Here is a 115,343-nt window from a genome sequence, read left to right as displayed (position 1 = left end):
CAACTTCGTCAGGATCTGCCCAAAACCACCCTTACGGATGCTAAAAAAATCAGGCAGGTACTGTTCAAATGCTACCTTTTCCGCCCGAGTGATGACAACACCATCGGTTTTCAGGATGAAATTGAGGGACTCGAAGATATCGAAGACCGTTACTTCAAACTGATGCTCGCCCGTATCGGCAACAACATTCAGGAACCCCTGGATTACGTGGCACTCAGTGCTGCCCTTACCGGAGAAGAAGGATATGCTGACCGGCTGGAGCAGTTGCACGAGGAAGATTAAGTAGCGCTGCCCTTCCCCAGGCCTTTCCTTTCTATCCTTGTTCAGGGCGCCGCAGCGCAGGTGCAATGAAAGTCATCCGTCATATTCCTCTCTTTTGCTCAACTCTCTTTGTGCTCCCGGCGTTGCAATCGGACGCTAAAGAAGTTATATGGCAAAGTTCAGCATCGACCTGCAGGCCGGTAAAGTAAAAGAAGATGATGCGGTAAGTTCCGTTGGTCAGACTATCGTGGGTATTGACCTCGGAACGACGAATAGCCTCGTCGCCCGGGTGTTAGACGGCAAGGCGGAAGCTGTGGCCGGACCAGACGGCAAATCAGTCCTCGTACCCAGTATCGTTCACTTCGCCGATGATGGTGAAGTGGTGGTTGGCGAAGCGGCTAAATCCTTCCTGCTTACCCATCCGGAAAGGACCATTTACTCCGTCAAACGCCTCCTGGGTAAGAGCTTCGGAGACCTGAAAAACTTTGAGAACCGCTTCGGCTACCGGGTCATCGATGAAGACGAAGACCGGCTGGTGAAAATCGCCGTGCCCGGCCCGAATGGGCAAGACAAATATTACAGCCCCATCGAGCTTTCCGCTAAGATTCTTCAGGCGCTCAAGGCCCGGATAGAGGCGGAAATCGGCGGCGAAGTCAGCCGTGCCGTCATCACCGTCCCGGCCTATTTCAACGACTCCCAGCGGCAAGCTACCCGGGATGCCGGCAAACTGGCCGGCCTCGATGTCCTCCGCATCGTCAATGAACCCACCGCCAGCAGCCTCGCCTACGGCATTGGCCTCAAGGACGAGGATGAGGGCCGCACGATTGCCGTCTATGACCTCGGTGGGGGCACCTTCGATGTGTCCGTTCTGCGCATCGAGCAGGGGATCTTTGAAGTGCTGAGTACTAACGGAGACACCTTCCTGGGCGGTGATGATCTGGATCAGGCGATCGCTGACCACTGGATCAACGAAAAAAGCCTGAAGGTTGATTCTCCGCAGCGGCGTGGAGAAATCCGTCTGCTGGCCGAACGCGCCAAGAAGCAACTCTCCTTTGAAGATTCTTTCACGAGCGAGTTCCACGGCATTACACTCTACCTGGATCGTTCGCAGGCGAACGTACTCTTTACCCCGCTCATTAAACGAACCCTTGCATCCTGCGACCGCGCCCTGAAAGACGCCGGCCTCACGAGCGATGACATCGACCACGTGATCATGGTTGGCGGCTCCACCCGCGTACCACTGGTCAAATCTGAAGTCAGCAATTTCTTTGGTAAAAAGGTCAATGACAGCCTGGACCCCGATCAGGTGGTTGCCCTCGGGGCCGCCATTCAGGCCGACGTACTGGCCGGTAACCAGAAGGATGTATTGCTGCTGGACATTACGCCCCTAAGCCTTGGTATTGAGACCGTTGGCGGCCTGATGGACCCCATCATCGCCCGCAACAGTAAAGTTCCCACCCGCGTTGGCCGCAAGTACACCACAAGTGTTGACGGACAGAAAAACCTGAAGGTTGCCGTCTTTCAGGGAGAGCGCGATATGGTGAAGGATAACCGTAAGCTGGGCGAATTCGTTCTGGGGGATATTCCACCAATGCCCGCCGGTATTCCGCAGATTGAGATCCAATTCGGGCTGGACGCTGACGGCATCCTTCGCGTAAAAGCCATGGAGCACCGCAGTGGGAAAAGCCAGTCAGTGACCATCAAAAGCCAGTACGGAATCAGCGAGGAGGAGATGGCCGAAATGCTGATTGAAAGCATCGCGAATGCGGAGGGCGACGTTGCCGCCCGTGCCCTCGTAGAAGCCCGAAACGAAGCCAATAACGTGTTGCTGAGTACCAAAAAGTTCCTGGAACAGAACGCCGGCTGGCTCACGGAAGAGCAATCTGCCTCCATCAGAGAATACGCCGAAAAACTTTCCGCTGCCGTGGCCGGAACCGATAAGGACAGCATTAATCAACGCCTCGAAGAACTCAACCAGTTCACTACGCCACTGGCGCACGAAGCTTTGGACCGGAACGTGGCGGCGGCGATCAAGGGGAGTGATCTATAGCCTTTTTGACCACGGAGTGGTAAAACATCCTTAACCCCGGATGTAGCTGCCGCCGAAGTCGCGCGGCGCAATCCGGGGACCTACGAGCGCGAAGCGCGAGCATCCAAATGTCCCCTGAGTCTCAAAGACTTCTTTCTCGCCTTAAAACCCCAATTAAAACCCCGACCTTTGCGTTCCCTTAAGCGATGACTCCCCGCCAATGAAACTCTTCTACCTTTTTGTTCCCGTTCTTTTACTGCTCACCGTAGTAGCCTGCGACGTGGACACTGACTTCGTCACCGGCGATGCCGTTCAACTTGGCTTCAGCCAGGACACCCTGACCTTCGACACCGTCTTCACCGCCCGTGGCTCCGCCACGCGCACTTTTAAGGTCTACAACCAGGGGGATGAGCCCATCATGATTGACCGGATTAGCGTCGCCGGAGAAACCGGCGTCAACTATACCTTCAACGTAGACGGTTTTCAGGGGCCGGAGGCCAGAGACGTTATCATCTGGGGCGGAGATTCCATCTTCGTATTCGTGGAGGTAGAGGTAGACCCAACGGACCCGGAGAACATCAGCCCCTTCATCGCAGAAGATCGCCTGCTGTTTGAAACGGGGAGTGTGCAGGAGGAAGTGGTGCTGCTGGCCTTCGGCCAGAACGCGAACTACGTCAATGGCTTTAATCGGGGAGAATTCTTCCGGATTACCTGCGACAACGGTGTTGTCGCTCTGCCGCAAGACCTGCCGACGGTCATCTATGGCTCTATGTTCATTGACAGTTGTATCGTGCAGGCGCTGCCAGGCACCCGGATCTATTTTCACGGCGGAGTACAACGCAACGATCAGGTGGGAGGCAACGGCTTTTTCAATGATGGTTTTATTTTCACCCAGCCTAATGGTAGCCTTCAGCTACTAGGGACACTGGAGAATCCGGTGATCGTGCGGACCGACCGGCTGGAGGATAACTTCCTCGACGACCCGGCGAAATACCGGGGCTTAATCCTGGGGCCGGGGAGTAAAGACAATCGCCTGGAGCACGCGCAACTCCTGAACGCCATCGTTGGCATTACGCTCGACAGTCTGGCCGAAGTAACCATTGAAAACAGTACGATTGCGTACTCCGGCGGACCGGCGATCTCTGCTTACCAGTCGCGGGTAACGGTGGATAATTCCGTCTTCCATTCTAACTTCGGTAACGCCATTCAGTTCGTCAAAGGCGGAACCCTCAACATGCGGCACACTACGGTGGCCAACTATGGGGTGGATGCCAGCGCCCTGGTATTGACCAACTTCACCTGTGATGACTCCGGTAATAACTGTCTGGCGGCGAATATGACGGCTAACATCAGTAATAGCATTATCGGTGGTTCGCGGGGCAGCGAACTGATTTTCCTCGATATTTTTGAGGGCAACGAACTGGATGCTTTCGATGTAGGAATCCGGAATTCCGTGGTGCGAACGGATCAGGGTTTCCTGGATTCCCAGAGCGGGCTTTTCGCGGACTTCTACACCAACACCTGTGACAATTGCCTTAACCTGGAGTTCAGTGATCCGATTTTTATCGATATCTCAGACGATGATTATCAGCTGGATTCTCTGAGCATCGCCCGCGACCTGGGCGTGTTCAACCCCGCACTACCCCTTGATATTCTGGGCGTTGAGCGGGATGCCGACTCGCCGGATGCCGGCGCTTTTGAACGGGTTGATTTGTAAAGGTAAACCTCTCCCCAACCCCTTTTGCTGCGCAGCTTCTCCGCTGGTTTCTTCGAGCCCGCTCCGAGGTCCGGAGGAGAGATGATTTTAAAATGCCTCGCGTTTTTTGCCTCCAACGCCTCCAACGCCTCCAACGCCTCCAACGCCTCCAACGTGCGGTAGCCCCAACAGACCAAATTACCAACGAACTAAAAGACTAACCTTACCCTCCCTGCCGCTGCTTCAGCGCATCTTCCCGCAGTCTGCGGAGGAAGGGGCTGGCGAAGATGAAATCTTCCAGCACTTTGTTGTCACTTTCCAGTACCTGGGATTTGTCGCCCGTCCAGGCGACTTTGCCGTTCTTCAGTAGCAGGATATTATCTCCGATACCCATCACGGAGTTCATGTCGTGCGTATTGATGACGGTGGTGATATTGTTTCGGTTCGTCAGGTCACAGATCAGCTCATCGATCAGGATGGAAGTCTGGGGGTCGAGGCCGGAGTTCGGCTCGTCACAAAAGAGGTATTTGGGCTCCAGAACCATGGCTCTGGCGATACCGACCCGCTTTTGCATACCACCGGAGACCTCTGAGGGGTAACGGTCGTTGATGCCTTCCATATTCACCATTTCAAGACATTCATCCACGCGTCGGTTCTTGTCTTTCAGGCTAAGGCGGGTGAACATATCCATGGGGAAACGGATGTTTTCGCCAACGGTCATCGAGTCGAACAAGGCGTTGCCCTGGAAGAGCATTCCGACCTTCATGCGGATGGCGCGGATCTCCTTATCATCGAGTGAAAACAGGTTGGTATCGCCGTAGAAGACGGCTCCTTCGGAGGGGCGGAACAGCCCGATGAGCAGTTTCAGGAGTACGGTTTTTCCGGCACCGGAGCTACCAATGATGAGGTTGGGTTTACCGGCGTGAAATTCGGCAGAGACGCCCTTGAGAACGTGGTTGTCGCCGAAGGATTTGTGTAAATTTTCCGTGCGGATCATGCTTCGGGCAGAATTAGGTAAGGAGAAGGGCGATGATGAAATCGAATAACAGGATCAGGACGTTAGAAACGACCACTGCACTGGTGCTGGCTTCGCCGAGTTCGATGCTGCCACCCTTAACGTAGTAGCCAAAGTAGCAACTCACGGAGGTGAGCAGGAAGGCGAAAACGCCGGCTTTTACGAACATGATAAACACGTAGCGCGGAACGAAAAAGGAACGAAGCCCCAACACGTATTCTGTATGGGAGATGCTGCCGGGTAATACGGTGGCGAGATATCCTCCGATGATACTCACGAAAGCAGAGATGGCTACGAGCAGGGGAATGACCAATACCGCAGCAATAATTTTGGGCATAATGAGGTAGGCAGCCGTGTTGACGCCCATAATTTCCATGGCGTCAATGTGTTCTTTTTGCCGCATGCCACCGATTTCGGCGGCCAGGTTGGAGCCTACTTTACCGGCTAAAACAAGGCAGGTAATCGTCGGTGCCATCTCAATGATGGTGATGTCACGGACGATATAGCCGATGTAGTAGGACGGGATGAAACTGTCCCCCAACTGATCGGCGAACTGTACGGCCGTTACCATACCGATAAAAACGGAAATAAGCAGGACGATAAAGACGGAGCCGACCCCGATGGCGTCCATCTGGCGAACGGTCTCTTTGTAGTACATCGAGAATCGTTCCGGCTTAGCGATGGCGGATTTTAGCAGCAAAATATACTGCCCGAAATTGTAAAGTAAAGTGTCTATCAGCATGTGTCGGCCAGATCGTTTTGCGGTGCGGTGTGGGGGCCGTGCCCGCAGGCTTGCGGGTTGGTAGAACGTGGTGCCTGCCACTTAGGTTGGCGATATTACAAATTTAGTGGAAATCGGGGCGCGAACGCAGGTGCAAGGTAGGGATTCTTGAAGAGCAGGGGAAGGTGGGGGTTGCCTTATCCATCCCGCTGGCGGACCGGCCCTCATCGGCGGGCGGCTGTCGGCCGGCTCAAGGTGAGCTTTTGCTTGCCAACGGAGCTATCACCCATTGCTATTTACCCTGCATTGCACCGGCGTCCGCGCCCACCTACACCCGCTCTTCTGCCGTGGCTGGCACACTTATGTCAAAGTAGTAAGCGATCAGGCCCGCCACTACGTTGAGGAGCCCAAGCAGGCTCTCCATCGGCTGGTTTATGAAAAGGTAGACTAATGACCAGGCACTGAAAGCCAGGAAAATGAGCTGCGGAAGCGGGTACAGAGGGGAGGAATAACCCGCCTCTCCTTTCTTCTGCCACCGTAAAATGAGCAGGCCCAATACGGCCAGAAAGGTGAACAGTTGAAGCACAAAACCACTGTATAACAAGACGCGCTCAAAGCTGGAGGTGAAAACCAGAAAAAGGCTGATGCCTCCCTGTAACCAGGTCGCTCTCTGCGGAATTCCACCCTTACTGAGCTGACCAAAGGTTCGCCACAGATGGTGGCTGTCGCCCATAGCTCTTACTACGCGCGGCCCGACCCAAATCATGGCGGATATGCCCGTTAGCAGTAAAATGCCGATCAGGACGCTGACCCACTGCCCCATGGCCGGGCCAAACATTGCTGCGGAGGCTACCTGCGCTACATCGATCTGTCCGCTGAGGGCAGCCGTGCCCGCCTGCCGTAAAAAACCGTACTGCAGGAGTAAGAATAAACCGCTCACTAACAGGGTGCCGCCCACAAGGGCAAGCGGTAAGTTTTTCCTGGGTTCTTCAATTTCTTCTACGATGTAAGCTGCGGCATTCCAGCCGGAAAAGGCGTAGAAGACGCTGATCATTGCAACCGCTGCTCCCGGAGACCAGAGCGTGCTTACCCCTCCGAAAGACCAGTTAACCACGGCATCAGCCGGAGCGGGCATGAAGGTGCCCGCCAGGCCCAAGCCCATCACGACCAGTAGTTTCACGGCCGTAAGCACGTTCTGTAACCGGCTGGATTCCCGGGTGCCAAAGCCATGAGCCAATGATAAAATGACGATACTCATAACGGCCGTGAGCAGGGGCGGCCAGCCGGTCCAGGCTGCCAGATATTGCCCTACGGCCATGGCCGACAGTGCAACGGCGGCAGCAAAGCCAACCGTCAGGCTAACCCACCCACTCAGGAAACCCATGAGCGGGTGGAAAATTTCACTCAGAAAGTGGGCCTCTCCTCCAGAGCGGGGCAGTCGCGTACCGAGCTCGGCATAACTCACGGCACCGCACCAGGCTACCAGGCCACCAATGGCCCATAGCAATAGTAATACTGAACCGCTGGGAATCAACTCCAGTTGAAACCCAAGGGTGGTAAAGGCGCCCGTACCGATCATATTGGCCACTACCAGTGCCGCGGCACTCCGCCAGCCGATTGTTGCTTTCAGCCGATTCATCGAAGTAAGAAACTGCTAAGCAGTAAGATTTCTGTTGTGATGGTAGCTAGGTAACGTAGTTTTAACGTTTAGGAGGCTAGTTGCGGGGGGGGACAGGTTGCAGGGTGCAGGGTTGCAGGGTGCAGGGTTACAAGTTGCAGGGTTGCAAGTTGCAGGGTTACAAGTTGCAGGTTGCACCCGGCGCCCGGAATCCGGCACCCCGTCTACTCCCCTCCACCAGCCCGGTGTAAAGCCGGCACCGTGATGGCAATGGCTGAACCAGCAATAAAACCAATTAAGACGTCGGTGAAAAAGTGCTTTCCAGCTCTCATCCGGCCGTAAGCAACCGTTGCGGGGATGAGCGCTGCCGCGGCCCAAATGTAGGGTTTTGCCTTACTGTTGGGGTGAAGGTCACTGTAAAGTTGCGCCGTAGTGAAACTGAAGTAAGCAGAGGTGGCTACGTGGCCGCTGTAAAAGGAGTACCGACTGGATTTTTTTAGCTTCGTATCCAGAGGAGCATTAGCGTTGTAGTTATAGGGACGGGCCCGTTTGGCTACCACTTTGGAGAGGTTAATGAGTGCTGAGTTCAGCATCGCTCCCTGAAAAACGACCATCGCCATATCGTCGAAGTTGTCCCTACCGGTCTTGTCCAGCATGAGAAAAAAGGGACTGGCAAAACTGGTGAGCAGTAATTTATCCGTAAACTCATCAGAAGCAAGGGACAGATGCCGGGTAGAAAAGCGATCAATGCCCGGAATTTTGTCGAAATCCAACATCTTGATGTCTTCTTCCGTCATGGGTTTTACTCGGCGGTCCAAGAGGGTAGAGCCGATGGTAAGCGTACCTCCAAGCCCAATCAGGGCAGCGTTGGTTGCATCACTGGGGTTATAAGGCTGCAGGCCCTGGCCAAATAAGCAGGTGCTGCACAAAAAAACAAACAGAAGGAAGAAGGGGCGATGGGGCATAATGATGTTCGGCTTTTCGAATGAGCGCTGTTGGTGGATCAGGCTTTACGCCAAAGGACCTCCAGGGCTACAACCGACAAAAGTAAGCGCTTGTTTGGCAGTATTTCATAATCCTAACCCGAGGGTGCGACGTTTCTCCCGGTCTGCTACACTGTTCTGCGACCAATAAGGCGCTCGAATCTGGTGGCTTAACCGGGCAACAGTGGTCAGCTTTTTACCCCGGCTCGGGTAAGTTTCCGTCCAGCCACGAAGGATATAAGGGGCTGCGGCATCAAAAACAAATTCCACCTTTCGGTCGAGCCCCTCGTAGTGTATAGAATAACTTTTTAGTTTTTCTGCGGTAAATTGATCACCGGTATAATCCTGAAGACTGACGGTCGCCTTCGCTGCCTCATAAGGTTTATGCGTCATGAGCAAATAGCCGGTAGCGGGAATAATGTCGAAGGACCCGGTGGGCAGCTTGTCCCAGCCGCTTCTGATGCGATTAAAAACTTCGTCTTCGATAAAATCAGCAGCTAAGCGCTGGTTTTGATCTGCTTCCCGCTCAAAGTAGGAGCGAAGCTGGCTGTCCCACTTTTTGCCGCCGGCGTAGTTTAGTTGCGTAAAGGTCTGTCCGCACCAGTCCTGCATACTGGTGGTTACCTTCAGGCTGTGGGGCTGCTCGTCCGTTTTAGTAGGGGTAAAGGTGGAGGTCATCACGGAGTAGTCATAGATTCCGGTTGTAAAACGCCGGATCATATTCGTCTTTAGAACGGGCGTTGAAGCCGGGTTGGTGTAATTGTCGTTTTTCACCTGCTTATCCGTCAGGAAGTCTTCAGAAACGAAGATCAGGTTAACCTGCCCCGGGTGAATTTCTCCGTAGCGGATTTGCTCGAGGTCGTAAGTGTTTATCTCCGCCTTCCCTTCATACCAGTAATCAGAAAGACCGCCGGAAAAATGACCGGGCACTATAGCCGCAGTATCCGGGGCGGTTTGGTGTGCAGTATCAGCAGTGTCTTGTACGGTATTACAACTGAGTAGTAGTAGTGGGAGGAGGAAAAGAATGGAGTAGCGCATACTAAAGAAACGTGTAAACAGCTCCCCGGTTTTTTAAAGGGCGTCCGTGCAACTTGACATAATGCAACAATCGCTTGATACCAGCTCAGGCAGGGGCCGTAAATCAATGAAGGCTGTTGGCTCAAAACTGAAAATTTTATCAGTCACGGCTAATCAGGTAACCGGCAATGGATACGGTTGCACATACGTATTATATACAATTACAGTTGTTCAAAAAAAGTGCCTACCTTAGCGACGATAGTTTACTAATGCACTCATTTTATCTTGTGGCCCCATCCTGACGATGGGGCCCAAGCTTTTCCTAAGCTTGTCTACGCTGGCAAACTATTACTCCCCATCACCGCCCACTCTTTATGCCTGCTGTATCAAAAGTACTGTTCTTTTTATGTTGGCTTGTCCTGGCTGGCCATTTGTCTGCTCAGCGGGGAGATGACCGGGCAGAAGCTACTGCGGCTTTTGATGACGGTGTGCAGTTTCTTCTTGCGGGAAAACCCAGGAAAGCGGCGAAGTCTTTTTACAGCGCTACCAGACTGGACACTGCCTTTATTCCTGCCCGTCGTTTGCTGGGGGTTGCGGAAGAGTTAAACGGTAACCTGTCAGAGGCCGCCGGTGCATACCAGTACGTCATTGAAAGAGACTCCTCCTATTCCAGGCTTATTTATTACCAGTTAGGTAAGATCTATTACCGGATGTCTCGCCCGGCACTGGCCTTGCACTATCTGCTGAAATTTGAAGAACTGCAGGAACGGGACCTTGGTGAGTTTGGCCGCAACGGCGAGTCCGAACGCCCCGATGAGTTGGCGGCTCTGGAGCGTTTAGTCAACGATATCCGGGCGGCGAGTATAACGCAGGACAGCTCCCAGTTCATCAACGTTACGAAGCTATTTAACCTTGGCTCTCCGGTCAATTCTTCCCGGAATGAATACCTGCCTTTTTTTAGTAACGACCAGTCCGGCTTACTTTTTACCCGCCAGGGAGAGCTTGGGGATGAAGACCTCATCAAAGGACGTAGAGGAAACCTGAACGATAACTTTAGAATATCCCGCTTTGCCAGTGTCAATAGCACCCCCAGAAAGGAAGGTATGGCCACCTTAGTGCGAGACGGAGAACGCATATTTTTTACTGTCTGTAATGATGATGAAGAAGAGCAGTTTTGTAAGGTGTACAGTGGATGGCTCATCAATGGTAAAATCGAAAGGGCCGAAAAATTACCCGATTATATCACGGGCCGTACCTGGGTGAGCCAACCGGCCATTAGTTGTGATGGGCAGCAGCTTTACTTTGCCAGCATCCGGCCGGGTGGGGTAGGGGGCAGTGACATTTATCGCTGTATCAAACAGGAAGACGGAAGCTGGTCAGAGCCCAAAAACCTGGGCACCGGCGTCAATACACCCCTCAATGAAGAAGCACCCTTTTTGAGTAATGACGGGCGCACCCTCTACTTTTCCAGCGAAGGGCATCAAAACCTGGGCGATCAGGACATTTTTATGAGCTGGTGGGACGAAATAGAGGGCCGGTTTACCCGGGCCATCAATCTCGGGCCGCCCGTAAACGGACCGCACCGTGAACTGGGCTTCCACCTGACTTCCGACGGAAAAACAGGGTACGTTGCCAGCAACCGCCCCGGTGGTTATGGCGGCTTGGACATTTACGGCTTTGAACTGTCGGATCGCCTGAGCAGCCAGCCCATTACTTTTGTATCTGGCTACGTAACGGACAGCCTGACGGGAGAGCCGATTCCGGATCAACGAGTCCCCGTTACGGAAGGAAAGACCTATTACACCAACTATGATGGGCGGTTCTTCATCTGCGCACCTTCGGAGAGTACTTTACCACTTACCATAACGCATCCGGAATACCTGCCCTACGAGCGGGATTTTGCTATTCCAACCTGGGCAAACCAGAAACCTTACAGAATTGATCTGCTGCTGCGCAGAGAAAAAGTAGTGGAGCCACCAGCCGCACCACCGCCTCCACCTCCTCCGCCGGCTGATACCGTTAAGCTGAAAGCAAGGGTGGTCAATAGAAACCTGACGGTTCGGTTTAATTTTGACGACGCCAGCCTGACTCCCACCCAGCTCGATAACATCGAAAAATTTGTCGCTTCGGTAAAGGATAAACACATCATGCGAATCGTTGTAACCGGATTTACGGACGACGTAGGCGATAAGGCTTACAATATTCGCCTGAGTCAGAAGCGGGCAAAGGCCGTTGGCATCCATTTGCAAACGGCTGGCATCAAAGCCAACGAAGTGAAAATCGTGGGTATGGGAGAACTTAGTGGCGCCGGTCAGCGTGCGCTGAACCGAAAGGTGGAAGTCTCCGTTCGATACCGCGAAATGGTGGATCCCGACTAAGGGACTTATATTTATTGGGGCAATTAACATTCAGGTGACCCTGCTTTAATAACTTCGTCTGAAAATCAAAAATGAACAACCAGCGTCCGTAATCTTTTCTTGAAGAGAGCCTCCGGACTAATTTTCTACACTGATACTATTTATTGATTCATGAAAGCATTTTTCACTCTTTTACTGACGGCTACGGTACTCACGCTTAGCGCACAGACCGAAAAGCCCCCCTACTGCGAAGAAGGACCTGCTACTTACGGTAGTGTTGCCGCTATTCCCGGTGCAACGACTGCTCCACCACTTCCACGGTTTACCACTACTCCGGTCACGGAGCACAAAATTCAGGTGGCCATTCTTCGTTACACGGATCCTTCCGAGTATCCGTTTCACCCAAGTCTGGTGGCTCGTTACCGCCCATGTGAGCAATTGTGGGTAGTTGAAAGCCGCGAGAGTTTTGCTAACCGTGCAGATGCCGTCAAGCTCCAGAATGAGCTCAAAGCGCTCGGATATTCCGGTGCTTACATCACCGATTTAGTCGGTTACCAATAGAACGGTTATTTTTGCAAAAAAATAAACCATGCTATACATTCTACGGGCAGTAACGCTGTCTTGTTTTGCCTTTCTACTTTTTTCCTGCGGGCAAGAGGTGGAAATGATGACTGAAGAGGTCGAAGAAGTGAAAGAAGAAGTTGCGGGAACTTTCGGGGCTGATTTTCAGGCCAGTAAAGTGATTCCTGCTGCGGAACTGCTTTCCAGCTACTCTGCAGAAGCCATCGCTGACACCGTCATGACTACGGTTCGCGGCACGGTCGATGAGGTTTGCCAGGCCAAAGGGTGCTGGATGACCATCGCCGCCGGTGGCGAAGAAGAAATGATGGTCAAGTTCAAAGACTACGGTTTCTTCATGCCTAAAGACATCAGCGGCCGTGAAGTAATCATGAACGGAATGGCTTTTTATGAAGTCACCCCGGTAGATGAACTGCGCCACTACGCCGAAGATGCCGGAAAGCCGCAGGAAGAAATTGACAAAATCACCGAACCGAAGCGGGAGCTGAAGTTCCTGGCTGATGGTGTACAATTACTGGAAGACGAGCTGTAGTATGTATCGTAAGTGATAGTAGTGGTAGTATGGTAGTACTATCACTACTATCACCTGCTACCATACTATCACTACTATCTCCCCCATGGATGAATCATTTTTCAAGGACCGTTATCTGGATCACCAGCGAGCGGGTGAGTTGCCATCTCCTCAACTGATTGAAGACTGGCTCGAAGGGGTACTGCAATTTTTGTTTCCGGAATTCAGTGCGGTAAAATTTTCTACCGAACGAGCCTTCTTGCTTCAGTATCAGACCAATGATCTGAAGCTTTTTACCATTTTAGACTCTCTTTCCAGCCGTTTGCCGAAATCTGCAGTTGACATCAGAGCGGCCTTTGAAGCGGACCTGCCCGCTGTTTACGATTCGCTGTCGGAGGATGCGGAGGCTATTCTGTCAGGCGACCCGGCAGCCCGGGACCGTACGGAAGTGGTGAGCACTTACCCTGGCTTTTATGCGCTGGCGGTTCACCGGCTGGCGCACTGCCTGTGTCGGTTAGGGGTTCCGCTTTTGCCGAGAATGTTGAGTGAGATCGCGCACCAGAAAACGGGCATTGAAATTCATCCCGGAGCGAAAATCGGGCGTCGGTTCTGCATTGACCACGGTACGGGAATAGTCATTGGGGAGACCGTGGAAATTGGCGATGACGTGAAAATGTATCAGGGCGTTACGCTCGGAGCACTGAGCGTAAGCAAAGATATGGCGCGCACCAAACGGCACCCAACCATTCGCGACCGCGTCGTGATTTATGCCGGAGCCACCATTTTGGGCGGAGATACGGTGATCGGCGAAGATTCTATCATTGGGGGCAATACGTGGATCGTCAAGAGTATCGGACCTAACAGCAGGGTGTACTACAGAGTACCCGAAAAAAAGCAGTAGGCACCGGGGCGCTTCAGGACGTTCAGGCGCGGACGCAGGTGCAGTAGAGGGGAGAAAAGAGCAGGGGGAGGGCCGGCATTCCCTTGCTCCTAAAAGCAATTGTTGCACCTGCGTCCGCGCCGTATTCCGGGTGTTTTAGTCTGGCCCCTTTCGACTCTCAGCGATCAAAAGTCGAAACCCGGGGTAATGGGGCTCCAATACTTCCAATGTGCAGAGCCCCAGGGCAATCGGAAGCTCGGGTAACGCGGACGCTCGAAGGTCCTTTCAGGACGCTACGAGGTCTGCTTAGGCCCGGCTCAAGGGTCCTCGTAGCGTCGCGGAGCGACCTGCGAGCGTCCCTGCGTGGAGCCTGCGTTTGCCCTGGCGGTGCCCCGCAAGACTACCATACTACCTGCTACCTAAGTACCTTTGTCGCAAATAAGAGACCCAATGGTACGACTTTCCGTAAATCTCAATAAAGTTGCTCTCATCCGTAACAGCCGGGGAGCTGACTATCCTAATCTGGTAAAGGTGGCTACTGACTGCGAGCAATTTGGAGCGCAGGGAATTACTATTCACCCCAGGCCCGATCAGCGCCACGCCCGCTATGATGACGTTGCCGCGCTGAAAGAAGTGGTGACGACGGAACTTAACATTGAGGGCTACCCCGCAGAACACTTTAATCAGATAGTACTGTCTAACCGCCCCCACCAGGTAACACTCGTGCCCGATGAGCCCGGGCAGCTTACCAGTGACCACGGATGGGACACCGTCGCTAAGGCTGATTTCCTCAAGGAGGTGTTGGCGGGCTTTCGGGAAGCGGGGATACGAACGTCTTTGTTTGTCGATCCGGACGAGAGGATGATCGAAGGCGCTAAAGAGGTTGGCGCTGACCGGATTGAGTTCTACACGGGGCCTTTTGCACATCAATTTGCTGCAGACCGGGCGGGCGCAGTGGCTCCTTTTACCAGAGCGTGCCGTTTTGCGCAGGAAATTGGCATGGGGATCAATGCAGGGCACGATCTTAATCTGGACAACCTCACTTATTTCGCCAGTCGGATGCCAGGGTTACAGGAGGTGAGCATCGGGCATGCCCTGGTGAGTGATGCCCTGTACTATGGCATGGCCAACACGATTGCTATGTACCGGAGCTGTCTGTCCAATGCGGCAGCTCTTCAGGAAGGCTAGAGGCTGTCAGTTTCCTGATTTGTTTCGACCAATTGGGCAAAAAAATCGTCGAAAAAAGACCTTTTTTCGACGGAACGAGGCGCGATAAAAAAAATTGTTATTTGGTCAGGCAGCGAAATATTTTAACTTTGCGTTCACACTTTGGAAGATAATGCGTTTTTCATCGCATCTTTTGAAGAAGATTTAACAACGCTTACACGGGTTTTAGAACGTTATATTTCACTTATTCAGACTACACACTGTACATCCTCCCAGAAAACGTCGATCACAAAAGCACCTAACAGTCCAAAGATTGTGATGGGCTAGCTCCATCTTGTATAAAACCATATTTCTTAACCATTTGAGACTAGTAATCAACTAAATTTCGACTAGAATGAAGAGAATTTCACTAGTGATTGCCATCGTCTGTTTTGCTTTCAGCATTGCTATAGCACAGCGGACGATATCCGGCGTCGTACAAGACGAGGCCGGAGAATCCCTTATCGGAGCATCCTTGCTCGTTAAGGGAACAACTTCCGGTACTGTTACCGACATTGACGGAAGATTTTCCCTGGCCGTTCCGGCCAACGCAGAGTTACTTGTTGTCAGCTACACGGGCTTCTCCACTTTGGAGTACCCCATTGGAACTGCCAGCGAAGTAACCATTACCCTTTCTGAGAGTGCTTCTCAGCTTAACGAGGTAGTAGTAACCGCACTTGGTATCCGCAAGGAGAAGAAGGCGCTCGGTTACTCTGTTGCCACTATTGGTTCCGGCCAGGTGGAAAACAGGGTAGAATCCGACGTGGGCCGTATTCTTCGTGGTAAGGCTGCCGGTGTTGATATTACCCAGACTTCCGGTGTTGCCGGTTCTGGTACTAACATCATCATTCGTGGCTACAGCTCTATCTCTGGTTCTAACCAGCCGCTATTCGTTGTTGACGGTGTACCGTTCAACTCTTCTACGAATACGGACCAGGGCTTCCAGACCGGTGGTGCAACGGCTTCCAGCCGCTTCCTCGATCTTGACCCGAACAACATTGCTGAGATCAGCGTACTGAAAGGTCTTTCTGCAACTGTACTGTACGGTGAGCAGGGTGCCAACGGTGTGATCCTGGTAACGACCAAGAATGGTCAGGGTGGTGCAGAAGCTAAGAAAGGCTTCGAAATCAGCGTAACGCAAGGTGTTGCCCGTACTGAGGTAGCTAACCTTCCTGAGTACCAGAACAGCTACGGTAACGGTTTCTCCGGAAACTTCGGTTGGTTCTTCTCTAACTGGGGACCTTCTTTCGACACGCGCGGAAGCAACGGTATTGACGAGAACGGCCAGATTGAGCACCCGCTTGATCAGGAACGTTACAACGCTGCCTTCCCTGAATTTGAAGGTGCTCGTTACGACTACCGCCCTTACGACAACGTTTCTGAGTTCTTCCAGGCTGGCTCTGTGTACAACACAAGTGTCAACGTAGACAAGAACTTCGGCAATGGTATCAGCTTCAACGCTAACTACAGCTACCTGGACGATACTGGTTTCGTACCACAGAACACTTTCCAGAAGCATAACGCTGGTGTTGGTGGTAAAGTAGACCTGGCTAACGGTCTCAAGATTTCTACCTCTCTGAATGTAGTAAGCTCTGAGCGTGTTTCTCCTCCGGCATCTATTGGTTTTGGCTCTAACCCTGCCGGCGCCTCTGTATTTGCCAACGTACTGTACACGCCTCGTTCGGTTGACCTTGCAGGCTTGCCTTTCCAGAACCCAATTGACGGAAGTCAGGTGTACTACCGCCGTGGTTCTGCTATCCAGAACCCACGTTGGGGTCTGGCTAACATGTTTGACCGTGAAGAGGTTAACCGTTACTTCGGTAACGTTGCTCTGAGCTACGACATCACGGACTGGCTGACGGCCAGCTACCGTATCGGTGTGGATACTTACAACCAGATCAGCCGTCGTGAGATCAACAAAGGTGGTTCTCAGGTTCCTGATGGCCAGCTGCTTACGTCTAACCGCAACAACACGATCATCGACCAGGTACTGAACCTGAGCTTTGATACTGAGCTCAGCGAATCTTTCAACCTGAGTGGTATCGTTGGTTTGAACAACCGTACTGACCGTTTCAACCGTAACACGGTTTCTTCTACTCAGCAGTTCATCTTTGGTCTCTTTAACCAGAGCAACTTCATTGAGCACGTAGGTTCACAATTTGTACAGAACGAAGGTCAGATTGGTCTTTACGGTAGCTTAACGGCTGGTTTCAACCGCTACCTTTACCTGACGGCTTCTGCTCGTAATGACTGGAGTTCTACGCTGGAAGCAGCTAACCGTTCTATCCTTTACCCATCGGTAAGTGTTGCCTTCGTTCCTACGGATGCATTCGAAAGCCTTCAGGGTAGCCGGGTACTGAACTACCTGAAGCTGCGTGCTGGTTACGGTACGTCTGCACGTTTCCCCAATCCTTACACGACACGTCCTATTCTGGGTAGCGCTACTAACGTGAGCCAGACTCCCGCTGGTGCAGCGTTGAACACCAACTCTGTAAGCAACCGCCTGGGTAACACCGACCTGAAGCCAGAGCTTCTTGGTGAGCTTGAGTTTGGTGTTGAAGGTCGTTTCTTCAACAACCGCGTAGGTCTTGACTTCTCTATCTATGACAAGCAGTCCAGTGACCTGCTCGTAGACCTTGACCTTGATCCTGCTTCCGGTTTTACCGTAACTACGATTAACGCCGCTGAGGTTTCTAACAAAGGTATTGAGGTAAGCCTCAACCTGATTCCAGTGAAGACGAAAGACTTTACCTGGGACATGACCTGGAACCTGACGTCTAACGAGAACGAAGTAATCAGTGTTGCTGACGGTGTTGATCAGGTAACCATTGCTGGTTACACTAACCTGGGTAACTTTGCTATTCCTGGCCAGCCATTCGGTGCGATTCAGGGTTCTGCCTTCGTTCGTGGCCCCAACGGTGGTCTGCTCGTAGGTGCTAACGGTGAATACCAGGCAACGAATGACATTGAGATCATTGGTGATCCTAACCCTAACTACTCTGCGAACTGGTTGAACACGATCAGCTACAAAGGCGTAAGCCTCAACTGGCAGTTCTCTTACACGGACGGTGGTGACATCTACAGTGTAACGACGGCAACGATGCTGGCTCGTGGTCTTACTTCTGATTCTGACTTTGACCGCTTCCTCCCGCTGATCCTTCCTGGTGAAGATGCGGAAGGCAATGCTAACACCGTACAGGGTTACGTAGGTGACTACGGTTTCGCAGCCTTCTTCGGTGCGGACGAAGGAACCATCTTTGACGGTACGGTTATTCGTCTTCGTGAAATCAGCCTTGGTTACTCTTTACCAGCAAGCCTGCTGGACAAGACGCCATTCGGTAGTGTTTCTATCCGCCTGGCGGGCGAGAACCTGTACTACTACGCGCCTAACTTCCCAGAAGGGGTAAACTTCGATCCTGAAGTACTCTCTCTTGGTGTAGGTAACGGCCGTGGCTTTGACTACCTCACCGGCCCAACGGCCAAAAAGTACGGTGCTACTCTTAGCCTTACTTTCTAAGCTCACCTCTTTTCAGAAGACTATGCTACCCGCCGGTAAACTATGCTGGCGGGTAGCCTAGACAAGTAATAAATATGAAACTATTTAAGAAAATTGCTCTGGCAATGATCGTCCTTTCCATGGCTGCCTGTGCCGATCTGGACGAGTTGTTGATCAATCCTAACGGTGTAGACCCCTCTCAGGCGGATGCCGTTTCTCTCTATAACAGTGTGCAGTTAGGCTTCAGAAATGTTGCTTACAGCGGAGCTGTTTACAACTTCACCACCGGACTCTCCCGTATGGAGGCCGAAACCGGTGGCTTTACCTACGTTGCTTCTCATGCGCCAACGGAATTCAGTGGTCTTTGGAGTGCTGCTTACGCTGGTCTTTTCCCAGACATTGATGCTTACATTGCTATTGCTGAGCCACTTGGCCTTGACGCAGAAGTTGCTTCCTGTAAGATCATGAAGGCCTACTCTCTTATGATGATGGTGGATCTTTTTGATGACATCCCACTGAGCCAGGCAGGTATGGGTGGCGCTGATACGCCAAACACCACGCCAACGGCTGATACTGGTGAAGAAGTGTACGCTGCGGCTAACACTCTGCTTGACGAGGCCATTGCTGCTCTCGCTAGTGGCGAAGGTTTTGCCAGTGCGGCTTTTGATAACTTCTACGGCGGTGATGCTGGTGACTGGAGTAGTGTGGCTTCTACCCTGAAGCTTCGCAGTGTAATTGCTACCAAGTTAGCCGGAGGAACCGGTGCTGAGGTGAACGCCCTCGTTGACGGTGGCGACCTCATCGTTGAAAACGGGCAGAATTTTGAGTGGACTTTTGGTACTAACCGTGTTAACCCGAATAACCGTCACCCATTCTACAACGACTCTTACGAGAATAACGATGGTGCTTACATGTCCAACTGGTACATGTGGCTGCTGGCGGAGTCTAAGGGCTTTACTGACCCACGGACTCGCTATTACTTCTTCCGCCAGGAGACGGATCTTGAATCCATCTATACTGATCAGGACGGTGCAAACGCTTTTGACTGCATTCTCACGGCAGTTCCTGATCCGGAGTTCATTCCTCCTCACTACGAGGCGATCAGCCCTGACATGCCTTACTGCCTGGGTAGCTACAGCCAGAGTTACTTTGGCCGTGATCACCTGAACGGCTCCGGTATTCCACCAGATGGCGCCATTCGTACTGTATATGGCCTCTACCCAGCTGGTGGTAAGTTTGATAATACCTTAGACAACGGTGATATTCAGAACGCCGGTACGGACGGTGCTTTGGGTGCAGGTATCGCCCCGATCTGGCAGGCTTCCTGGACGCATTTCCAGCTGGCTGAAGCCGTGTTGACCATGGGAGCTAACGGCGATGCCCGCCAGCTTTTGGAAGATGCTATTGTACTGTCTCAGGAACGTGTGAAAAGCTTCGAAGACAAGGTTGACGGTAACCGCATTCTGGCAACTACTCCAACCATTATTACAGTTGCGGACACTTACGTTGCGGACAGCCTCTGGACGGAGTACGTAGATTTCGTACTGGCGGAGTATGATGCTGCTGGTAGTGATGATGACCGTATGGCCATCGTTGCCCGCGAATACCTGATTGCTCTTTGGGGTAACGGTATCGAAGGCTACAACCTGTACCGCCGTACCTGTCTGCCTGCCAACCTGCAGCCATCCATTGACCCGGCTGCTGGTAATCCTTTCATTCGTTCAGCGCTTTACCCCGCTACACACGTTAACCTGAACCAGAATATCACCCAAAAGGAGAACATTACCACTCCGGTATTCTGGGATACTAATGACGCTAGTTGTAACTACTAACGTCGAAATTTGTCAACCTTGGACGCAGGGCCGGAAAAAAATCTTTTCGATTTTCCTTCCGGCCCTGGTCCAAACTTCTAACTTAATCTTCGTTGTAGTTTTCCAACTGCAACTAAATCATATACAATATGCTTAAGAAATTATCCTTTCTGCTGGCCGCTTGTCTTATCGTGATGACCGGCTGTAAGGACGACGAGCTAGCTCCGGTTATCATCTTCAACGAACTGGAGGTTGGGGCTTTCCCCTTCCTCAACGAACTTAAAACAGGTGAATTTGACCTGGCAGACCTTGCAGGGTCTGCTTATGAGATGGACGTTTATTTCGTCGATGGTCAAGCAGGAGCGAATATTGCTCAATACAACGTTTACGTTACCTTTGAAGACAATAACCCTAGTAATGGAGACGAGAGCTCTACTGCAGAGGCTCTTTTCAGAAGCTACGTTCCTTCGGACTTTGAGACCATTGGCGACAAGGGTAACTTAGGGACGAACGTAGTTATCCCATTTCTGGATGCTGCTACTGCAGCAGGTGTAGATGCAGATAACGTACTTTCTGGTGACCGTTTTCAGTTTCGTACAGAAATTGTTACAACTACCGGAACTACTTTTAACTCCGTAAACTCTACTCCTGCCGTTACGAACGCTTTTGGTGGTCTGTGGAACTTTAATGTAACTGCTACCTGCCCACTCGCTGACGATGTTTTCGTTGGTAGCTACAACGTTAGCTATGGTTACATCTATGATCCTTTTGTCATCTTTGGCCGTACAATTCAGGGCTGGTTACCAGCACCAATGGATCAGAACGTTACCCTGGAACTCAAAGCGGGTTCAACTACGGTTCGTTCGTTCGGTACACAGTACCTAGTTCCTTCTGATCTGACGAGTGACATCACTATTGATCTGACCTTCTCCTGTGATGTGGTTACTGCTGTATCCTCTGACTCTGGTGTACGGTGTTCTGGTGCCGGTTGGCGTCCAATTCAAATCAATACAGCGTCCTTCGACCTGAATGATGATTCTACCTTTACCATTGAATTCCGTGATTGGGGTAGCGATGAGAACAATGGAGGTTGTGGTAATATTGCTGCTCAGGAGTATAGTGTAGTCTTTGTTAAGCAGTAATTTTCCTTCCTTTACAGTATAATTCCTTACTGCTTATTATTAAAGTGGTGCTGAAATAGTTAGTATTTCAGCACCACTTTTCCTATCTTTACAATATCAAAGTTATTATTAGTTATGACTTTAAATTTTACACCTAAATTTTAATAACATGTTCATAAAATCTATGTGGCTGCTTGTGCCTGTTTTGTTCCTTATTTCTTGCACTCCCCAAGAAAGTATAACTACTGCGGAGTCTGAAATTGAAGCGTTAGAACTAGGTCAGGTAGAGCAGGAAGTTAAAAACCGTTTGTTTTTCTTGGAAGAATTTGTAGGGATTGAAAACCTTACTACTGAAAATTTCCCTTCCGTTTATCAGGGGATATTTGATCCACTTCCGCAAAACAACCAGGGTGTCGGTAGGAATAATTGTACTAGTTGTGGTTACGTGTCTACTAGTTGCGAAAATTTTGGCTTGTATCTTGTTCTTTTGGAGACGAGTTGTAGTACTCAATTAGCTAATTCAATTGATTTTTGCGCGCTTTACGAGAGCTGTTCTCAATGCTGCATTCAAACTTGTCCTTATTCAGAGTGCTTTCCTGAAGTGGACGAGGTTGATGCTTGTGGAAATATCTGTCCAGATGGCTTCGACTGCCTCGATGGTGTCTGTGTTGATAATAGAACAGATTGCGAAATAAATGAAGATCTAATTGCGGATTATAGCAGAAGACCAAGATACTATTGGGCAAATGAATGTGGCGTTCCGGTATCTGAAGTACGAATTGTTAATAGAGGTTTGTACAATGACGTCTACTTAACTACGTGGACAGGGACTCCTTGTCCTGCCCTAATGGAGTATTACAGACTTCAATGGAAAAAAGTCTTTTGTGATTGTAATGATCGGGGGTTTGAAGATTTTTGCGATTGTATTTGTTAGCAAGATTAGAATGGTCTTGGAACATGAATTGTAAAAGTTCAGATTGAGAATTCGATTTTATCTCTTTGTTCTCGGTCTTGTTTTTGGTTTTTGATCTGCCAGAGACGAGGCAGCACTGAGATAGACTGCTAAAACGAACAGGCACATGCTCGGTCCCGTTAGGCATATTAAACAATAAAGTATGCCATTTCTGGGGAGTCTCATTAAGACTGCACTTGACCTTAACGCTCAGTTTACCTCTTTGCCGGATCAGCCTCGGAAAACGCAGGAGGAGCAATTGCGCCACCTCATTTCTACCGCCGAAGGAACTGCTTTTGGGCAGTATTACGGGTTTAGCTCTCTTTTGGAGGAAGAGGATCTCATTTCCAGCTATCAGCGTCGTGTTCCGATTTTTGATTATCAAACGCTCCACCGACGCTGGTGGAAGCAGCAGCAGGACTTTCCCAACATAACCTGGCCCGGGCAACCGGGTTACTTTGCTCTAAGCTCCGGTACGACCGGTAAAAAGAGTAAGCGAATTCCCGTCACGGATGAGATGCTACAGGTGTTTCGTAGCGTGAGTCAGTCGCAGATCGCGGCGCTGGCCAGTTTTGACCTGCCCGCTGATCTGTACGAAAAAGATATACTAATGCTGGGGTCTTCCGCTGATCTTAAAAAGTATAAGCACCATCTGGAAGGGGAAATCAGCGGGATAAACAGTAGTAATATTCCCGGATGGTTTGATGGTTTCTATAAGCCGGGTAAAGAAATTGCCAGTATTGATAACTGGGAGGAGCGGGTAGCGGCTATTGCTGAGGCAGCTCCGGATTGGGACGTTGTCGCCATTGCCGGCATTCCTTCCTGGGTTAGGATGATGCTGATCAAAATCATTGATACGCACGGGTTGGACACTATTCATGATATGTGGCCTAACCTTAAGCTTTACGCAACGGGTGGCGTTGCCTTTGAGCCCCACCGAAAGAGTTTCGAGGCACTTGTCAGGGATCCTCTTACCGTCATGGATACTTATCTGGCGTCGGAAGGCTTCTTTGCCTTTACCGCCCGACCCGACACCATGAATATGCAACTGGCCGTTGAGCATGGCATATTCTATGAGTTCATCCCCTTTGATAAGCGGGGCTTTGACGAAAGCGGGATGCTGCTCAAAAAACCGGTCGTACATGACCTGAGTGAAGTGGAGGAGAATCAGGAATATGCCTTACTGGTGAGTACGCCGGCAGGAGCCTGGAGATACATGATCGGGGACACCATCAAGTTTAAAGATCTGGAGAAGTATGAGATGGTGATAAGCGGGCGAACGAAGTATTTCCTTAATGTGGTAGGTAGCCAGTTGAGCGAAGAGAAGCTGAACGCTGCCGTAGGCGAGGTCGCTAAAGAGCTGGGAGAAGAGATTAACGAGTTCGCTGTTGCAGCCGTTAAGGATGAGAGTGGAGAGTATATCCATCAGTGGGTACTTGGTTCACCTTCCGGAACACTGGATGCTGAGCGAGCTAAAGACCTTCTGGATGCTTCCTTAAAAGAGAGAAATAAAAACTACCGGGTGGCGCGGGAAAAAGCCCTGAAAGGAATAGCGGTACGGTCAGTTAAGACCGAAGCTATTTACAACTGGCTGGAAACGGGTAAGAAAAAAGGCGGGCAGATTAAAGTCCCTAAAGTAATGAAGGAGAAAATGATGCGGTCACTGCTGGAGCACTTGTAGAGGCTTGAGGAAACCTCTCCCCACCGCCGTTGGCAGCAGCGTAGCTCACTCCTCTCCGGTAAGTATGGCCTCCGGCCAAACGGAGAGGCTTGAGGAAACCTCTCCCCACCGCCGTTGGCAGCAGCGCAGCTCACTCCTCTCCGGTAAGTATGGCCTCCGGCCAAACGGAGAGGGGCTAAGGGAAACGCTTCGCGTTTCAGGGGGTAACCTGGCTTTACCAATTAATGGTGTAGGAGTAACTGCCACCTTCATCGGTTTTATCCTTTGAGTTATCCTTTTGAGTAACGGTGCCTTTGATCTTTCCGGTACTCGTGTAGGTGATCTGTATGGAGGAAGCGGGCCTGGCGGCTGTTGCTTTGGCCGTTGGTTGTTTAACGGTAAGCTTCTTCACTTTTGGAAGCTTGAAGTGGATATTGATGTCTTGGTGAATCCGGACCTTCTTCTTACGGTCCTGAGGGACATTCCATCGCATCAGGCTTACTACGCGCAGGGCTTCTTCGTCGCAGCCGAAGCCGATTCCTTTTTTAACTCTGGCATCGACTACTTTGCCCCGATAATCAAGCGAATAGCGGACTAATACGGTGCCTTCAACCCTGGCATCTACTGCTTCTGCTGGGTACTTCAGGTGTTCCGCTACAAATTTTTTCATAGCAGTCAGGCCACCTGGATAGACGGGCTTGGCGATGTGAGTGGGACGGTTCTTTGCCATTTGTTTTGGGGCGCTTTGCGCTTTTAGAGAGAGGGAAAACGCGCTGCGCTTGTTTTCCCTTTAGACGCGCTGCGCGCTTTTAGACGAAAAAAGTCGCTGCGCTCTTTTTTCTTTTAGACGGCCTCTGGCCTTTTAGGTACAATACTTCCTAAACGCCCTAAACATGGCTAAGGTTAACCTTCATTGCACCTGCGCTCCGGCGCCCTCTTTTGAAAGGAAGGCCTAATCCGGACAAATTCTAATGTTTCAGGATTGACGGTCAGCTTGTCTTATATTACGACAACAAAACTCGAATCGTGCAAATAAAAAAAAGTAGTAAGGAATACGACGCCGTAATTGTCGGTTCCGGAGCCGGTGGTGGCATGACCGCTAATATTTTAGCGAAAGCCGGACTAAACATTGCCATTATTGAGGCTGGTCCTTTTTTCGATCCGGCGGATAAGGAGCATCGGACCCAAATGCGATGGCCCTGGGAGAGCCCACGTCGGGGAGCCGGTACCACTCGTCCTTTCGGAGATTATAACGCAGCCTTTGGCGGTTGGGAGATTCCCGGCGAACCTTACTCGACCGTTGGAAATACTGAATTTGGCTGGTTCCGTAGCCGGATGCTGGGGGGGCGCACGAACCACTGGGGGCGCATTAGTCTGCGCTTCGGACCGGATGACTTTCACCGAAAAGACATTGATGGACTGGGTGAAAACTGGCCGATTCGATATGAAGATATCAAGCCTTACTACGATCAGGTGGACAAAATGATTGGTGTTTTTGGTACAAATGAAGGCTTACCGAACGATCCGGATGGCTTTTTCCTACCGCCACCCAAGCCCCGGCTCCATGAGTTAATGGCCGTTAAGGGCGCTAATAAAGCAGGAGTACCCTTTATCCCCGGGCGCCTGTCCATGGTAACCAAACGGATCAATAAAGATCGTGGAGTCTGCTTTTATTGTGGGCAGTGTAGCCGCTCCTGTTCGGTTTATGCGGACTTTAGTGCGGGAAGCTGCCTGATCTTTCCGGCCATGCGTGGGAGTGGTTTTGGGCAGATCGACCTGTTTACCAACTGTATGGCCCGCGAGGTGATTACGGATGACACGGGGAAGGCTACGGCGGTGAGTTATGTGAGCAAAGATGACCGCCGGGAGTACCAGGTGAAGGGCAAAGTGATTGTCCTGGCGGCCTCCGCCTGCGAAACGTCCAGAATATTGATGAACTCCGAAGCTCCCGGGCAAACTAACGGTTTGGGTAACGGTAGTGGTACACTGGGGCGTTACCTGCATGACAGTACGGGGACGGGCACTTCGGCCTTCATCCCCGCCCTGATGGACCGGGAGCACTACAACGAGGATGGGGTAGGCGGTATGCACGTCTACGCGCCCTGGTGGGGAGACAATAAGAAGCTTGATTTCCCCCGGGGGTATCACCTGGAAGTATGGGGAGGTATGGGCATGCCAAGCTACGGGTTCGGGGGGTCTCACCTGGCGATACAAAAGAAAATAGGGTATAAAGTGGGGGGCTATGGCAACCCATTAATTAAAGAAGTGAAGAAAGTTTACGGCGCAGTGGTGGGGATGTCCGGCCGCGGAGAAGCCGTTGCACTCTACGATAATTACTGCGAGATCGACCCCGGCAAGGTAGACGAATGGGGTATTCCTACGCTGCGTTTCCACTATAAATGGTCGGACCACGAGCGTTTGCAGGCCAAGCACATGCACGAAACTATCCGGGAAATTCTGACCAGTATGGGAGGAGAATTATTTGATCCGGAGATTCCTGCCTACGAGAACGACCACGGGCTGTTGCGGCCAGGGGCCATCATCCATGAAGTAGGAACTGCCCGCATGCATGATGACCCGAAGCAGGGGGTGACGAACCGCTACAGTGCACTGCACGAAGTGCCCAATGTTTACCTGACGGATGCCTCCGTCTTTACGAGCCAGGCGGACAAAAACCCGACCTGGACCATTATGGCACTGGCCATGCGAGCCAGTGAGCACATTATTTCTGAACGTAAGAAAATGAATATCTGATGGATCGTCGTAAAACACTCAAGACGCTTTTGGGCGCGGCCGCAGGTGCTGCGCTGGTTGTAAACAGCAGTGGATGCGAGACTTCACCGGCGATGGCTACCGCCACCGAAGCCAAAGCTAAAGGCTACGGTCTCCGCACGGCTTACGAAGCGGAGCGGGAGGCTAAACTGATGAAGGAAACCTTCTTCACGGACGAGGAGAAAACTACACTCGGGGTGCTGGCTGACATCATCGTGCCGGGGAACGAAGCAGAACCCAAGGCTACGGATACGGGGATCGTTGATTTTCTGGAGTTCATGGCCATTGACTTACCGGATTACCATCAAACTATCCTTCGGGGCGGATTGATGTGGATTAATATCGAAGCCAGTCGGCGCTTTGCGGGGAAATCCTTTGTAGAATTAGACCCGGCCCAACGCATAGAAATCGTTGAAGATATTGCCTGGCCCGAAGAGGCTAAAGGCACTGAATTCGAGCCGGGAGCGAAGTTTTTCGACAGGATGCGATTCCTGACCGTTACGGGCTATTTCACCAGTAAGGAAGGAATGAAAACCCTTGACTATCAGGGGAATCAACCAAACGTGTGGGACGGAGTACCTCAGGAAGTACTGGATAAGCACGGTCTCGAATACGACCCGAAATACCTGCCACTTTACGTAGACCAATCGAAGCGGGACATCCAGGCGGAATGGGATGATGACATGAACCTTATAAGCTGATAATCAACGTAAACGCATGAGGGCCCTGGAGCGTCCCGCAGTATGGCGGGGCCTTCAGGCGTCCGGCCGGGAACATATGCAGCTCGATAGAATGAACGGATGATAGAAAAAAAGTCCAATAAGCTATCAAGCTATCAATCTAAAATGTACCTTTGCGCCGGGCAGCACACGGTTAGCTCCTCCTGAACTCCCCCAGGGCGGAAACGCAGCAAGGGTAGGGGGTTGTAGCGACCGGTGTGTCTGCCTTTTTTTGTGCCCCTAAGGGAAGGATTTTTGTCCTTTTGACTTACCTTGTACGGCACATAAACACGATAGCATGACGAAGGGAAACATTGACTTAGGGCTTTTGGTCCTGCGACTTTGGTTTGGGTTGGAGATGGCCTTTATGCACGGGCTGCCGAAGCTGATGAAAATCTTTCGAGGGGACATGACTTTTGCTAACCCGATTGGGGTGGGGGAGGAATTTAGCCTGATTCTGGCCGTTTTCGCGGAGTTTGTTTGTGGTTTGCTGATCGCGGCGGGCTTTTTTACCCGGCTGGCTTGTATCCCTTACCTGATCACGATGCTGGTGGCTGCCTTCCTTGTGCATGGCGGAGACCCCTGGGGGAAAATGGCTTTTCCCCTGATGTATGCCGTTGCCGCGATCGTGTTATTACTTACGGGGCCGGGGCAGTATAGTCTGGATGGGCGGTTGTATGGTAAGGAAGCAGAGGTCGCTTAGGCGGACAGTTTTGTAATACTCTTGAGTCTATCTTGCCCAGCTCTTAAAAATGTTTGGTAGATAAGGAGTAAGCTTAAGCCGTAATTTTTCGGTGTTTTCAAAACCTAGGTGTTTATAGGAACGTATGATTAATGAAGAGACGATCTCATACTGTTTAGTTTGGAGCTCTTTATCTGCCTTTAGAACCAGTTTGTCATAGTATTTCGTCGCCTGCTGCAGGTCATGTGTTGCCAGCATCCGTATTGCTTTTACCAGAGCGCCTAAGAAGAAATTCTTATTATTTTTCCAATATGCCGGCTTTGTCGTAGCAAGATGGTGGTTGGCTTCGTTAAGGATGTTGAGTCTTCTTGCATTCCCGCCAACCGGTTGGCCAATACTAACTCGTTTTCCTGGATTGTCGTGGTGATAAAAAGTTAGAACCTCTGGAATTAGTTGCCAGGGTATGTCAGCTTTTAACAGTCTGAGGTGTAAATCAGGATCAGTATTATCAGGTATCGTTTCGTTCCATCCTTTTACTAGTCGTAGGGCATCAGTGTGGTAAAGATTAGAGCAGGTGTACCCTGCTCTAAAATCGAGCACAAGCCCCTTCCAAGGGTCTTGATGAACTAAAGTGTCAATACTCTCTTTGTCCGGATAAATGTGTCTGTAGGAGCTGATTACCCAACGGGTAGAGACTTTTACCCGACTTATTTGAAAGCTGATTTTATTGGGCTTCAAAGTATCATCGGCGTCTAAAAACTGAATCCAAGTTCCTCTTGCGACCTCAATTCCTCGGTTTCTGGCTGCACTACATCCCTGTTTTGCGCAATTTATTAGCCGAATTTTATCGTTATGGTAAGGCTCGATAAGTTGTTTAACCTTGCGGACAGTTTTATCGCTCGAGTTATTATCAACTATAATAATCTCAGTATCTTCGTAGTCTTGTTCGAGTGCAGACTGTATAGATCTCTGGATGAATTTCTCCGCATTATAGGCTGGTATGATAATCGAGACGAGCATTTGGCTAAATTACGCTTTTAATGAAACTATCAGTAGTAGTAACAACATTTAAACGTCCTGATTTGCTCTCACAATGCCTGGAGGGACTAACTAAACAGACGGCCAACAAATCAGATTACGAGGTAATTGTTATTGACAATGCAGGTGATGCAGAGTCAGAACGAATGGTAAAAGAAAGAGGGTTTAAGTATGTTTACGAAAAAAAAACCGGCCATAGCTATGCCAGGAACAGAGGGTTGCAAGAATCAAAAGCACCTTGGGTACTTTATTTCGATGATGATACTATTATTCCCGAAAAAACGATTAAAGATTATATATCTTTTCTGCCAAAGATTAAAGGAGCTGCTTTCGGTGGTCGTTTTACGCATTGGTACGAATGCCCTCCACCAAAATGGCTGCAATTGTTAAGGGGAGATGGCAGCAGGCCGGGGGCAAATGTTGCATTTGGGGTGTTGGGAGAAGAAGAGTATCTGATAGGTTGTTTCTTTGGTGTCCGGAAAGAGGTGGCTCTGAAAATAGGAGCCTTTGATCCTAAATTTGGGATGAAGGGGTTTGAAGTTGGCTGGGCTGACGAAACGGAGTTGCAATACCGTATGCGGAAGGCTGGGCACTCTATTTATTATGCTCCGGAAATCTGTATTGAGCATTTATTGCAACCATGGAAATGTAGCGTGGTTGGTCAAGTTCGTTTTGCATACTCTCACGGAAAAAATTGCTGGCTTCCTAACCAAAGAGTTTCGTTCAGTTTCTTTAGTCTTGTTAAATATTTTTCCATTACTACCTTCATTACTATTCCTGTAACTCTCGGAAGATGGATTTTTCGACATCGGGAATGGTATTGGCAAAACGCTTTTTTAATTGTAATGACAAAGTATGCCTACTTTCTAGGTAGATTTACTAATCATTGGACGATAAAGACTAGAAGTAATTAATATGATAGCTGCTCGATTGCATTCAGGACTGGGAAATCAAATGTTTCAATATGCAATGGTGCGGCGTATTCAACTACAGCTGAAAGTAGAACTGAAGCTCGATCTGAGTTTACTGGTTGATAAGGCAGACAATGGGCGATTCACGCAAAGAGAGTTCTCTTTAAACATTTTTAAGCTTACTCCAAACTACCTTGTGCATCCTGGTATATTAAAAGCAGCATATGCGCCAGGTATACGTAAATGGAGCAATATTGTTTCTAGGCTTACCACACTTGGCTACCCCGTTCTCGAAGAAAAAGGCCTTGAGGTTAAAAAAGAGTTAATACAAGCTCCTCTTGATAATACAATTTATAGAGGCTACTGGCAAAGTGAACAATATTTTGTCGAGTTTGCTGATCAGATCAGAGATGACTTTTCTTTTCGGGAAAATACTTTACCCGTCAGCCGGAAGTTGCTGAAAATGATAAGTGAGACAGAATCAGTTTGCCTTAATGTCCGGAGGAAAGAGTTTTTACAGTTGCCAACTCATAATGTAACGAATGAGCGTTATTTCTTGAGGGCTGTAAAATTCATGTTGGAACGTCGGCCCGATGTGGTTTTTTTCATTTTTTCTGACGACATTGAATGGTGTCGACAAACATTCAGGGAGTTGAACAATAAAGTGATAGTATCTGAAGAACACTATGGAGAAGCATATGGGAATTATTTACAACTTATGATGAGCTGCAAGCATTTTATTATACCAAATAGTACATTTGCCTGGTGGGCGGCCTGGTTGGGTGAAAGTAGGGGGACCCTGGTGATAACGCCAAAGAAATGGTTTGGAACAGATAGGTATAATTATAAGGATATTGTTCCTGAAAGATGGGTGAAAATACCTAATGAACCCGTTTAAACTTTTTGCTGCGCAGTAATTCGTGCTCTGAGCTGGCCGCTCCGAAGTCCTGTTTTGGCTGGCAAGGCGCGGAAATTGGAGTATAGCCAAAGCTACATGACAATTTTTGCAACGAAGCCAGTGAAAATCAGGGCTCGGATAAGGTCGCGAACGAAAAGTTTAAACGGGTTCAATTAGAGATGTCTTCTGTGGGGCGAACTTTGCCTAAGTTTTGGCTCTGGATCATCATGTTTCGAGAAAGGGCGGATAGTGCAAAAATGAAAAAGTAGAATAATGCATATAGCCTGTATACATGGCCTGTCCCATTTAGGCTGGATTTATAGGCTAAAGCCATAATAATGGCTATAACAATAGCTCCGAGCAGACTGAAAGCATTTTTTCTGGAAAACTGAGTGGTTATGGAATTAAATACATTAGGCCAGAACGGAGCTAGTAATGGAATTGCGATTATAGTTGGCAAATAAAACAACCTTGCTTCACGTGCGGTGGCAGAAAAACTAACTAATAGAGTGTTGACAACTAGCAAATACCAAAAGCCCTGAACCAAAAGCCTGTGTAATGGGGAAGTGGCAACTATTGATTTAGCAAATGTCCAGACCAGGAACCCCGCAAAGCCAGTGGTGAGCACTAATGTACCAATAGTCTCTCTGGTTTTGGTAAAGTCAGCAAAGTTGACTTTAGCTGCAGTAAAGCGTTGTGATTTTGTAAACTCAGTGTTTGCAATAAGTAAGTCGAAGTCAACGTATAAAAATATCATTGCAGCGGCAAGGCCAATAGGAGTTAACCAGAACAGAGTTGATGTAATGCCTGTCATGCTTCCATTCCTAATAGAAGCCATCGCATAGATCGGGAGCAATAAAACACTAGTTTCTCTACAGACGATTGCTAAGGAAAAGAAAATAGCAGAAAGCAATGTCTGTTTTCTTATCAGAAAGGTAAAAGCTATCAGCAGAAAGCAATACTGAGGAAAATCATTGTAGGTGTGCATAGCCCCCAGCCAGGCAAAAATGACTGAAAAGCTAAGCGTAAATGGAATAATAATATTTGCCGGATCTATCTTTCTTTCGTAAAGTTCTTCTGAAAGCTTCAATAAGAAGTAACATGTAAGCGCATAAAAAAACAATTGCAAAAACACCAATGAGAACTGATAAGGAAATCCTAAACTAGCCATTAGTTGCAGTAAGGTAATCATTACAGGTCGTCTCCCGAATTGACTTGAATGTATTCTGGATTGTAAGTCAGCCTCCGCAAAATAACTAGACCATAACTGCCCTGGGTCGAAATTTAAGCTAAGTGGATAGCTATTAAAGTCGCTAGGAATGATTCCGTTTATGATTAATAATGTAAGAGTCCCCGAAAATATATAAATCAGTAGGTTGCGAGGTAGGTTCATTTTAGGAATTTGTACTAGCTCAGGTTCAGGAGTTTGTAGGTTTAGGAGAATTGTCCGGTACTGAAGTGAATTGTTCTGGCTTTATTGGTAAGTATCAAGCAATCTGATAATTGTCTGATTATAGTTCCAAAAAGGACACACTTTATTTGACTGGAGATGCTGCAACAAATCTTATCGTAATAAAACAATTTTACCGATATCGTTTTTAAAGAACTGCTCAGTTCCGGTGCTGTGTTTTTCAAGCATGATGCCACTAGTGTCGGAAGTTATAACCCGGTAGAGATAGACTCCATTCGCCAGTAAGTCGCCATATTCATCAGTTCCGTCCCAGGCAAAATTTGTTCGGTGTGTGCCAATTTTTATGTCTTCGACTTCGAGGAGGTTGATATCTCTGACCACCCTTCCGGATACAGTCATAATTTGAATTCTGAAGGTTGATGGAGGCTGGCTTCCCGTAAGTGTATATACGAAATGGGCTTGAGTAGTGAAAGGATTAGGGTAAGCCAAAACATTTCCAATACGTTGGGTGGTAATCACTTCAAAATTCTTTTGTAAGAGCAATCTGCCAGCGTTGTTACCAGATCGGTCAGTTGATCCTACTATAAGAGTATAGGTGCCATCGTCCAGAAGAGATGGGGTGAAGTAAATTTCGGCAGTGTTTTCAGGGGAAGTTGCCGGAATAAATGTTATTCTCGAATCGTTAAAGCGAAGTCGCTCACTTTGTCCGGATGGAGAGTTTAATTGCAGGGAAAAAGTAGAGGTGTCGTTCAGGAGCAGAAAGGGGTTTTCGTCTTTTATTTGAATGAAAATTTCTGGTTCTGCACTGACCAGTTCACCATCGCTTATTTTTCGGCCATCAAAGAAAAGATTAATCAGAGGATCTATCTGATCTTTACCAATTTTAAGACTTGAAGTAAGCGTATTATTAAAGGTAATCGTTTCTGGTTGGTCCTGATCTGGGTTAAGTCGGAGTGAGTATCGCCAAGTGCTCGAAACGTCGGTGGTACTTAAAGTCATTGATAGTTGATCACTTCCATTTCCGGGGAGAGGAGCTAGCTTTTTTCTAATGGTTTCTTCTGTGTTGTTTCCGTCAATTGTGGTAAGCTCTACGAGAATACTATCCATACTTATTGGAGATAAGTTTTCGTAACCTACGGAAAACTCAAAGTTTTCTCCTTGCTCCAAAGAGTCTCTTGCAATAAATAGAACTGCAGGGCTTATCGCAACATCGCCAGTTGATAAGAAATTGATGTAGAGGTGTTCCAGGGTTGGAGCGGTACGGGAATCAGAGTCGTGAAGGTGAAGTTCAAAACTCAAATACGGGTATTCTTCTGGATCTATATCCGAAATAGGAAATGTGAGTTTCAGTTGATCAGTAATCTCGTATTCTTCATTAGATAGCAGGACTCCTTCGCTACTAGCTGATTGGTGTCCGTATACTAAAATTCGTGCACTATCGCTCTGAGAAATGTTCCTATTCGATATCTTTAGGCTTACATCAGACCATTGGCGTGAAGGGCCAACGGTACTGGATTTCCAGGTGCCTTCATCCCAACTTTCCTTGATTTGAGCTAAATTGGTAATCTGATCTGATTGACTGCTCGCCATAGTTTCGGATATTGCTCCTAACCCTTTTTGAAAAGCGAATACATAAGGTACAGAACCAACATTTTGTAAACTTCGGATATCAAGTGACCCTTCTGCCTCCAGAACATCAAAAATAGAGGTGCCCAATTCAACACTATCAGTGTTCCAACCTTGGTTATAATACTCAATGTTGCTCCCTCTTTGGGCAGTATATAACATAACGTATTTACCGGTCTCAATACCATTTTGAATAAAATCGATAAGCCCTTCCCGGCCAGGTCGGAAACGGGTGTCGAAACTCCAGACCTCCGTGGCGCGGTTAGGGGTATTGTATAATCCGCCTGGGTTGTCAAGCCAATCAAAGTTGTCGGTACTATCAATCACGATAACTTGAATCCCCGCGCGTACGAGCCAAGGGAAGGGAGACCGAAAGCCGACATTATTAAATTCAAATCGGGGTAGGGAAGAATTTAAATAAACCTGGTTGAAAATTTTTATATCATTCGTAGTTTGGGTGAAATTCCATTCTTGGTCGAACGCATTGGCAATAATGTTCTTGAATTCTCCGTCAATGATTTGCCCTGGATCTTGCATGGCCCATCCAATCTCTTCTGCTGGTTGATCCGTCAACCAGGTGAAAGAGCTTTCACTCCAGATATAACCTGCTCCTTCCGTATAAACTGAGTCAGGGCTAATTCTCCAATAATAGGTTGTACTGTCTGTCGGCGTGAACCTTGGTTGGTATCTGATAACTCCACCAGGGCTACCAATTCTTTCGCTTGAAAGCAGGTTGGAAAACGCTACGTTATCCGAAATTTGAATGAGGTACTCTCTTTCAGCCGCTAATGCATTAGTTGTAGAAGAAATCAGTTCTATCTGGCCTCCGATAACGGCGTAGGGAGGGGGAAAAGCTACTTTGGCTGTATTTGCAATAAAGGTTAAAGGAACGCCAGTTCTGGTGCCACTCTTGAGTTCGTTATTTTGCTCTGCCTGAGGGGCTGGCAATTCAATGATTTCGTTATTGGCGTCAATGGTGACAAATATCCTGTTTAAACCAACCGATGGTAGCCCTTGGCTAGGTAGTTGAATGGTAGTGACGTTTTCATAGTCAGAAACAGAGACCCTTGCTTGATGTAGCTCGATTATTTCACCACTAGGTAGTTCTTGGCGGAAATTCAGCGTAACGCTATCTTGATTCCCACGCTTACCAAGGTTAAGTACTCGTAACATAATCTCATAATTAGCCTCTTGTACCGGAATGACTTCAGGCGTAAAACGAACTGAAGTTGGATCAATGACCAAATCAGGACCAGGGTGCGGATGCAGGCGGTAGGCGGGGTCTCCACTAATGGAAAACTGCTCCAAGAGAATACCAACACTTCGAGATGTGGTAGTACTAAAGTTGTCTATGTTTTTGCGCAAAGCATCTCCAATACCATTCCCGTACTCTTCATTAGCCGTTAGCTGGTACAAACCATCAGCGAAGGTGCCGAGCGCACCGATAAAGCCTACACCTTTTGAGGCTGCAAATGCTACGGCACCCTTGTTGGGCAGGAAAATGAACCGTTCGCTGATACTCCGGCTTTTCGTAAAAGCATCACCACTGTAGCATCCCAGGCTTAGCATATAAGGATACTTTCCCCGATTGAGGTAATTAGCAGGGTCATCAATACTAAAATCAAAGCCCTGGCTACTAGAATGGCCATAAAAAGTGATAATAGCCGTTCCATCATTGATGCGCTTGAAGATGTTCTCCTGCTGGCTGCTTTCAATTGGGTCCGAACTGGTTTTGAAAAAAGAGGTGACGTTAGCACTCATTTCAGAATCCTCAATGGTGGCTTCGAGCCGAGCCAGGTTTCGCTGGATGCTAAACTGCTCACCAGCAGTACCTCCTCCTGCCAGATGCATAACCTGCTTCATCCAATCCCGGTCTTCAATTGTTTGATCACTAATGGCTATTTGTGCCTCAACCTCGATCAGTTTCTCTAGATAAATAGCAATTTCGCTCTCAGAAATGGCTGATAGCCTACCGGTGGACAGTTGAGGAATTACACCGCCCAGATCAGCTGAGAGCAAGTTGTCAGATGCAGGAAAGCCAAAGGAGGGAATGAAAAACGTGGCCAGTTCATTGTCCAGTTGATCTGGAAGGCGAATGTCAGGGTATTCTCGTCCCTTACCAACAATAAAAAGGTATTGTAGGCCTGGTGAGGTGAGGCGAGCCGCCGCAAGGTAATTGCGAATAGCCATAGGATGATTCTGAACACCGTAACCAAACTCGTCGAAGAGGTCTTCAGTATTTACAATGTGTACTCGGTAGCTTCCTCCGGCTGTACTCCGGCGGTATCCAGCCATTTGTTCAATGACTGTGCCGTTGAGGCGGCGGCTGGTAAGGATGAGGTAGTTCGTTTGCTCATCCGTTGGAAGAGTAGGGCTAAATCTGTGTGGAATGGCAGCAGCAGGGCTCAGATAGGTCTTATTTAATACGAGATGATAATAAAGAGTATCGTTGCTGGCTGGAATTTCGAAGTTAACCTTCCCTGAAGCAACAGCGCCAGTCATATATTCATTGCTGGCTGGAGAGTAAAGGCGCATTGCACCTGCGTCCGCGCCTGATCCCGTTAACTCCAGGCTACCGTGATTCGCTCTGGCAGGAAGCTGAAATTCACGCAAACTTTCTTCAAGAACCAAATTAGCAGGGTAAATGATGTTCATCCAGGCAAGATTGGCTTTGTCCTGATCACTTGCGGTACCTCGCAAAGAAACGGCAACTTCATCACCGTTTGGAAAAATGCTGAAGTCTGGCTGGTGAACGGTCCAGTTTGTTGCCTCTAGAGTATTGAGTAAGTTGTTATCTACTCTGATTTCCTGATTGTGAACGCCAAAGCCTAACCCAAAACGAAGTGTTAGCCTGGCTTCATTACCATTAGCCTGTGGTGTGAGTAAAGTAGCGTTGCTCTCTACATTCCCATTGGAAGAAAGCAGGTCACTACTGCTTCTGCTGCCGAACCCCTCGGCTGGTTCATAGTGAGAATAGTAAATACTGGCTCCGGCGGAACGACTGTAAGCTTTAGTCATATACTCCCCGAAAACTACTTCTCTTGTACGTAAAATTTCCTCTATTTCAGATAATTGTCCCTCAACCTTTGCTTCCTGATAAAACGGACCGCCAACGGGGGCCAGGCTGAGGTAATAGTTAGCTACGTCAGAATGCATGCTGTACCTATCGTTGAGCTGCATCTCTTCCGGCGATTCAAAAAGGTGCCGGTCCAGTTCCCCCCGGTTTTTTTCTCCATAAAAAACAATTCCCTCGCTCGTTACTTCAATTGGTACTGGCTGCCCCTTGTGGTGAAGCGTCCACTTATCGGTATTGGTCTCATTCAATGCCATTCCTGCCGATGCGATCTGCTGGGAGGAAATGCGAAAAATACCGTCTTCAACAACACTGACTTTCAGGTAAGCACGATCATAATCGATCCATTCATGGCCGTATAGTACCTCCCCGCCAGCGGTAGGCATTTGTGCAAAAAGAAAAGAAGTGAGGGATAGTATACAAAGCGTGTAGAGTGTGCGAAACATGTCGGTTGCGTTAAAGCCTGCAAAGGGATTGTAAATATAACGATGAAGAAGGTGGTTCGTTGCCTAAATTGATGGTCGCTTTTGTCGGCAAGGAACAGTTCCGAAATGCCGGAAGCTTCTTGTCGGCGCGCCCGCGGGTGCAAGGTTGGAGATACGCGCAGGGTGTGCTGGTACACTGTACACTAAGTTTACAGGTTTAGAAGCAGTGTGTGTGTGCCCTTCATAGAGTTACGGGCAGGAGGCTATTCTGTGGGCCAGCTCGCCAGACTGTTGTAGCGCCGCTCCGAGGGGAGAGCCCGGATAAGGCCCCGATATCTGATGTGGCTCAACTCCAACTTAGTTTTCCGGCTAAAACGGGAGGTACTCCTTACAATCCTGTCCGGAAAAACCAACGATACCATTTCCCGGATGTTTTAGTTATTAGACGATCGGGAAATGCGGCCGATTCAAAAAATACCTTCATGATTCTTCCACCAAAAATTCCATTGTTTGAGGTACTGAGAAACCTGCCTCAAATGGCCAGCCAGCCGATTGATGTGTTTACTGGCTACATTGAGAAATATGGGCGGAACTTCATCCTTAAGATTGGCGCCAGCCGACTTACCCACTTTACCGTTGATGCAGAGCTTATCCGCCATGTGTTGCAACGAAATAACCGCAATTATGAGAAGAGTGAGATCCAAACAACCCAACTGGCCCGGTTTTTGGGTAAGGGACTCCTGACCAACAGCGGTAAAGACTGGCTGAAGCAGCGACGCCTGATCCAACCGGGCTTTCACCGGCAGCGCCTGGAAACTTTAACGCAAGAAATGCAGGGCGTTATTAACCAGCAATGCGAAAAACTGAATGCAGCCGCTACGGGCGGACAGGCAATCTCTTTGCACGAATTTACCCGTGGAGCGGTGTTTCGGATCATCGTCCGGGCCATTTTTACGGATGGGTTTACGGAAGAAGAATCCCGGGAGTTAAACGAAGCAATTGATGCGATTCAGCACTACGTAATTTACCCCGTTCGCATGCCTTTTCTTCGCGCACCACTTCGTTGGTTAGGCAAAGAAGCAAAGTACCAGGCAATCTCTCAGGAAATTCACCAAAAGGTATTGCAACGCATTCAGGAACGACGGAAGGGGCTCCCAAAAGACGACCTGCTGCAAATGCTGCTGGACAGTAGGTATGAAGACAACGGAGAGCCGATGAATGACGAGCAGATCGCTGACGAAATCAAGATACTTTTTGCCGCCGGGCACGAAACCAGCGCCAATGCGCTGGCCTGGACCATCTGGCTTCTACTACGCCATCCTCCCGAACTGGACAAAGTGCGCTCCGAGCTGGCGGCAGCCGCCGCCAGCGGGCCGATTGATTTTGCCGGCGTCCGACGATTACCCTACACGACCCAGGTCATCGAGGAGAGTATGCGACTCTACCCTCCGGCCTGGATCACAGACCGGGTAGCGCTGGCGGATGATCATGCCGCTGGTTTTGATATCGCCCGGGGTACCGTGGTGGGGATCTTCTTTCAGGGCCTGCACCGTAGCCCGGAGTACTGGCAGAACCCCGATCAGTTCCTGCCACAGCGAATGTCTCCTGAGGCAAAAAAAGAGCGGCATCCTTTTGCTTTTCTCCCTTTTGGAGGCGGACCACGCCTCTGCATCGGTAATCATTTCGCTATGCTGGAGATGCTCCTCGTTTTGGCCAGCGTGTTGGGTAAATATGATTTTGAACTTCCGCCAAATGCGGATGCAATCGGTAACAGAGCAAACATTACCCTTGGGATGGACCGGGAGCTATTGGTTAAGGTTAAGCATCGGGTGGGGAGCCAGGGGTAAACTACTCTTTCTATCTTTTCTGTGATCCCGGCGGGATCATGGCTCTAAAAGGCATAAAATGCAAACACAGGGCATGCCCTGTACCTATGAGTCAGCATCATTGCAGGCCCGATTCCTCCGGAATCGTGGTAAAAAACCGGCGGAAGACGCTATCACTAGTGTAGTGTAACATAAGTTGTCGGTCATTGGGATGACCCCTCGGCTCGCTTCTCTCGATCGGCACTTACTCGGGGACCGGCGGTCTTTGATCAAGGCCGCCCGCGCGCTGCGCGCGGGCGGAAAGCCCTGAATCTTCCGGTGCCCGAGCAAACTTCGAGCGAGCTTCGACGAAGGAGAAGCCGGCCGAGAAGTGCGCCGAGGGCCTCAATACAAATAGGGGTAAATTTTTGTTACACTGTACTAGTGCATGAATGGCGTAAAATTTACTCCTCCTCTTCCACCGCCGCCGTCAGGTCTCGCCGAACCGCAATGGCCGCATTGAGCTCAAAGCCAATGATCAAAATCAGGGCGTTAAGCTGTAACCAGAGCATAACGATGATGACCGTCGCGATGGAGCCGTAAAACTTCGTGTACGTATCATAGCGGTTAAAACCATCAACATAAAAGCTGAAGGCCACTGAGGTGAGGAGAGAAAGTACCGTTGCCAGAGTAACGCCCGGGCTGAAATAGCTGAATCGCTTGATGGTAGCTGCACCGTATCGATACAGGGTGCCGATGGTGATGTAATAAAGCGTCAGCATAATCAACCACCGTAGAAAATTTACCAAAAAGGTGGTTATCGCACCAATTTTGGCAACGTCTGACATCCAGTTAATGATGGAATCTCCCAGAATAACAAAAACGGTGCTGGCCGCAATGAACAGCCCGATCAAAAGGGTTAGTCCGGCGGCGATAAGTCGTTTTTTAAGCGCATTTCTCCGCTTAAAAGTTTTGACATAGCTCTTCTCAAAGGCCTGCATCATAGCCAGCATACCATTGCTGCTGAAGTAGATGGCCAGAAGAAAACCAAAGCTCAGTAATCCCAGCCGGGGGGAATTAGTGATCTCTTGCACGAAACCGTAGAGAACGTCTCCGGCCTGCCCTGGCATGACCTGTTTAATCTCTTCGTAGAGTACCGTGTTGAAGTCTCCGAGAGAGGGGAACCAGATCACTAAAATGTCCAGTGCAAAGGGAAGCAGGGTGAAAATGGTCAGTAAAGAAGGAAAAAGAGAAAGGAAAAAGCTGAAGGCAACACTGTTGGCTCTGGTAAAGAGGTCGTCTCTCATTATTTCGTGATAGACGAAAACAATAACATCATAAATTGGTACACCATGAAAGCCGATAAAAGAGTTCTCCTTTGAATACTTCAGTAGGCCCATCCAAAGCGGATGCCCGGTGAAGAAGCGCTTTAAAGACGCAATGTCAGGGAGCTTAAACTTCAAAGTATTGGCGTAGTTTTTCGAGTAGGAATTCAGGAGCGGCCACGGCTTTGCCGGAGCTTTGCTCCACAAAGCAAAGTTTTACCGAGCCACCATTAACCAGTTTGCCCTGTTCGTTATGTATTTCTACGTGAAAGGTAATGGTTGTAGTGGGTATGTGACGGAGACTTGTCGAAATGGTCAGTAATTCATCATAACGCGCCGGCCGCACGAAGCGTTGGTTCAGACTCATAACGGGCATCATTATGCCGTGTTCCATCTCCATGTTCGCATAGGTCAACCCCAGGTCGCGTAGCATCTCTACCCGGCCAATTTCATACAGCAAAGCATAACGACCATAGTATAGGTAGGCCATTTGATCCGTCTCGCCATAACGGACACGGTGGGTGGTTTTAGTGGTCAGCATATAGGAAGGGGCTTGGTGGACGGCCAAAGCAGGGTAGGGGCGCGGCCGCGGGTGCAAAGGAAAGAAGAAAAGAGCAGTGGGAGCTTTCCCCTGCTTATCCATATCGCTGAAAGGCAGTAACCAGCCGGTCCGGAAGGTTCTGCTCATTGCTCGCCGTCAGGTAATCATTGTAGGTGCAAGGCAACAACCGATGCCGTTCTTCCCCTTTATACCGTCCGGCTGGAATCTGAACCCACCAGCGGTTGCTGCGGGAGGAGCGCCAGAAGGTCAGCCGGTCAAATCCATCCAGATCAACTACATATTCCAGCAATCCTTTAGTGCTGACGGGGAAGTCTCCGTATCGGCGGGAGTAGCCCTGCAGGAAATACCAGATTAGTTGTGCATAAGCTGCTGCCGTCAGCTCCGTCTCCGCTTCCCGATCTGTATCTGGCTGAAAGCCATACAGACCAAAGGAGGAAAGCTTATCACTGTTCCCGGCATAGTAGGCTAACTGAGTAGCTTCCTGTAACCCGAATCCACTGGGGTGGTAGCCTGGTCGTGCGGGCGCTTCCGCGTGGTTGATGGAGGCAATGTCTAAGCCCATTAAGTCGGCATCTCTAATGAGGGGTTCTACGTGGCTAAGATCTGCTTTTGCCTGTCCAAGTCGGACAGCTTCAAAGTTCCGGCTGGCAAAAAGATCCCAGATGGCAGGGTCAACCAGGTGCTGTTGCGCACCAAGGTGAGTTAGGTGGAACTGCTTCTTGTCCTTGCGGTGTACGGCCGGGTCGAGAACCTGTTGCTCTTCGCCATCAGCCGATAAACGAACCTGACGGTCAACCGTCAGAACGCTCACCTGTCGGGTCAGTTCTCCGAAGGCCAGAAACTGGGCCCGGAAAAGTTGCTGGTCTCCACCAATCAAAATGGGCGTTATCTCCGCTGAATGGAGTTCCCGCAGCAGCGGAATGATGAAGTCAGGCGTTGTCTTCCTGATGTTGCCCAGGTCTCTGACGGATAATTTTCCGAAACCCCAGCTACTACCATAAAGATGATGCCGTGTCTTTTCGGCAATCGTATCGTCCAATCCGATAATAGCAACGGCTATCCGACGGGAGCGGGGGCGCAATTTTTTTCCCAAAGAATGGGCCGGTAGTGATGGAGATGGCTTATCAACAGGTTTTAACCAGGGAGTGTACATGGGCAAATAGCTTGGGCCCGAAGGTACTTCAAGCCGTGGAATCTGCTGAAAAAAGTATCTTTTAACGCTTGCATTTTTTTACTAATACGAAAAAAAATTATATCCGGTTACCCGAAAATTGCTACCGTTTCAAAAACAACTACTACCTTTGGAGTGCGAAACATGCACATTCTCTCAAGAAATGATACCGTTCCTTCGCTAAAATATACCGTTTCCGGGCAAAACCGGCACAACGGCATGTAATGTTTAACCAACCGGAAACCCCGGCTTTTAATCCCAATTTAACTAAACTCACAGAACCGATCCTATGAAAGTATTGCAACTTTCCCTCCTGTCTCTGCTTGTGGCCTTCACAAACATTTTGGCAGCTCAGGGAACCCCCGTTCCCGCCACTGATGACACCGAAACGGTGGAAACAACGGATATGACAATCTCGGACCTTACTGATGACGCCATGGATAAAGACATGATGACATCAGATAAAACAGGTTCTATGCTTGAGTTTGGCATCCGTCCATCATACATGTGGGTTGGTGGCGACGTTAGTTCCACTTCCGATTTCGGAATTGGCGCTCACTTCCGCAAAAGCCTGGACCATCTCTTTTCTCTCCGTTTGGACGGCCTTTATGGCGGCAGCTCCGGATTGGATGAGCGTAACGGTCCTAATTCCCGCCAATTCGAATCTACCTGGATTAGTGGTACCGGATACGCCGTTGTTTCTTTGAACAACTTCAAATACACTGGCGATACCAGAAAGATGAACCTCTACGCCATGGTTGGTGCAGGGGCAAACTTCTTTGACGTAGAATACCAGGAGCCCGGCCAGGTTTGGGACGATAACGGTACGCGCAACCCTACAATAGACCGTAAATTTGCTACGCATGCAGCGGGTGGTGCAGGAATCCTCTTCCGTGTTAGCCCCAAGTTCAACATCGGCCTTGACTACCAGGCCCTCATCCCCTTTGGCCGTCGTGCTGACCTGCTGGATGGTTATGATGAGCGGACGGACCCCAGCCTCGGTGGTAACTTCCGCGATGTGCAAAGTGCAGCATCACTTAGCATCAACTTCAACCTTGGCAGTTCTGCTAAGAAAAATGAGCCTCTTTACTGGAAAAACCCATTCTCCGGCGTTCGCGACGAAATCAACCGCATCGGCGGAAAAGTTGATGACGCAACCAAAGACTCTGACGGTGATGGTGTTGTTGATGCAATTGATCAGGAAGCTAATACTCCAGCTGGTGTGCCCGTTGACACTAAAGGCCGCGTGCTGGACAGCGACAAAGATGGCGTTCCTGACTACAAAGACCTCGAACCGTTTTTCCCCCCACGTGCGGGTGAGTCCGTTGATGGTAACGGTGTAGTTATCAACCGTAATGATAAGCCAATTACAGAGGACCGTGTACAGGAAATGATTGATGCATCTATCGCTCAACTGAAGGCCGGTCAGCAAGCTGGTACAACAACTGTTCGTACTGAACGAGGAGAGGTTTACCTGCCCATGATCTACTTCCCACTCAATCAGAGCACAGTTAAGTACAGCGATTATGGTACCCTTTCTGGTGTGGCCCGTGTTCTGCAGGGTAATCCTGGAATGCGTATCGTTGTTCGTGGCTACACGGACCGTGTAGGCAGTGCGGCTAATAATCAGGTACTTTCTTACCGTCGTGCTAAAGCCGTTATCGACCACCTTGTTAATCAGCACGGTATTAACCGTAGTAATCTTATCCTCCAGTACCGTGGCGAAGAAAACGCACTGGTGCCACTGGACAAGTCATTCGTAAACCGTCGGGTAGAATTCCTGACGGATGAAGGCGGTGGCGAAGACCCCGCCCCAGCCGGTGCTTCCGGTCGTGGCGGATACTAATCTGATGTAAGATTTAATCCCATGAACCCCACAGTTCGTATTAGCTGTGGGAAAATTTCAGGCCTCTTGCTTTTAGCAAGAGGCCTTCTTTTTATCCCTGCTTATAGTATTCAGTAAATTCCTTGATCCAGTATTTATTGTTAGTGGGTTAAGGGGCTAAGCATTTTGTATTGGGGGGTGAAGTAATAAATACGCTATGTGACCTGTTTTATAGGTAGAAATACCTGGTTTTGCAGAAAAACAGGGTGGTTAATTTGGTTTTTCTGTCCTGATTAATTATTATTACACCCATAAAGCATCCCGGGAGATTAGTTCCTGGATGTAATAATGTTTTAACGCGACCAATTTTTTGGGGATTTAGATTTTTGACACACACAGACACATACACACACTGAAACAACATTGAGAAGCCTGGAATAATCACGAGTTCCCGCTCTCAGCCTACTACAAAATTGTTACCTCTCGGTTCACATTTAATTATCACTCTACGGTGATGATATACCTTCTGTATATCTATTACCCTAAAGTTTTATGTATAGGCACATTATGGATTAACAACACGAATTAACTCTTCAAGTCTGGCTTTTTTAATGGTTGGTATCAGGTCACCCCTGGTGCTCCTGACCCATTAATGACTGTCGATTACGAATCGTAATCGTGCTTGCTGACTCCCTATTGCTTCCTCTTTTCATTCCTCTTATTACTAAACCCAATACAGTCATGTCAAACACTCTTACCTCTCTATTGCGGATGCCGCGTATTTCTGCGCCGCCGCCGATAAAGTTTACTCTCTATTCCTTAATCTTGTGCTTTGCGTTCTCTCAGTCCATTACGGCGCAAACCTGTTTTAGTGGTCTCAATGCAGGAGACGAACAAACTTGGTGTTCAGGAGATATTGCTATTCTTGACGGTGGATATGCCACCTACGATGACTCCCACACTCCTTCTCCCGGAGGGACTCCTACCGTAACCTGGACGGCGGATGAGTCCGGCACCTGGTACCTCGATGGCATTGAGCAAGTTGGTGCTACAAGCGTTTCCGCAACAAACTTCAATAATTCACTTAACGGCGTCACTGGCCTGCAACAAGTAGGCTTCAAGCCTGATTGTAGCGATTGCCAATTTTATCTCTACATCACAGCATCGTCTACTAATGGAGAATGTAGTGATGTAGAGTCGCAGGTTTATCTATGGTTTGATCCTATTCAGGATCCGGTTGTGGACGTAACCATTGACGGCTCAACCGATATTGATGCTGCTACCGAGGCTGGTAACGGTACAGTTGATAATAGTGGCGATGTAGAAGATGGAGAAACGGTAGATATTGAAATCATCAACCCATTGAGCTACACCAACGCTGATCAGTTTGATGACCCGTTGGTCTTTGACTACGTACTCACCGGAAGCGATGATATAGATGGTTTTCCTGCTGCCACTACCGGTACGCTGGACGCGCTCAATTTCAACCAGCTATTCAATGAAATGACTCTGCTCAACAAGACATGTGAGGTCGCTACTGCCACACTAACTATAACGTCTCGTTACGAGCGTAACCCCGCAAATAACCCGCAACCTAATGGTGATTGCCTGAATCCAAACCCGCTGGTGATCGAACTCATCGTTGAGCCCCGCCCCACCATCGAAGCCACCTTCGCTGCGTTAGACCCAATACTGGTCGTCTGTGAAAACGATACCGACATCCCGGTGGTCGTTACCGGTACACCACTCACTATGATCGACTACGTCATTGATTATGATGACGGAGCCCCCCTGACCGGCTGGCTTACGCTGGACGAAAACGCCATCGATGATCAAACGATTAACCTTAACGCAAGCCTTGCGGCAAACGGAGAGATTGAAGTTAAGCTTACCGGTGGCTTTTACTCCGATGGAAACCCCGCTTGCCCCGTGGTGCTGACCGAAAAAATCGTCTTTCAGGTAGAAGCCCTACCCAGCCTTACCGCTGAACTCTCTGAGGCCGACGATGCCGTCATTTGTAACGTGCTAAACGGAGGGCCGACGTCTTTGGACTACACCCTAACTACCGATGCAGGCCCGGGTAACTACACCTTTGAGATCAGCGAATTCGCTGATGATGACGTTGCCGCAGCCGATTCCTACACCCTTACCGAAGCCTTTTCGGATAACGGAGATGGTACGGCTTCCTGGACTGGTACCTTCGACCTCAATGGCGGCGTACCCGCTGGCACGGTTGAAGAATATGAATTGATCGTTAAATCAATTTCCAAAGTCGGCCCCGACCCGGTTTGTGTCAAGACCAACCCCGGAGCTACGATTACCGTAGAAATCCAGGCTGAATCCTACGCCGAATTCGGCGTAAGCGTCGACGGAGCAGCCGACCTCCTCTTGAATGACAACGGTGGAACGGACGACAATAACCCGCTGGACATCACCATCTGTGATGGCAGCACCGTAGCTATTGATCTCCTCGCCCCACTCACCGAAACCTCCACCATTGCCGGAGTAACCTCCTACATTCAAATGGAAGTAACAAACAACGATGGTGTAAGCAACGTACCCGCTACCGGTACTTACTACTTTACGCAAGACGGCTTCAACTTCAGCGAAATCTTCGACATCGATGACAACCTGACGGAAGCCAGTGACGTGACCTTTGTCTTTACCCCGTACTTCGAAGATAATGGCTCCGCTGGGCTGAACGGTGATGAATGCTCCGGCACATCACTGACCTTAAACGTAGAAGTACTACCAGCTCCCACAGTAGACGTAGCCATCAGCGCTCCGGTGGTTTGTAGCGAGGAAGAGGTAATCGTTACCATTACGGCTTCTGAGCCAGGAACGGCTTACCTTATTCTTAATCAGGGAGGTGTGCCGATTGAGGTTCCCGTGACGGATCAAAACCCTTCCTCCGGTGGAAGCGGTCCTTTCCAGGGCTTCTACTACAGCGGCCTGCTCACCGACGAGATGAACCAATTCACCGTTACCACCTTCACGGGTAGCGAAGCACCCAGCTGTTCCGCCACCGTGAACCAGATGGTAATGACTGCTGTGGAAGAGCGTCCCGATGCCGCCATCACGATTGATGACGATTACCTCTGCGACGGGGACGATACTTTCTTTACCCTCACCGGTAGTGGAGGCACAGAAACTGGTTACTCTTTTCATTATACCATCAATGGAACGGCTGGAACAGCTACTACTGAAGGCACAAATGCTTCCATTGATGTAGACCTCGAAAACTATGCTCCTGGTACTTATGACATCATTGTTACTTCCGCAAAGAACAAGGGTGGTGAAGAGTGCGAGACCCTTCCCGTCGACCTTATGGCTACCTTCATTGTGGAAGAGATCCCCACCATTGATGATCTCGCTGCGGAGAATGACAATGTCTGTAGCGGTGAAACCTATACGGTTGTCCCAGGTAGCCCTTCTGCTGATCCGTCTGCCCAGGGTGGTGTACTGTGGTACCTCATCACCGTTACCGACGTTGATGGAATCGAAACTTCCGAAGTCGTTCTTGCCGATGGGTACGCTGGTGTGTCTGGCGCTCAGGAAAACACGACCGGTCACGATCAGACCATTTTGGTGGAAGCAAAAGCCTTTTATTTCCCCGATGGCGAAACACCTGAGGTTACGGACGCAGCGACGGCATGTATGAGCCCATCTACCTTCGCTACTATTACGATTGAAACCGTTCCAAATGCCACTTTTGGTGGAGACGAAACAATCTGTGAAGGCGAAGCCGCTGAGCTGACCGTAACCGGCCCCATCAACGGAGAAGTGGTAATTGACATCGTTGATAACGACGGAAACGTACTCAGTAACCTCGGCACCGTTACCCTTGATGGCGGCGGCGAAGGAGCTATCTCTACTGGTGCATTGACGGAAACCACCAACTTCCAGATCACTATGATTTCCACAGACCCCGCCGGAGATCCGGTCTGTACCCGGACCAGTACCTTCGAACGCACCATCTTCGTTATCCCTACGCCCGATGCGCAGTTTGATGGAGACCGCTTTGTGGACATCTGCGAAGGAACAGAAACGTCCTTCGCCATCTCCGGAACGCCCAATGCGGTCGTTACGGTGAGTACTGATCCCGATTCCGACGACGATGATTTTACGATCACCCTCGATGAAAACGGAGAGGCTACCCTTGAAACCGGTATCCTGACCGAGCGTACCCGCTACGATCTTATCGACGTAACCATAACCGGACAGAATAACGGTGAGCCACAGGCCTGCTCCTTTGTACCCGATAATCGCGAAAGAGCCGTTGCCCGCATCGACCCGGCGCCAACCGGCGCACTGGTTTCTAACCGCATCTTGTGTGCGGGAGAAACGCCGGAAATTCAGTTCAACGCAACCACGCGTCGTAGTGATTACACCGGCACTTACACCATTGTCGTAAACGGCGTTACGTATACCGGAATCAGTGACGGTGACGTGCTTGATTTGGGCGCGGACGCAGGTGCAGAGGAAACCACCACCTTTACGCTCGAGTCCATCGTTCAGGAAGACGCTCCCGCCTGTACCGACTTCATCGACGGCGATATCTACACGGTGGAAGCAGTGGTTAACCAGGTACCCACCGCCAGCCTCGACGTGACCATCGAAGGCAGCTCCACCATCGTAACCGAAGGTAATACCCCTTTCCTCGCCACGATTTGCTCCGGCGACGAAGTGGACCTGTCCCTCTCCGGTTCGCCCTCCATGAGTAACTCCGGTGATCCGCTCTTCTTCGAGATCATGGTCATGGCCGATGATGCAGGCCTCACCTCCGGTGAAGGTACCTACCGCGTTGACGAGCTGGATGCCGCTACCCTCAGCGCCGCCCTCGGCCTCCCCGCTGAGTTCGTCAACCCCGATAATGGCTCCAACGCCGAGCTCGACTTCATGATCACCCCCTACTACGAGTACGTCCCCGATGCCCCCATCGGCTTTACCGACCTCGGCGGGCTGGATACGGAAGGGTTTGTGGATGATTTTGCACCCGGAAATTGGTTTTCTGGTAGTGGCCCAAACTCTGATGTCTCCTTTACGGGAACCACTACTTTAACCCTTACTTCGGGTAATGCTGCTGGAGGCTTCTTCACCTCTGGTGATGATGCTATTGCAACAATTGACGTTCCTGAAACAGGTACCGTAAGTTTTGATTACAGTTTTCTGCTAGAACGGTTCGGCCTTTTCGCAGATGTTGTATTCGTTGACTTTGAAGGTACAGTCACTTATGTATTTGCTCCCTCTCCCAGCTTCTTTTCCGGTAGTGTTTCGGGCACGGGCTCACTTAGTGAAGTTATTCAGGGAGGAAGTGCAATGACCTTCTTGATAGTAGGAGATAATACTACTCCCTTTGACATCGAAAGTAACTTCACCGTTACCAACTTCAACTTCGACCCCGCCGCTCAACCCTGCCCCGGTGAGAAGATTGCCCTTGAGATTGACATTTTACCTGCGCTCCGCGCCGACTTCGACCTCGAAGCCCTCACAGTCTGTGAAAATGATACCCCCGAAATCTGTATCACGGGTACGCCCGATGCTACGGTGAGTGTCTTCATCGGTGGTGGTGTTTTCGTTGATGTAAAACTAGACGGAAACGGTGCTGGATGTTTCACGCCTAACCTGGGGCTGACGGAAGATATCACTTACGTGATTACTGGTCTGACGACCCTGCCACCTGCTCAGGAGTGCTCCTACACTTACGAGGCCACCGAACGGCCAACCTTACCGGTAAGCGTAACGCCCACACCATTTGCCAGCTTCACGATCGACCCGGCAACGGTATGTACTGGTGACGAGGACGTCGCTGCTGCTGTAACGGGTACACCCTTTGCTACGGTTACTTTCGAAATCAATGGTGTTGAAGATGATTTATCTCTTGATGCAGATGGAGAAGGCTCGATCCCACTACCAACGGTAAATGAAGGAACTACGCCCGTTGACGTTACACTTGAACTTACGGGTGTGGTTGTCGTTGTAGACGAAGTTTCCTGCCCCGCTCCACTCGACCAGACGGGTACGCTGACGGTGCTGCCATTGCCCGTAGGAACCCTGACCGTAGAAGGCCCCGTATGCTTCGGTGAAGGCGTCGGTATTACTTTCACCGCTGGTACTGATCCGATCCAAAATCCTTACTCCATCCGGATTAAGCAGGTTGGTGTTGCAGGTAGCACCCGGGTCGATGATGTAATGAGCGGAGACCTTGTCTTTACCGCCTTCGAAAGTGGCACCTACCGCCTGACGAAGATCTTCTCCGATGGTGCTGGTTGTGAGAATACTGGTAACATCAGCGAAGTAGAGGTCGTCATCGAAGAGCGTCCGGACCTCGCAGCAGCCATTACTGGTACGGCTGGTACGGCAGACATCTACTCCGAAGATGAGTTTCTCAATAGCTTCACTGCTGTCGTCTGTGATGGAGGTACCATCAATACGGAATTCAGCAGCACCAACACCGGCCTCGCCTCCAGCGAGGGTGATCCACTATACGTAGAGATCGAGATTCTAAACAACGATGGCTTGATGGGCCTACCCGTTGGCGGAACCTTGATTGTTCCCTTCGGTGACCTGAGTTTCTCCGACATACTGAACAATGCAGGCCCCGGAAACGCGAACATTACCGTAGTCATGACGCCATTCTTTGATAAAGAAGGTGACGCTACTATTGGCCTGGATGAGTGTGTCGGCCTGCCGCTTACTTTTGACATTACCGTCTTACCCGCGCTTGCCATCGACTTCGATGTTGCCAAAAACGTAGATGATGGTGAAGTTTGTGAGGGCGATTTGGTAACTATCGACCTGGTCGGTTCTCCCGGTGGCGTCGTAACTTTCTCTACCCAGAACCTGGAAACGGTTATCCGTTCTGACGACGGTGATGCTGGCAACGACGGAGACCCCAATACCATCGTTCTGGACGAAAACGGCGAAGGCCAGATCATGGCCAACGCTGGCCCCGATTCGCATGGAGATGCTTCTGTGGAAATCATGATGCTTCAGGTGATGACGGACGTAGGAAACGTCTCCCGGACTTGTATGCAAATGTTCGAGCCCGGAGACCTGCGCTTTGACATTATCATCAACCCGAACCCATCCGCCACCATCAGCGTTGACCCCGCTGGCCCGGTATGTAACGGAGATATCGTTAGTGTTGTCGTCACCCTTGGCGAAGGCGAACTGGACGGTAGCTATACCTTTAAGGTTAACGGAACAGACTATACCGTAGACGTAGTCGACGGCTCCGCCATCATCATCGAGGACGAGTTCCTTGAGGATACGGATTTTGAACTGACCGAGATAACCAATAACACTACCTGGTGTACAACGGACTACGAAACCGGCGAGCAAGTTGCCAGTCTTGAAGTAGAACTGGTGCCAAATGGTGATGTAATTGCCTTCAATATCGCAGGAGATGAAATTGCTAATACTGCCGTGGGCGAGCAGAACATCGAGATTTGTGCTAATGAAACCGTCAACTTGACGTTGGCAGTAGATGAGCCTGAAGCTAAAGGTGATGGTGACGTTTACGTCTCAGTGGACTATGATTCTCCCATTGATTTCTTCGGCCTGGGTACTACGTCTGGCACAATTGCCATGCCGTTCGAGGACTTTGATGGTCAATTCTCGGCTACCTATGCGATGATTTCCGGAGATCCCGTTGTGGTGACACTTGAGGTTACCTACTACATCGAAAACGGTGAAGACGCTGAACTCAACGACGGTGACTGCCCCGGTACTACTGATCTAATCACCATTACCGTAAACCCCAACCCCAAGACGGAGGATATCACCGATATGGTCTGTAGCGGGGAAGACCTGAGCTCTGACCTGAATGCTGCCATCACCAACGGTGTTGCCGGCGCAACCTTCACCTACACGGTAAGCAGTGAGGATGGCCTGACCGCTGATGATCGCCTGATTGCCTCTTCTGACCCGGTAACGGGTGTATTCACCAATACGACGGCTGACGATAAGTTCATCACTTACACCGTAACGCCTTACGGCCCCGGTGGCTGTCAGGGTAACAACTTTGACCTGGTCGTGAGAGTGAAGCCCGAACCCGTCATTACTGATGATCTGGAAGCTGAAGTCTGTAGCGGAGAGTACACACTCTGTGTCGTTGAACTGGACAATGAGGGCGAACATGAAGTAGCCTTCCTGGAAGGGACCGAATTTGAACTCATTAATATTGAATATAGCCTGGAGGGCGATGAATTCATCGTATTCCCCAACAATAAGGACATCGGAGATGTAGGTGACTATCAATTCATTGCCTTTGATCAGTTTACCAACCTCAGCTCTGAGCCTCAGACGGTGACTTACACCATTGAGCCAACATCGGCTGAAGGTTGCATTGGTGAACGTAATACCATCGTGGTTACTATTCTGCCAGAACCGGTCGTTGCTGACTTTATGGTAAAGGTTTGCTCCGGTAGCTCACTCGACCTGAGTATCCTTGACGGCCTCACGGCCAACGGGGTGGGGAGCTCGCTCACCTTCACCCGGACGGCATTGGCCATCACGACGCTTCGGATTTTTGACGAGAACGGTGTCGATATTACCCTGCAAACCACCATCGGCGGTGGCTCTGTTGGTACGCCAGGCCTTACGGCAATTACCGATAGTTACCTGAACCAGGGTACCGCTACCCTGAGTGTTTTCTACGAAGTCACCGTGAACAACGGCGACTGTGACCCCTCAGAAAGCTTCACCCTTGAGGTGAAGGTGCTGGAGGAAACGGACGTAGAGCTGGAGCCGCTAAATGGCCATACCGCTATCTGTGCTGGTAACCCCATCAAGTTGATCAGCAACTTTGATGGAACGGGTACACCACAGTACGAGTACAGCGTAATGGAATCCGACCCTGGTGTGACCATCGAACTGACGCCCTCCGCCGCCGGTGGTGAGGTTTCCGTTGACGGTTCCGGCGCTGGTAACGCCACCATCATGGTCATGGTAACCGATGAAAACGGCTGTGTTGCTATGGGCACGCGAATTGTGAGTGTCGGGGAGTCTCCCGCTGAGCAAGCTATTGACGGCTTTGATACGCCCTGTATTGACGCCTTCTCCGGCTTCTCTATCGACGCCACCGCTGGTAATACTTACGCCTGGAGCCTGAGCAACCCCGCTGCCGGATCCTTTACGGGAGGAATTACCGATGAAGCTGCCATTAGCATCACCTTCAATAACTCGCAAGGTATCGGTCCCTTTACCGTTTCCGTAACGGAAACTAACCCGAACGGCTGTTCAACCACGAACGATCTGGAAGTTACCCTGGCTAACGACCTTTCCGCTAATTTCTCTTTTGTGGTGTCCGAATCTAACCCACTGGAAGTAACCTTCGATGACCTTTCCGCTGGTGGTATTACGGGATATATCTGGGACTTTGGTGATGGCTCAGCCCAGAGTAACGAAGCCAACCCGACCCATGTATTCCCGGATAATCCAACCGATCCGGGCGCGCCGGTCAGCTACGAAGTCACCCTCAGCGTTGGTGGAAGCTGTGCTCCGTTTGTGTCTACCATTACCAAGACCGTTGTTATCAATGACAACAGTGTCTGTGATGAGATTGAGCTGTTTGCGGGCCTGAACTTCATCAGTTTCGATGTGCTCCCACAGGATGTTGCTATCTCTTCAGTGTTTGCTGATGTAACGGGGCTACAATCCGTTAGCTCCTTCGTGGGTGGTCAGGGCCGTACTTATACCGCAAGTAATCCGTTCTTTAGCTCGCTACAGACAATTGCTCCGGGCTACGGTTACCTCGTTGTCGTTAATGATGCCCAAACCATGATCGTTTGTGGAGAAGCACTCGACGAGGATTACAAGCGCGACCTGGATGCAGGGGTTAACTACCTCGCATATATTCCGCAAGCAAGTCAGTCTCCCTCAGCGTTCTTTGCCGATCTGATTGATCCCTCCGATATGAATCTGCTGGCCGCTCAGACTTTTGGTAACAATGTTCCTGGGTTCTCCCAGACGTTCAACCCACAGGTTCCTTTCTTCAGTACTATGACGACCATGACGAATGGTATTGGCTATCTGGCCATTCTCGATCAAGCTGTTGGTGGAGCAAACTGGCGACCAGAAAACCCTGTGACGGAAAGCCATGAGTTCGTTTACGGGCATGTTGAAGGAGTAGACCATCAGTCTGCTGATCCGGTTGAAATCATTAACAGCCGCGGTGAAGTAATCGGTAAGCTTATCCCCAACGCAGAAGGTATCTTCCTGGCTACCCCCGTTTATGGTAGCGTTGATCGTGTTGACGGGACAAGTATTGAGGCATTTGAAGAAGATGAGTCTATCCTCTTCCGCTACCGTGGCCAAGTGCTTGATCCTGGTATGACTTACCATGGTGGTTATACTGCCAGCGAGTTGAACCTTGACTTCCGTCAGGAAGGCAATGATGCTGAGATAGAAATTCGGGTGTTCCCTAATCCCGTTGTGGACCAGGCAAACATTACGCTCATCCTTCCTGAGGCAGATCATGTCGGCCTCTTACTAATGGATGCCGTTGGCCGCCAGGTTCGGCAGCTGCTTCCCGAGCAGCCCGTTACCGCAGGTAATCTGACCGTTTCCTGGGATGATGCCAATGACCTCCCCGCAGGTATCTACTACATCGTTCCTGTCCGTAAAGGTCAGCCGCTGAATAAGCTTACCCAACGTGTGGTAAAGCAGTAATCTTAATTCATACAAGCATCCCCCGCCTACCATTTCCTTGCGAGGTGGGGGATGCTATTCTTTACTTCAAAAATACATTTCTAATGAAAAACCTTTTTACCCTCCTCTCGATTTTCACCCTATGCATGAGTTTTAATGCCATGCTAAAGGCTCAACCCGGCGGCATCTACGAGATAGATTGTGATGTAGCCACCGATAAGTCTAACCTGGTGTTTGGTTATGCAACCATCAATGGTAATGCGCCCGTTATTGGCGAAGACTATATGGTCTTTTATGACAGTGACGGTTTCATTGTGCAAATAGCTGGATTTCAGTCGATTCCCAATCCTTCCTGTATGGGGCAGATCGGATTTTCCACCAATGTATCAGGCGAAACAACGAACCCGGCAATCGCCTGTGACCCTGATTTTGGGTACGAAGACGGTGAGCTGATTACGGCTTTTATTTTTGATGGAGACCAAGGTGATTATTACTTCTACTCTTCTTCAATGACTTATGACGATACTCCGGGAGCAACAGCAACCGGTGCGTCTGCTGACTGCAATGATGTTCCGGATGCAAGCTTGTTACCCGTTCGTTTAAAGGCCTTCTCGGCAGCTGCTGTTGATTCCAAAACAGCATATCTCCAATGGGCCACAGCCCGCGAGGAGAATACGTCTCACTTTGAAATACAACATAGCTCCACAGGGGCAGACTGGCAAGTCATTGCCGAGGTAACCGCTATTGGTGAAAGTGAGGACATCCAATTCTACGAATTCACCCATCGGGAATCTCTTACCCCTGTAAATTATTATCGTTTAAGGATGGTGGATAATGATGGTTCCCATCTCTTTTCTGGTGTTGTGATCGTTGAACTTAAGCTCACTGGCGATCGCAAAGTCAACATCTTCCCCAACCCCATTGCCAAAGACGCCGATCTGAGTATTCAGCTGCGTGGTGACTGGTCAGGAGATCAAGAGATCACCGCAGAGCTCTATGATGCTCAGGGGCGGTTACTTATGAAAAGCTCCGGCCTGGCCGGTGGAACCAGTTCTCTGGCGCTGCCCGACGGGCTCCACGGAGGAATGTACCTGATGAGAGTCCATCAGGGGCAGCATACTGCTGACCAACGGATCCTTGTCAAATAGGCCTGCATAGTAACACTTTGAACAACACGTTTACCTGAATTTCCATTTGTGTCGTTCCCGGACCTCTCCCTTCCTCTCCGGCAGAACGAAAAGATTTTTTGAAGTAGGTTATTGGGTGGTCAGAAACGAGAGGTTCTGGCCACCCCTTTTTATGGGATGTACTCACGGCCTCTTCTCCCAAGCAGGGGCAGCAGCCATAAAAAACGCCCGGTCCGCGATGTGCGGGCCGGGCGTTTGAAATATTCGCTCTGAAAATCAACTCGGTATACGCCAACAAGACACGCTCACCTTTCCCGGCGTGGCCTGGTGGAGAAAAAAAAGTTAAAATTTTTCCATTTTATTTTTACCAGAGCCCCAATTGCCCTCTTTGGGGCGCTCGCTTTTAGCAATAGTCCTATCTTCACGCTATGCGTATTACCCTGTTCACACTTTTGTTTAGCCTGGCCGTGCCTGCGATGGTCACGGTGCCTGCTTTGCTCCCTGAAGAACTTCCGTTGCACCTGCGGCCGCGCCCCGAAAACGTTGGTGTAACCAGCCCCGAAGTCGACCTGAACGGCCTCTGGGTGGGCGAGCTGCTGCAAAATGCAGGCGGGATCGCTGAACGATTTGACCTCAGCATGCAACTCGTCCACAATGGTATATTTCTTAAAGGAACGGCCTTTGTGAAGTACGAAGAAATCTGGGCGGAAATGGAAGTGAGCGGTTTTCAGCAAGCCAATGGATCCTGGAAACTGACGGACATCAAAGTGCTGCGGGCGCAGAAGCCAAAGGAGTTGTCCTGGTGCGAAAAAAGTTACGAACTACGCGCCAGCTTTACCCCTGAGGGGGTAGTTCTGCACGGCCCCTGGTGGGGCAATAGCGAATACGGGCCCTGCATTCCAGGCTCTATTCGCCTAAAGCGGAAAATCAAATCGGCGTAGTCGGTAGTCGGTAGAGCGGTAGTCGGTAGAATGGTAGACAGTAGTCGATAACTCTACCGTCTACCGCCCTACCGTCTACGAAACTACCGTCTACCATCACTTCACCCACACCCAGTCATCCTCCGTGCTCAAAGAAGCATCGAAGACGTAATCATTGACCACCAGCTCTTTGAGCGGCTCAGCGGTCGTGATGCCTTCTTTGGTAATCAGGTTGGCCATCCGGCCACGGGCGCGTTTAGCGTTAAAGGCCACCACACGGTATTTGCCGTCTTTGGCTTCCTTGAAGTGTGCCGTCAGCAATCTACCATTGAGCGTAGCGGTTTTCACGCTCTTAAAGTATTCCTGGCTGGCGAGATTGAGGATCAGGTCGTCGCCGTTTTCAGCGAGGTCCTGATTTAAAACATGGGTGATCTTGTCGCCCCAGAATTCATAAAGGTTCTTACCTTTTTTGTTCTTTAGCCGGGTGCCCATTTCGAGGCGATAGGCCTGCATCAGATCACTTGGCCGAAGTACGCCGTAGAGGCCGGAAAGAATCCGGATCTGACGGTTGGCGAATTCAAATTCCTCCGGCGTGAATGTGTCTGCTTCCAGGTCCTGATATACATCTCCGCGGAAAGCAAGCGCTGCGGGCTTTGCGTTGGCCGGGGTCAGGGGGAGTTTGAAATTCTGGTAACGACTGTGGTTCAGATCGGCTAGCTTTTCGCTGATGTGCATCAGGTCCTGCAGGTCTCCGCGCGACTGTTTTTTCAGTACACCGGCCAGTTCCTTAGTTTCCTTCAAGAGGCGTGGCTGGCTGGCCGGATGGTCAGCTGCAGGAGACATGTCAAGTGTCTTAGCGGGGGAGAGAAGGAGAAGCATTTTTTAGTAATATAGTAGTGTAGGAAGGTAGAGGGACATTAGTGGGCGCGGGACCGCAGGTGCAAGCGAAGGGGTAAATAGCAAAGAGCTATACCTCCGGGTTCCGGTTCTTCAGCCGAAGCAGGTATCGCTTCTTCAGGTAATAATCTTTCAGGCGGTTGAGTTCACTTTCCGTGACGGAAGCATCGTCGTAATCCGTCAACAGATCGCTTACTTCGCGCTCAAACCCATCCTCCAGCTCCGCGATCATGTTGTCAATCTTTGTTCGTGCAGCGGGGTCATCCTCAAACTCGAGCTCCATCAAGGCTTCATTGACGTCCATGATCTCCATCAGGAACTGCTGCGGCATTTTGTTCGAGCCTTCTTCTCCCATTACGCCCTTGAGGTCAAGCAGATGTTTGAGCCGTCGCTCCGGATCGGAGAGCACCTTGTAAGCCTGATTGTTGAGGGTACTCTTCTCCAGTGCCTCCTCCCGGGCGGCATCGCCGCCCAGTGTGTGGAAGTCCGGGTGGAAACGCTTGCTGTTGGCGTAGAAGGTTTTCTTCAGGGCAGCTTCGTCCAGGGTGGGAGAGGGGGCCAGACCGTAGAATTCGAAATAGTTAGTCATGGTTAGACGCGCTTTGCGCTTTAAGACAGAAAAAGTCGCTTCGCTCTTTTTTTAGACGCCTCCGGCTTTTACCCCCCAAAGAAGCCTTTGATACCCCGCCAGATATCCAGTCCGTTTGCTAACACAACGAGCCCAAGCACGATGACGAAACCGACCATTGTGGCCCGCTCCATGAAGGTGTCGCTTGGCTTACGACCGGAGACGACCTCATAGAGGAGGAACATCACGTGGCCACCGTCCAGTGCCGGAATCGGGAGCAGGTTCATGAAGGCCAGAATCAGGGAGAGGGAAGCCGTCATGTACCAGAAGCGTTCCCAGATCCACTGCTTGCCGAACATCGAACCGATGCTGGCAAAGCCGCCAAGGCTTTCCGTAACCTTAATGTTGCCTTTGAACATCTCTCCGAAGGCCTTGAACTGGTCTCCGAGGAAGTTAACGCCCTGGTTATAACCCGCCGGGATGGACTCCAGAAAGCCGTATTCAATTCTCTTCGTGTCGTAGAAATACTCCGGCGGAGCGGGAGCTACGCGCATCATGCCTTTTTCATTGAGCATAACCTTCACTTCCCGTACGGACTCACTGCCTTTTGATTTTACCCCCAGGGTGATCTCCTGGTTCTTGATGCCCTTTACGGCATCCTGATAGAGGTCGTAGTAGGGAGTAGGGGTGCCGTTGACGCTGAGGATTGCATCTTCCACCTTCAGGCCGGCTTTCTCTGCCGGTCCGTCCTTTGCCGCTACACCAATGGTGAAGGGCGTCCGGGCTGAAAAGAGTCGCTCGCTTTTGTTGTCGTGCCGGGTCAGGATGTCGGCCCACTTGTTGTCAACATCAATGACCTTCTCGCTGCCATCCCGTTTTACGGTAATCTGGCGGGCATTGTCGATGGCAATACCGCGCAAAATGGCGCGGTCGTTGAAGCGCTCGAAGGGCACATCGCCTACTTTCAGGACCATGTCTCCCGTCATCAGGCCCAGCTCCTGCCCGAGGCTGTCCACGGCGATACCGGCCACGGCGTTTTCCGCCGGCAGGTATTCTTCGCCCCAGGCGAAGAGGACCATGGCGTAAATCAGGAAGCCGAGAATGAAGTTGACCGTTACCCCGCCCAGCATAATGATGAGGCGCTGCCAGGCTGGCTTGGAGCGAAACTCCCAGGGCTGGGGCTCGCTTTCCATCTGTTCGGTGTCGAAGCTCTCGTCGATCATCCCGCTGATCTTCACATAACCACCGAGCGGAAGCCAGCCGATGCCGTACTCCGTCTCTCCGATCTGTTTTTTAAACAGACTGAAGTAGGGGTCAAAGAACAGGTAGAACTTTTCTACCCGCGTACCGAAAAAACGGGCGGGCAGGAAGTGACCGAATTCATGCAAAACAATCAGAATGGACAGGCTGAGGACCAGCTGCCCGATGGTGATTAAAGTATCCATAGGCTTAATTGGGGCGGCAGGGCCATTGTGTCCTGCTCTATTCTAACGAACGGACAAATCTAAGGTTGTATCCTGGGGGGTGCAAACTGAGAGGATTTAATTAGAAGAATCCAACTTAATGGTCGTTTATTGCCTTTTTATGACCCTCCGGACGGATTCCCCCGCCTGCAGCCAGTACAAACCGGCTGGCAAAGAACGAAGATCCATCACGGCTCTTTTACCTTCCCCCTGCATCCTGCGTACGCGCCGCCCACTGGCATCATAAAGACTGATCTCGGTCAGCTCCCTGTTGCTGTTGATGAAAAGCGCCGATTCTGCGGGATTGGGGTAGATGCTAAGCGAACTGGCTGCGGACAACAATTTTGCGCTGACTACTGAGGAGTATTCTTCCTGTCCGTCCAGGTCCCGTTGCCGTAAGCGGTAGAAGTAGGTTAATCCATCCTCCGCCGTATGATCATCAAAAGAATAGTTGCCCGTTCCACCAGCCACAAACCCTAAGGATGCAAAGGATAACTGGCCCTCCTGGCTGCGTTCCACAAAAAAGCCCTCATTATCGGTTTCCTGTGCTGTTTGCCACCGCAATTCAATATAATCCTTGCGCCCCTCTGCCGTGAATCCAAGGTAGGTGACGGGCAGGGAGGCCTCCGTGCAAAAGCTGATGGATATATTATCGACATACCAGCCCAGCCAGCCTTCGCAGCCATCCTGCCCCAGGACCCAGCGGAGCTGGATGTCGTCTCCGGCTTTGGCACCCGCTGCCACGAGGTCAACCTGACTCTCTCCCCAGCTGCCGGTGCTGCTGTTGGCATCTGCTCCGTGGAAAGCTTGCTGCCCGGCCAGCGGGTTGTCGTTGAGCCCTGCGCGCATTAGCTCACCATTATATCCATTGTACAGGAAGCTGGTGGCAGGAAGGGGGAAAAAGTCTTCTCCATTCAGCGATAGCTCCAGCAAACCACCATCCATATTTTCTTGCAGGGAGTAGTAGTGCAGAAAACTCAGCGTGAAGGACTCAGCGGCTCCGCTTAAGGGGATGACCGGACTCGTAAGCATAGTGGTGCCGTTCCCGAAGGTCAATCTACAGTCTCCCTCGTTAGTGCTGGCGGCAAAAATGGCCCGTCCGGCTCTGTTGTCTGGCAGGATATCCGTGATTGTCCAGGGTTTCTCCTGCCAGCTTTCCGGGTTCTCCGGCGCTTCACTGAGTGTCCATCCGTCCATGCCGGATTCCCAATCCTGAAAAAACAGTCGATTAAGGGTGGGCAATTGGCTGGATACGCAGAGGTTCGGCGGTTCCTGCGCCAGGCGGGGGGAGAGGTCGCAAAGCGTGGAGTCTGCCATCCGGGTAGCGGAAATCGCCCGCTCGAGTTGCAGGCTGTCGAAGGCGTTGATCATCTGACCGGAGGCCATTGCGGGCAGATCTTCCAGCGTAAGGATGGGCAGGTCGATGCCCCGAAGATCCTGAGAAGATAGTCGTAAAAACTGGGCCAGCGCCGGGAAGTCTGTGACGGGGCTCATGTATTTGTCCGCTGCATGATAAAACAGGTGCAGCGCTTTGGTCATGCCAATCGGGCGAACGGTATCTCCGTTCAGGATGCCCCCGTCCGTCAGCAGGCTGAAGGCTTTGCTGATGACCCCGGAATTAATGTGGATCCCGTCTCGCGGTGTTTCTGGTTTACAGAAGTAATTTTCACTATCGCGGGTATCGGGCAAATCTTTACAACCGGGGTTCCAAAGGTCTCGCAGATAAGGGGCGAAGGCCGTGGCGTCTTCCGCAATCCGCCAGCGGAGGTTATTATCCTGGCAGCTATCCCTGCGCATATCGTCCCTGTCGTCTGTTCCCCGATTGTTGAGCAGATCGACAACTTCCCCGAAAATGTCCGCATAAGCTTCCTGAATGGAACCACTTTCGTAGCTGAAGAGCAAACCGTTCAGGCTGGTCAGATAATTGTGGGTCCATTCATGCCCAACGATATCGTCTCCCACCACCCCGGTACACAGGTTGATGGTATTTCCCCGGGCAAAAGCATTCGGGCAGTTGAAAAGATTGGCATTGATGATGTTGAGCATCGGCCCGTCTTCGCCGTCGTAACCTTTTCTGCCAAAAGTGCGATAAAACAGGTTGTAAATTTCGCCGGTGGCACGGATTACCTCCTGCCCGTCTTCGTCAATGGAACCCGGAAAAGTGTCTCCTTCCTGCCAGAGCAGATTAAAGCGGGTGCTGTTCGTTTTGTACAGTTCCCGGTGAAGGGTGCAGTGGAGTTGGTGGCGGAAGACGATTTTACCGCTTTGCGGGTCCAGGTAGACCATTTCTGCCCGTAAGCCGGCCGGCTCGCTGATTTCGAAGGCGTGGGTAAGAATGTATCGGTCGGATTCCGGGCCGGTGCTGGCCCAGACCTGCCCCTGATCAGCAACGGACCATTGGGAAATCTGTGGATAGTCAGATTGCAGTTGCGCCTTGGCGATCATTACCAGGCTTGAGGAAGGTAAGCTGGGCGCGGTCGCAGGTGCCATGAATTGTTGAACAGCAGGGAGGTGGCCCAACAGGCGGCGCGGCGCGCCGCCGGGGCTGAGCTGAAGCACTAGCTGGCTACCCAGCACGGGATGGCCCGCATGCAGGCGGTCGTAACGGTAGTATTCGTGCTTTGCCAGACTGCTGCTGATGCGGGCTAAGCGCAGGTCTTGTGGCTGGGCGAGGCCCAGCGCACGGAAGTATTTTGACAGAAAATCATTGGCATCAGCCGCCGTTCCTTTGGGTATTTCAATGCGGGAAACAGACGGGGTTTCGGCATACCATTCAGCACCCGCTGACAAGAGGGCTTTCGCTCCCTCCGGCAGGGGAGTAGCCGTTTGTGCTGCCACGCTAAAGAGCGAACCGGCCAGCAGAATTGTAAGCCAAAACTTATTCATAGTGTTTGGGAGGGAACCTATTCAAAAACAGACTTAAGTATATGCGCAAATTTACGAATCGTTGGGGTGGGAAGGCTCCAATTGGGTAAGGCATTTAGTCGTCAGAGATAATTTGAGGGTGAAGTAGCGATTTTGACCGGATTAGCCTCAGATATTTTACCTTTGGCAAACTATGAGAATTTAAAGCATTCTTGCTTTCGCATACGAAAGCGAGGACAGATTCGTTTTGCAATCGCTAAATACGCCCAGATGTTAATGAACTTTTTTCTGCTTCTTTTCCAAACGCCGGAACTCGAAATGAATGAGGAGCCCGCTATGGAGAGTGATAATATCCTCAGTGTCCTGCTGGATTCTGGCTTGCTGAGTATGGTTATCGTAGCCATCTTGTTTGTCCTTTTTATCGTTGGCCTGTACATTTTTGTGGAACGCTACACGACCATCAAAGCCGCCGGTGCGGAAGACCAGGGCTTCATGGATCGTATCCGAATGGAAATCTCCTCCGGTAATATGGCCAACGCCCGTGCACTCTGTGCCACTACGGACAGCCCCGTTGCCCGAATGGTCGATAAAGGACTGCAGCGCATTGGTCGTCCGCTCCGGGACATCGACGCCGCCGTGGAAAACGTCGGTAACCTGGAAATCTTCCGCCTGGAAAAAGGACTCAGTACGCTGGCCAGTATTGCCGGTGCTGCACCGATGATTGGCTTCTTCGGCACCGTAACGGGTATGATCTCGGCTTTCTATGAAATGTCTACCGCTGACAATATCACCCCGGACGTTCTCGCCGGAGGTATCTATTCTGCCCTGCTGACAACGGCTGCTGGTCTCTTCATCGGTATCCTTGCCTTCGTTGGCTATAACCTCCTGGTGGCTAGCGTAGAGCGTGTAGTTTATAAAATGGAACGCTCCACGACGGAATTTATGGACCTCCTTCAGGAACCAGGTTAAAGTAAGGGGCTGGTGTATCTACCCGGTAATCGTCCGGGGAGTTACAATACTACCTCTCTATCATACTACAGTACTACCATACTACAATACTAACCCATGGGCCTCAAACGTAGCAGTAAAGTCAGCGCTGAGTTTAACATGTCCTCTTTGACGGACATTATTTTTCTCTTGCTGATCTTCTTCATGCTGACCTCCAATATGGTCCAGATCAAACCCTTTGATCTGCCACTTTCGGATAGCCAGACCGTTGCTCCGACTAACATTGTAGTACAGTTGGAGAAAAACGGTAAGACTTCCGTAAATAACATTGACGTCACTGGCGCCGCCATTAATCGCGCCCTGAGTGACGCCCTCGTTCAGGTCGATAATCCGGAAGACGCTACGGTGACCATTGTTGCCGAAATTGGTGTGCCCTTTAATCGCATCACGCCCATCATGAAGTTAGCGGCCAGTAAAAAAGCCCGGGCCATCATCGCTACCCAACCCAATGGATAGGCTCAATAGCAGGTTGCTATCAAACTATCGCTCGATCAATCTATAATCCAAACTCCGTGGGACTCAAGAAACGCGCCAAGGTCAATGCTGAATTTAATATGTCCTCTTTGACGGACATTATCTTCCTGTTGTTGATTTTCTTCATGCTTACCTCTACTGTGGTGGCACCGAATGCCCTGAACCTGAAAATGCCGGGCCGCGCGGATACGCCCTCTACACCTTCCAGCAAACAGCTCGATGATGTACGAATAGCTGATGATGGCACTTTCTATTTTAACAGCCGCCGTATCGACGTCGGTGAACTCGAAAATCGTCTGCGGGCCAAAGCAAACGGGAACTACTCCATGCTCATTTCTCCTGACAAACGTGCGCCCGTCGAAGGAGTTGTAACCATCATGGACATGGCCATGCGGCTAAACATCAACGGTGTGCTGGCAGCAGAGGAAGATTAAGAATAGTTCTGTGGCTGCCAGGCTACCGCATTTTGCCGGCGGTAAGGTTGGGTAAGATGATATTGTCTCCAAGGCCTATCCCCTGCGGTAGCCTACCAGATTACCGAAGCACCAGACTACCTTCAGTCCGTTACTTCCGCCAAATAGCCAAGTAATTGCTCGGCCCGATGGCTAATGGTGTGCTGTGCCAAAATGCGTTTGCGGGCTTCCGCTCCTACTTTAATCCGATGGCTTTCATCGGCACCGTAGAGGATGTCCAGTACATCTTGTTGGGTGGACACACAGAAAACCTCCCGGTTGGGTTCCAGGAAATAATCAAGGCCATCCCACTGATTGGTCAGAACGGGAACACCGCAGGCCGCCGCGGCTAATAATCGGCGCGTTGGGGTAAAGCCCATGCGGCTTCGGTCGGTCCGGCTGATGACCAAAGAACACTGCTGTCGATTGTAAAAGTCAACGAGGTTGGTCTCCGGCAGGTATTCCAGATAGGTAAGATTGGAGGGCCAGCCATCGTCAATGCTGTAGCCACCGCCCGCCAGGGAGAACTGCCGGTTGGGCGTGAAGCGTGCGGGCTCAAGTAGCAGACTATCCAACAGGTTTGCCCGGTCAGATTTAAAATTGCCAATAAAGCCAAGATCGTAGCTTTTTTCACCGTCGGTTCGGTAAAAAGTGTAGGGGTCTACACTTTCGTAGAGCGGGCGGGCAAAGGAGATGTCATTTTCTCTGGCCAGCTTTTCCAGAGTAGGCCCACCAGTAGTAGACAGGAACAGGTTGAAGTTACCGATCGTCCGGCAAGAAAGGCAATCACCAACTTTTTCGGCAGCTACCAGACTATCAATAGTACGACTCAGGTTGGTGTCGTAGTAAATCGTAATACCCTTAGCTTCTTCCGCAATCCAGATGGCGATGTCTTCCGCGAAGTCTACGCCGCTTCCCATCATCACAATGTCTGCTGATGAGATGGCCAGACTGTACTCTGCCTGCAATGAGTCAAGGTCTTCGTAAGTCCAAACCTGGCAATACGGAGAACGAAGCATATCCCGAACTTGCTTCTTTCCGGGGATGATTCGTTCCAGAAAGGTCGTACGATGTCCGTGCTGCGCCAGCTCATTGATCAGGCCACGGTACAGCTCTGCCGTTGTGTTCTCCTGAGAGGAGAGCACAGATTTGCCAATAATGACCAGATCCAGCGGGTTGGTTCCAAATTTCACGAAGCGAAGGTAGCTAAAGTTGATCTGTTTGTTCAATACACCACCCAATTCATGTCTGAATAACGTCTGACCGGCACAGAGTCGCCTTTCCTTCCCGGAACACCCGCCTTAAAGTCAAACAGCACTCAGGGGCAATTACCCTGAGTGCTGATCGATAGAACGTTTATGACCTCGGGAGTCTGTAAATTCCCTTATGCCATCAGATGCAGAAGCTTGCGCTCTGCTTACTTCGCGTAGCTAACTTCCTTTACCGCACGAATAACCTTCGCAGGGTTAGGCAGGTACTCCTCTACGAGCGTTGGGGCATATCCCAGGCTTGTATCTGCGCTGTTAACCCGGATAACCGGAGCGTCCAGGTAGTCAAAGGCGGACTTTTGAATTTCGTAGGCTACTTCGGAGCTTACGCCGGCGAAGGGCCATGCTTCATCCACAACGACACAACGGTTAGTCTTTTTGACGGACTCAACGATGGTTTGACGGTCTAGCGGGCGGATGGTCCGCAGGTCAATGACTTCAGCCGAGATACCTTCTTTAGCCAGTTCTTCGGCCGCTTGCAGGGCAACGAGAATCATCTTGTTGTAGGTGACGATAGTGACATCAGTACCTTCGCGGCGAACGGCTGCTTTGCCGATGGGGACGAGGTATTCTCCTTCAGGAACTTCGCCTTCAAAACCGTACAGCATTTCAGACTCCATCATACAGACGGGGTCATTGTCCCGGATGGCACTTTTCAAGAGACCCTTAGCATCAGCAGGATCAATACAAGAGATTACTTTCAGGCCCGGAGTATTAGCCATCCAGCTCTCAAAGGTCTGACTGTGCTGCTGGGCCAACTGCCCGGCGGAGCCGGAAGGGCCACGGAATACGATTGGACAGTTGTACTGCCCGGCACTCTGGCTAAGCGTCTTGGCAGCATTGTTAACGATCTGATCGAAAGCCAGGATGGCGAAGTTCCAGGTCATGAACTCAACGATAGGACGCAGGCCGTTCATGGCGGCTCCTACTCCGATACCGGCAAAACCGAGCTCAGCGATGGGGGTGTCAATTACCCGTTGGGCACCGAACTCGTCCAGCATGCCCTTACTCACTTTGTAGGCGCCATTGTATTGAGCAACCTCTTCTCCCATCAGGAAGACTTTGTCGTCACGTCGCATTTCTTCAATCATCGCTTCACGGAGCGCATCACGGAGGGCAAGTTTTCTGGCCATAATGGAAATCTTTATTGTGGGGTTTAGCGAATTCAGCAATTGGTAATGCCGTATCTTTGCGGGCGCAAAAGTAGCCTAACGTTGACACTTTATGAAACGAAGAGGCTGAAGACGAACTATAAAGGTACTTTGTTACGTTAAATTCACAACATCGGTACCCGTTTACGGTTCCGTATTTTTTCAGATTACTCCAGTTAGTTATACTTCCATGAACATTATTTCCCGCAAATCCCGCTTGTTTGCAGTACTGGCAACTATCGCCATGGCGACACTCACCTCCTGTAATCGTGGAGTTGGCTGCCCCACGAACTTTTCCCTGAACGAATTTATCGGAGAGTGTGTTTCTGTTGCTATTAGTATTCTATAAGCAACTTAAACTAACTCAAAATGAACTGGCATCACATCACTAGTGTCAATGATATTGAAACAATCATTGACCGCAGCCGCGTAGTTCCTTGTCTGATTCTTAAGCACAGCACCCGTTGCCCAATCAGTAGCATGGCTAAGAATCGACTGGAGATGAGTTGGGATATCAATGAGGAGGAATTGGACACTTATTTCCTTGATCTCATTCGCTATCGAGACGTAAGCAACCAGATTGCGGCCACTTTTGGCGTCCAGCATGAGTCTCCTCAGGCGATTCTGATCAAGGATGGTCAGGCAATCTACGATGCTTCTCACCTCAACATTCGTATTGATGACCTGCGCTTAGCCCAAAGCCAGGATACTTAAAAATGGGAGAAGGTCAAGCGAAAATAGTACTCACGGCGGATGGAAGCCATAGCGTCCGAAGTGGTCACTTTGGCGTTGATTACCATAGTGTCCACGGTGCTGTACAGGAGAGCCAGCATGTTTTTATCAAAATGGGACTTCAGCCCCTGCTTGAAAAAGATCCCCCCCAAATCCGGATTCTGGAAATGGGTTTTGGCACCGGCCTGAATGCTCTGCTAGTCAGACTGATTGCTGACCAACGCCCTGATATTCAGTTCTTTTATCGGAGCTTTGAACAGTTTCCGCTACCAGCAGAAGTTATTGGTGGGCTGAATTATCCCGCTGTATTAGGAGTTTCTCCCACTAAGCTGACATCCCTTCACGAAGCGAAATGGGAAGAGCCGGCTTCGCTAAGCGATAATTTTTCTTTAGCTAAATACCAGACGGAATTTCCTCGGAAATCTGCGGAAATAATTTCATCAGGATGGGCGGATCTCATCTTTTACGATGCATTCGCACCCGCCAGTCAACCGGAGCTTTGGGAGCCGGAAGCAATGAAAGAATGTTATCGCCTGTTGTCTGATGGAGGGCAGTTAGTTACCTACTGCGCCAAAGGGCAGTTTAAGCGAGACTTGAAATCAGTCGGCTTTAGGGTGGAGTGCCCCGCAGGGCCTCCCGGTAAGCGGGAGATGACCCGTGGCATAAAAGAGTTAGGCAGGCCTTAAGCAGTAGCTCCCGGACTCAACCCCGGCGATCCAAATCCATATCTGACCAGCCACTGGTAGGGGGATGGCCCTTTTTGGCGTCCTTTATTGCCTGAGGTGCCGGAGACATTTTAGCCCCGGGGTGCCCGGTTGCCAGCCCGTCATCGCTGGATGCATGTGGCGGGATGATGTTAATCTTTCCGGCGTTACCATATAGTTCGATAGACTTAGCATTATATGCCTTGGCGGCCTCTTCGGCTGTGGCAAACATCCCAATGTGAAGACTGCGTCGATTCTGGGAAATGACCGCTCTGTAGCGGTTGTTCTCCTTATAGACACCCGTATACCCGACTTTTGAGCTGGACTTACGCTTTCGACTGGCCTCTGATCGGGAACGATATTGAAGGTTCTCAAGGCGGCAGTCCCGCTTGTCACCATTCTTACAACCCACCAATGACGCACCCTGTTTTTTGGTGTGGGCAAGGTAGCGCTCAGCAATTAACTTGTGGAGATAAATGGTTTCGGTTCGATAGCCGGCACCTCTTTGCTTTTTATGCGTTTTTTGAAAGACAATACACCCGGAAGAATGAAGACGGAGATTGTCAAAAAAATTAAGCGAGGAGAGGTGAGGGTCTTTACTCAACTCCTCAAAGACACTTTTGTCAATAGTCGCTTTATCGGCTGAGTTTTTTAAATGTATTTGTCTGGACATATAGGGAGAATGTTTATTTTTCGACGATGGCAGCTTGCACGGGATAGTTAAACTAATGGTAAGTTTCAGGGATGAGAGTGCTTGGTCCTAAAGTTATTCTCTATTGATGCTGACATTCCGATAGAAATGCTGTTCTTAGCATGAGAACCGGCATAGTGGTATGAATACACGCTTTTGTGGGCGCTGACAAGCATAGCTTTTATGAAAAATGAACGATATCTGGAGCGTTGCGCTCAATTGGCGAACCTGGCGGATAGCCGGGTAGGGGACAGCCCGAGAGTGGGCGCAGTGCTCGTACATCAGGACCGGATTATCGGAGAAGGGTACCACCAGATCGCGGGCCAGGCCCACGCCGAGGTGAATTGCCTGGCGAGCGTACGGCCTGCTGACCGACCCTTAATTCCCGAAGCAACGCTGTTCATCAGCCTGGAACCCTGCTGCATTGTGGGGCGCAGTGGCGCCTGTACGAACGTAATCAAAGAACATGGAATCAAATCCGTCGTATTTGCCCAGCGGGACAGTACTCCCGGCGTCAACGGAGCCAGTGTCGCTATTCTTGAAGCGGCCGGTGTGGCCGTGACCGAATACCCAGCCTTTCAACCAACTTTGGCCGTAAATGCCCATCGAAGGGTGATGGCCCTCAAAGGGCGACCCTTTGTAAGCCTGAAATTTGCGCAATCTGCGGATGGCTTTCTGCGGCCGGCGGACCGCAGCGCTGACTACTGGATTACCAACCCCATCAGTCGGCGGCTGGTGCATCGCTGGCGGGCAAACACCTCGGCCATCATCGTTGGCGGACGAACGGTGGTGGAGGACGATCCTTCCCTTACCACCCGGCTATTTCCGGGACGAAATGCACTGGCGGTCATCATTGATCCCCGCAACCGGGTAAGCGGAAACGAGAAGCTATTCGCAAGCAGCCAACGGCCACTGCTCTTTGCCGGCTCGGAACGGAAGGACATAAATGCAGAAGTAGTGGTGATGGGCAAAGAGCTGAACAAAGCGGCGCTGACGCAGGTGCTGACGCTGCTAATGGAGCAAAGATTGGGGCACGTAACCGTAGAGGGCGGCGCGGGGATTCTGCAGGCTTTCATTAGAGCCGGATTATGGGATGAGGCGCGGGTGTTTACGGGTAAAACCTCCTTCAGAGCCGGAGTGCCGGCTCCTGAATTGCCAGCCGCAGCCACCAGGGTTTCTGTCGAAAGGGTTGGGAGCGACCTCCTGGAAGTGTATTCCCGGTCTTAGCCGGAGGTTGTCCCTGGCTCGTTTAACTTTCTTTGCACCTGCGTCCGCGCCGCCATGAAAAAGCCCCCAACCAGTGAATGATTGGGGGCTGTTGAAGAGTTGATTAATCCAGTTTCAGACATTCCAGGAAGGCCTTCTGTGGCACTTCCACCTTACCGAACTGGCGCATCTTCCGCTTACCGGCTTTCTGCTTTTCGAGCAGCTTCCGCTTACGGCTGATGTCACCACCGTAACACTTGGCCGTTACGTCTTTGCGCATGGCCGAGAGCGTCTCCCGGGCAATAACCTTCGCCCCGATGGCCGCCTGAATGGCGATCATGAACTGCTGGCGGGGCAGGAGCTCCTTCAGCTTTTTACACATGCCCCGGCCAACGTACTGCGCTTTGGAGCGGTGAACGAGGGCTGAGAGGGCATCGACATTTTCGCCGTTGAGCTTGATGTCCATCCGCACGAGGTCCGTTTCCTGATAGTCCTTAGGTTGGTAATCGAAACTGGCGTAGCCACGGCTGATACTCTTGAGGCGGTCGTAGAAATCAAAAACAATTTCAGCGAGTGGAAGCTCAAAATGTAACTCAACGCGTAGCGGACTGAGGTAAGTTTGCTTCGTCAGTGTTCCTCGTTTCTCAATACAGAGGTTCATGATGGAGCCGATGTAGTCTGTAGTGGTGATGATCTGCGCGTAGATGATCGGTTCTTCGACCTTCTGCCGGTTATTCTGCTCGGGGAGTTCCGCCGGGTTGCGGATTTCGGTTACGACGCCCTTAGTGTCCGTAACGCGGTAGGTTACGTTAGGTACCGTAGTGATCACGTCCATACCGAACTCGCGGAACAGGCGTTCCTGCACAATTTCGAGGTGGAGCATGCCGAGGAAGCCACAGCGGAAGCCATAACCGAGAGCCGCGGAGGTTTCCGGCTCGAAAATGAGACTGGCGTCGTTGAGCTGAAGTTTCTCCAGGCTGTCGCGCAGGGGCTCAAAATCGTCGTTGTCCAGCGGGAAAATACCGGCAAAGACCATCGGCTTCACTTCTTCGAAGCCGGAGAGCATTTCACCGGGGTTGTCTTTTAAGGTGACCGTATCACCAACTTTAATCTCCGAGCTATTCTTGACACCAGTAATGATATAGCCTACATCACCACAGCCGATTTTTTTGGTCGGCTTGGGGGTGATCTCCATGGCGCCTACTTCGTTGGCCTGATACTCCGCACCGGTGGCGACGAATTTGATCTGTTGGAGACTGCTCAGCTCTCCCTGCATTACCCGAACGTAGGCAATAACACCCCGGAAGGGGTTAAAGACGGAGTCGAAAATCAGGGCTTGTAGCGGAGCCGCCGGGTCACCTTCAGGAGCAGGGACGCGCTCCACCACTGCCTTCATAATGTCGGGGACACCGATACCGGTCTTGCCGGATGCTTCAATGATGTCCTCACGGGCACAGCCGGTAAGCTCAATCATTTGGTCGGCCATCTCCTCGATGCGGGCCGTTTCCATGTCGACTTTGTTGAGCACGGGGATGATCTCCAGGTCGTGCTCAAGGGCTAGAAAGAGGTTGGAGATCGTTTGCGCCTGGATGCCCTGGGTGGCATCTACGAGCAACAGCGCGCCTTCGCAGGCGGCGATGGAACGGGAGACTTCGTAGCTGAAGTCAACGTGCCCCGGGGTGTCGATCATGTTGAATACATACGCCTGCCCATCGGTGTGGGTGTAGTGCATCTGGATGGCGTGGCTCTTGATGGTGATGCCACGCTCGCGCTCGAGGTCCATATCATCGAGCTGCTGGTCCATCTTCTCCCGCTCATTGACGGATTGGGTGTAGTCAAGCAGCCGGTCAGAGAGCGTACTCTTGCCGTGGTCGATGTGTGCGATGACGCAGAAATTACGGATATGCTTCATAGGAGGCGCAAAGGTAACTAGGCACAAGCTGATAGTAAACTAAATAAAGATAATAGTTATGCAAACAAGCTGACTGGATAATGGTTGTGAGTTGTAAAGACTTGTAAGATGCAACGTGTTGAAGTCCATGGTTGTTAGATGGAGAGGCGTAAATCGAGTAGTCATCTCTTCGGGCTCCCAACCCCCAAGAGGAAAGAAAAGTGACAATCGGCTTGTCTGTTATTCCTTAACAATGGGGTATAAATGAGAAAAATAGATTCAATAAATTTCCATATGTCGATTTTTTTTTTTGACCTTGTATTAGAATTCCAAGACCTATTATCCTAATCATTGTTTGGTTAGCTTGGTGACCAAGCATTCAACCTTTATGTGTTTATGAAAAACAAGTTTCTTATCGCCGTTATTTTTATTTTCTGTTGTTTTGGCGCTGGGCTCAGTATGACGGCATCAAGTTCCTTTAAAGTTGATTGTGTACCTCAAAACAAGAAAGATTGTTGCGAAACCAAAGATGGAACAACGACCTGCTTAAAAAACCACAAGATAAAGGGCGCTGGTGGCGGAGGACCTAGTCAGTACTAGTAACTGACAACTCTTTTCTCTGATTGTATTAGAGTTGCTTCGCAAAAGCTGATTAGCTTTTAGCTTGTGCTCTAATACATCAGAGATTTTATTCACTACAAAAATACTTGATGCTAAAACGTTTTGCGGTTTCAGTTTTTACCTTGATGACCATTGTTTCTTGCCAAGAGGTTGTTGAAGAGAATTGGATAGAATCTGATGTAGTTGGAATTTCAATGAAGGCCAACGAGTATTTGTTTTATCCTGAGATAATTAAACAAACAGCCAAAGGGGGCTACATAATATTAGATGAAGGGCATAAGTCTCCAATTCTAAATTTTGACAGCAACTTTAAATTGATTTCTAAATCAGGGGTAAAAGGTAATGGGCCACTTCAAATTGAAGGTTTTCGAGATGTTGTGCCTTCTACCAATCAAAACGATACCACTTATCTCATCGACATGTATGGGGATAAAATAATATGTTACGACAAGGAAATGAATGCTGTGGATAGTAGAAAGCTAGATTTCAATGGAAGGCCAGCATTCACTAATTTTTACAACGATTCAATTTGTGTGATTGGCTATAGAGGTTGTAACACGATGGCCCGATTGGTCGACCGGAGGACTATGAGAGATTTGACAAAAGACATCTATTTTGCCCCCCCTAAAAATGAGGGAGTTTCTATCGGAGCTTCTTATGATTTATACGAATCGTTTTCTGTATATAACCAAAAAAATAGAGAAATTATTTTTTTCCCAATTTATAACATTGATGACGTTTTGATATACGATGAATCTGGAAGACTTACAGAAGTTGTTGAAGGCCCGGCAAGGATTACTCCAAAAGTTACTGAGGCGGATGAAAATTTATTTATGTCGTCTCGACCGGATTTCAGTGCTTATCAAAACCCTGTGAAGATATGTGGTGATTACGTGGTGGTGGGATACTCTGGATTGTTTCAAAATAGAGATAACTCGGACTTCTATTCTGATGGTCAACAACTACTGGTGTTTTCGCTGTCAAGTAATAGGTTTATTGCAAAAGTCAACCTTACTCCTGTTTTCTACTTTATTGGAGGAGCATTTGATTGTGACAGTAAAGTTCTTTCATTGTTAGGTAATCGTCCTAATGAAGACGGAAAAGAGGTGTACAACTTTGATCTGAGTGGAGTTTTTAACTCTTTAAAGGAATAAATCTAAGTTTAGAGGTTATTGTAGCTCTCAAAAAATCATTGTCAACCCCAGCCCATCCCGAGTGGCACCCAACAGCAACGGAATATCCCCATCCCGCCCCGAAGCAATCAACACATTCACCAGGTCGAAGGCGAAGAGGAAAGCCCCCTGCAGCATAATGCTCCGCCCAAAGCCCTTTAGCTGGTCGGCGTTGACATTGGGCCTTTTCGCTCTTTCGGTGAGGTAAAGGCCACCCATAATATAGCCAACGTCGAGCCCGGCGTTAAAGAGTAAGATTTTCTGAAAGCTCTGGTGTTTGCTCAGGCTGCTGGCGAGGTCCCATCCCGCCGGGTCGCTTTTGATGGCCGTGAGGTAGCCCAGGCCGGCGATGCCCAGATTGACGGTATTCCAGAGTGCATTCATGCGGTGGAAGTGTTTGGTGGAACCCTCCGCGCCGCCCTGCAGGCTGACGCCCACGGCAATGTTGGCCACCGCCCAGCCGCCAAGCGTAAGCATGGCTGTTTGCTGGTGGGAAAGACTGACCTGGTTGAAGGCCAGCAGATCAATGGGCTCCAGCCCCTGTGCCCGGAGGGCGCCGAAGGCAATAAGGGATAAACTGAAAGCGAGAAAAAGACGAAGGTGAAGTTGCATATAGAGTAGAATTGTGCGGGAGGAATTGTGTTCAGCTAATTTGGAGAAAACAGGACAGTCGCTTAAGTGCTTCCAACTGCCCTTCAAGACGAAGATGAATTTTTATCTTTCTTAAATAGCTTTATATCAGGCATGTAGGATTGAATTTGAATAATGTTTTTTCAAGAAAAGTAAGGTTTTAGCGAACATCATCCCCCATGCTTTCGCTTAAATGAATAGAGAGGCGGTTAATTCCGTGCTCGACTTTGCATTAGTTTTTAAATCAAACCCAAACCAAATTATGACTAAGTATTTAGCCACGCTCCTGCTCCTCGTGACCATGAGCTTTCCCACCTTTTCCCAAACTGAAACCATTCGTAAAGCCAGTAACCGAGCCAGTGATGTGGAGGATATGGAAAACTACGAAAGGATGCTGAAAAGCCAGCTTAACGTAGATCTTCGGGCAGTCGCCATCAATAACCTGGAACTGGACGCGAAACAAATCAGTGATTTTACGCCAATCTATCTGGATTACATCCGCTCCAAAGAGAGTATTACCGCCCGACGTAACGTACTGGTTAATCAGTACATCGAAGAGATGGCCGAAGATGATACCCGGAAAGATGAAATGAATGAACAGGTGACTTCATTGAAGATTACTGGGAGCTTAAGATTGCCGATATGGAGTTGAAGAAAGACTACTTTGACCGCCTTGAAGATGCCATCACTCCCATGAAAGCATTGAAGTTCTTTGAAGTAGAGGAGATGTTTAATAACCGGTTGAATCGCATCCGGCTAATGAAAACAGTACCAACTTTTATCGTTCTGGAGCCAGTAACCTACACCTACGAGCCAGAAATTACTGCATTCAATAACTGGAAGAAGATCAATATTGACGGCAAGCTTGGTCTTGACCATGAGTTTACCCATAACGGTCTTGAAAAACTTTTAACGGCGGCTGAAGCGATGACCAAGGCAGAAGGAGTCACCGTAACCAATTTTGCCACCTCGAAGGCCAGCATTATGGAAAAAGCAGACATGTTGCAAAAAAACTGGAAGAGTCTGAAACATGCCGACTATGCTCGCGAAGCCTTCACTATGACCGCTGATCTGTTGAGCGACATTGCCAATAGCGAACGGTTCGAAGCGAACGAGAGCTGGATCAAGCAACTAAAAGAACGGGCAAAAGCCATCAGACCCGAAGTGAAACTCACCGATCAGGCTGATGAGGTACACGCTTTCTTCAACACCGCTGAGTACATTGTAAATGACCTGGTGGAGCAAGCGAACAGCTACACGAAATAACTGGATTGTAGTGAAGTGACTGCTGTACAGGTGGTAAGCTTCCACCTAACAGCAATAATGAACATGAGTCATCCCTAATTTTCGGATTAGATGACAGTGTTTTCTGGCAAATAATAGGATTTTTAGCGATCAGCGGACAGCATTCAGGCAAAACGGCTCTGAATGCTGTCCGCTGATCGCTTTTTTATACCGACCGAACCAGGTTCCATCCGAGAAAACACAGAAAAGGCTGCCCAAACTCCGGGATGAGCCATTTTTATTGGGCCCCTGGATCGGGGGCTTTCGTTTTCATCATCAGCCTTTGCCCGAAATGCGTGAGGTCTGCGCATCAGCTGCACGGGGAGCGCGAATCAGGATGCCCGATATCGCGCTTAGGGGGGCTAAAATTGATCACGGATGTTTTCCATTTCACAACATATTTTGCTTCATGACCACGTTCCTGTTCAACATACATTACCTTCACGGGCCATAAGCTATCCACCACCAGAATGAGTGCTTTTCTACGTTTCACTTTCATTGCCCTTGCAATCATCCTTTGCACCTGCGTCAGCGCCCAAAAAGATCTCTATGATCTGGAGCGAATTGTAGAGGTGGAATTGGAGATGCACGACCCGCACTGGAAGAAAAAACTCAACTCCTGGAAGAAGAATAACCTCAGTAAGCGAACGCTGGCCACGCTACGTGTAGATGGGGTGACCTACGACAGCGTCGGGGTTCGCCTGAAGGGGAACAGTTCCTATTTCGCACCCGCTAAGGCGGAGAAAAAGAAGCTACCGTTCAATATTAAGGTGTCCTACACGGATAAGTCTCAGCGGGTAGACGGCCGCTACCGGACCCTGAAACTCAGCAACGTCTTCCGGGATCCCAGCTACCTGCGGGAGGCACTGTCTTACCAAATCGCCCGCGACTACGTCGCTGCCCCTGACTGTAACTACGCCCGGCTGACCGTGGATGGAGACTACTTCGGGATGTATAACCTGACGGAATCGGTGGATGAGCTTTTCTGGTCCGAAGAATTCGCGTCCGAAGAAGGCCTGCTGATCAAATGTGACCCGGAGAGTAAAGATGCCCCACCTTCTACCTGCCCGCCAGGGCTGGGAGCAAGCCTGGCTTACCTCGGCCAGGATTCGGCCTGTTATGCCGCCCGATACGAGATTAAAAAATCGGATCATGGCTGGCTTGAACTCATCAACCTGGCTAAAGCGGTTAGTAATGAAAAAGCCGACCTGTCAACCGTTATGAACGTCGATGAGGCGCTCTGGATGCTCGCCTTCAATAATGCGATGTCTAATCTGGACAGTTACCTGGGCGCCTTTTGCCATAACTACTACTTATTCAAAGATGCTTCAGGTTACTGGCGGCCCGTTATCTGGGACCTTAACCTGAGTGCAGGCGGTTTCCGGCTGGTAACTAAAAAACAAATCCTTACGGATCAGCAGTTGGTGGAGTTGAGCCCTTTTCTTCATTTTTCTGACCGTAATGAAGAACGCCCGCTGATCTTGCGGCTGCTCGACAAGCCGCTTTATCGGAAGATGTACGTCGCTCATCTGCAAACTATTTTTGAAGAGCAGTTCACCAGCGGTCTGTACCGGGAGCGGGCGGAAAAAATCAGGTCCGTCATTACCCCGCAGGTTGTGCAGGAGCCCAACCCATTGTACCCGACCGAGACATACACCCAGAACTACCACGGCACGGTGGACGTCACCGGTGGTAAAGTGATTGGGGTAGACGAATTTTTCAAAAAGCGCGGTGCTTTTTTAGCGGCTCACAAGCTGTTCCAGAAGCCGCCGCCCGCCATTGCGGACCATACGGCGACGAAAGACGGTGGAGAGGTCACGGTTTCCGTGACGCTGGAAGCGGGACAGGCCAGCCCGGCAGTTTGGGTGGCGCACCGGCCGAAAGGCAGAGGTGGCTTTACTTACAGCCAACTGAAGGCCGTCGCCGACGGGAACTACAGCCTCGGCCTTCCCGAAGCCGAAATCGAGGAGTATTTCGTGGTGGCCGAAGGAGCCATTAGCGCTACGGTTTTACCCGCCCGGTCCGGACGGGAATGGTTTACGGTAGGAGAGAGCAAAAAATAAATTCATGGAACAAGAACTTCCCCCCAACGTTATCTGGCTGGAAGACGGAGACCGCGGCCGGTACGTCCGCCAGTATGAATTCAAGCCTTTTGCCATCGGAGATGTTGGTACCTTCTACGACTACCATCCGGACGGAACCCTGGACTACGACTCCGCGATGACCTGCCGGGTGGAGGAAGATCTTATTTATGGCGAAGTGGCCCGGGCGGTGTGAATTTTCTACAGCTCTACCGCTCTACCGTCTACCCCTCTACCGTCTACCCCTCTACCGTCTACCGCACTACCGTCTACCGAACTACCGTCTACCACACTACCGTCTACCGAACTACCGTCTACCCATGACCTTCCCCCAACGTTTTAAGGCCCATTACCAGACCATCGTACCTAACCTCTTCCGCAGCGTAGCCATTGATTACCGCCGGGAACGGATCGATACGCCGGACGGAGACTTCCTGGACCTGGACTGGCTCGATCACCCCCGGAGCCGTCGGCTCGTCATCCTGAGTCACGGCCTGGAAGGAGACAGTAGCAGGGTGTACGTTGCCGGTGCCGCCAGGTTTTTCCACGAACAGGGTTGGCATGCCCTGGCCTGGAATTGCCGGAGTTGCTCCGGAGTAATGAATCGTACGCCTAAACTTTACAGCCACGGACAAACGGAAGACGTGGAGACCGTGGTAAACCACGCGCTGGCAAGCGGTCAGTTTGACCGCATCGTACTGGTAGGTTACAGCATGGGCGGTAATCTTACGCTGAAGTACCTCGGGACGATGGGAGAGAATCGCCCGAAGGAGGTGACGCACGGCGTCGCTTTTTCGGCCCCGGTATTTATTGAGCACAGTGCCGATAGCCTGGACCGAAGGGACAACTGGATTTACCGCATTAAGTTTCGGCGCTCGCTGACGGCGAAGATCATGGCCAAGGAGCAACAATTTCCCGGCCGGGTAGACTTCAGCCGGCTGAAAGAGGTAAAGTGCTGGCGGGATTTTGATCGCTTGACCTCTCTTCGCATCAGCGACTATGATAGCCTGGATGACTACTACGCCTACCTCTCTTCCGGCAATTTTGTGGCCGGAACCACTGCCCCCGTACTAATCGTGAATGCCACCAACGATCCCATTGTGCCAGACGCCTGTAACCCGCACGAACTGGCCCGAACCCATCCGCTCATCTCGCTGGAAACGCCCGACTGGGGCGGGCACGTGGGCTTTGCCCTGAAGGGGAAGAAGCATAACTGGATGGATGAGCGGGCCCTGGCTTTCGTAACGGAAGGATAGGGCGATCACCGCAGGTGCAGAGCAGAGGACAGGGGCAAGGTTGGGCTGAGAGCAGCGTTCTAAGCGGTCTTCGAAGCGTCCCGCAGTATTGCGGGACCTTCGAGCGTACGTGCTATCCGAGTTGGCGATTGCCCTACCACCAGCCTTTCCTATGTGCTCTTTGTGCCTTTGTGTTCCATGTGTCGAAAAAGCGCGCAACCTAAAGCCTTAGCATTCAATAACTAAAAGAGAAAAAAGCAGCAGGCCGTGAACTAAATGGGATAAGCGGTAGGTTTAATTGATGGAGCGGCGGATTTGCCGCTCGGATATCTCAGCGTCAAACTATGAAATTACTCTACTTACTGCCTTTACTCTTTCCCGTTTTCCTCTCCGCGCAGTTTGTTGCACCCGCCGCCAGCCCGGCTGCGGAAACGAAAGTTGAAGTTGGGTACACGAACCTCTCGATTAGCTATCACCGACCCAACGTGCGGGGGCGCGTTATTTTTGGTGAGCTGTTGCCCTGGTCAAAAATCTGGCGGGCCGGAGCCAACGAAAATACCATCCTTACCGTTGACGGGCCCGTCACGATTGGCGAAACAGAAATTCCGGAAGGCTCCTATTCCCTGTTCCTGATTCCGGAAAAAGAAGGTAACTGGACCTGGGTCATCAACAGCGATACGGAAAACTGGGGGGCGCGTGACTATGATCATCGGCGCGACCTCGTTCGGGTACCGGCTAAACCCCGTAAACTGACGGAACGCGTAGAGACGCTGGAATACCGCTGGCTAAACGTCGACCCGCAATCCGTTGATCTCACCCTGGAGTGGGAATGGCAGCGGTTAAGCTTGCCTATCTCACTGCCTACGGAGGATCAGGTGGCTGACCGGGCCGCCCGCTATCTCAATCCCGCCCAGGATCCAAACGAATACTACGCCATCGCCCGCTACTATCTGGATAATGGCATGAGCCTGACGAAGGCTAAGGCCTGGATGGACCGCTGGGCCGCTAAAAAGAAGGAGCAATTCGGGCGTACCCGCTACCAGGCCATCATCGAATACAAGCTGGGAAATGAAGAAAAGGGCAAAAGACTGATGCAGCGGAGCCTTGAACTGGCCCGGGAAGCCGGAAACGAGCACTACGTCCGGATGAATGAGCAAAGCCTGAAGGACTGGACGCGGGAGTTAACGGAAATATCGGCGGATTCCCTGCTGGCTCGTTCCTTGCAGTACCACGATCCTGACCGGCAGTGGGGGAGGAGAACCCATATGCTACAATTGGCGGAAAGCCGGCCGGACAATAGCGTTCGTCATACCCGCCTGACGCTCTATCCTCACACCGCTGACTTTGATATGCAGCAAATCCGGGGCCGGGATAAAATACAAATGCGTTATCTGGATGGTACTTATTCCTTTAGCCTGAATGGCAACATGGAGGTCAGCGAAGAGAAACGAAAAAAACTGCGCATGACCGAGGAGCGGACCAAGTGGATGAGAGACTATTATACTTACCTGTTCGGTTTGCCAATGAAACTCCAGGATGCCGGGACATTCCTGCAGCCCAACGTTCACAAAGTCTGGTTTGATGGCAAAGAAATGCTGGAGCTCGAAGTACACTACGCCCCGGAAACCGGAAAGGATATCTGGTTTTTTTACTTTGATCCGAAGACTTATGCTCTGAGCGGATATGCCTTTTACCACGAAAAAGATGGCCCCGGCACCGGAGAGTATATTTTACTCGAAGGGGAGACGATCATCGACAGAATGAAACTCCCAGCTGAAAGACATTGGTATTACACGAAAAATAAGCTTTACTTGGGCACGGATGAAATCCTGAACTAATGAGCTTGTTAAATACTGATAAAGACCCCCGCCACGCCATCGTGAATCCGATGAGCGAAGGAATGTACCGCATCATTCCCCTCGCAGCGGTCATTCTTGGCTTTGCAGTAGTTGCCTTTAATTATGGCGCACTGCCCGAAACGGTACCGATTCATTACAATGGTAAGGGAGAAGCCGATGGATTTGGCTCTAAACTCTTCCTCTGGATTCTGCCCGTTATCAACCTGGTAATATTCTATATGCTGGAGCTAACGACCAAGAGCAGTTTCAAGTGGTTTAACTACCCCGTAGCCATTACGGAGGAGAACGCTGCTGCTCAACACCGGATCGCCCTGCAGTTAGTGGCGGTGATGAGACTGATTATTACCTTGATGCTCTCCTGGTTGACTTACGAAATAGTTGCGACGACCCAGAAAGGCAGCGGTACGCTGAATAGGTGGATCCTTGGCGGCTCGATGGTTGCCCTTTTTGGAGCAATCATTTACTACATGATGGAGGCGAATAAGGCGAAGTGATTATTATAGATTGAGGTGACTCTTATTTGAAAACGCGGAGCGTTTTTCAAAGCCCCTCCCCCGTGGGGAGGGGGTTTCTATCGAAGTGATTACCTTCGCGCTGAACCACCAGTATTATATATGAATGTCCTTCTTCTGGGCGGCGGCGGCCGCGAACATGCACTCGCCTGGCGACTGAGCCAAAGCCCCCTCTGTTCCTCTTTATTCATTGCCCCCGGTAATGCAGGAACGGTGGAGTTTGGTACTAACCTGTCGGTAAGCCCCAAAGATTTTCCGGCGCTGAAAGAGATCGTAATACAGAAGGATATCAGCCTGGTCATTTGCGGACCCGAGGAGCCACTCGTGCTGGGCGTTCAGGATTTTTTCGCTAAAGAAGAAGCGTTGAGCCACGTCCGTTTCATCGGCCCCAGCGCCGAAGCGGCCCAGCTGGAAGGAAGTAAAGCCTACGCCAAGGAATTCATGGCCGAGTTTGACATTCCCACCGCCGGATACCGCTCTTTCTCCGCCGCCACCCTGGCGGAAGGGTTGGCTTACCTCGAAACCCGAGAGCCACCCATCGTGCTCAAAGCCGACGGCCTCGCCGCCGGAAAAGGGGTGGTCATCCTTAACGATATCGGAGAAGCCCAGGCGGAACTCCGGGAAATGCTGGACGGTAAATTCGGAGACGCCAGCTCCGAAGTTGTGGTGGAGGATTTCCTGGACGGTATCGAGTTTTCGGTCTTCGTCCTTTCCGATGGCAAAGACTTCCGCGTACTACCCGTCGCTAAAGATTATAAGCGTATCGGGGTAGGGGATACCGGCCCGAATACAGGGGGCATGGGCTCCGTGAGTCATCCTCCCTTCGTTGACGCTGACATGATGGCGAAGGTCGAGCAACGGGTCATCAAACCAACGATGGAAGGCATCCGGAAACGAAACCTGGATTACAAAGGCTTTATCTTCATCGGCCTGATCTCCGTTGACAACGAGCCCTACGTTATTGAGTATAACTGCCGGATGGGCGACCCGGAGACGCAATCCGTGATGGCCCGGCTCGATACTGATCTGATGCAACTCTGCCTGGAAATGGCCGACGGAGCCTTAGCCACCGCCACCGTCGAAATGGATGAGCGGCAGGCAGCTACGGTTGTACTCGTCAGTGGCGGCTACCCAGGCGCCTACGAAAAAGGTAAAACCATCACGGGGCTGGACGAGGTAGCAGGCAGCATGGTCTTCCATGCCGGCACTAAGCGGAATGAAGCAGGTGAGGTAGTTACCAACGGAGGCCGTGTACTGGCTGTAACCAGCTATGGTGAGACCTTCGAAGAAGCCCTGGAGCAGAGTTATGCCAACGCCAAAAAGATTCAATTTGAAGGCGTGAATTACCGGGGGGACATTGGGTTTGATTTGTAGGGTATTTGGCTTGCGATCGGCTAATCACTAGTAAACAGTAGCACCTCCAGCCTCTACGTCTTCCAGTATCTGTGGTAGCGTCTTCTCCCAAAAGAGGAGTCATTATTGCTTCACGAACTTAGTGGCCCCTACAAAATCGCCTCTAACTCCCCTTCAATGGCTAAGGTCTGTGGATAATCATCGTCATTGCCAAAACCTTTTCTCAAATCTAATTTGAACGAGGCGTTGACGAGCCCCGTGGCTTCGTCATAAGCGGTGATCACAACGTAATTATCCTGTATGGTCGATGAAGCAGCAGGACTGTAAATTGCGGCAAGCAGATCACCTCCGTTCCATACTGTATATGTTCCTCTAGGAAGATCTGGTTCCTGCATATCCTCATTGAGAACTACTTGAAGCGTATCCCCCAGGACTAATTCACAAAAGTTAATATGGCTAATGATCAACTGTGCCTGCGGTTGCCCAAACGAAAGATCAGAGGCATTGATGTAAATATTACAAGGTAAAGATCTGTCGTGAGATGCGAGCGCAGGGCTAGTCCGCATCTCTCCATTCATTGTGTAAACCGCTTCACCATCAAACCCCGGTGGAACGAGGCTTCCTATCGGTTCTTTCTTGCAGCTGGCGAACCACATTACTACCACCGCACAACATAGCACCATGAAAAACCGACCGGAGGTAAAAGGAATCATTGTTTTATGAATTTAGTGGTTACGACTCCGTCGGGTGCGTACCCACGAATCAGGTATAGGCCTGGGCGGTAAGCTGCAACATTTATCGTTACCTGGTGCCCCTTCTTTCCAGTATGGCGATTGAGCATTATTTGGTCTCCATTACCGCTCAGGACTTCAAAACGCTCAATATTCACCCCAAAATCGATTACGACTTGGTTAGTTGCGGGATTAGGAGAGGCCGCGATTTGTGGCGCTCGCACTGCCAGTGCTTTGGCTTGGCCGCCGGGTTCGTTGCTATTTCCGAAACAGTCAAAACCATTACAATCGTCATCAGTCAATACTAAAATACTAACCAGAGCATCAGCCGTGAGGTCGTTTAAAGGCTGCCCGTCACCATCGTCACAGCGTACGCTTAATCTTATGAATACGGTGGCGAAAGGCTGCAGTCCAGCGGGCATCGTCAGGTTAGCGGAAGAGCCGGTAGCTATGGATGTAAAATTCACGCCATCCGTAGATATTTCCCAAGTGTATAGGGGCGTTCCATCACAATCCGTAGCAAAACCGCCAAATGAATAAGTTTGCCCGGGTTCCACAATCGGTGGAAATTGATTGACAGTGACGTTGACGCCCGGCGTACAATCACCTAAGGCGAGCACTTCGGCGGTCGTTTCCTGGATCCGTCGCGCGTTGTTTGACTGCTCATCCCCTTCGTCGTCATCGTTTTGGTTTGAGTAGGCTGGCAAATAATCTACGTTCCACTTCTGCTCTCTAAGAATCGGTGGGCCATCCAGGGCCGCGTTGGAAAACATCACGGATACATCTGCCTTGTTTTTTCCCAAGAAGGTGCGGCAACGATCATCAACAAAGGAGTGCGCGAATTCGGGTCCACTAGGGTCTGGAACCACCAAATAATTAAACTGTGTTAAATCATACAAGACAAAAAAAGCACCATTGATACTTTCACCGTGGTTAGGGCATTCAATAATCTCCTCCGCCTGGTGGTGGCACCCCATGAGATGACCGACCTCATGACCGAAGGTAAACTCTTCAGTAGCGGCTTCGGCAGTCACTATGGCAAGCCGGTTGGGCGGGCCAAGCTCAAAATCATCAGGACCATTCACCGTTGCATCGGCAAAACCAATGACTCCGTCTTCTCGCCTTCCCGTTAAAAACACTACGTAATCCGCTCCAGTCAGCGTAATCTGTTCTTGTACAATATCAACAAGTGCTGGATCCGCACCTTGAACTCCTTGCAGAGCAGCTACGTTTCCACCTAGTCTGCCCAAATCATCAGTAATTCTGTTACCTTCCACAAACTCTGGAAACGCAACCGTCCCCACGAGATTAGCCCGTAAATCCAGGCCGCTGTTGTGCAAAAATCCGTTCATCTGATCCACCGAGTTTCGTGCGGTCTGCTCAATATCAGGTACGGATTGCTCGGCGGCGGTAGTGAACATTACCAGGATATTCAGTCTGCTTTCCGGGCAAAGCGCCATTTTCTGGGTGCCAGACTTACTAAAATCATAGGGAGAAACAAAAGTAGAATCGCTGGCTGAGTCGAAAAAACTCCCGTCCAGTGGGCAGTACGGCGTATTGATCCGAAGCTTATTCTGTGAAATAACCGACACGCCTGGCTTTATCCCGGTAATGGTGAAACTTTGGTTCCCCTTGCGAATCGTCCCGTACAACATGTCTTTTTCGGACCTGATGGTGACAAGGCTGCTGCTATCACCCACAATGCTTCCCCGCAAGAAGAGGTTGCTTTTGTCCAGATTCAGTTCTTCTACCAGCAGGTATTGAGATTTGTTATTCCGCTGTGGGATGGCCAGGTCAATGGCTTTGCCGTCAGCCAGCATCTTTACGATGGACTGGGTTTCTACGATGTTATAGAACTCGTAGGCCGGAGCTTTTGCGCTTAATCTGGCGTATTCGGCGCTGGAAAGCTCATTTTTTTCTGGGGTGTAGTTACTAAAAATTGGAGATCTTTGCCCCATAAGTTCAGCGTTAAATAACGTGCTTATGAGTAAAGCGTAAAGCGTAAAGCTTTCATGGTGTGGTTTTTAAGTGTTGGAAATTAGTACGCAATAAAATTAAAGCATTCTTTCTAAATCTCCAACTTTTCTCCTGTCATTATATTGCGGAGCTATCTTCATCCAATCAAAACCGAGTTCGTTATGGGCTTCCGGGGCCTTCCATGTAAGTAGGGGGTAAATTGTAACGTTTCGAATGTCCCCAATACCGCGCTAACAATCCCTGGTCCCATCGATTCCATTTCAGCATTCGTCGAAAAGCCATCGATACTGAACTCAGTAAACTGGCTCGTTTATCTATTTTCCCCTCTGAGTGAACCCATTCATCGTAATTTCGCGCCTACAACTCTGTGGGTGACCGCCCGAAATGTGCAAAATTTAGGCGGTTGCTGCTTGTCCATAGTAAAACCTAGTTTCTAGTAGTAAAACCGTTTCGGGCCAAGCAATAAACAAACAAGGATTCAATGAAGAATATTATCTACCTACGTCTAGCGGCCTTCGCCCTGGCCCTTACCGCCTGCGGCAGCGACCCAACTACCACTACTCCTCCCGTTGACGATGGCCCCCACGGGATCATCCTGGACAACATGGACACCGACGTTGACCCGAAGGACGACTTCTACAACTACGTGAATGGCAGCTGGGTCAAGAACACAACCATCCCTGCTGACCGAACCATTTGGGGCGGCTTCGGTGTACTCACCAAAGCCACCGATGCGGACGTACTCGCCATCCTGGAGGAAGCCAAAACAAGTGGTCAGTACACGGCTGACACGGACCAGGCCAAGGCACTGGCCATCTTCGATACCAAGCTCAACGTGGAGGCCCGGAATGAGCTCGGGGTATCACCCCTGGCGTCTGCGCTAAAGGACATTGAGAGCATTCAGTCCGTTACGGACCTGCAAACGGTGCTGGCGACCAACCCCAACGTTGGTCATCCCTTCCTCAGCCTGTCTTCTTTTCCTGACCTGAGCAATAGCACCGTCAACGGCGCTTACGTTGGCCCGAATGGTTTGGGCTTGCCAGACCGGGACTTTTACCTGGATGAAGACGAAAAGTCGATAGAAATCCGTGAAGAGTACGTCAAACACGTCTCCCGGATGCTACAATTTTTGGGTGATGAGGCGCCCGTAGCGGACGCAGCAGCAAAGAAGATCCTCGACCTGGAAACCAAGCTGGCCGAACCGCGCCTGAACAAGGTCGAAAGCCGGGATGCCCGCAACTACAACAACCGGCATACGCTGGAGGAGACGGAAGCTATGATTCCTTCCATGAACGTGAAAAAGTTTCTCAGCGACCTGGGCGTTGAAAACACGCCCGATACCCTCATCGTCACCCAGCCGCGCTACATGGCGGCCTTGCAGACCTTCCTGACGACCACCCCGATGGCGGACGTCAAGGACATCCTGCGGTGGCACACCATCGCCGATGCCTCCGGAAAGCTGACCACGGAGATTGAGGACGCAGACTGGGAATTCTACGCCAAATACCTCAATGGTGCCAAGGAGAAGCGGCCCGCTGACGAGCGTGCACTCAACACCGTGAACGGTACGGTTGGCGAAGCCCTCGGGCAGCTTTACGTGGATGCGAAGTTCCCGCCTGAGGCTAAAGCCAAAGCGGAAGAAATGATCGCTGACGTAATTAAGGCTTACCAACAACGCATCGAGAAGCTGGATTGGATGAGCGCTGAAACCAAGGCTAAAGCCATTGAGAAGCTGGACAAGTTCACCGTAAAGATTGGTTACCCGGATGAATGGGAAGACTACTCCGCCATGGAAGTGACGGCGGAGAATTCTTACTTCGATAATATGTCTGCCGTTAGTAAATGGGGACGGGATAAGAATCTTTCTGAGATCGGACAGCCGGTGGACAAGTCGGAGTGGGGTATGTCTCCCCAGACGGTTAACGCTTACTTCAACCCGCTGAACAACGAGATTGTATTCCCGGCAGCCATTCTGCAACCGCCCTTCTATGATTACCTGGCCGACGATGCCGTTAACTACGGCGGTATCGGTGCCGTCATTGGCCACGAAATCTCTCACGCTTTTGATGATTCCGGCGCGCGTTTTGATGGCGACGGTAACCTGGCCAACTGGTGGACCGATCAGGACCTGGAAGAGTTTACCAAGCGAGGAGATGCCCTGGCGGCACAGTACAGCGCCATTGAGGTAATGGATAGCGTTTTCATCAACGGTAAGTTTACCCTGGGGGAAAACATCGGTGACCTGGGCGGTGTGCTGGGCGCTTATGATGGCTTGATGCTCAATTTTGAGCGTAACGGCCGCCCGGAAAACATCGATGGCTTTACGCCAGAGCAGCGTTTCTTTATGAGCTGGGCCACGGTGTGGCGCACGCTGAGCCGGGATGACGCCTTGCGTAACCAGGTGAAGACGGATCCTCACTCTCCGGGCAAAACCCGGGCCACACAGCCTCTGGTGAACATCGATGCGTTCTACGAAGCTTTTGACATCAAAGAAGGGGACGGTATGTGGCTGGCACCAGCAGACCGGGTTCGGATCTGGTAAAAGCGGATTGATGCTGGTCTTAGATCAGCCAATCCTTTTCGGGCATTTCAGCTGGCTCAGCATAGGGCGCGGCCGCAGGTGCAGACAGGAGCTTAAAAGAGCAAGGGAAGTCAAAACCTCACCCTGCTCCTTTGGCAATCTTCTGCACCTGCGGCCGCGCCCTCTTTTTGGTTAAATACCCAACAAGAAACGTTCCAGATTAACCAGGGTAGTGTATATCCAGGCATAGTTTGTTTACTATACGACTAATACCCCCTTGCGGCTTGCCCTAATTAATTCCTACCTTCCGCGACGTAAAATGAGTACATGCTTCGCATTATTCCCGTTTGGTTTTTCTTTCTCTTAATGTCCTGGCAGCTTTTCGCTCAGGAGCTACCGCCCGTTGCCTCTTTTGAGCCGGAGCTGTATAATGGCGGGAGCCAGAACTGGGGGTTGAGTCAGGACGAATCCGACTTTATCTACGTTGCCAATAACGAGGGGCTGCTGGAGTATAATGGCCAGCGGTGGTCAACCTATCCATCGCCCAATGAAACCTTAGTACGTTCGGTTAAAGCCCATAACGGACGCATTTATACTGGGATGTACATGGATTTTGGCTACTGGGAGCGGACGGCCTCCGGAGCCTTAGCCTATCAGTCTCTCTGCGATAACGAGCGGGATAAGATGTTGCCCGATGAGCATTTCTGGAACATTATCCTGCACGAAGGTTACTTGGTTTTTCAGTCTCTTGATCAGCTGTTTTTGTACCAGCCTGAGGAGGGAAGCATCAGGGTTATTACCCCCGAGTGGGGCGTTTCTAAAGTCTTTAAAACCGCTAAAAGCTTATACTTTTCGGATCAGAAGCAAGGTCTCTTTCGCCTGGAAGGAGGAACGGCCGTAGCGGTCTTAGAGCAGGAATCCCCAGCCGTTTTTATCACACACCTATGGGGGAAAGCGGGTGAGCTGGTGCTGCAAACCGCTACTGACGGTTGTTACCGACTGGAAGACGGGGCACTGAAAAAGACAAGCCTACACCCATTTCTGGAAGGAAAGAGCGTCTACAGCGCCTCGAACCTTCGGTTGGGCGGCCGGGCCTTCGGCACCGTCTCGAATGGTGTATACGTCGTCGGCCCGGACGGAGAGTTGGCCTACCACCTGGATCAGGTTGACGGACTTTCAAACAACACCGTTCTTTCCCTGTTTGAAGACGCCAGAAGTAACCTTTGGGTAGGAACCGACAACGGCATCAGTTGTATCAACTTGTCGTCTCCTTTTCGAAAATTTACGGACAATTCCGGTCAGCTGGGGACCGTGCATGCCTCAGCTGTTCACGGCGGAAACCTATATCTGGGGAGTAATCAGGGGCTTTTCGTTAAGTCCGTCAATGGAGGAGACCTGCCTCGCCTTGTCCCTGGAACCCGCGGGCAGGTGTGGTCTTTATTCCAGCATCAGGGAGTGCTCTTTTGCGGACATGACCGTGGGACCTTCACCATTGACGGTCTTCGGGCCGAAAGCCTGGGGGCGCAGAATGGGGGGACCTGGGGCTTCGTGCCGGTTCCCGGTCGGCCTGATCTCCTGCTTCAGGGGAACTATTTCGGACTATCCGTGCTGACGCTGACATCCGGCCGCTGGCTATTTCGAAATAAGGTGGATGGCTTTGATTATTCTGCCCGCTTTCTGGCTGCCTCGGCGGAATCGGAGGCCTATATCAGCCATGAATATCGTGGTGTTTACGGGCTTAAGCTGGACGAGGGCTTCCGGAAGGTTACTGACCTTAAGCTCTACAATACTCCGGAGAAAGGCAAAAATGCGGGCCTGACCAGTTTCCAGGACGGAGTCGTGTATTTTTCCCGGGATGGCGTATTTACGCTGCAAGACTTTGACGGCGGTTTTCAGCGGTCTGCTCCGCTGAGTAATTCCATAAGCAAGACGGAGTATACCTCTGGTAAGATGACTGCTGAGGCTAAGCGCCTTTGGTTTTTTACCGCTGAGAGCATCAGCTTTTTTCACCGGGGTGCCCTGAGTGATGATTTGCAACGACAGACCATCCCCGTGCCCTCCAGGTTGATCGACGCTAAGTCGGGCTACGAGAACATTACCCCCATCGGAGGGGATACCCTGCTCATCGGGACGGCTGACGGTTATTTACAGCTAGCACTTTCGGCGGTGCCATTGCATCAGCACCAGCTCTACCTTACGTCAGCCACGGCTTTGCCGGCTGCGGGTAATCCAATTCCTCTTGCTTTGGGAGAAGAAGGCGAGATTCCTTTTGAAGACCATAGTGTAACTTTTGAATTAGCCGTCGCCTCCTTTGAAAAGTATTTCATCCCGCGCTACCAATACCGGCTACTTGGATTGTCAGAAGAATGGAGTGGCTGGTCAACGGAGTCAACCATCAGCTTTCCAGGGCTTCCTTACGGAGAATATGTGCTGGAGGCCCGATCCCTGCTCGGGCGCCGAAGTGCGGAAAATTCGGTGAGCTATTCTTTTGAAGTACTGCGCCCCTGGTATGCATCTAACTGGGCTTTGGTGCTTTATCTACTGGTTACCGGCTTACTCATTTACCTTTTACATCGAAGTTATACCCGTTACTACCGACGCAAGCAGAAAGCCTTACAGGAGGAGAGTGACCAGAGACTGGCGGCCCGTGAGCGGGAGGCAGAACTGGAGTTGATTCGGATCAATAACCAGCATTTACAGCAGGAAATCAGTAGTAAGAGCCGCGAAACGGCCATCTCGACCATGAGTCTTGTGCGAAAGAATGAATTGCTTCAACAGATTAAAGACAAGCTCCTGTCTGATCAGGACCCCGAAAGGCGTATTCAGGAAGTGATAAAAACCATTGATCATAACATTGATGAAGCGGAAACCTGGAACTTGTTTAAGGAGGCTTTTGAAAATACGGACCAGGACTTTTTCAAGAAAGTCAAAGAGCTGCACCCCGGACTTTCTCCCAACGATCTCAAACTCTGCGCTTACCTGCGGCTTAATCTCAGTTCTAAAGAGATTGCTCCGATGCTCAACATTTCTCCCCGTAGTGTAGAGGTGAAACGCTACCGACTCCGGAAGAAAATGAACCTGGAGGCGAAGACTGGGCTGGTGGATTACATTATGGGGATCTAGTCTGGCCCGATTCTGTTTCCCTCGATTGAATTTTCACCACAACATTACCCATACAAGCCCGTGTTTTTACCGTGTTATACCTCAAAAAATGAAAATGCAATCGACTGCATAGTCCGCTGCAAAAACGTGCTTTTCCGGTATTCGTAGCGCCGGTAGCGTTTTTGTAGGGGTATGAAATTAGGCAGAGAGAGCTTGGCGCAAGTAATTTTGAAACGCAATCAAGAGAGCTCAATATTGAGCGTGGTTGCCCGCTGTAATCTCATCGTTCCGGCGGAGTTGTAGAACTTAAAGTCACATGCGCCACTACATTTTTTTGCTTACCCTTCTATTGGGGTGGGGGGGACTTTCCGCCCAGACCATTACCGTTAAAGGAACCGTTACCGATGCTTCAACGGGAGAAACCCTGATCGGTGCCAGTGTAATTGTTATCCGGTCGGATTCGGATGCTTCCACCTCCGGAACGGTCACCGATTTTGATGGTAGCTACGTCATCGAGAATGTTCCTGCGGGGAGCTCATTACGGTTTTCTTACACGGGGTTTGAAACCACAGAACGAGAGATAGGTACCTCCGGTATTGTTGATGTAGCCCTTGGGGCTGATGTACAGGCGCTGGAGGAAGTAGTCGTCATCGGCTACGGTACCCAGCAAAAGAGAAACGTAACGGGATCCGTCGTCACGGTCGATAACGAGACCATTGATGACCTTCGGCCCGTAAAAATTGAACAGGCCCTGCAGGGTACGGTGGCAGGTGTAAACGTCACTACCCAATCCGGCGCTCCGGGTGCGGGTCTTAACATCCGTATTCGTGGCGTCTCCACGAACGGGCAGAACGCTCCTCTGGTCATCATCGATGGCTATCAGGGAGACCTGAGTACCGTTAACCCGACGGACATTGCCAGTATTACCGTCCTGAAAGATGCCCAGGCTGCCGTTTACGGCACCGTGGGCGCCAATGGTGTTATTCTGGTGACCACCAAAACAGGAAATAAGAACAGTCCGACGCAAGTCAGCTACAACACCTTCTTTGGCATCCAGGAAACTTCCAAGACGCTCAATATGCTAAACGCTACCGAGTATGGCCTGCTGCTAAACGAAAGCTATGCGGCTGGCGGGCAGGCATTACCTTACCCCGATGCCAGTACTCTCGGCCGGGGAACCGACTGGCAGAACGAGGTCTTCGGCACTGCCCCAATGTTGAGTCATGACGTTACGGTGTCCGGCGGCAGTGACCGTACGACCTATTCCATTAGTGGTTCGCACCTCAATCAGGAAGGTATCATTGGTGGCGAGAAGTCCAACTTCACGCGGAACACCGCTCGCTTATCGCTTGGGGTAGACCTCTCCGATAAGTTGAAGCTGACGACGAATGCCATCTTTACCAACATTGACCGGGATGCCCTGAGCGAGAACGGCCTCGGTGCCGTCCTCTTTAACGCGTTGAACGCTCCGCCAACTCTTCCGGTATTCGATGAAACCGGAGAACCCAGCCTTGTGCCCAATACGCCGGGTCTTGGTATTGAGGTGATCAACCCCGTGGCGCAAATTGCCAACACCTTCAACGATTACGATCTCAACAAACTTAACGGACAGGTAAGCCTGGACTGGAAAGCCCTCCCCGGCCTTACCCTTACCAGTCGTGTAGGCTTCAATACGTCTAACAGCGAAGGCCGCACTTTCAGTAAGCTGATCAACTATGGCGGTAAGGTATTTGACGTTACCCGCAGTAGTGTGTCGCAGAATGCGATTAACGATAATAACTACTCGCTGGATCTGTTCGGTACTTACCAGCGCACCCTTGCGGATAAACATAACTTTACGGCAACAGCCGGTACTACAGTATTCCGCGAACTGGGTAACGGTCTGTTTGCTACGGGCTTTGACGTACCGAACAACGACTGGGAGTTTGCCGACATCTCGCTGGCAACGGGGACCAGCCCCGAAGGCGCCCGGGATGTAGGCTCTTACTCCTACGATGAGCGTCGCCTGTCTTATTTCGGTCGGGTTCAGTACGACTTCCAGGAGCGCTACTTCCTCACGGCGATGCTGCGGCGGGATGCCTCCACTAAATTCGGCCCCGAAAACCGGGCCGCCTTTTTCCCTTCCTTCACGGCGGGCTGGATTGCGTCTGACGAGTCATTCTTCGGAGACGAAGGTCCCGTCGATCTGCTCAAGTTCCGCGTCAGTTACGGTATCCTCGGTAATGACCAGATCATCAACAACGGATACATCGGTACCCTCAGCGGAGAAGCAACTTATGTTTTCGATGGTATTCTCGTCAATGGTACGGCCATCGGGGCGCTGCCCAACCCTTCTCTTCAGTGGGAAGAAGCCAAGAAATTCAACGTCGGCTTCGACCTGGCGCTGCTGGATTACAAGCTTAACATTACGGCGGACTACTTCATCAATACCCGGGACAACCTGCTGATTTCCAATATTCCGGTTTCGGGCATCGTTGGCACTTCCGCCCCGGGCGGAGCGGCACCTACCGTCAACGCCGGCGCCGTTCAGAACAAGGGCTTAGAACTGGCCATCAGCTATCAGCAGCGTTTCAATAAAGACTGGAAACTCAACGTGAGCTATAACCTCACGACACTGAATAACGAAGTACTCGAAGTTAACAACGGCACGGGCTTTATCGAGGGAGGGGCTTTTGGTGTAGGTCAGCTGGCACCTTCCCGTATGGAAGTTGGCCAGCCGATTGGTTACTTCTTCGGCTACCAAACGGATGGAATATTCCAGAACGCCAGCGAGATTGAGGCGCATCCGTCTCAGATCGCGCTGGGAGCAGACGCTCAGCCCGGAGACATTCGCTTTGTGGACACCAACAATGACGGTGTCATCGATCCGAACGACCGGACGAACATCGGTGACCCGATCGCTGATATGACCATGGGCTTCAACTTCCAGTTGGAGTACAAGCGTTTTGACCTGCTCACCTATGCTTTCGCCTCCCTGGGAGGAGACATTGTAAGAAACTACGAACGCGCGCTCTCCGACGTTAACCGCCTGGATTATTACCTCGACCGCTGGACGGGTGCCGGTACTAGCAGCGAAGTACCCCGGGTCACCACCGCCGCTACGGCCAACGGTGTTTTCTCTGACTTCTTTGTGGAGGACGCTTCGTTCCTGCGCCTTCAGAGCGTCCAGCTGGGCTACACCCTGCCGTTCAAAGCAGGCGCTAAGCGGTCTTCTTCACTACGACTTTACGTGAGTGGTAACAACCTGCTGACCCTGTCGAACTATAAAGGGTTTGACCCCGGCGCTTCGAGTGGCGCACCGATTGGCGGCGGTATTGACTACGGTTTTTATCCCATCGCCCGCACCATCCTCTTTGGTGCTAACCTGACACTTTAATAACCCTACTCTCAAGCTAACGGAATTACCTCGATCATGAGCCAAAGAAATATCTTTTTAACCTTCGTTTTACTGCTGCTGGGAACCTCCGCCTGCGAGGATGACTTCATCGGCCGTACTCCGGTTTACTCCATTGATTCGGAGAACTACTTTAATGCGGAGGCCGACTACGAGAACGCCCTTATTGCTGCTTACGATTTGCTGCAAGCCACCTATCTCAACGTAATGCTGGGGGAGATCGCTTCGGACAATACTCTGGCCGGAGGTGAGAGTGCTACCGACGTGATCGGTATCCAGCAAGTGGACGATATGATCCACACCCCCGTCAACGAACAACTGAAGAGCATCTGGAACTGGATGTTCGCCGGTGTTAACCGGGCGAGCTACCTACTGGAATTCAAGGATAAGATTGAGTTTGACGGTAAGGCTCAGATATTGGCGGAGGCGCGCTTCCTGCGGGCCTACTACAATTTTGAACTGGTTAAATGGTTTGGCCCCATCCCGATCAAAGGTGATGTGCGCTTTGCCCTGGGTGACGAGACGAGCCTGCCCCGGGCCTCGGTGGAGGAAGTGTACGCAGCCATTGAGTCAGATCTTGAGCTGGCCGTGGCGGATTTAGCGGAGACCGCTCCGCAGGTTGGTCGGGTCAGCCGGGGCGCTGCCCAGGCGCTGCTGGGTAAGGCTTACTTATACCAGGAAAAATATGCAGAAGCTGCGGAGGTGCTCAATCAGGTGATACAATCAGGGAACTACCAGCTGAGTGCTGACTTTGCCGGCATTTTTGAGAACACCGGAGAAAACGGACCGGGCTCTGTATTTGAGGTGCAATACACCGATGCGGAAGGTGCGGGCTTTGGTTGCCTGCAGTGTAGTGAAGGCAACGTCGCCGTCGGTTTTAACGGTATCCGGAACCACACCGGGCCGGTTTATGATAGCGGCTTTAGCTTCAACGTACCCACGCAGGCGGCTTTTGAGGCCTATGAGCCAGGCGATAGCCGCCGAGATGTTGCCATCCTTGATATCGAAGCCTGGGCGGCAGAAACGGGTGCTGGATTCGGTACGGGCTACGAGCATACGGGCTACTATAACCGAAAGTACATTGCCCGGAAAGGCGACAGTAACATTGGTGATCAGAACCTTACCAACCCGAATAACTACCGTTCCATCCGCTACGCCGACGTACTGCTGATGGCCGCCGAAGCGCTTAATGCGACGGGCAACGATGAGCAGGCGCGTGACTACTTAAACCAGGTCCGCCGTCGTGCTTTTGGTGATATGGATCATGACATTAGTTCCAGCGGACAGGCATTGGGAGATTTCATTCAGGTCGAGCGCCGGTTAGAGCTTATGGGAGAAGCCCATCGCTTTTTCGACCTCGTTCGTACGGGCGCGGCCGCAGGTGCCATCGATGGCTTTACGGCAGGGAAGAACGAGCTTTTTCCCGTTCCCTTCGAGGAGATACAGTTCTCTAACGGGAATTGGAGCCAAAACCCCGGCTACTGATCCCCTCGTATGTTTTCAACTATTTATAAACTATCGCAAACCTCTTCGGTCATGCCTACAAAATATCTACTTCTTCTGCTTCTCTTCGTTGGCTTTATGGCTTGCGACGATGATCAGATTCTACCCGCTTTGGAGGAAGCTCCGGTACCCACCGGGCTTTCGCTGGACATCATGATGGACGCCGATAGCCCCGGTGAAGCCACCATTACTCCCGGAGGACAGGGCGTGACCCTCTTCCATGTCGATTTTGGTGACGGCAGCCCGGTAGAGGAAATGCCCATCGGTGAATCCGCTGCTCACAGCTATGGGGTAGGAACTTACACGCTGACCCTCACGGCAACCGGAATTTCCGGTCAAACAGCCAGCATCACGGAGACCCTCACCGTTGACGCTACACCTCCCCGCAACCTGATGGTGGATATCGGCGGAACGGCTGGCAACTCCCTTTCTATTGATGTCTCCGCAACGGCAGACTTCGCGGCGGGCTTCCATGCCTACTTCGGAGACGTCGCTGATGAAACACCAACGCTCTTTCAGCAGGGAGAAACCATCAGCCACGTTTATGCGGAAGCGGGCGATTACGATGTTCGCGTCGTTGCGCTCAGCGAAGGGGTGGAGACGAGCCTGGAGGTAACGCAAACGGTAACCGTCAATAACAGCAGCAATGCCGTGGTTTTACCGCTCAACTTCGAGAACAGCGCCATTGATTTCGCCTGGGGCGGCTTTGGCGGGGCTAACGCAGGTGTTGTGGACAACCCGGATGTGTCTGATGGAAACGGCAGCGCCCGGGTAGTGGAGCTCAACAAATCGAGCGGCTCAGAAGTATGGGCGGGGGCTTTCCTCCCATTGGAAGGGCCCGTGGATTTCTCTTCCTCCACCAGCATTTTTGTCAATGTCTGGTCTCCCCGCGCCGGAATTCCGGTTATCCTGAAGCTGGAAGATGCCGATGACGCCGACATCAACGTAGAGGTAACGGCCAACACTACGGAGGCGAACGCCTGGCACCTGGTGGAGTTTAACTTCAATTCCGCAGGCGACCTAAGCCTGCCCTACGAAAAAGTTGTCATCTTCTTTGACTTCGGAACGGCCGGCATGGACGAAAATTTCTACTTCGACGATATCAGTCTGGACGGCGAGAGTGGCGGCGGTGGAGGTGGCGGCGGCGGTGGCAGCGATCTTGCCCTGCCGCTGGATTTCCAAAATGCTGACGCCACTTACACTTTTAGTGGTTTTGGCGGAGCCGGAGCCGAGGTGATTGATAACCCCGATGCAAGTGGGATTAACGGCAGCAGCCGGGTAGCCAGCCTGACGAAGAATGAGGGCTCAGAAGTATGGGCCGGTGTCTTTATCGACGTGACCAACCCGATTGACTTCAGCAGTGGAGCAACAACGATAAAGCTTAAGGTATGGTCTCCGGTAGCCGAAGCGCCCATTCTCTTTAAGCTGGAGAACCCGGACAACCCGGATGACAACATTGAGGTGTCCGTATCCACCACTGGCGCTAACCAGTGGGAGGAGCTTAGCTATGATTTCTCCGGTATTGAAGCTTTCCCCAACATCCGCAGGCTTGTCATCTTCGGCAATTTCGGCACTGCCGGAAGCGGAGAAACGTACTACTTCGACGATATCAGCCAGGAATAGAAAAGTCATCCCTTGCTTTTTTAAAAACAAACACCGCACCTGCGGTTAGCGCCCCCCAAGCGCCTTTAGTAAACGACTAATCATGAAACAGTTCTTTCTCTTAACCGCTCTTGCTCTGCTTTGCTTTACCTGCGAACAGGAAGAGTATACTTTTGGTGAAATTACCACGCCACAAAATCTGACACTGGAAGCGAATATTTCGGGCCAGACAACGGATGCTCCCTTTGGGGACGGTAGCGGGCAGGTGGTCTTTACGGCTTCCGCAGATAATGCCATTACCTATCGTTTTGTGTTTAGTGACGGAACCGAGGAGATTGCTCCTGCCGGCCAGCTTACCAAGCGCTTTAACCAGATTGGAGTCAATACTTACGGAGTTACCGTGGTGGCCTCCGGCACCGCTGGTGTCAGTACCACGCTTACCTCAGAAGTGACGGTAGAGAGTAACTTCAGCGACCCTGAAGTATTGGCCTTCCTGACGGACGGTAGCAGCAAGACCTGGTATTGGGCGGCGGATGAACCCGGCCACTTTGGCGTAGGGCAAAATGATGACAACGCTGAACTGAATTTCTACCCCAACTACTACCAGGCGGCCCCCTTTGAGAAGGATGGCGCTGAAGAAAGCCTTTGCTTCTATCAGGATGAACTCGTTTTTTCCACCGAAGGCGGCTCGCTGTTCTACCAGCTGAACAACTTTGGACAGACCTACTTCAACGTCGCCTATCAGGACGTTGGCGGCGGCTCCGCTGGTTTCGATTTCTGCTACGATTTTGCGGTGGAAAGCACGCCCCAGCGGGTGCAACTGGCTCCTGCCGAAAGCTTCGTGGTGGACAATGGTGTGCCTGGTCAGACCCGGGGCACGAATCTGGTGCTGCCGGAGGGTAGCTTTATGAGCTACTACATCGGTGCGACTACCTATGAAATCATGTCCGTTACGGACAACCGGTTGGTGGTTCGTGCCGTACAGGGGAACAACCCGGCCCTGGCCTGGTACCACACGTTCAGTTCTACCCGTCCTACGGCTGGCGGCGGAGATGAAACGGATTACGATAACCTCGTATGGTCAGATGAATTTGATACGGACGGAGCTCCTGACCCCGCGAAATGGAACTACAATATTGGCCGGGGCAGTAACGGCTGGGGTAATGGCGAAGAACAGTACTATACCAGCCGGGCGGACAACGTTCGGGTGGAAGACGGTAAGCTGAAGATTACGGCAAAAAGAGAAGCCTTTGGTGGAGCAAATTACACTTCTGCCCGCCTGTTAACGGAGGACAAATTCGAGTTTACCTACGGGCGCGTTGACATCAGCGCAAAACTGACTACCGGAGGAGGGACCTGGCCTGCACTGTGGATGCTGGGCGCTGACTACGCCACTAACACCTGGCCAGGCTGTGGTGAGATTGACATTATGGAACACGTGGGTAACCAGCAGGACCGAATTTTCTCCTCCCTGCACTTCCCCGGGAACTCCGGAGGAGATGCAGTCACCCGTGGTACTAACGAAGAGGATGTAGCGGGTACCTTCCACAAGTACTCAGTTGTTTGGTCTCCCGAAAGCATTCGCTTCTTTGTGGATGATGAGGAGTACCACACCTTCACCAATAGTAGCAGTCTGCCTTTCGATAGTGACTTCTTCCTGATTTTCAACGTAGCAATGGGCGGAGGCTTCGGAGGAGACATCGACCCTGCCTTTAACGAGTCAACGATGGAAGTGGATTGGGTCCGGGTTTATCAGTAATCAACCGGTCAGGCCTGCCGGGTACAATAAAAGCAGCTGCTGACCTCTGTTTAATGCGCAAAAATGAGAAGATGAAACGGTTCTTCTTTGTCTTACTACCGCTGCTGGCGTTTCTGCAGCAATGCTCATCCGCAGAAGCGGCTGAGGGACCTTCCATCGGTGGAACGAGGGAGAGGACCATGGTTTGGTCTGAAGAATTTGACGGTACGGAGCTGGATACCTCCACCTGGAATTATGAGTTGGGGGATGGTTGCCCGAATCTGTGTGGCTGGGGAAACAATGAACGGCAGTTATACACGAAGGAGAATCATCATTTAGCCAATGGTATGCTCACCATTACGGCTAAAAAAGAAGGAGAGGTATATACCTCTACCCGGATTACGACTAAGAACAAGCATCACTTCCGTTATGGCCGGATTGAAACGAGGGCAAAAATTCCGGTAGGAGAAGGGCTTTGGCCTGCTTTTTGGATGCTGGGCCAAAACATTGACACCGTCAGGTGGCCGACCTGCGGAGAAATTGACATTCTGGAATATGTGGGGAAGAAGCCGGGCGAAATTTTCACGACCCTGCATACTAAAGCCAGACATGGAGACAACGGCAGTTCGAAGACTACTCCCTTCGCTGACATAGAAGAAGGTTTCCACCGTTACGCAACGGAATGGACGCCAAAAAACATCACCTTTTTTATTGATAACCAGCTGGTATACACCTTCGAGCCAAAGGAACGGAGTGTTGAGGTCTGGCCCTTTGACCAGCCTTTCTACCTATTACTAAACCTGGCAATCGGGGGGAGCTTTGGCGGCCCCGGGGTGGATGATTCCGTTTTGCCACAAAGCTTCATCATCGATTACGTCCGGGTTTATGCACCTGAATAAAAGGACTTCAGAACGGGGGCAACTATGCGTACTTACTTTCTGATTCAATGAAAATTTTAATGACTTCCTAAGACCTGTTACAACCGATTTTTTAACCGCTCTATAAAGCAAAAAACGTTTTTTATGCGATCATGCTATACACTTTTACTGGTGCTGCTACTCTCGGTAACGGCCTCGGCGCAGAGTACCATCCTCGACTTCGAAGGAGATGCGCCCACCTATGAGGATTTCAATGGTTCCGTCTCAACTATCATTCCTAACCCTGATGTATCTGAGCCTAACACCAGCGCTACCGTGGTACAGAACGTGCTTCCTATTGCGCAGAACTTTGCGGGTATTAAAATCACTCAAACCATTGATTTAAAAGACGGAAAGTCTTTTACCATGAAGGTTTGGTCTCCCATTGAAAATGCGCCGGTTCTCCTTAAATTTGAGGACTCATCTACTTCCGGAGACATAGAGCGCCCGGCTACCTTTACCGGAGCTGCGAATAGTTGGCAGGAGCTAACTTTTGATTTCGCAACCGAAGGAGACAATGTGTTTGAATTTGTGGTTGTGTTCCTGAACTTCAACGTCAATTCCAACGCGGATCCCATTACCTTTTACTGGGACGAACTGGTGCAGGTTAATGTGCCTTCCCCTGATGGAGATCAAATGGACCTTCCGGTCACTTTTGACGATGAGAACGTGAACTACGGGATTGTGGGTTTTGAAGGTGCTGAAGCTTCTATTGTCACTGACCCCACTGATGCAGCCAATCAGGTCGGTCAGGTAACCAAAGGATCGGACTCCGGCACTTCTGCCGGCGCAACGGTAACTTCTCTGCCTGGTGGCCCCGCTGGTTTCGCCAGTGCTATTCCCTTTACGGCTTCTGCTACAACTATGTCCGTTCGCGTTTGGTCGCCTACGGCTGGTATTCCCGTTCGCCTGAAGGTGGAAAATGCGGGGGATGCTGGTGTCAGTGTTGAAACAGAAGCCACGGTCACGGTCGCAGCTGCCTGGGATACACTGGTGTTCGATTTCTCACAGGAAGCTACGGGAACTGCTGCGCTGAATCTCAGTGCTACCTATAACAAAGCTTCCATCTTTTTTGATTTTGGAAGTGTTCCTGCTGCAACAACGAACTACTTCTTTGATGACATGATGTTCGGCGGCGCCGGCGGTGGCGGCGGTGTTGCTGCCGTAGCTTTGCCCGTTGACTTTGAAAGTACAGAACTGACTTACAACTTCCAGGGTTTTGAAGGCGCTGACTCAGCCATCGAAGCTAACCCCGATCAGACGGGTGAGAACACCAGTGCGACCGTTATGCGGACCACCAAAACCGACGGTGCTCAGTTCTTCGCCGGGACTTCTCTGAACCTCGATACGCCGATTGACTTTTCCGTAAACAAGGGTATTGCTATTCAGTCCTGGTCTCCCAAAGCGGATATTCCGGTAAGAATCCGCCTGGAAGACGCCGGTAATTCTGCCGGCATCGAACTCGACGTAAACACGACCGTGGCCGGCAGCTGGGAAACCCTGACGGCAGACTTCACGAACCTGATCAATCCGGCCGTTAATTATGTCCGGGTTGTTGTCTTTTATGAGTTTGTAGTGGACCTGCCCGGTGATGGATCAACCTACTACTTCGACAACATTGAAGTGGTGGAAGCTGGTGACGGAACGCCCGGCGTATCCCTGCCCGTTGACTTTGAAAGCACGGAGCTCACCTATGTCTTCGGAGGTTTTGAGGGCGCTGACTCAGCCATCGAAGCTAACCCCGATCAGACGGGTGAGAACACCAGTGCGACCGTTATGCGGACCACCAAAACCGACGGTGCTCAGTTCTTCGCCGGAACTTTCCTGAACCTCGATACGCCGATTGACTTCTCCGTAAATAAGGGTATTGCTATTCAGTCCTGGTCCCCCAAGGCAGACATCCCGGTCAGAATCCGCCTGGAAGACGCCGGTAATACTGCCGGCATCGAACTTGACGTAAACACGACCGTGGCCGGCAGCTGGGAAACCCTGACGGCAGACTTCACGAACCTGATCAACCCGGCCGTTAACTACGTCAAAGTTGTTGTCTTTTATGAGTTTGTAGTTGACCTGCCCGGTGATGGATCAACCTACTACTTCGACAACATTGAAGTGGTGGAAGCTGGTGACGGAACGCCCGGAGTATCCCTGCCCGTTGACTTTGAAAGCACGGAGCTCACCTATGTCTTCGGAGGTTTTGAAGGCGCTGACTCAGCCATCGAAGCTAACCCCGATCAGACGGGTGAGAACACCAGTGCGACCGTTATGCGGACCACCAAAACCGACGGTGCTCAGTTCTTCGCCGGAACTTTCCTGAACCTCGATACGCCGATTGACTTCTCCGTAAACAAGGGTATTGCTATTCAGTCCTGGTCTCCCAAAGCGGACATTCCGGTCAGAATTCGCCTGGAAGATGCGGGTAATACTGCCGGCATCGAACTCGACGTAAACACGACCGTGGCCGGCAGTTGGGAAACCCTGACGGCAGACTTCACGAACCTGATCGATCCGGCGGTCAACTACGTCAAAGTGGTTGTGTTCTTTGAATTCGTCGGTGACCTGCCCGGTGATGGATCAACCTACTACTTCGACAACATTGAAGTGGTGGAAATTACGGATGACTCGCCGCCAGTAGTTCTGCCAGTAGGCTTTGAGAACGGAAGCTTAACCTACGATTTTGCAGGCTTTGAGGGGGCTGACTCAGCCATTGAAGCGAACCCTGACCCGACGGGCGAGAATACCAGTACTACCGTCATGCGGACCACCAAAACCGAAGGAGCTCAATTCTTCGCCGGAACTTTCCTGAACCTCGATGCGCCCATCGACCTTTCTAATACCGGGAAAATTGTATTCAGTTCCTGGTCGCCGAAGGCGAACATTCCGGTTCGCGTCCGTTTGGAGGATGCCGGTAATACCGCTGGCATTGAGCTCGATGTGAATACCGTAAACGCAAGTGTCTGGGAGACCCTGGAGGCTGATTTCTCCGGCATTCAGGACCCCAACGTAGACTACGTACGGATTGTCATTTTCTACGAGTTCATCGGCGACCTTGCGGGTGATGGCACGACCTATTACTTCGACAACCTCTCCGTCGATGAGTTGACTTCAACGAGAAGACTTACTGCGGAGGAAGTACAGGTGTTCCCGAATCCGACATCTGCCCTTTGGCAAATCGCGTCTCCTGACGCCCGCATCGAGATGCTGGAATTGTTCGACCTCTCCGGAAGACAGCTGATCAGCGCTAATCCCGATACCAACACTTATGAGATCGATGCCCGCCGGCTTCCCACCGGTACTTACATCGTTCGAATTGCTACGGCCGAAGGCCGGCGTGTTGCCCGTTTGATAAAGCAGTAAAGCTGCCAGCGGCTAAATGCAAGAGCCCCTCACTACCGTTGTTTGTAGTGGGGGGCTTTTTTTATGCGCCTTGTATGAAGCACGTTTTTCCGGTAGTCGGGAGCTGGAAGTGAAATATTGTGTGTGCTAGTAGCTATGCTCATCCAGCCGGACCTTACCCCAGAAGGTCTTATAAACAAAGACAGTGTAGGAAATAACCAGTGGTGCACCAATGGCAACAAAGAGTAGCATAATGCCCAGCGACTTGTCAGAGGCGACACCATTGTAGACCGTAATGTCGTTCCCTGCACCACTACTATCGATGATAATAGTTGGGTATAACTCAATCGCTACGGTGATCAACAGCAGACCAACGGTAATTGCGCTGAAAATGAAGGCCGGTAAATATTTTTGCTTGTTAACCAGGCGGGGGATATTCGCAATCGCCAGCACTGCCAGCACGGGGATGATGAACAGCCAGGGCCTGCTCTTGAAGCCATCAGAAAGGTGGGGAATGTAGAGTAGGGTATAAAAGGTGAGCAGGACAAAAAGGATTACGAAAGCGATAATGGACCGCTGGAGCAACTTGTTCACTTTTGCAAAAAGCCTTCCTTCGGTCTTCATCGTCAGGTAAATGGCTCCGTGCATCATGAAGAGCGCCAGGGAGGTCAGGCCAACGAGAAAAGCGTAAGGGTTAAAGAAGGCCAACCAGTCACCGGAGTGTTCATAGTTGGCATCCAGTGGCATCCCCTGCAGAACGTTGCCGAGTACAACCCCGAGTAAGAGCGCCAGCAGGGCACTGGAGAGACTGTAAGAGACATCCCACATCGTCCGCCACCATTGCATGGGCTCCTTACTTCGGAATTCAATGGAGACAGCCCGGAAAATAAGCGCGAACAAAAACAGCATGAAGGGGATATACATGGCTGAAAACAGCGTAGCGTACACCACAGGGAAACCAGCGAATAGCGTTCCTCCGCCAATTACCAGCCAAACCTCGTTTCCATCCCAAACGGGGCCTACGGCATTGAGGGCAATTCGCCGGCTTTCTTCCTTACGAAAAAACAAGTGCCAGGCGCCCGCACCCAGGTCAAAACCATCAAGGATAGCGTAGCCCGTAAATACTGCTCCCACCACGAGAAACCAGAGGGTTTGAAAATCGATCCCCATCAGGGTAGTATATCCGTTGGGGCCATCAGTGCCACAGGCGGTAAGCAGAAAAGCTAAAGGAAAAAGCAGTAGATATTTCATATTGGGTTAGCTCGAAGGGTGGGGGAGATGATGGGATGTCAAAAGTATGCTAGCTTACTGCTTCAGCAATTCCTTCCTGTAAAGGACGATCATCGATTTTGCTTTCATCGTAGGGACCTTTCTTAATTTTTTTATTCAGCACATAGAAGAATAAGGCCGCAAGGAGGATGTAAATAAGGGTGAAGCCGATCAGGGAAAACAGAATCTGATTAGCCGTAACGACTTTAGAGAAGGCCTCTGAGGTCCGCAGATGTCCGTAAACCACCCAGGGCTGACGTCCCATCTCCGCGGCAAACCAACCAAACTGGTTCGCCATCTGGGGCAGGGCAACTGCCCAGACGAATACCCAAAGCAGCCATTTTTTTTCAAAAAGGGTTCCTCGCCACCAAAAGAAACAGGCCAGTAAGGTCAGGCCAATTAAAGCCATGCCAATGGCAACCATTAAATGGTAGAACTGGAAAACAGCGTTGACCTGTCCGGGGCGGTCTTCCTCTGGAAAAGCATTGAGGCCCGTAACGGGCGCGTCAAAGTCCTGTTCGAGCAGAAATCCCAGACCGCCGGGAACACCAATGCCGGTGGTCGTCTGCGATTCTTTATCAACCCAGCCCATAATGTACAGGTCAGCAGGTCCTTCGGCTTCGAAGTGGCCTTCCATCGCAGCGAGTTTAGCTGGCTGGTATTCGGCCACGTACTCTGCGCTACGGTGGCCCGTGAAGAGCTGGCTAAGACTAAAAACAGTGGCTACACCCAGGGCGATTTTAAAGGCTTTAGTCGATAGCTCTACGTAACGACCACGAATCAGGTAGTAAGCATGAACACTCAGCACCAAGAAGGCACCCGCTAAGAACGCTCCGATCCAGACGTGAAGCATTCGATCAATACTGCTGGGATTGAGCACCATTGCCCAAAAGTCAACAATTTCCGCCTTTGCCTGAAGGCCTTCCCCCACGATTTTATAGCCCGCCGGGGTTTGCTGCCAGCTATTGGCTACGGTGATCCAAACGGCTGAGAAGGCGGAGCCCAGGAATACACCAATGGTGGATATGAAGTGTACCCGCGGGCTTACCCGGTTCCACCCAAATAACAGAATGCCGAGAAAGCCACTCTCCAGGGCGAAGGCAAAAATGCCTTCCGCGGCCAGAGCACTGCCGAAAATGTCCCCGACAAAACGGGAATAAGTCGCCCAATTGGTCCCGAATTCAAACTCCATAACGATTCCGGTGGCTACGCCGATACCAAAGGTCAGGGCAAAAATCTTGGTCCAGAAACGACACATCGTCTCGTAGATCTTATTTCCGGTTTTCAAGTAGAGGCCTTCCATAATGACCATGATCAATCCCAGGCCAATACTCAGTGGAGGGTAGATGTAGTGAAACGCAATGGTAAACGCGAATTGTATTCTTGCAAGAATTTCAACATCCATAATCTTCCTGTTTAATGGCTACACGAATAACATCGTGACACCCCGGGTTTGCCCGGAAATGGGTTTCTATCTAAGGTGAATCTAAAGAGCAGGCGCACAAGAACCAAACGGTTCTCTATGCCTTTGCCTGCCAACTTTCATTGCATCCTGCGTGCGCGCCACCAAAAGAAGCTCTGTGCGGCGCATGCGCAGGTGCAGAGAGGGTTGTTAAGCAAGGTAGCAGAGCAAGGCTTACTTCGCTTTTGCGATGGCTTTTTTCTCTGGCTTAAACCCAACGATGAGGTTAAGCCAAAAAGCACGCGCGAAGCGAAACCACCAAACGAAAAAAACAGCCACAACGATCATTAGCCAACCGAAAGAGGCCATCAGGCTGAGTTTCAAAATCCAGTGTAACACCATCACGAAACCCAGAATGATGAAAGCCGAAAAGATGTAAGACATGAACATGGCACCATAGTAGAAGCCTGGCTCAGGGTAGTAGTTAGCATTGCACTTAGGGCAACGCTCATGCATGTCAAATGGCTTGTTAAAACTGAAAGCTCCCGTAGGGAACATATCTCCCTCGTGGCACTCGGCACATTTGTGATTGAACATGGCTCGGGCATCCTGTATCCACTGCATAACGTAGTGTTTTTTTTGATTGGCCCAAAGGTCGGTCGAAACAGCAGCCCCCACGGTGATCATGATCACATAAGTCCGTTTTTTTCTGATCCTGAAACGATAATTAGTTAAGGTAAGGGCGCCCTTTTTCATATTCTGTTATCCGGATCACCAACGATTAACTAAATCCATACATGGATAAAACTTATTAAAGAACAGAATGGCTACCCAGTATCATTCTAAAATTGAATGCCCGCCGGTATTCCCGACGGGCATTCTTTGTTCACAGTGTAAATACGTAAAAGACCTAACCTTTAACCGGGCAGGTGCGAATTCCAAACAAACTATAAAGCGGGCAACTGCCTACCACACTGGTTAGCAAGAAAATACCGGCAAGAACTAAAAGGACGATCCCTAAAGTGCCGGTTACCGTTTCCGTGAAGTACAGAGCGATAAAGGCGATGGCGAGTAGTGGGCGGATGATTCGATCCGCTTTTCCCATATTGGTAGTCATAATTAAATTAGTTTAATTGGATAGTAATTCAATGATCATCGCAATACCGTATGCAATACCGCCACAGCTTAAACAAAGCAGGATCAGCTTTTGCCACAAAGGCCATTGTTTTACCGGAGTCATCGTTGCTTGCTGGTGGTGCATTTGATTGCAATAGAACAAATATCCGGGCACCTTACAATAGTTTTAGTAACCCTGGTTACATTGAGGGATGGAATTGAACGCTGCATACATAAGAAGGCACCTTCCGGGCATTCAGGACGATCTTCTGATTGAAGATCTGGTTGAACACGGCGTGTTGCAGAGCTTTCCCGCCGGACAAATCGTTCTGACGGATCAACAATATATCGATTACGTTCCTCTGATTACGAAAGGGGGCGTCAAGGTCGTACGACACACCGAAGATCACCACCAGCTGTTCCTGTATTTTTTGCGACCGGGAGAGACTTGTGCCATGACGCTCTCTTCCTGCTTAAAACGGGAGACCAGTAAAGTGCGCGCCAAAACGATTGCCGAAACTGAAATTGTATTGCTCCCCGTTGGGCGGGTCTATTATTATACCCGGCATTTTGCCGGATGGAATGAGTATAGCCTTCAGTCCTTTCGCCTGAAATTTGATTCCATCCTCTCCGCCTTTGAGGGCATGGCTTTCGCTCCGCTGGAGGAGCGGACCGCCTCTTACTTACGGGATATAGCGAATATTAGTGCAAGCAAAGAGATAACGATTACGCACGGAGCCCTGGCGGAAGACCTGGGGGCTTCCCGGGTGGGGATGTCCCGAATACTAAAGCGATTAGAGGAGGCGGGGGTGTTGCATTTAGGCCGTGGGAGTATCACGCTGAGTAGCCTTCAGGGCTGACTGAAACAGGCTTTGCGTCAGGTAAGAGTTGCTAATAATACTTTCCGCCCCACCATTTCTTCAGCCGGTCGAGGATGGTTTTCTCCGTCGGGTTATTGGGTTTGGGTTGGAAGAAAGCCGTTCCGCTCAGTTCTTCGGGCAGGTATTCCTGTGCTTTGAAGTTGCCGGGGTTTTCGTGGCTATAGTTGTAGTTTTTGCCGTAGTCGAGCTGTTTCATCAGCTTGGTGGGCGCATTGCGCAGGTGCAGGGGGACGGGTAAAGTACCGGTCTTGCGCACGGTCGCCTGAGCGTCGTTGATGGCTACGTAGCTGGAGTTGCTCTTGGGGGAAGTGGCCAGGTAAACGACGGCCTGACTGAGGATGATCCTTGCCTCAGGGTAGCCGACCATCTGGGCGGCCTGGGCGGCGGTGGTGGCCATGAGCAGGGCGTTGGGCGCTCCGAGACCGATATCTTCGGAGGCGGAAATGATGAGCCGCCGGCAGATGAACTTGACGTCTTCACCGCCCTCAATCATACGGGCGAGCCAATAGACGGCGCCGTTGGGGTCGGAGCCGCGGATGGACTTGATCATGGCCGAGGCGATGTCATAGTGTTGCTCCCCAGTCTTGTCGTAGCGGGTCATGTTTTCCTGCACGCGGGCGGAGACCCAGTCAGCCGTCAGGGTAATTTCCTTGCCGACTTCGGCTTCGTTGGTGACCAGTTCGAGGAGGTTGTAGAGGCGGCGGCCGTCCCCACCTGAATAGCGCAGGAGGGTGTCGTAGTCTTCGACCTTCACGGCTCTTTTACTTAACACTGCATCCTGCGTCAGCGCCTTATCCACCATGCCTTTAAGCTCTTCTTTGCCCAGTGATTCGAGCACGTACACCTGGCAGCGGCTCAGCAGGGCGGGGATGACCTCGAAGCTGGGGTTCTCGGTCGTTGCTCCTATCAGGGTCACCGTTCCGGCCTCCACGGCGCCCAACAGACTATCCTGCTGGCTCTTCGAAAAACGGTGGATCTCGTCGATGAACAGAATCGGGCTGGCGCGGTCGAAAAAGGTGCCGCGTTTGGCCTTGTCGATCGTGTCGCGCACGTCTTTCACCCCGGAATTGATGGCTGACAACATATAAAACGGAACCTCCAGCTGACCGGCAATGATGCGCGCAAGCGTGGTCTTGCCCACCCCCGGCGGCCCCCACAAAATGAAACTCGGCAGCCGCTTGGTTTCCACCGCGCGGCGCAGCACGGCCCCCGGCCCGACGAGGTGGGTCTGGCCGACGTAATCGTCGAGAGTCTTTGGGCGCATGCGTTCGGCTAGGGGTTGCATTTTTTAGTAGTGTAGTAGTGTAGGGGGTAGTAATGTAGTGCCTTCGTTGGAGGTGAGGTTGGAGCGACAAATCTACAGGAATGTGGTTATAACAGCACTACCTCCTTGGCATTGGGCACTTCGGCAAGCTTAGCGGGGGGCGCGGCCGCAGGTGCCAAGGGAGTTGAAATAGCAGAGAAAACGACGGGCTTAGAAACTTCTTTCTGCTGTGGTGTAGTTAGTATGATTCTGAAAATAAAGCCACAATGAAAATTGGTCGTCCTATAAACCAGTTAACGGCTCGTGCACTGCGCCGGCTGTTGAGCGATTACCGCCGCTACACCGACTTTAATCGGTTGGGCCTCTTCCGTGGTATCCTTGAATCTCAGATACTGAACCCGCACGAAAAGCAGGAGATTCGGGATTTGGCTAAGGAAACTTTCCGAAAGTACTACGATTTTTTGGTCGTGAAAGACCCCTATACCTGGGATAGGCTGGAGCACCTGGGGGAGAACAGGAATCGCCAGCAGGAAGGGCAGGACTGGAAGGAAATTCGCCGTAAACAGGAAGAAATCCTGCGTCGCAAACGTATCCGCCACCGGAATTTTGGCGTCTATAGCCGTCATGATTGTGGCTATGAAACCTGCAATGTCAACAACTGTATGACCAGACCGAAGGGCCCTAACCGGTATGGTTCCGAAATGAGTTTTGATTCGGACAGGTACAAGTACGCACGTAAGGAAAAATCTCGGCGGCACAAACAGCAGCGCCGCCGGAAAGATTGGCTGAAAGAAGAGTGGTAGCTTACGAAAATGCTTATCTTGGGGAGTATGCGCCTCCCCGCCACCACCATCAACGAAGTCCTCTCCCGCCTCGACGAGATCATCGACACCGCCCTGGCGAAGAACGACCCCAACGGCTATTTTGCCTACATCTACCGCCGGACAACCCGTGCAGTAAAGGAAGCCATTGAGGCCGGTCGCTTTGCGGATAACGCCCGGATGGAGGTTTTCGATGTTGCCTTCGCTAATCTGTATCTGGAGGCTTATGAGCAGCATCAGTGTGTAGAACAATGCTCGGCTTCATCGGTCTTCCGTAAAGGACTGAGTTTGCTGATGCCCTGGTGCGCAAGTCTGGAATTATTCTTGGAACGATATTTAAACCTCGATAACAGGCAAAATCACCCCATCTTCAAAAATGTAGAGTAGTATGGCTTCAAAGACAGGGTACAAAATCTGTTTATACCGCCTTTTAAGTGGGATTAGAGCTCTGTAAGCTCATACATGTCTGCTACGTCCTTTTTGAGGATTACTTTTGCGTCTGCGGGAATCATTTTGGCTGCTTTCCTGTTTTCAATAGCATGGATAACACCTGTGAACCCTAATGTACTTGAATAGATAAAATCGTGCTTCGTGTTCCAGTCGGGGAAAGGAATACCGAACTCCTCACAAATTTCCTCTATCATAATCTTGTGGAGATGTTTAGAACGGTTATCGTTAGAACCTAAATTATTGGAGAAAACGACTGTCCCATCACTCACCACGATGATTGAATACATTGTTACAGTCTTCTTGTAAACTGCTTTAGTTTTGACAACTTTAAGCAATTTCTCAATGAGCGTATCAATTTTAGAAGGGTCGAAAGTTTTTATTGTTAAGCTAAATTTATCCCGGAGACGGATTGGTTCTTTCCAATAAAGAAGATCTCCTCTTTTAGCAAAAAGGTTGCTTAAGACCGATAAAAATTCTCCATTTATTGTCTCCAAGTTAGCATTGTGACGATCAACAAGAAAGCTATTGGTGTAAACAATCTTTGAATTTTCTCCTTCAAAATCTTGTATCTCAAAATCTTGATGAAGTAATAAATCATCAAGGTCAGGCTGAGAAATTAGTTCTCTATTATTCATTAATAGTAGTCCAAGGAAGAGAATTACAAGATGCTTTTTTGTTAAGGATAGCATCTGAGATTTAGCAGCGTACACCATCCCGATATGCGGAATCCCGTCCTCATCATATCCTTCCCCCACCGGCTTGAAACCGACACTTTCATAATATCCTTGCAGATGGGCCTGAGCGCTGATCTTGACCTTTTGCTGGCCGAAGGCTTGGAACAGTACTCGTAAGGACTCTTGCATCAACGGCCGTCCCAGCCCTTTACCCCGCGCAAAGGGCGCGGTGATCACCCGGCCGATGCTGGCGTATTCGGCATAGGAAACGCCCTTGTCGACAATCCGGGTATAGGCCGCCAGGCGGCCATCCTCCGTCATGCCCATCAGGTGAATGGCGGATGGATCTTTGTCGTCAAGATCCTGATAGACGCAGTCCTGCTCTACGACAAAAACCTCCGCGCGCAGACGCAGGATAGCGTAAAGCTGATCAAGGGTGAGCTTAGCATAGGGGAGGGAGAGGTAGGTAATGTTCATGCTGGTGCCGCCGTTTGTACCGCCGACTTCAGTCGGCGGAATAATGAGTCCGCCGACTGAAGTCGGCGGTACAAACAAACGGAAAATTATGGATGTTTGAATTAAAAATTATTTGTTTTATTTGTGTTGGCTGCGTATACTTGTGTTTTAAAACAGCAGGAGAATGATTAATCCGCTAAGCACCTTCCATCGAAGCCGGCTGCCACATGTTTCGCCAGTGGGAGGTACCTTCTTCGTGACCTTTCGCCTGGCAGATGCTTTGCCGCAGCATCTTGTTCTTAAGTTTCGGGATGAGTACTATAAAGAAGTGGCCGCTTTGAAAACCATGGGCTTATCTGGCGATGAATTAAACAGAAGAACGACCTTAGCCAGGCGTAAGTATTTTGGCCGCTTTGAGCACCAATTAGATCAAAGACCATACGGTAGTTGTATTTTAGAAAACCCTGCCTGTGCTAAAATTTTGATCGAACAAATTAGAAAGTATGATGGTGACTGGTACGAACTTCAAGCCTACAGCATTATGCCAAACCACGTACATCTCTTGTTGAATTTTGTGGAACAGATCGTATCTGAGGATCAATCCTATCAAAACCCAGATTTATTGAAATCGACTTACGTGCCTTTATGTCGTGTGCTTCAACGGATTAAGGGGGCTTCTGCAAGATACATCAATAAGTACCTGGGGCAAACGGGAACGCTTTGGCAAAAAGATTCTTGCGATCACTGGATTCGACACAATGAGAAGTGGGAAAACTTCTATTATTACACTTTGAATAATCCGTTTAAAGCTGGTTTGATTGAAGAAGGAGAGATTTGGCCTTTTTCATACGGAAAGTACGACACGGTTTGTACCGCCGACTTCAGTCGGCGGAACGCTAAATCCGCCGACTGAAGTCGGCGGTACAAAACAAAACAATGGCCAAAACCAAAATAGCCTTCTTCTGCCGCTCCTGCGGCGCCGAATCTCCCAAATGGATGGGCCAATGCCCATCCTGCCGGGAGTGGAATACCCTCATTGAAGAGAAGGTCGTTAAGAACAAGAACGAAAGACTCGACAACAAGACCGACTGGCGAAGCGTCAATGACAGCCCGCCCGGCGGAAACAAGCCAGGGGTGTTGATGGGCAAGGGGCCGCGTCCTATCCAGCTGGAAGAAGTTGTCGCTGGCGACGTGAAGCGGCTGGAATCCCCTGACCGGGAGCTTAACCGGGTGCTGGGTGGCGGCATTGTGCCGGGGAGTATTGTCCTCTTTGGCGGCCAGCCGGGAATCGGTAAATCGACCTTGCTGCTTCAGCTGGCGTTGAAAATTGGTAGAAAGGTGCTCTACGTTTCCGGCGAAGAGTCCGAGCAGCAGATTAAGATGCGCGCTGACCGCCTTGGCGGCGATAAGCGGCAATGTTATCTGCTTACAGAGACGAATACGAGTAAGGTGCTTCAGCACGCGGCCGACGTTAAGCCGGAGCTACTCATCATCGACTCCATCCAAACCCTGGCCAGCCCGCACGTTGACAGCATGGCGGGTACGGTAAGCCAGGTCCGGGAATGTGCGGCGGAGCTGCAGCGCTTCGCTAAAGAATCCGGTATCCCGACCTTCATTATCGGGCACATCACGAAGGAAGGCTCCATCGCCGGACCAAAACTTCTGGAGCATATCGTTGACGCTGTCCTCCAGTTCGAAGGTGACCGTAACTATACTTACCGCATTCTCCGGACGCTGAAAAACCGTTTTGGCAGTACCGATGAGCTGGGTATTTACCAGATGGATAGTAACGGCCTGCGGGAAGTCTCCAATCCCAGTGAGTTATTGCTCAGTGAACGCGACGAAGACCTCTCCGGCTCCGCCGTCTGCGCTACGGTGGAAGGCATGCGACCAATGCTGGTGGAAGTTCAGGGGTTGGTTAGCGCTGCCGTGTACGGCAATCCTCAACGGACCTCCACCGGCTATGATTCCAAACGTCTAAATATGTTACTGGCCGTATTGGAAAAACGGGCGGGTCTGCCCTTAGGAACTCAGGATGTATTCCTGAATATCGCCGGTGGCCTGAAGGTGGATGACCCGGCGATGGATCTATCCATCATCTCTGCACTCTTGTCCAGCGCGATGGACGTGACTGTTCCGCCCGATGTGTGCTTCGCCGGTGAGATCGGCCTCAGTGGCGAAATCCGCGCCGTTACCCGGATCGAACAACGGATTGCGGAGGCAGATCGCCTGGGCTTTAAGCGTATCTACGTCAGTAAGTACAACACTAAGGGACTCGACCCGGACCGCTACGGCATCCGGATCATTACCCTGGCTACGGTGCGGGAGTTGTATGAGGCTTTGTTTGCTTAGAATTGTTAATTGTTGCCTAGTCAGATAACTTTATGCCGACGTTTTACGTTATTGATGGTGTTAAGATTCAATTGTTCTTTCGGGATCATAACCCTCCTCATTTTCATGCCGAGTTTGCTGAGTACAAAGCTCTCATTCGTATTGATGATCGACAAGTACTCGAAGGCAAGTTGCCGAAAAACAAGCAGAAGAAAATCCTCACTTGGGCTAAAGAACATCAGGAAGAACTGATGGAAATTTGGCTAGAACTACAAATGACTGATGAAGACTAATAAAGTCCCGAGAATTATTAAAATCAACGAAGTTGATGATTTTGTTATCTCTTGTGTTTTCAATAATGGTGAGTACAGGATAATTGACTTCAGGAATCTATTCAAAAAATGGAGCGGAGAAGATATTGATCAGTTGAAAGAAGCGGAGGTTTTCCAGAAGGTGATACTGGAAAACGGTACACTCACTTGGCCTGAGATCAGGAAAAAGATTACGCTTAAGAGTGGACGAACATTCGACGTAGCATATGACCTATCTCCTTCTGTTCTCTTTGAAGAAAGTGAGATTAATGAAGAAGAAGAAGCCCGATTGAACGTCGGTCCGATGCTGAAAAAGGCACGGAAAGAAGCAGGGTTAACTCAAGATGAGTTAGCGGCAAAGATTGGAACCACCAAACATTATTTGAGTCGTATAGAGAATAATAAGTCTGACATCGAAGTCAGAACGCTTCGTAGAATCGTAGAAGTTGGCTTAGGGAAGCGCTTAGCAATTATCGATTTGGACCTCCTCATAAAAGTGGACAGTAGCTTCTGATTAGGCTGCCGGATTAGATTTCATTTTTGCTTCATAAGCTTGACGGACGGTGAGTCCTTT

84 protein-coding genes and 1 other RNA gene (1 of these 85 running past the window's edge) are annotated in these 115,343 nt (G+C 50.7%); 56 read left to right on the top strand and 29 right to left on the bottom strand.

The window, feature by feature from the left end; genetic code table 11:
* The 3 genes from BM123_RS14865 to BM123_RS14855 form a co-directional block, all read left to right on the top strand.
* Positions 1–282, top strand: the 3' portion of a protein-coding gene (locus tag BM123_RS14865; RefSeq protein ID WP_139211901.1) for an OST-HTH/LOTUS domain-containing protein. The gene continues 978 nt to the left of window position 1, outside the view; only the last 282 of its 1,260 coding nucleotides appear in the window; its start codon lies beyond the left edge, outside the window; it ends in the stop codon at positions 280–282.
* Between the two features lie 148 nt (positions 283–430).
* Complete coding sequence (hscA, locus tag BM123_RS14860) at positions 431–2,311, top strand: Fe-S protein assembly chaperone HscA (protein ID WP_090169908.1); 1,881 nt, start codon at positions 431–433, stop codon at positions 2,309–2,311.
* A 199-nt stretch (positions 2,312–2,510) separates the two neighbouring features.
* On the top strand, positions 2,511–4,007 hold the full coding sequence (locus tag BM123_RS14855) for a right-handed parallel beta-helix repeat-containing protein (protein WP_090169906.1): 1,497 nt from the start codon (positions 2,511–2,513) through the stop codon (positions 4,005–4,007).
* 202 nt (positions 4,008–4,209) lie between these two features.
* Here the strand turns inward: BM123_RS14855 and BM123_RS14850 are convergent, their stop codons facing one another.
* The 5 genes from BM123_RS14850 to BM123_RS14830 all read right to left on the bottom strand — a co-directional run bounded on the left by BM123_RS14850 (position 4,210) and on the right by BM123_RS14830 (position 9,361).
* Positions 4,210–4,983, bottom strand: a complete 774-nt coding sequence (locus BM123_RS14850) for an ABC transporter ATP-binding protein (protein ID WP_090169905.1) — start codon at positions 4,981–4,983, stop codon at positions 4,210–4,212.
* Between the two features lie 13 nt (positions 4,984–4,996).
* On the bottom strand, positions 4,997–5,743 hold the full coding sequence (locus BM123_RS14845) for an MlaE family ABC transporter permease (protein WP_090169903.1): 747 nt from the start codon (positions 5,741–5,743) through the stop codon (positions 4,997–4,999).
* A gap of 307 nt (positions 5,744–6,050) precedes the next feature.
* The gene (locus tag BM123_RS14840; protein ID WP_090169901.1) at positions 6,051–7,361 is read right to left on the bottom strand and encodes an APC family permease; all 1,311 of its coding nucleotides are present in this window, start codon (positions 7,359–7,361) and stop codon (positions 6,051–6,053) included.
* A 203-nt stretch (positions 7,362–7,564) separates the two neighbouring features.
* Entirely contained in the window at positions 7,565–8,305 is a 741-nt protein-coding gene (locus BM123_RS14835) for a phosphatase PAP2 family protein (RefSeq protein ID WP_090169899.1), read from the bottom strand.
* Between the two features lie 105 nt (positions 8,306–8,410).
* Complete coding sequence (locus BM123_RS14830; RefSeq protein ID WP_090169897.1) at positions 8,411–9,361, bottom strand: hypothetical protein; 951 nt, start codon at positions 9,359–9,361, stop codon at positions 8,411–8,413.
* A gap of 353 nt (positions 9,362–9,714) precedes the next feature.
* Here BM123_RS14830 and BM123_RS14825 point away from each other — a divergent pair, with 353 nt between their 5' ends.
* The 10 genes from BM123_RS14825 (at position 9,715) to BM123_RS14785 (ending at position 23,934) form a co-directional block, all read left to right on the top strand.
* Entirely contained in the window at positions 9,715–11,718 is a 2,004-nt protein-coding gene (locus tag BM123_RS14825; protein ID WP_090169895.1) for an OmpA family protein, read from the top strand.
* Positions 11,719–11,868: 150 nt separating this feature from the next.
* Positions 11,869–12,258: a hypothetical protein gene (locus BM123_RS14820; protein ID WP_090169894.1), complete on the top strand. Its 390-nt coding sequence runs from the start codon at positions 11,869–11,871 to the stop codon at positions 12,256–12,258.
* Between the two features lie 28 nt (positions 12,259–12,286).
* Positions 12,287–12,808, top strand: coding sequence for a DUF4920 domain-containing protein (locus tag BM123_RS14815; protein WP_245748577.1), 522 nt, complete (start codon positions 12,287–12,289; stop codon positions 12,806–12,808).
* 85 nt (positions 12,809–12,893) lie between these two features.
* The gene (gene epsC / locus BM123_RS14810; RefSeq protein ID WP_090169892.1) at positions 12,894–13,688 is read left to right on the top strand and encodes a serine O-acetyltransferase EpsC; all 795 of its coding nucleotides are present in this window, start codon (positions 12,894–12,896) and stop codon (positions 13,686–13,688) included.
* 429 nt (positions 13,689–14,117) lie between these two features.
* Entirely contained in the window at positions 14,118–14,855 is a 738-nt protein-coding gene (locus tag BM123_RS14805; protein WP_090169889.1) for a pyridoxine 5'-phosphate synthase, read from the top strand.
* A gap of 373 nt (positions 14,856–15,228) precedes the next feature.
* Complete coding sequence (locus BM123_RS14800; RefSeq protein WP_090169887.1) at positions 15,229–18,390, top strand: SusC/RagA family TonB-linked outer membrane protein; 3,162 nt, start codon at positions 15,229–15,231, stop codon at positions 18,388–18,390.
* Between the two features lie 74 nt (positions 18,391–18,464).
* Complete coding sequence (locus BM123_RS14795) at positions 18,465–20,201, top strand: SusD/RagB family nutrient-binding outer membrane lipoprotein (RefSeq protein ID WP_090169885.1); 1,737 nt, start codon at positions 18,465–18,467, stop codon at positions 20,199–20,201.
* Positions 20,202–20,329: 128 nt separating this feature from the next.
* On the top strand, positions 20,330–21,322 hold the full coding sequence (locus BM123_RS14790; protein ID WP_090169883.1) for a hypothetical protein: 993 nt from the start codon (positions 20,330–20,332) through the stop codon (positions 21,320–21,322).
* Positions 21,323–21,470: 148 nt separating this feature from the next.
* Entirely contained in the window at positions 21,471–22,235 is a 765-nt protein-coding gene (locus BM123_RS23965) for a hypothetical protein (protein ID WP_139211900.1), read from the top strand.
* Positions 22,236–22,416: 181 nt separating this feature from the next.
* Positions 22,417–23,934 (top strand): GH3 family domain-containing protein, encoded by a 1,518-nt coding sequence (locus BM123_RS14785; RefSeq protein WP_090169881.1) that lies wholly within the window; start codon positions 22,417–22,419, stop codon positions 23,932–23,934.
* Between the two features lie 214 nt (positions 23,935–24,148).
* Here BM123_RS14785 and BM123_RS14780 read toward each other — a convergent pair whose 3' ends face one another.
* Positions 24,149–24,643, bottom strand: a complete 495-nt coding sequence (locus BM123_RS14780; protein WP_090169879.1) for an energy transducer TonB — start codon at positions 24,641–24,643, stop codon at positions 24,149–24,151.
* A gap of 296 nt (positions 24,644–24,939) precedes the next feature.
* Here BM123_RS14780 and BM123_RS14775 point away from each other — a divergent pair, with 296 nt between their 5' ends.
* From BM123_RS14775 to BM123_RS14760, 4 genes are all read left to right on the top strand, one after another.
* Positions 24,940–26,667 (top strand): GMC family oxidoreductase, encoded by a 1,728-nt coding sequence (locus BM123_RS14775; RefSeq protein WP_090169877.1) that lies wholly within the window; start codon positions 24,940–24,942, stop codon positions 26,665–26,667.
* Positions 26,667–27,386, top strand: a complete 720-nt coding sequence (locus BM123_RS14770) for a gluconate 2-dehydrogenase subunit 3 family protein (protein WP_090169875.1) — start codon at positions 26,667–26,669, stop codon at positions 27,384–27,386. Before BM123_RS14775 ends, BM123_RS14770 begins: the two co-directional genes overlap by 1 nt.
* Before the next feature lie 156 nt (positions 27,387–27,542).
* Positions 27,543–27,638, top strand: an RNA gene (gene ffs, locus BM123_RS14765) — signal recognition particle sRNA small type.
* Between the two features lie 64 nt (positions 27,639–27,702).
* A complete protein-coding gene (locus tag BM123_RS14760; RefSeq protein WP_090169873.1) occupies positions 27,703–28,107 on the top strand; it encodes a DoxX family protein in 405 nt (134 codons plus the stop codon).
* 27 nt (positions 28,108–28,134) lie between these two features.
* Here BM123_RS14760 and BM123_RS14755 read toward each other — a convergent pair whose 3' ends face one another.
* Positions 28,135–29,106 carry a glycosyltransferase family 2 protein gene (locus tag BM123_RS14755; protein WP_090169871.1) on the bottom strand — a complete coding sequence of 324 codons (972 nt, stop codon included), beginning with the start codon at positions 29,104–29,106 and terminating at the stop codon, positions 28,135–28,137.
* A 20-nt stretch (positions 29,107–29,126) separates the two neighbouring features.
* On the opposite strand from BM123_RS14755, the gene BM123_RS14750 reads away from it, so the two are divergent.
* The gene (locus BM123_RS14750; protein ID WP_090169869.1) at positions 29,127–30,038 is read left to right on the top strand and encodes a glycosyltransferase family 2 protein; all 912 of its coding nucleotides are present in this window, start codon (positions 29,127–29,129) and stop codon (positions 30,036–30,038) included.
* A gap of 1 nt (position 30,039) precedes the next feature.
* A complete protein-coding gene (locus BM123_RS14745; protein ID WP_090169867.1) occupies positions 30,040–30,933 on the top strand; it encodes an alpha-1,2-fucosyltransferase in 894 nt (297 codons plus the stop codon).
* A 169-nt stretch (positions 30,934–31,102) separates the two neighbouring features.
* Here BM123_RS14745 and BM123_RS14740 read toward each other — a convergent pair whose 3' ends face one another.
* Positions 31,103–32,125, bottom strand: coding sequence for an EpsG family protein (locus BM123_RS14740; protein ID WP_090169865.1), 1,023 nt, complete (start codon positions 32,123–32,125; stop codon positions 31,103–31,105).
* 372 nt (positions 32,126–32,497) lie between these two features.
* Positions 32,498–37,489, bottom strand: coding sequence for a putative type IX secretion system sortase PorU2 (gene porU2, locus BM123_RS14735; protein WP_090169863.1), 4,992 nt, complete (start codon positions 37,487–37,489; stop codon positions 32,498–32,500).
* Between the two features lie 461 nt (positions 37,490–37,950).
* On the opposite strand from porU2, the gene BM123_RS14730 reads away from it, so the two are divergent.
* Positions 37,951–39,315: a cytochrome P450 gene (locus BM123_RS14730; RefSeq protein WP_090169862.1), complete on the top strand. Its 1,365-nt coding sequence runs from the start codon at positions 37,951–37,953 to the stop codon at positions 39,313–39,315.
* 422 nt (positions 39,316–39,737) lie between these two features.
* Here the strand turns inward: BM123_RS14730 and BM123_RS14725 are convergent, their stop codons facing one another.
* The 3 genes from BM123_RS14725 to BM123_RS14715 form a co-directional block, all read right to left on the bottom strand.
* A complete protein-coding gene (locus tag BM123_RS14725) occupies positions 39,738–40,736 on the bottom strand; it encodes a YihY/virulence factor BrkB family protein (protein ID WP_090169860.1) in 999 nt (332 codons plus the stop codon).
* Positions 40,726–41,139 (bottom strand): acyl-CoA thioesterase, encoded by a 414-nt coding sequence (locus BM123_RS14720; protein ID WP_090169979.1) that lies wholly within the window; start codon positions 41,137–41,139, stop codon positions 40,726–40,728. The genes BM123_RS14725 and BM123_RS14720 overlap by 11 nt, the downstream gene beginning before the upstream one ends.
* Positions 41,140–41,233: 94 nt before the next feature.
* Positions 41,234–42,241: an arginase family protein gene (locus BM123_RS14715; RefSeq protein WP_090169858.1), complete on the bottom strand. Its 1,008-nt coding sequence runs from the start codon at positions 42,239–42,241 to the stop codon at positions 41,234–41,236.
* A 379-nt stretch (positions 42,242–42,620) separates the two neighbouring features.
* Here BM123_RS14715 and BM123_RS24810 point away from each other — a divergent pair, with 379 nt between their 5' ends.
* The 4 genes from BM123_RS24810 (at position 42,621) to BM123_RS14695 (ending at position 56,877) form a co-directional block, all read left to right on the top strand.
* Positions 42,621–44,177 carry an OmpA family protein gene (locus BM123_RS24810; protein WP_090169856.1) on the top strand — a complete coding sequence of 519 codons (1,557 nt, stop codon included), beginning with the start codon at positions 42,621–42,623 and terminating at the stop codon, positions 44,175–44,177.
* Positions 44,178–44,897: 720 nt separating this feature from the next.
* Entirely contained in the window at positions 44,898–54,830 is a 9,933-nt protein-coding gene (locus tag BM123_RS14705) for a PKD-like domain-containing protein (RefSeq protein WP_139211898.1), read from the top strand.
* Between the two features lie 83 nt (positions 54,831–54,913).
* The gene (locus BM123_RS14700; RefSeq protein ID WP_090169851.1) at positions 54,914–55,957 is read left to right on the top strand and encodes a T9SS type A sorting domain-containing protein; all 1,044 of its coding nucleotides are present in this window, start codon (positions 54,914–54,916) and stop codon (positions 55,955–55,957) included.
* Positions 55,958–56,364: 407 nt separating this feature from the next.
* Positions 56,365–56,877, top strand: a complete 513-nt coding sequence (locus tag BM123_RS14695) for a hypothetical protein (protein WP_090169849.1) — start codon at positions 56,365–56,367, stop codon at positions 56,875–56,877.
* 96 nt (positions 56,878–56,973) lie between these two features.
* Here the strand turns inward: BM123_RS14695 and yaaA are convergent, their stop codons facing one another.
* From yaaA to BM123_RS14675, 4 genes are all read right to left on the bottom strand, one after another.
* The gene (gene yaaA / locus BM123_RS14690) at positions 56,974–57,735 is read right to left on the bottom strand and encodes a peroxide stress protein YaaA (protein ID WP_090169847.1); all 762 of its coding nucleotides are present in this window, start codon (positions 57,733–57,735) and stop codon (positions 56,974–56,976) included.
* Between the two features lie 88 nt (positions 57,736–57,823).
* The gene (gene hscB / locus BM123_RS14685) at positions 57,824–58,342 is read right to left on the bottom strand and encodes a Fe-S protein assembly co-chaperone HscB (protein WP_090169846.1); all 519 of its coding nucleotides are present in this window, start codon (positions 58,340–58,342) and stop codon (positions 57,824–57,826) included.
* A 68-nt stretch (positions 58,343–58,410) separates the two neighbouring features.
* On the bottom strand, positions 58,411–59,766 hold the full coding sequence (gene rseP / locus BM123_RS14680) for an RIP metalloprotease RseP (RefSeq protein ID WP_090169844.1): 1,356 nt from the start codon (positions 59,764–59,766) through the stop codon (positions 58,411–58,413).
* 126 nt (positions 59,767–59,892) lie between these two features.
* Positions 59,893–62,670 (bottom strand): M4 family metallopeptidase, encoded by a 2,778-nt coding sequence (locus tag BM123_RS14675; protein WP_090169842.1) that lies wholly within the window; start codon positions 62,668–62,670, stop codon positions 59,893–59,895.
* Between the two features lie 255 nt (positions 62,671–62,925).
* Here BM123_RS14675 and BM123_RS14670 point away from each other — a divergent pair, with 255 nt between their 5' ends.
* The 3 genes from BM123_RS14670 (at position 62,926) to BM123_RS14660 (ending at position 64,565) form a co-directional block, all read left to right on the top strand.
* The gene (locus tag BM123_RS14670) at positions 62,926–63,618 is read left to right on the top strand and encodes a MotA/TolQ/ExbB proton channel family protein (protein ID WP_090169840.1); all 693 of its coding nucleotides are present in this window, start codon (positions 62,926–62,928) and stop codon (positions 63,616–63,618) included.
* 96 nt (positions 63,619–63,714) lie between these two features.
* Complete coding sequence (locus BM123_RS14665; RefSeq protein WP_090169839.1) at positions 63,715–64,113, top strand: ExbD/TolR family protein; 399 nt, start codon at positions 63,715–63,717, stop codon at positions 64,111–64,113.
* Positions 64,114–64,169: 56 nt separating this feature from the next.
* Positions 64,170–64,565 (top strand): ExbD/TolR family protein, encoded by a 396-nt coding sequence (locus BM123_RS14660; RefSeq protein ID WP_090169837.1) that lies wholly within the window; start codon positions 64,170–64,172, stop codon positions 64,563–64,565.
* A gap of 122 nt (positions 64,566–64,687) precedes the next feature.
* Here BM123_RS14660 and BM123_RS14655 read toward each other — a convergent pair whose 3' ends face one another.
* Both BM123_RS14655 and BM123_RS14650 read right to left on the bottom strand, forming a co-directional pair.
* Positions 64,688–65,776: a CgeB family protein gene (locus BM123_RS14655; RefSeq protein WP_139211897.1), complete on the bottom strand. Its 1,089-nt coding sequence runs from the start codon at positions 65,774–65,776 to the stop codon at positions 64,688–64,690.
* 224 nt (positions 65,777–66,000) lie between these two features.
* On the bottom strand, positions 66,001–66,999 hold the full coding sequence (locus BM123_RS14650) for a pyruvate dehydrogenase complex E1 component subunit beta (RefSeq protein WP_406603250.1): 999 nt from the start codon (positions 66,997–66,999) through the stop codon (positions 66,001–66,003).
* A gap of 372 nt (positions 67,000–67,371) precedes the next feature.
* On the opposite strand from BM123_RS14650, the gene ytxJ reads away from it, so the two are divergent.
* Positions 67,372–67,716: a bacillithiol system redox-active protein YtxJ gene (ytxJ, locus tag BM123_RS14645; protein ID WP_090169834.1), complete on the top strand. Its 345-nt coding sequence runs from the start codon at positions 67,372–67,374 to the stop codon at positions 67,714–67,716.
* Between the two features lie 2 nt (positions 67,717–67,718).
* Positions 67,719–68,420 (top strand): tRNA (5-methylaminomethyl-2-thiouridine)(34)-methyltransferase MnmD, encoded by a 702-nt coding sequence (gene mnmD / locus BM123_RS14640; RefSeq protein ID WP_090169832.1) that lies wholly within the window; start codon positions 67,719–67,721, stop codon positions 68,418–68,420.
* Between the two features lie 16 nt (positions 68,421–68,436).
* Here the strand turns inward: mnmD and BM123_RS14635 are convergent, their stop codons facing one another.
* Positions 68,437–69,111, bottom strand: coding sequence for an AP2/ERF family transcription factor (locus BM123_RS14635; RefSeq protein ID WP_090169830.1), 675 nt, complete (start codon positions 69,109–69,111; stop codon positions 68,437–68,439).
* A gap of 201 nt (positions 69,112–69,312) precedes the next feature.
* On the opposite strand from BM123_RS14635, the gene ribD reads away from it, so the two are divergent.
* A complete protein-coding gene (gene ribD / locus BM123_RS14630) occupies positions 69,313–70,356 on the top strand; it encodes a bifunctional diaminohydroxyphosphoribosylaminopyrimidine deaminase/5-amino-6-(5-phosphoribosylamino)uracil reductase RibD (RefSeq protein ID WP_090169828.1) in 1,044 nt (347 codons plus the stop codon).
* Between the two features lie 103 nt (positions 70,357–70,459).
* On the opposite strand, the gene lepA is transcribed toward ribD, so the two are convergent.
* Positions 70,460–72,247 (bottom strand): translation elongation factor 4, encoded by a 1,788-nt coding sequence (lepA, locus tag BM123_RS14625; RefSeq protein ID WP_090169826.1) that lies wholly within the window; start codon positions 72,245–72,247, stop codon positions 70,460–70,462.
* Between the two features lie 375 nt (positions 72,248–72,622).
* On the opposite strand from lepA, the gene BM123_RS23955 reads away from it, so the two are divergent.
* Complete coding sequence (locus BM123_RS23955) at positions 72,623–72,826, top strand: hypothetical protein (RefSeq protein ID WP_139211896.1); 204 nt, start codon at positions 72,623–72,625, stop codon at positions 72,824–72,826.
* Positions 72,827–72,936: 110 nt separating this feature from the next.
* A complete protein-coding gene (locus BM123_RS14620; RefSeq protein ID WP_090169824.1) occupies positions 72,937–74,001 on the top strand; it encodes a hypothetical protein in 1,065 nt (354 codons plus the stop codon).
* Between the two features lie 27 nt (positions 74,002–74,028).
* Here the strand turns inward: BM123_RS14620 and BM123_RS14615 are convergent, their stop codons facing one another.
* Complete coding sequence (locus BM123_RS14615) at positions 74,029–74,631, bottom strand: DUF6992 family protein (protein WP_090169823.1); 603 nt, start codon at positions 74,629–74,631, stop codon at positions 74,029–74,031.
* A gap of 280 nt (positions 74,632–74,911) precedes the next feature.
* Between BM123_RS14615 and BM123_RS14610 the strand changes: the two genes are divergently transcribed.
* From BM123_RS14610 to purD, 9 genes are all read left to right on the top strand, one after another.
* Complete coding sequence (locus tag BM123_RS14610) at positions 74,912–75,301, top strand: hypothetical protein (protein WP_090169821.1); 390 nt, start codon at positions 74,912–74,914, stop codon at positions 75,299–75,301.
* Entirely contained in the window at positions 75,292–75,915 is a 624-nt protein-coding gene (locus BM123_RS14605) for a hypothetical protein (protein ID WP_090169820.1), read from the top strand. Before BM123_RS14610 ends, BM123_RS14605 begins: the two co-directional genes overlap by 10 nt.
* A 488-nt stretch (positions 75,916–76,403) precedes the next feature.
* Positions 76,404–77,996 (top strand): CotH kinase family protein, encoded by a 1,593-nt coding sequence (locus BM123_RS14600; protein ID WP_090169818.1) that lies wholly within the window; start codon positions 76,404–76,406, stop codon positions 77,994–77,996.
* Between the two features lie 4 nt (positions 77,997–78,000).
* Complete coding sequence (locus tag BM123_RS14595; RefSeq protein ID WP_090169816.1) at positions 78,001–78,210, top strand: hypothetical protein; 210 nt, start codon at positions 78,001–78,003, stop codon at positions 78,208–78,210.
* Complete coding sequence (locus tag BM123_RS24730) at positions 78,207–78,338, top strand: hypothetical protein (RefSeq protein WP_262490475.1); 132 nt, start codon at positions 78,207–78,209, stop codon at positions 78,336–78,338. The genes BM123_RS14595 and BM123_RS24730 overlap by 4 nt, the downstream gene beginning before the upstream one ends.
* A complete protein-coding gene (locus tag BM123_RS14590) occupies positions 78,335–79,270 on the top strand; it encodes a YheT family hydrolase (RefSeq protein ID WP_090169814.1) in 936 nt (311 codons plus the stop codon). The genes BM123_RS24730 and BM123_RS14590 overlap by 4 nt, the downstream gene beginning before the upstream one ends.
* Before the next feature lie 323 nt (positions 79,271–79,593).
* Complete coding sequence (locus tag BM123_RS14585; RefSeq protein ID WP_090169812.1) at positions 79,594–81,087, top strand: DUF6503 family protein; 1,494 nt, start codon at positions 79,594–79,596, stop codon at positions 81,085–81,087.
* On the top strand, positions 81,087–81,602 hold the full coding sequence (locus tag BM123_RS14580; RefSeq protein WP_090169810.1) for a DUF1648 domain-containing protein: 516 nt from the start codon (positions 81,087–81,089) through the stop codon (positions 81,600–81,602). The genes BM123_RS14585 and BM123_RS14580 overlap by 1 nt, the downstream gene beginning before the upstream one ends.
* A gap of 120 nt (positions 81,603–81,722) precedes the next feature.
* Complete coding sequence (purD, locus tag BM123_RS14575; RefSeq protein ID WP_090169808.1) at positions 81,723–82,994, top strand: phosphoribosylamine--glycine ligase; 1,272 nt, start codon at positions 81,723–81,725, stop codon at positions 82,992–82,994.
* 128 nt (positions 82,995–83,122) lie between these two features.
* On the opposite strand, the gene BM123_RS14570 is transcribed toward purD, so the two are convergent.
* Entirely contained in the window at positions 83,123–83,686 is a 564-nt protein-coding gene (locus tag BM123_RS14570; RefSeq protein WP_090169805.1) for a hypothetical protein, read from the bottom strand.
* Entirely contained in the window at positions 83,683–85,662 is a 1,980-nt protein-coding gene (locus BM123_RS14565) for a T9SS type A sorting domain-containing protein (RefSeq protein ID WP_090169804.1), read from the bottom strand. The genes BM123_RS14570 and BM123_RS14565 overlap by 4 nt, the downstream gene beginning before the upstream one ends.
* A 500-nt stretch (positions 85,663–86,162) precedes the next feature.
* Here BM123_RS14565 and BM123_RS14560 point away from each other — a divergent pair, with 500 nt between their 5' ends.
* The 8 genes from BM123_RS14560 to BM123_RS14525 all read left to right on the top strand — a co-directional run bounded on the left by BM123_RS14560 (position 86,163) and on the right by BM123_RS14525 (position 103,815).
* The gene (locus BM123_RS14560) at positions 86,163–88,223 is read left to right on the top strand and encodes a M13 family metallopeptidase (RefSeq protein WP_090169802.1); all 2,061 of its coding nucleotides are present in this window, start codon (positions 86,163–86,165) and stop codon (positions 88,221–88,223) included.
* A 306-nt stretch (positions 88,224–88,529) separates the two neighbouring features.
* Positions 88,530–91,325, top strand: a complete 2,796-nt coding sequence (locus BM123_RS14555) for a helix-turn-helix and ligand-binding sensor domain-containing protein (protein WP_090169801.1) — start codon at positions 88,530–88,532, stop codon at positions 91,323–91,325.
* Between the two features lie 295 nt (positions 91,326–91,620).
* Entirely contained in the window at positions 91,621–94,680 is a 3,060-nt protein-coding gene (locus BM123_RS14550; RefSeq protein ID WP_090169799.1) for a SusC/RagA family TonB-linked outer membrane protein, read from the top strand.
* A gap of 36 nt (positions 94,681–94,716) precedes the next feature.
* Positions 94,717–96,183 (top strand): RagB/SusD family nutrient uptake outer membrane protein, encoded by a 1,467-nt coding sequence (locus tag BM123_RS14545; protein ID WP_090169797.1) that lies wholly within the window; start codon positions 94,717–94,719, stop codon positions 96,181–96,183.
* Between the two features lie 51 nt (positions 96,184–96,234).
* Entirely contained in the window at positions 96,235–97,824 is a 1,590-nt protein-coding gene (locus BM123_RS14540; RefSeq protein WP_090169795.1) for a PKD domain-containing protein, read from the top strand.
* 82 nt (positions 97,825–97,906) lie between these two features.
* A complete protein-coding gene (locus tag BM123_RS14535) occupies positions 97,907–99,562 on the top strand; it encodes a family 16 glycosylhydrolase (RefSeq protein ID WP_090169794.1) in 1,656 nt (551 codons plus the stop codon).
* Positions 99,563–99,633: 71 nt separating this feature from the next.
* Complete coding sequence (locus BM123_RS14530; RefSeq protein ID WP_090169975.1) at positions 99,634–100,440, top strand: glycoside hydrolase family 16 protein; 807 nt, start codon at positions 99,634–99,636, stop codon at positions 100,438–100,440.
* Between the two features lie 123 nt (positions 100,441–100,563).
* The gene (locus tag BM123_RS14525; protein WP_090169791.1) at positions 100,564–103,815 is read left to right on the top strand and encodes a T9SS type A sorting domain-containing protein; all 3,252 of its coding nucleotides are present in this window, start codon (positions 100,564–100,566) and stop codon (positions 103,813–103,815) included.
* Between the two features lie 126 nt (positions 103,816–103,941).
* Here BM123_RS14525 and cydB read toward each other — a convergent pair whose 3' ends face one another.
* The 4 genes from cydB to BM123_RS14505 form a co-directional block, all read right to left on the bottom strand.
* Positions 103,942–104,964, bottom strand: coding sequence for a cytochrome d ubiquinol oxidase subunit II (cydB, locus tag BM123_RS14520; RefSeq protein WP_406603249.1), 1,023 nt, complete (start codon positions 104,962–104,964; stop codon positions 103,942–103,944).
* A 130-nt stretch (positions 104,965–105,094) separates the two neighbouring features.
* Positions 105,095–106,468 carry a cytochrome ubiquinol oxidase subunit I gene (locus BM123_RS14515; protein ID WP_090169787.1) on the bottom strand — a complete coding sequence of 458 codons (1,374 nt, stop codon included), beginning with the start codon at positions 106,466–106,468 and terminating at the stop codon, positions 105,095–105,097.
* A gap of 231 nt (positions 106,469–106,699) precedes the next feature.
* Entirely contained in the window at positions 106,700–107,089 is a 390-nt protein-coding gene (locus BM123_RS14510) for a DUF983 domain-containing protein (protein ID WP_090169973.1), read from the bottom strand.
* Positions 107,090–107,375: 286 nt separating this feature from the next.
* Complete coding sequence (locus BM123_RS14505) at positions 107,376–107,582, bottom strand: YgaP family membrane protein (RefSeq protein ID WP_090169786.1); 207 nt, start codon at positions 107,580–107,582, stop codon at positions 107,376–107,378.
* Between the two features lie 211 nt (positions 107,583–107,793).
* On the opposite strand from BM123_RS14505, the gene BM123_RS14500 reads away from it, so the two are divergent.
* A complete protein-coding gene (locus tag BM123_RS14500) occupies positions 107,794–108,441 on the top strand; it encodes a Crp/Fnr family transcriptional regulator (RefSeq protein WP_090169783.1) in 648 nt (215 codons plus the stop codon).
* A gap of 31 nt (positions 108,442–108,472) precedes the next feature.
* Here BM123_RS14500 and BM123_RS14495 read toward each other — a convergent pair whose 3' ends face one another.
* A complete protein-coding gene (locus BM123_RS14495) occupies positions 108,473–109,747 on the bottom strand; it encodes a replication-associated recombination protein A (protein WP_090169782.1) in 1,275 nt (424 codons plus the stop codon).
* Between the two features lie 245 nt (positions 109,748–109,992).
* Between BM123_RS14495 and BM123_RS14490 the strand changes: the two genes are divergently transcribed.
* The gene (locus tag BM123_RS14490; RefSeq protein ID WP_090169780.1) at positions 109,993–110,529 is read left to right on the top strand and encodes a hypothetical protein; all 537 of its coding nucleotides are present in this window, start codon (positions 109,993–109,995) and stop codon (positions 110,527–110,529) included.
* Between the two features lie 27 nt (positions 110,530–110,556).
* Positions 110,557–110,934, top strand: coding sequence for a DUF5995 family protein (locus tag BM123_RS14485; protein ID WP_090169778.1), 378 nt, complete (start codon positions 110,557–110,559; stop codon positions 110,932–110,934).
* Between the two features lie 53 nt (positions 110,935–110,987).
* Here the strand turns inward: BM123_RS14485 and BM123_RS14480 are convergent, their stop codons facing one another.
* Entirely contained in the window at positions 110,988–112,226 is a 1,239-nt protein-coding gene (locus tag BM123_RS14480; protein ID WP_245748572.1) for a GNAT family N-acetyltransferase, read from the bottom strand.
* Between the two features lie 85 nt (positions 112,227–112,311).
* On the opposite strand from BM123_RS14480, the gene BM123_RS14475 reads away from it, so the two are divergent.
* From BM123_RS14475 to BM123_RS14460, 4 genes are read left to right on the top strand one after another with little or no spacing between them, the layout of a single operon-like run.
* Complete coding sequence (locus BM123_RS14475; RefSeq protein ID WP_139211895.1) at positions 112,312–113,040, top strand: transposase; 729 nt, start codon at positions 112,312–112,314, stop codon at positions 113,038–113,040.
* Positions 113,041–113,063: 23 nt separating this feature from the next.
* Positions 113,064–114,479: a DNA repair protein RadA gene (radA, locus tag BM123_RS14470; protein ID WP_090169769.1), complete on the top strand. Its 1,416-nt coding sequence runs from the start codon at positions 113,064–113,066 to the stop codon at positions 114,477–114,479.
* Between the two features lie 32 nt (positions 114,480–114,511).
* The gene (locus BM123_RS14465) at positions 114,512–114,751 is read left to right on the top strand and encodes a DUF4160 domain-containing protein (protein ID WP_090169767.1); all 240 of its coding nucleotides are present in this window, start codon (positions 114,512–114,514) and stop codon (positions 114,749–114,751) included.
* Entirely contained in the window at positions 114,741–115,283 is a 543-nt protein-coding gene (locus BM123_RS14460; protein ID WP_090169764.1) for a helix-turn-helix domain-containing protein, read from the top strand. Before BM123_RS14465 ends, BM123_RS14460 begins: the two co-directional genes overlap by 11 nt.
* Positions 115,284–115,343 lie beyond the last annotated feature (60 nt).

Source organism: Neolewinella agarilytica (assembly GCF_900110645.1).
Classification (GTDB): Bacteria; Bacteroidota; Bacteroidia; order Chitinophagales; family Saprospiraceae; genus Neolewinella; species Neolewinella agarilytica.
Note: the sequence above shows the minus strand (reverse complement) of the source record. Positions and strands in the feature narration are given on the sequence as shown.

Excerpts from the sequence above, each read along its gene's own strand:
- hscA (WP_090169908.1), top strand. The coding sequence starts at position 431 with ATGGCAAAGTTCAGCATCGACCTGCAGGCCGGTAAAGTAAAAGAAGAT.
- BM123_RS14855 (WP_090169906.1), top strand. The coding sequence starts at position 2,511 with ATGAAACTCTTCTACCTTTTTGTTCCCGTTCTTTTACTGCTCACCGTA.
- BM123_RS14850 (WP_090169905.1), bottom strand. The coding sequence starts at position 4,983 with ATGATCCGCACGGAAAATTTACACAAATCCTTCGGCGACAACCACGTT.
- BM123_RS14845 (WP_090169903.1), bottom strand. The coding sequence starts at position 5,743 with ATGCTGATAGACACTTTACTTTACAATTTCGGGCAGTATATTTTGCTG.
- BM123_RS14840 (WP_090169901.1), bottom strand. The coding sequence starts at position 7,361 with ATGAATCGGCTGAAAGCAACAATCGGCTGGCGGAGTGCCGCGGCACTG.
- BM123_RS14835 (WP_090169899.1), bottom strand. The coding sequence starts at position 8,305 with ATGCCCCATCGCCCCTTCTTCCTTCTGTTTGTTTTTTTGTGCAGCACC.
- BM123_RS14830 (WP_090169897.1), bottom strand. The coding sequence starts at position 9,361 with ATGCGCTACTCCATTCTTTTCCTCCTCCCACTACTACTACTCAGTTGT.
- BM123_RS14825 (WP_090169895.1), top strand. The coding sequence starts at position 9,715 with ATGCCTGCTGTATCAAAAGTACTGTTCTTTTTATGTTGGCTTGTCCTG.
- BM123_RS14820 (WP_090169894.1), top strand. The coding sequence starts at position 11,869 with ATGAAAGCATTTTTCACTCTTTTACTGACGGCTACGGTACTCACGCTT.
- BM123_RS14815 (WP_245748577.1), top strand. The coding sequence starts at position 12,287 with ATGCTATACATTCTACGGGCAGTAACGCTGTCTTGTTTTGCCTTTCTA.
- epsC (WP_090169892.1), top strand. The coding sequence starts at position 12,894 with ATGGATGAATCATTTTTCAAGGACCGTTATCTGGATCACCAGCGAGCG.
- BM123_RS14805 (WP_090169889.1), top strand. The coding sequence starts at position 14,118 with ATGGTACGACTTTCCGTAAATCTCAATAAAGTTGCTCTCATCCGTAAC.
- BM123_RS14800 (WP_090169887.1), top strand. The coding sequence starts at position 15,229 with ATGAAGAGAATTTCACTAGTGATTGCCATCGTCTGTTTTGCTTTCAGC.
- BM123_RS14795 (WP_090169885.1), top strand. The coding sequence starts at position 18,465 with ATGAAACTATTTAAGAAAATTGCTCTGGCAATGATCGTCCTTTCCATG.
- BM123_RS14790 (WP_090169883.1), top strand. The coding sequence starts at position 20,330 with ATGCTTAAGAAATTATCCTTTCTGCTGGCCGCTTGTCTTATCGTGATG.
- BM123_RS23965 (WP_139211900.1), top strand. The coding sequence starts at position 21,471 with ATGTTCATAAAATCTATGTGGCTGCTTGTGCCTGTTTTGTTCCTTATT.
- BM123_RS14785 (WP_090169881.1), top strand. The coding sequence starts at position 22,417 with ATGCCATTTCTGGGGAGTCTCATTAAGACTGCACTTGACCTTAACGCT.
- BM123_RS14780 (WP_090169879.1), bottom strand. The coding sequence starts at position 24,643 with ATGGCAAAGAACCGTCCCACTCACATCGCCAAGCCCGTCTATCCAGGT.
- BM123_RS14770 (WP_090169875.1), top strand. The coding sequence starts at position 26,667 with ATGGATCGTCGTAAAACACTCAAGACGCTTTTGGGCGCGGCCGCAGGT.
- BM123_RS14760 (WP_090169873.1), top strand. The coding sequence starts at position 27,703 with ATGACGAAGGGAAACATTGACTTAGGGCTTTTGGTCCTGCGACTTTGG.
- BM123_RS14755 (WP_090169871.1), bottom strand. The coding sequence starts at position 29,106 with ATGCTCGTCTCGATTATCATACCAGCCTATAATGCGGAGAAATTCATC.
- BM123_RS14750 (WP_090169869.1), top strand. The coding sequence starts at position 29,127 with ATGAAACTATCAGTAGTAGTAACAACATTTAAACGTCCTGATTTGCTC.
- BM123_RS14745 (WP_090169867.1), top strand. The coding sequence starts at position 30,040 with ATGATAGCTGCTCGATTGCATTCAGGACTGGGAAATCAAATGTTTCAA.
- BM123_RS14740 (WP_090169865.1), bottom strand. The coding sequence starts at position 32,125 with ATGATTACCTTACTGCAACTAATGGCTAGTTTAGGATTTCCTTATCAG.
- porU2 (WP_090169863.1), bottom strand. The coding sequence starts at position 37,489 with ATGTTTCGCACACTCTACACGCTTTGTATACTATCCCTCACTTCTTTT.
- BM123_RS14730 (WP_090169862.1), top strand. The coding sequence starts at position 37,951 with ATGATTCTTCCACCAAAAATTCCATTGTTTGAGGTACTGAGAAACCTG.
- BM123_RS14720 (WP_090169979.1), bottom strand. The coding sequence starts at position 41,139 with ATGCTGACCACTAAAACCACCCACCGTGTCCGTTATGGCGAGACGGAT.
- BM123_RS24810 (WP_090169856.1), top strand. The coding sequence starts at position 42,621 with ATGAAAGTATTGCAACTTTCCCTCCTGTCTCTGCTTGTGGCCTTCACA.
- BM123_RS14705 (WP_139211898.1), top strand. The coding sequence starts at position 44,898 with ATGTCAAACACTCTTACCTCTCTATTGCGGATGCCGCGTATTTCTGCG.
- BM123_RS14700 (WP_090169851.1), top strand. The coding sequence starts at position 54,914 with ATGAAAAACCTTTTTACCCTCCTCTCGATTTTCACCCTATGCATGAGT.
- BM123_RS14695 (WP_090169849.1), top strand. The coding sequence starts at position 56,365 with ATGCGTATTACCCTGTTCACACTTTTGTTTAGCCTGGCCGTGCCTGCG.
- yaaA (WP_090169847.1), bottom strand. The coding sequence starts at position 57,735 with ATGCTTCTCCTTCTCTCCCCCGCTAAGACACTTGACATGTCTCCTGCA.
- hscB (WP_090169846.1), bottom strand. The coding sequence starts at position 58,342 with ATGACTAACTATTTCGAATTCTACGGTCTGGCCCCCTCTCCCACCCTG.
- rseP (WP_090169844.1), bottom strand. The coding sequence starts at position 59,766 with ATGGATACTTTAATCACCATCGGGCAGCTGGTCCTCAGCCTGTCCATT.
- BM123_RS14675 (WP_090169842.1), bottom strand. The coding sequence starts at position 62,670 with ATGAATAAGTTTTGGCTTACAATTCTGCTGGCCGGTTCGCTCTTTAGC.
- BM123_RS14670 (WP_090169840.1), top strand. The coding sequence starts at position 62,926 with ATGAACTTTTTTCTGCTTCTTTTCCAAACGCCGGAACTCGAAATGAAT.
- BM123_RS14665 (WP_090169839.1), top strand. The coding sequence starts at position 63,715 with ATGGGCCTCAAACGTAGCAGTAAAGTCAGCGCTGAGTTTAACATGTCC.
- ytxJ (WP_090169834.1), top strand. The coding sequence starts at position 67,372 with ATGAACTGGCATCACATCACTAGTGTCAATGATATTGAAACAATCATT.
- mnmD (WP_090169832.1), top strand. The coding sequence starts at position 67,719 with ATGGGAGAAGGTCAAGCGAAAATAGTACTCACGGCGGATGGAAGCCAT.
- BM123_RS14635 (WP_090169830.1), bottom strand. The coding sequence starts at position 69,111 with ATGTCCAGACAAATACATTTAAAAAACTCAGCCGATAAAGCGACTATT.
- ribD (WP_090169828.1), top strand. The coding sequence starts at position 69,313 with ATGAAAAATGAACGATATCTGGAGCGTTGCGCTCAATTGGCGAACCTG.
- lepA (WP_090169826.1), bottom strand. The coding sequence starts at position 72,247 with ATGAAGCATATCCGTAATTTCTGCGTCATCGCACACATCGACCACGGC.
- BM123_RS23955 (WP_139211896.1), top strand. The coding sequence starts at position 72,623 with ATGAAAAACAAGTTTCTTATCGCCGTTATTTTTATTTTCTGTTGTTTT.
- BM123_RS14620 (WP_090169824.1), top strand. The coding sequence starts at position 72,937 with ATGCTAAAACGTTTTGCGGTTTCAGTTTTTACCTTGATGACCATTGTT.
- BM123_RS14615 (WP_090169823.1), bottom strand. The coding sequence starts at position 74,631 with ATGCAACTTCACCTTCGTCTTTTTCTCGCTTTCAGTTTATCCCTTATT.
- BM123_RS14610 (WP_090169821.1), top strand. The coding sequence starts at position 74,912 with ATGACTAAGTATTTAGCCACGCTCCTGCTCCTCGTGACCATGAGCTTT.
- BM123_RS14605 (WP_090169820.1), top strand. The coding sequence starts at position 75,292 with ATGGAGTTGAAGAAAGACTACTTTGACCGCCTTGAAGATGCCATCACT.
- BM123_RS14600 (WP_090169818.1), top strand. The coding sequence starts at position 76,404 with ATGAGTGCTTTTCTACGTTTCACTTTCATTGCCCTTGCAATCATCCTT.
- BM123_RS14595 (WP_090169816.1), top strand. The coding sequence starts at position 78,001 with ATGGAACAAGAACTTCCCCCCAACGTTATCTGGCTGGAAGACGGAGAC.
- BM123_RS14590 (WP_090169814.1), top strand. The coding sequence starts at position 78,335 with ATGACCTTCCCCCAACGTTTTAAGGCCCATTACCAGACCATCGTACCT.
- BM123_RS14585 (WP_090169812.1), top strand. The coding sequence starts at position 79,594 with ATGAAATTACTCTACTTACTGCCTTTACTCTTTCCCGTTTTCCTCTCC.
- BM123_RS14580 (WP_090169810.1), top strand. The coding sequence starts at position 81,087 with ATGAGCTTGTTAAATACTGATAAAGACCCCCGCCACGCCATCGTGAAT.
- purD (WP_090169808.1), top strand. The coding sequence starts at position 81,723 with ATGAATGTCCTTCTTCTGGGCGGCGGCGGCCGCGAACATGCACTCGCC.
- BM123_RS14570 (WP_090169805.1), bottom strand. The coding sequence starts at position 83,686 with ATGATTCCTTTTACCTCCGGTCGGTTTTTCATGGTGCTATGTTGTGCG.
- BM123_RS14565 (WP_090169804.1), bottom strand. The coding sequence starts at position 85,662 with ATGGGGCAAAGATCTCCAATTTTTAGTAACTACACCCCAGAAAAAAAT.
- BM123_RS14560 (WP_090169802.1), top strand. The coding sequence starts at position 86,163 with ATGAAGAATATTATCTACCTACGTCTAGCGGCCTTCGCCCTGGCCCTT.
- BM123_RS14555 (WP_090169801.1), top strand. The coding sequence starts at position 88,530 with ATGCTTCGCATTATTCCCGTTTGGTTTTTCTTTCTCTTAATGTCCTGG.
- BM123_RS14550 (WP_090169799.1), top strand. The coding sequence starts at position 91,621 with ATGCGCCACTACATTTTTTTGCTTACCCTTCTATTGGGGTGGGGGGGA.
- BM123_RS14545 (WP_090169797.1), top strand. The coding sequence starts at position 94,717 with ATGAGCCAAAGAAATATCTTTTTAACCTTCGTTTTACTGCTGCTGGGA.
- BM123_RS14540 (WP_090169795.1), top strand. The coding sequence starts at position 96,235 with ATGCCTACAAAATATCTACTTCTTCTGCTTCTCTTCGTTGGCTTTATG.
- BM123_RS14535 (WP_090169794.1), top strand. The coding sequence starts at position 97,907 with ATGAAACAGTTCTTTCTCTTAACCGCTCTTGCTCTGCTTTGCTTTACC.
- BM123_RS14530 (WP_090169975.1), top strand. The coding sequence starts at position 99,634 with ATGAAACGGTTCTTCTTTGTCTTACTACCGCTGCTGGCGTTTCTGCAG.
- BM123_RS14525 (WP_090169791.1), top strand. The coding sequence starts at position 100,564 with ATGCGATCATGCTATACACTTTTACTGGTGCTGCTACTCTCGGTAACG.
- cydB (WP_406603249.1), bottom strand. The coding sequence starts at position 104,964 with ATGGGGATCGATTTTCAAACCCTCTGGTTTCTCGTGGTGGGAGCAGTA.
- BM123_RS14515 (WP_090169787.1), bottom strand. The coding sequence starts at position 106,468 with ATGGATGTTGAAATTCTTGCAAGAATACAATTCGCGTTTACCATTGCG.
- BM123_RS14510 (WP_090169973.1), bottom strand. The coding sequence starts at position 107,089 with ATGCAGTGGATACAGGATGCCCGAGCCATGTTCAATCACAAATGTGCC.
- BM123_RS14505 (WP_090169786.1), bottom strand. The coding sequence starts at position 107,582 with ATGACTACCAATATGGGAAAAGCGGATCGAATCATCCGCCCACTACTC.
- BM123_RS14500 (WP_090169783.1), top strand. The coding sequence starts at position 107,794 with ATGGAATTGAACGCTGCATACATAAGAAGGCACCTTCCGGGCATTCAG.
- BM123_RS14495 (WP_090169782.1), bottom strand. The coding sequence starts at position 109,747 with ATGCAACCCCTAGCCGAACGCATGCGCCCAAAGACTCTCGACGATTAC.
- BM123_RS14490 (WP_090169780.1), top strand. The coding sequence starts at position 109,993 with ATGAAAATTGGTCGTCCTATAAACCAGTTAACGGCTCGTGCACTGCGC.
- BM123_RS14485 (WP_090169778.1), top strand. The coding sequence starts at position 110,557 with ATGCGCCTCCCCGCCACCACCATCAACGAAGTCCTCTCCCGCCTCGAC.
- BM123_RS14475 (WP_139211895.1), top strand. The coding sequence starts at position 112,312 with ATGATTAATCCGCTAAGCACCTTCCATCGAAGCCGGCTGCCACATGTT.
- radA (WP_090169769.1), top strand. The coding sequence starts at position 113,064 with ATGGCCAAAACCAAAATAGCCTTCTTCTGCCGCTCCTGCGGCGCCGAA.
- BM123_RS14465 (WP_090169767.1), top strand. The coding sequence starts at position 114,512 with ATGCCGACGTTTTACGTTATTGATGGTGTTAAGATTCAATTGTTCTTT.
- BM123_RS14460 (WP_090169764.1), top strand. The coding sequence starts at position 114,741 with ATGAAGACTAATAAAGTCCCGAGAATTATTAAAATCAACGAAGTTGAT.